The sequence below is a fragment of the Nostoc sp. genome (assembly GCF_036917615.1).
Classification (GTDB): domain Bacteria; phylum Cyanobacteriota; class Cyanobacteriia; order Cyanobacteriales; family Nostocaceae; genus Nostoc.
The window spans coordinates 57672-173014 of sequence record NZ_JBALCZ010000091.1 but is presented as its reverse complement, the minus strand read 5'-3'; the positions used below and the strand labels follow the sequence as shown (position 1 = coordinate 173014).

Genomic DNA, 115343 nt, shown 5'->3' with positions numbered 1-115343 from the left:
GTATCCTACTAACGTTATGATCGCAGACTTAACGAGAGAGAATGTCAAAGTAATTCGTAATTGATAATACTCGCCTCTGGCGCAAGCTACATAATTCGTAATTGTAAGACGCTCGCGGACTCGCTAACGCTGCGCTATCAGTACTTGTTTTGTACCCTCCACTGTCTTGTTGACCACCAAATCGGAGATTTTGGTGCTTGCTCTGTATCCTGTTAATTACGAATTACGAATTAGTAATTAATAGGATACAAGATATGAGTTAATAAAGTACGTCAATGGGTCAGCAGTGAAGACAATGCTTTGGATTAGAGGATGAATCAGTATTTTGCAACGGTTGCTCGCGGATTAGAAACCCTTGCGGCTCAGGAGTTAGAGCAACTGGGTGCCCATTCCGTGGAGCCAGGGTTTTGCGGTGTAGCCTTTGAGGGCGATCGCACCCTGCTCTATCGGGTCAACCTCTGGGCGAGGCTGCCGTTCCGAATCTTGGTGAAGCTACATGAGTTTCCTTGCGAAGATGCCAAGGATCTCTATCGTGGCATTCAGACCATCGATTGGCTAAACTATTTGACGCCAGACATGACGCTGGCGGTGAATACCACAGGCAAAAACGATCGCCTCAACCATACTCACTTCACGGCCCTCCAGGTCAAAAATGCGATCATTGACCAGCAGCAGTCAAATCTGGGTGAGCGTTCAAATGTAGAGCTGCAAGCACCAGATGTGCGGATCAATGTTCATATTGATCGCGACTGTTGTACCGTCAAACTCGACAGTTCTGGAAATAGTCTGCACCGCCGAGGCTACCGCCCTGCGGTTGGATCAGCCCCTCTAAAGGAATCTCTGGCTGCTGCCCTGATTCAACTTTCGGGCTGGCAGCCAGACCAAATGTTCTACGACCCTCTCTGTGGGTCTGGCACCTTACCGCTGGAAGCTAGCTTAAAGGCACTTAACATAGCACCAGGACTGTTTCGCGTTCGCGCAAGCGCTGCTTTAGCAGGTCGCTTTGGATTTGAAACTTGGCTCGATTTTGATCTGTCCCTTTTAGAGAAGCTGCTCCAAGAAGCTAGGGACAGCCAACTGGATACCCTAACTGCGCCTATTTGGGGAAGCGATCGCGATGAAAATGTGATTGAGCAGGCGATTAACAATGCTCAAAAGTGTGGCGTTGATAACCATGTATGGTTTTCTCAAATGGAGCTTGCCGATGTTGTCGCCCCCGCAGACAGTGGGGTTTTATTCTGCAATCCACCCTATGGCGAACGGCTGGGGCGAGATAGCGACTTGGGGGCATTTTACAAACTTTTGGGCGATGTATTGAAACAACGCTTCAAAGGCTGGACTGCATTTGTGCTAAGTGGTAACAAGGAACTGTCTCAATCAATTGGACTAAAATCATCCCAACGAATTGCAGTGTACAACGGAACGCTGCCCTGTCAGTTAATGAAATATGAGCTGTACTAAGTACAGCTCATATTTCATTAATTCCTAGCGAATTAATGAAAGGCAATACCTTGCAATGCCAATCCGTCCCTCTGCAATGCCAATGCATCCCGATACAATGTTAATGCGTCAAGATGCAATGCCAATGCGTCAAGATGCATTAAAAACGCTACGCTTTTACGCAAAACTGTCTAAGACAGAATCGCTCAGATTTTGCGATTTCCGGTTTGTAGTATGTTTAAGGCGATCGCTCTCAACTACTCTACTCAGTAAAAAATACATTGCCTCAAAATTTAGTGACATTGGGGATGTGCTGTATTGTCGAGGTTTAATGAGAACCGCGACCTAAATCCGCTGTTGGATGAATTGGCTATCTCAATAGACTCATATCAGTCGGTGAGATTTTTAATCCTCTTTGATAAATTTAACTTGAGCTAAAAAAACTTCAACCCTTCTCTGAGCATAGATTCAGACAGTTAAGATCACAAATGCTTTAAAAAAGTGCCAGTATGATCTGTGACTGACAATCTGCAATTTATTTATTGTTAAAAGGCTATTTATGTCAGACCTATTCACCTTTACCGTTACCAATAAAACCGAACTGGCAATTACAGAGTTGTGGGTATCTGTCGATGATCAAGAGTGGGCTTCATTTAGCTTGGGTGAGTCAGGGATTCCATCAGGTGAAACAGCAACAATTGCTTGGGCTGAATATACGAATGGTTCCCCCTGTGAATGGTACATCTCTGCTGTATTTGAAGATGAATCAGAAACTGAGTCAGCCCTATTTAACTTTTGTAAAGAACCAGCTTTAACAATCGGATAAATTCCCCACTGCGATCGCTATAAAGCGGGCGTGTACGCCATCGCGCTTGACAGATGATTGCATATCGGCTATGGACATAAAAATAAAAGCCCTAGCTCGAAAGCATCTAGCTGGTGCTTGATATTATAATTGGTCAGATTTTGCGATCTGTATTATGGTTTAGCGTTCGCACAGGTAACGGGAACATGGCCAACCCCAGTATTTCCAGATGCAGGCTGGGCTATCAGTTCAATTTCTCCGGTTGCTGTGCGAATGAATCCAGTTGCTTCGATGATGGCGGAATGTGGAATTATGGGGTATAGGGTGTGAGCGATAGGTTTACCTTGCCCTTGAAATTCAGAGACATCACGAATGTCGTTCCAGGGGCGATCGTTCCCTACCCATTCGTTTGGGTTGGGCGGCAACCCCTCGTCCCGTGGCCACAAAACTACTGCCTTGAGCATTGCACCCTGTCGCAATCTGTTGACTAGCGTCTACGAAATTCACAGGCAGTTGCACGACTCCAGCACTTGGATCTACACCCAGATTATTAATCTGCACCGTCCCGCTCACACCAAATTGTGAACTGGCGGTAATGTCACTATTGGGCGTGTTTTGCGGCTGAAACTGGAGTCCAAAGATGCCCTGAGAAGTAATGCGGATCTTGCCGCCATTCCCAGTAAAGGCATTGGCGCGAATATCACTGTCCTCAGACAGCACGCCGATGATGAACCCATTGGGGATATTGATCGTAATGTTGCCACCATCGCCCCCCGTTTGAGCAGTGCCTGCGGTAGTAGAAATCAAGCTATTGCGCCGTAGCAACAATAGATCGCGTACATCCAGGGTAATGTTGCCCCCTTGAGTGCTGGCAGTTTCGGCAGTGAGCGATGCGTTCTTATCAAGGGTGATTTGATTGGCTGCAACCGAAATATCCCCGCCTGCACCACTGCCTAAACTCCCTACTGCGATCGCCGCCTCATCCTGGAACAAAGCTGTTTTTGCCCCCACTGTGATGTTGCCGCCCTTGCCCGTAGAACCCGCAGTGGTGGTGGCGAATAGTCCAGTACCAGCACCATTGAGAGTTAATTGGTCAGTTAGGTTTAATCTAATATCCCCTGCGGCTCCACTGCTATTCGTATTAGAAGATACCCGCGCTCCCTGACTCAAGTTGACGCGATCGGCAGCAATAGTCAAATTTCCGGCGTTGCCACTGCCAGAGGTGGAAGCAGATAGTTCCACCCCATTGTTAAGGGTCAGTTGTCCTGTGGTGAGGTTGATATTGCCCCCTGCACCACTGCCTAAACTCCCTACTGCGATCGCCGCCTCATCCTGGAACAAAGCTGTTTTTGCCCCCACTGTGATGTTGCCGCCCTTGCCCGTAGAACCCGCAGTGGTGGTGGCGAATAGTCCAGTACCAGCACCATTGAGAGTTAATTGGTCAGTTAGGTTTAATCTAATATCCCCTGCGGCTCCACTGCTATTCGTATTAGAAGATACCCGCGCTCCCTGACTCAAGTTGACGCGATCGGCAGCAATAGTCAAATTTCCGGCGTTGCCACTGGCAGAGGTGGAAGCAGATAGTTCCATCCCCCCATTAATAGTAAATTGCCGAGTGGTTACACTAATATTTCCAGCATTGCCACTGCTGCTAGTTTCGGCAGTTAACTTGCCTGCCCCTGTCAGGGTAATCGTGTCTGGAGCAGTGAGAATCAAGTCGCCGCCCTTGCCACTGCCATTGGTGGACGCAGAGATTTGGGATTGAGGCGCGAGAAATACATTTAAAGTCGGGTCATTGGCATAGGGATTGAGCCGCAACGTGCCAGCCGGAGCTTGTCCTTGGGTATCGGCAAACACTCCAACGATACCCGCCAGATTCATTTGGGAGGCATTGAGAGTAATGCTGCCACCACCTTCGGTATTAGTTGCCGTGGCGCTTGCTGTGGCAACAATGCGGGCGTTATCGGACAAATTGACACTGGGGGTATTGATTATAATATCCCCAGCTTTGCCTGCATCGGTGGCTGCTACCGAAAGGACGGGGGCAGCGCCTTGCACTTGTGCGATGTTCACGGTTGTGGGCGCGTTCACGGTGATAGTGCCACCCTGCCCACTGCTTTGAGTGGCCGCGGTAATCTGGGCGTCTCCAGTAACGAGAACGGTGGGGCTGTTGAGGGTAATGTTGCCCGCTTTACCAGCACTGCTGGTGATGGCAGAAAGACTGCTACCGTTGGTGAGGCTGATGCCCTGCCCAGTGGTGACGGTAATATTCCCCGCATTACCGCTATTGCTGGTGCTGCTGAGAATTTGACTCTGGTTGAACGTCGCCAGTCCAGGGCTGGTGAGGGTGATATTTCCAGCGGGGTCGCTGCCTTTGGTGTCGCTTTCAATCCGGCTATTGGTGAGAGTAAGATTCCCATCGCTGGTAATGTTGACATCGCCCGATCGCCCTGTTCCACTAACCGGAATTGTAATTTTCCCTGTAAATGGGGTGTCTAATGTCACCTGTTTATCGGTCAAAATTACGGTATCGGCGAGCGCTAAATCTGCCTGCCCATTCACCGCAACTGCCCCTGCCTGTGCAGAGGAAGATGCCGTCAGTATTTGCAGTCCAGACACCTGGTTTTTTGCGTCTAATGTGACATTTCCGCCAGTGTTTGCGGTTCCTTGGGGCGCAACTGAAAAGGTATATAGGCTACTTCCCTCTCCAATAATATTCCCATTCTGTGCAGAAAGAGCGATCGCGCCGCCATTGCCACTATTGCCAGTTATTGAGTACGACAATGAGGACAAATCGCTATTATTGGTGAGGTTGCCGTTGGTTGTTGAGAGGGCGATCGCGCCACCATTACCACTATTGCCCATGTTTGCTAACGAGTATGAGGACAAGTCACTGTCATTATTGTTGGTGAGGTCGCCGTTGGTGGTTGAGAGGGCGATCGCGCCGCCATTACCACTATTGCCCCGAAGTGAGATTGAGACTGAGGTCAAGCTACCATTGTTGGTGAGGTCGCCATTGTCGGTAGAAAAGGCGATCATCGCGCCATTGCCACTGTTACCACTGTCTGAGTATGAGTATGAGTTCAAGCTACCATTGTTGGTGAGGTCGCCATTGTTGGTAGAAAAGGCGATCGTCGCGCCATTGCCACTGTTACCACTGACTGAGTATGAGAATGAGTTCAAGAAGCCATTGTTGGTGAGGTCACCATTGTCGGTAGAAAGGGCGATCGCGCCGCCATTGCCACTATTGCCACTGTTTGATGACGAGTATGAGGACAAGGCACCATTAGTGGTGAGGTCACCATTGTCGGTAGAAAGGGCGATCGCGCCGCCATTGCCACTATTGCCACTATTTGATGACGAGTATGAGGACAAGGCACCATTGGTGATGAGGTTGCCATTGTTGGTAGAGAGAGCGATCGCGCCGCCATTGCCACTATTGCCACTATTTGATGACGAGTATGAGGACAAGGCACCATTGGTGGTGAGGTTGCCATTGTTGGTAGAGAGAGCGATCGTCCCCCCATCTCCCCCAGTTGGATTGGATACGTTGATACTGGCAACGTTAATAGCTCCAGTGCCAGCAACCAGGCTAACGACTCCCCCAACGTTATTAAACGGTTGCACCCCTACATTGCCCAAGAGCGTGATGCCACTAGAAACCGTGCCTGTTGTATAGGCAGGCGGACTGTTTTGATTGTTGCCGCCATACACCAAATTGGTTTGCCCAGAGCGGATGATCAACCCCGGACGAGCACCCAAAATGGCATCGCGCCTCACAAACGTGGAAACGGTATCAGGGGCAGTAATCGTCACATTTCCCTGAATCTGCACATTGCCTAATGACTCAATTAGCAGAGACGCACCCGTATATCCACCTGCAATATCCACATCGCCCGTGCTGCTAATAATTGGATCATACAAACTGGTGAAACGGGCGGGTTGTCCTGATTGACTGCGGATTTGAAATTCACCTCCACTGAAAAAATGGGCATCACCTGAAATCGTGCCATTGCTGACTAAACTCAATTTGCCGAAGCTCTGAAACCGGGATTGGAGATGATTCAAGGTAAAAATATCAACGCCCTGATTCCCTTGAATCGTTAAGTCTCTGCCTGCACTGGCGATAAACGGAGTGGTAACGGCATCCCGAATTTGTACCGTCTTTTGAGCGTTCAAGGTGACATCTCTGCCTGCCACCAGTTGCCCTTGCAAATCGAGGTGGCTCGCTTCCAAAGTCAGGTCTTGTCCGGCAGTAAGATTCCCCCGATTAACAATCGTAGAATCAGGTGGAATGCTGCCCCTTTGCAATCCTAATGGCACGTTGATGGTTAGTAGCGGTGGTGCTTGGGGACGCATGGCGCTGAACTCACTGCCATTAGAAAACTTGAAACTGCTGGCAGTGCTGGCAACAAAGGAACCGCCGATGTTTAACTGGGCATTGGAACCAAAAATAATCCCGTTGGGATTGATCAAAAACAGATTGGCAATCCCATTGGCACGAATCAGCCCATCAATACTGGAAAAATTGGTTCCAGTCACCCGCGTTAAGATATTTTGAATCGATGCCGAATTATTGAAAAACGCCTCGCCGCCCGTGGGAATGGAAAACTCGCGGAAACTGTGAAATAAATTCACGCCCCGGATTGTGCCCCCGTCGATAGTACAAATTGTGCAGCCAGGAGTGACCTGGGAATTTACTGGAAGTGTGCGGTCGGGAACAATTTGAGCGAGGACGGGGGTGGAAATCAGACAAGTAAGCAGGAAACTACTAAACTCGCACACCAGAGAAGCTAAATGTTGCATCTTAGTTGGGTTGGAGTTTGCAAGAACAAAAGGGAGGAGCGGGTGAGAGGTTTTCAGCCATTACTCAATTAGCGATTTTACTCAAAAGGCTATTCTAAATATGGTTCCCGCTTCAGGTTGCAAGTGAACATGGTATAGAAAAACTTTGCTGATTCCATAGCCATTAGTGGTAAATTATTGCTCCAACGTACTGATCGCTCTCAACCTAAAATCGGATGCTGAGACTGCGTAGTTTACCGCCGTAGGCATCGCATTCACTATTTCAGATTTTACGATCGCAATTCCTCAAAATACTTAAAGCCACCGCCTCCGCCACCTTAATCCCATCGATACCCGCCGAGAGGATTCCCCCTGCGTATCCCGCTCCTTCCCCAGCCGGATAAAGACCGACTGTATTTAAACTTTGATAATCCTCTTTGCGCTTAATCCGAATTGGTGATGACGTGCGGGTTTCCACCCCAGTCAACACGGCATCGTCCATCGCAAATCCTTTAATTTGTTTGTCAAAAGCGGGAAGTGCTTCACGGATGGCGGCGATCGCATAATCTGGTAAACTCTGGCTCAAATCACCCAAATGTACCCCAGGTGTATAAGATGGCTTAACTGTACCCAATGCTGTAGAGGGGCGATGGTTGAGAAAATCACCCACCAACTGCCCTGGAGCTTCATAAGTCCCACCGCCCAACTCAAAAGCTCGTTCTTCCAAGCGCCGTTGCAAGTTAATTCCCGCCAAGGCATTTCCAGGATAATCTCCGGGGGTGATGCCCACAACGATCGCACTATTAGCATTGCGCTCATTGCGAGAGTATTGGCTCATTCCATTGGTGACGACTCGCCCCGGCTCGGATGCGGCTGCAACTACCAAGCCCCCTGGACACATACAGAAACTATAGACGGAACGACCATTTTGGCAGTGGTGAACCAGTTTGTAATCGGCAGCACCTAAAAGCTTATGACCAGCTTGAGCGCCGAAACGACATTGGTCAATGAGATACTGGGGATGTTCCACCCGAAAGCCGATGGAAAAAGGTTTAGGCTCAATGTAAACCCCGCGATCAAATAGCATTTGGAAGGTATCGCGGGCGCTGTGACCCACCGCCAGAACTACATGATCACTGGCGATATATTCCCCACTAGCAAGGGTGACTCCCCGCACCTGTCCATTTTCGATGTTGATATCTTCCACCCGACTTTGAAAGCGAATTTCACCACCGAGGGATTCGATTTTGGCACGCATACTTTGAACGATTCCGACCAGTTTGAAAGTGCCGATGTGCGGTTTGTTGATATAAAGAATTTCCGGTGAGGCTCCTGCATTCACGAGTTCGGTTAGTACCTTGCGCCCATAATGTTGAGGATCTTTGACTTGACTGTAGAGTTTACCATCGGAGAATGTACCTGCACCACCTTCGCCAAACTGGACATTGGATTCTGGGTTGAAGTCTGATTTTTTCTTCCAAAAGTTAAAGGTATCAACGGTGCGATCGCGGACTTGTTTGCCACGTTCTAAAATGATTGGGCAGAAGCCCATTTGGGCGAGCATCAAACCTGCAAACAAGCCGCAAGGCCCTGTACCAATGATAATGGGGCGAATCGCCAAATTGCTGCTAGCTCGTGCCACTGGGCGATAATTCATGTCTGGCGTGGCAATCACATGGGGATCTTTTTTCAGGCGCTTGAGTAGATAAGTCTCCTGAGTCGTTTCTACATCCAGAATATAAACAAGGGTGATCTCTTCTTTCTTACGGGCATCATAGCTACGCTTGAAGATGGAATAGCTGATCAATTCTTCGGCTGTGATTTGCAGCTTTTTGAGGATGGCAGACTTGATCTCATCTTCAGGATGATCAAGTGAGAGCTTTACTTCTGTTAGTCGTAACATAGCGAGGAGAAATTCATACTGTCTATCAAAATATTAATCAAAATCAGCGAATTTTAGATTTTGGATTTTAAATTTTGGATTGTTGGCGGAGCCTCTCGTAGAGAAGATTTAAAATCCGTCTTGGAAAGTTTACTCAAGTTGGCAGAGCCGCCCACGCAACTTTACGCAAAATTAAAAAAGATCTAAAAGCGAACAGCGTCCCCAAGAATTGCCTCCCAATTTATACTCACTCTGCCAGAAGTAAGCTACGTGCAATAAATCTAAAATTCAAAATCCAAAATTGTTAGGCATAGGGTCAATCTAAAATCTAAAATCGGTTGACAGCCGCCTCTAACATTCGTATTGTCCCAAGTTCAGCATCTATTTCCACTTCTACACCGATTGGCAAGGTAAATTTATCCTTAATATGACCAATCATTGAACCGTACCAAGCAGGAATACCTAAAGGAAGTATGTGATCTTGCAATACTTGCATTAAGGTAAATGAGGGTTCATCTCCAAGACTACAATTAGTGCATTGTCCAAAGATAAAGCCAGCAATTTGATTAAGTATTCCAGCAATTTTTAACTGTGTCAGCATCCTATCTACACGGTAAACATCCTCGCCAATTTCTTCCACAAACAGGATGCTTTTGTTCCAGGAAGGTAGGTAAGGTGAGCCTACCATCGCTGACAGCACTGATAAGTTTCCACCCACAAGTTTACCCTTGGCCTTTCCCGGTGCTATTATCTCCACTTGCACTTCGCTAGGGTTGAGATTTTGCATAATCACCGCTTCAGCATTAAATAGGATGCGCTTGAAGTAATCCACTGTAAATTGATTCCAGGTAGATGTGGCAACTGGCCCATGAAAAGTAATCATTTGACTACGGGCATTAATAGCCAACAACAGCGTCGTAATATCGCTGTAGCCCATGATAATTTTCGGATGGGAGCGGATCAGCGAGTAGTTCAGTAAGGGTAAAATGCGATTACAACCCCAGCCACCACGCATGGCAATAATTGCTTTTATGGAGCGATCGCTAAACATTAAGTTTAGATCATCAGCGCGATCGGCATCTTTACCCGCTAAATACCCGTAACGGTCTAAAATATGCTTCCCCTGCTTGACTTTTAATCCTAATTGTGAAATTGATTGCTGGGCTGCTTCGATGTCTTTGGCGTCAACGATACCCGCAGGGGCGATTAATCCTACAGTATCGCCCACTTGCAGGTGGGGCGGCTTGCGGATGGTGTTTGGAGATGGTTTACCTTGGGCGGTAAGTGATCGTATTTGGGTGGCTAGGGTAGCCAGTCCACAGGTTGTAAGAAATTGCCGACGTTTGATAAGCATAACTATTGATTGAGATAGTGACGAATTTTAATAGGTTATAGTAACGTCTGAATAATTCATAAAAAGTTAGATCCCCGGCAACTTTTACGAAGTCGGGGATCTGGATAGCGGTATTTTTTACACATTAAATAGAATTGCGATACGTAAATTATTGTTGACTAATTTCACTCATGAATCATGCGGCGAAGATCGTCAAGTGTTGAAACTTTTCTACTTTACACAAAGCTGTAATTAGTAAGTGCTAAACTCACTAACTACAAGCTACAAAAATCTATAATTATCTGTGTTTACCTGATATTAATACTAAACCTATACTACCTTATCAACGAAACCATCTGAGTTTACAAATCCATTACTAGCAAATTTGCCATCAGTGTCTAATGAACCAGGGGTAGCATATTTAAAATCTGCATTATCAATTAGAGGCAAAAGATGGTCATATAATTGCATCGACTGTAAACAACTATTAATATTAGAGGCTGCTGAATTATATGCTGCAATATTTACTTCAACAACATTTAATAATCGCCGATTATTCGCAATTTTTTCTTCAGCTTCTTGTTGCAGTGTTTTCTCTAAATAAGCACGCGCCTGTGGGTATTGCTGCAAAATTGCATCTGCTTGCTGATCTGCCATTGGTAAGAACTGAGTTTTCAGAGTTTGATTGATGGTTTGACGGAAAGATTTACGAATAGTTTGGGAAACTTTTGGTTCAAAATCTAACTTTAATAATTGCCTAATTGCTGGTTCTGCTTCCACGATACTTTCAGCGTCGTAACCTTGAGAAGTTTGTAATAAAGTTTGGCGAAATTGATATATAGAAAAAGTGCCTTCATCATAAAATCTCGGACTTTCTCGCACGAAGCGATCGCACTCTACGCTAGCTGCACTCATCAGTGTTTGAGTAACTAGTTTTTCTAAAATTCTGATCTCTTGTTCAATTCTGGCATCATTATCTAATAAACTATACAAGTGGCGATAATATTCTGAATTGCGAATCTTTTCAATCAATCTCTGGAAAAAATTGGCGATTAATTGCTGAGAAGATTCGACCAAAATATCTTCTAATTGATTTGCTAAGTAATAAAATGCCTCTACTAAAATAGCAATTAAAGGTGCGGTAGCGTTGCGAGGATGGCTGATGGTTGCACGTCGATAAGCAGAAGCTACAGAAAAAGTATCTAGCAATTCATCTAAACGGCGAATCATTCGTGATTGCAATTGCTTAAAATCTGCTTCAAAAGCATCACAGGAGTTATTAATTATCTGGTTAACTTCTTGTGTGATATGCTCATTAAATTCATTACCAATTTGCTGGAGTTGCTGATTTAGGCGTTGCAACTCTTGCGCCTTCATAGTCTCAATTTCTTGGGGCTGACTATCTAAATTACGTTGTACACTCTGATAATGTTTCTTCAGTTTAATACAAACATCTTCCAAATCATCAGCAAGATTTTTAAATAATTGTGGGCGCTTTTCTTCCGTAAGATAGCGAGTAATAGCTGTGCGAAATTCTTCGTACCACTATCTTGAATTAGCTGTTCTATAAGTTCATTTCCCCAATCTCCCAAAATCCGCAGATAATTTTGATTTGGGGTTTCAAAGCCGTTAACAGAGACACGGAATTTAGTGGAAGACAGTTTTCCAGAATTTACACAGTAGTTGTTAAAAGCATAGATAAATTGTGGTGTTTCTTCCTTACCATTTAAACCTTTAATACTTTCTGCAAAAACAGAATCTAAACCAAATCTATCTCGTTGGCTTGTCTGTTTAATCTGACTGCCGTAAAATCCTAATAATCCACTCGTTTTATAAACTTTGCTTGAATTGCGAAACTGCCCACTAATTAAATCATCTAATCGTTGCCGTAGTTGGGTATTGTACCAAGCCTCATCGATCCGGTTGAAGATATAGAAAACGCGATCGCGTACTCCCCCATTCTGCCGCATTAATTCCAAAAGTTCTGTTTCTTCTTTTGTCATGTCACCCGCTGAAGCAGGTTTTAACACGCATACCACCGCCGAAGTATCAGGATGTTGAATTTTGGCATAAGTTAGTTGTGCATCTTTCTCTACTGGCGCATCTATACCAGGCGTGTCAATAATTACATTCCCATCTTGTAGCAGAGGATGATTACAGTGATATTCTATCCGCTTCAATACTGCACTATTACTACCACGACGGGCATATCCAGCCGCTTCCTTGAGATTGGAAAAGTGAAATTGATCCATTGAATATGTAGCATTATTAACCGTGTTGATGCGATCGCGGTTTGCTATATATCCCTCTAGTAATAAGATTAACGCCTTTGCCTGTTTTGCACGTTCTGATTTACTCTCACCACCTTCTTGCTGAATAATAGCTTCAGAATCTTGACGTAGCAAGTTAATTACATCAGCTTGGTTAATATTAGCTACTGTCTTAAATCCTAGCTGCTGATACAAATAAACTGCTTGTTCCCGAATCTCTGCTTCACTTAAAAACGTCAAAACAACACGTTCTTTATCTACTTCTGCATACTCAATTTTGCATTCTGTACCTGTCGCGTGTCCCTCTGCACTGTACAGTAATTCTCTCTCCAACAGTGCATTAATTAGCATTGATTTACCGGCACTAAACGCACCCGCAAACACAATCTCAAACTTTGGAGAAATCACCTTACTTAAAGAAGTTTGTACAGATGTAATATCTTGAGAACGTAGCGTTGGTTCTTGCTGTAAAAGTTGTAATATAAACTCAACCTGCTCTTTCAAATTTTGGCACTGAAGCGGTAAATCTGACATATTCAGCATCCTGACAATATTTATGTATATATTAGTAATATTTATTGTCTTGATGGTTCAGTAAAATTTCTGAGAAAATCTATGCGGTTTATTTGCTGGATATCACTTAATACCGTGTTCTGGCGGGGTGGGGTAGTGGGGATATTATCGTTACTCCAACAGAGATGATATGATTTAAGGCTCATTGATTCGTCTGATGCTACGAATGGTATCTTAAGCTTTTGTTTACGAATCAGCTCTAATGCCTCATGTTATGAAAAAACCCCCTCAGGATTTCTGAGGAGGGTTGAGAAGAGTATTTTTTCATCAAACAACTATGCAGGGTTAGGTTGAGTTCTGCTCTGGAGTAGTTGAATAACCGCTGCTTTTTCTAAAATTCCCACTAGAGAGCCGTTTTTACGAACTACGGGAAGCGCAGATAGCTTTTGTTGTTCGAGTAGCTGCACTACTTCTAATAGTGGTTGATCCGATTGGACTGTAGTAGATTGTGAAATTGGTTGCATTACTTCCCTAACTTGAGTTTCTGACCACATAGCTGTCGGAATGGAACGCAGGTTATCAACAGCGATCGCACCTATTAATTGTCCTCCATCATCAGTCACTAAAAACCGACGCCAGTTTTCTGCACTCATGACCCGCTGATCGGCAAACTCTCTCAGGATAAGATTAGCACAGACCACTGGGCTATCAACCGTTACAGCATCCTCAGCTGTTAAACCTGTAAGTTTTTCCTGCACTCTGGCAAATTGCGCTGTATTACCAGCATTCTGTAGCAAGAAGAAACCAATTAATAAGTTCCAGAAGTTACCCAAGCTGCCAAATAATAATAGTGGAACTATACCAGAAAGAACCGCTACCCAACCAAAGATTTGTCCAACTCGACTGGCAAAAACTACACCTTTATAAGGATTACCTGTAATTTTCCAAACAGCAGCTTTGAGGATATTACCGCCATCCAAAGGCAAGCCAGGAATCAGATTAAATAGTGCTAATGCCAAATTAACAGAAGCCAAAACACCCAGAATTGCTGCTAATGGCCCGGATGCAGCGGTAGCAAAACCAATAGCTGTAACGCTACCAAATAATAGTAGACTGACTAAAGGCCCGGCGATCGCAACCCAAAAAGCTTCACTTGGAGTTTTCGACTCTTTTTCTAAGCTAGCCAAACCGCCAAATATGAAGAGTGTAATTGATTTGACATCAATTCCCTGGCGAATGGCGACGAAACTGTGTCCTAATTCGTGGGCGACGACAGAGGCAAATAACAACAGCGCTGTCATCAATCCTAGTAACACAGCTAATCCCCCGGATAATAAGGGAAATTGCGCCGCCAGTCCACTGCTATAGCTCCAAGTTACTAAACCTAGAACTAAAAACCACGATGGATGGATATAGAAGGGAATTCCGAAGAGATTACCAACGCGAATTGTGCCATTCATGTCGTTCACCTTTGATTTGCGAAACGAAAAGTTAACTTTCGCTCCTCTTGATATCTCTTAGTGTAACTAAATGTTAAGTAGCTTTTAATCTTTGTAACTGTAGTGGTGTCCGTCCTTAAAGGTGCGGTTAGTGGTAATTTTAGCTTAGCGATCGCCTTACTTGGGCAAAGATGCTTTGCCGAATCTGAGAATATAGAACTTAGAGTGGTTAGTTTAGATAATCCCAACAGAATAAATGCTCATAGCTGACTTTATCCCGTTAAATCTCTCAAGATCGCTGCCAACCCTGACTCTTGTCGTGTAATGTTAACCAGCCCATCGACGAACTCACGTCTGATTACGACGTTGGCGAGGGTAACCCATGCGCCTCGCCGTAGTCGGTGAGTTGCTGCCCACTAATATTTAGATAAAAGCATCTACTCAATCTTCAAGTTGAAAGGCAAGCGGGCGTAAACCCCCTGTGGATCGTTCATTTTTTGCAGGATCCCTACTTCCTGTTGCAGTTTCTGAAATTCAGCGGTGAGGGGATTGGCTGATTTGAGTTGCGCCGACTCAATCCCCAAAGCAGTCCGCGCCTCTTCTGTTGCACGCCCAAAAAACCGTTCTCCGAAGCTGCTAGTGCGAGGATACTCTTGGACTTCCCAGTCTTCTCCTAGTTTCGCCTGCTTGGCAGCATATGCGATCGCAGTATTCAAACCACCAATTTCATCCACCAAACCAATTTCTTTGGCCGCCACACCCGACCAAACCCGTCCTTGAGCAATTTCTGCTACTTTTTGTTCTGGGAGTTTCCGACCTTGAGAAACTTTATTCAGAAACATATCATAAATTCGGTTCACACTGCGTTGATAAAGTGCCAACTCTTGAGGCGATTTCGGACGCGAAACTGTTTGACTATCAGCATAGCGTGCAGTTTTCACCGAATCCCAGGTAATGCCATTATCATTCGCCAGCTTTTGCCCATTGAATAGCATCCCAAACACCCCTATTGAGCCTGTAATCGTATTTGGTTCCGCAAAAATGCGGTTAGAGTCGCTAGCAATCCAATAACCACCAGAGGCGGCGACATCACCCATCGACACCACAACTGGTTTCGCCTCACGAGTTAATTTCACTTCTCGCTGCATGACTTCGGCTGCGGTGGCGCTACCACCAGGACTATTAATTCGTAATACAACAGCCTTCACACCCTTATCTTGTCGCAGTTTGTTGAAGATTTTCGCAAAGCGATCGCCTCCTATTTGCCCATCTTCTCCTTTACCATCGACAATCTCGCCCTCAGCATAAACAACGGCAATTTGATTTTTGGAGTTACGTTCTACACCCAAAGATTTGCCGGAAACTTGTGCGTAGCTATTCAGGCTAATTTGTCGGAATGTTTTGTCGTCTTTATCGCTATCTGTCAACTTTTTGAGGTCAGACACCACTTGATCGGGGTATGCTACTCGATCAACTAAACCGCTGGTTTTGGCTTGTGTGGATTCCAATAGTGCTTGATTATCTGCGATCGCCTGCAACTGTTCCGGTTCAATTTTCCGACTTGCGCCCACAGCAGTGCGCCACTCTCCCCAAACATCATCCAATAATTTCTGAGTTTGTTCGCGGTTTTCTGGACTCAGCTTTGTGAGGATAAACGGTTCAACAGCTCCTTTGAATTTCCCTACTCGCACGACTTGAACACCAATGCCATATTTCTGCAATGCTCCCGCTAAAAACATCGATTGTGAACTCAAACCGTTGACTTCCATCATTCCCAGAGGATTAAGTACAATGGAATCTGCTACTGAACTAAGATAATATTCCTTTTTACTCCAATCACTACCATAGGCGACAATCTTTTTCCCAGCAGCGCGAAACTCTTCCAGCGCTTTCCGGATTTCTTTAAGGGAGGCATAGCCGACGTTACTAACTTGGCTTGTGCTAGTTGCATCCAGGTAGATCCCGACAATTCGCGGATCGCGCCGCGCCTTTTCCAAAGTTTCCACAAGTTTGCGGAGTGATATCCTTTCGTCATCCACACCTGATATTGTGTTTTGAAACACTTCGCCAGTACTAGGTTCGCTATCAGTAATTTTCATCGACAAGTCAAAAACCAGCACTGACTTATCTTTCACATTTGGCCCACTATCTTTAGAGGAGGTAGCAGCCATTATCAGCAAGAACAGTCCAGTGGTTCCCAGACCACCGAAAATAATTAATCCTAGTAAGGTGCCAACTAAACTAGCAAAAGTTTGTTTGATAAAATTACGCATTAGTTATTAGTTATTGGGCATTGGGGAGCTACTGCGTTGCCGGGGTTCCCCCGGTTGTACCCCTACGGAGAAGCAAGCTAGCAAGAGCGTCTCCGACAGGAGAAGCAAGTAGCGTCGTAGGGCATTGACTAATGACCTACTTAATTTATTCTATGCGCTGTAAACTGTCAGAGTGCTTTAACTGATACAAGGTGGCGTTGCCAGTGCAAAATAAGACTGTAGTGATTTCAGCGATTAATACTTCAGCCAGTTCGGCAACAGCTGTCTCTGATGTTGCTGCTGCTTGCAGGAAGGGCATTGCTAAACCAGCTATATCTGCTCCCAAGGCGATCGCTGCTGCAATATCCAGTCCATGACGCAAACCTCCCGAAGCAATTAAGGGGACATTTGGAGCGATCGCTCTAATAGTTGTAATGCATTCTGCCGTCGGTAAACCCCAATCGGCAAAAGTCCTCCCTAAGCGACGTTGCAAGGGATTTTCTGCCCGTTCACTTTCTACCTTTGCCCAAGAAGTACCCCCCGCACCCGCCACATCAATTGCTGCTACCCCAGCGGCAATCAGTTTCTCGGCGATCGCTGCTGAAATGCCGTTACCAACTTCCTTCGCAATCACTGGCACTGGCACTTTAATGCATAATTTAGATATTTTGTCAAGCAAACCTCGAAAATTAGTATCCCCTTGGGGTTGAATGCACTCTTGTAGAGGATTAATGTGTAAAATCAGGGCATCAGCCTCTATAATATCAACTACCCGCAAACATTCATCTAAGCCGTACTTATAGTTAAGTTGGACAGCGCCCAGATTCGCAAATAGCAAAACATCGGGGGCATACTTGCGGACACCAAAAGTATCAGCTACCTGGGGTTTTTCTACCGCTACCCGTTGGGAACCAACACCCATTGCAATTTTGCAGTGTTGCGCGACTTGGGCCAAACGTTGGTTAATCATTGCGGCTTGTTCTGTTCCGCCAGTCATGGAAGAAATTAACAAGGGTGCGTCAAGGTGTTTCCCCAGGAAAGTTGTACTGATATCAATATCGTTGTGGTTTAGTTCGGGTAAGCAAGAATGGGTGAAGCGATAGCGTTCCAGTCCATTGGTGATTTGAGCACACTGAACATCTTCCTCTAAGCAGATGCGAATGTGATCGGCTTTGCGACTCTGAGTTTGTGCAGAGATATTGGTAGGGGCGTTCACTGGTGGGTATGGTTAAAAGTATTTGCGATCGCTATTGTTACATTGTCTGCAACAGTCTCTTTAATATCTATCTGGCTTTTGGTAATTTTGCGTCACTTAACAGCCCGTCGGAGACATCGCTGGGTGCTAAACATCGCTGAAATATCTAAATTCTATGTAGTAATTATGTACTACGTGGAAGTCCTATAACTGTTCAATTTAAGTCTCAAGGTTGCTTTGATTCTTTAAAAGTTTGTTGTGCTTGATTGTTTGATGAGCAATTAAACCTTATGTATACTTACTGGCATCAGTATTTATACGAAACTTGGAGAATTGAGATTCAAGTTCATAAACAAATTAATCAAAATAATATTTGTAAGAAAGCTTGGTAAACATACTCGTTTTTGATTGCGGATTTATACATCCAAAATTAAAGTGTAGAAGTGAAAGAAAAAAACGAAAACCTCAGATTTTTAAGTTAATTTCTTTGGTTTGAGTGTCAACATAATCTGTTCCCTATCTAACAACTCATTATGAAATTATCACTGAGAACCTTATCAATTAGTGCCGCGTTCATTGCTCTTTCTTGTGTGGGTATCAGCCCAGCATCAGCTGCCCCAACTAACCTACTCGTTAATGGCAGTTTTGAAGATCCAATTTTGGCTAATGGTACTTGGAATACCTATTCCAGTATCACCGGTTGGACTGCAACACCAAACGGCAAAATTGAAGTTCAACGTAATGCAGCTGGCTCTCCTTATGATGGTTTTAACCTAGTTGAGTTGGATAGTGATAATTATGATCCAAGCAAATTTAATGCACAAAACCCCTTAGGTTTATACCAAGACGTTGCAACTGTAGCAGGACAAGACTACACTTTATCTTTTGCCCACTCTGCTCGTCCAGGTACAACCGCCGCAGAGAATGTCTTTAATGTCTTGGTTAATGATGCCAGCAATGTTGGTAACATCTTCACGGAGAGTATTTCTGATGGTGCTGGTGGCTCAAATACTGCTTGGTCAATTTTTACTAAGACTTTCAAGGCTACCAGTGCACTATCACGGGTCCAATTTAACTATACGGGGCCATTAAATACTTACGGTTCTTATATTGATGATGTGAAGCTGGCAACTGCTGTTCCAGAACCCACTGCAATTACCGGAATCGTTTTAGCAGGTCTGGGATTAGTTACTTTGAAAAAGCGCAATGCTCTGAAGAAATCAGTAGTGGCATGACTGAGATATAATACTATCCCAACTCATAGTTTTAGATTGCCAAATTAATGTTCATGTTGACAAATTCATGTCAATCTTTTCCCCGATATGAAATTGTCAAGTAGGCCAAATAATTTGCCAGACAACAGCCGCCGCAGCCACCTTAGTGGTTGCGGCGGCTGCATTATGTCCAGTTGCTTAGGAAACGCTCTATAAATCAAACCCTACTTTCGGGTATAACGATGTTTCACCCCAATCGGGAAATATTCGGAATCACCCATTGGGGCTAATGCAACTTCTGGTATTTGATATTCTGGGGGAACATAGTTAGCAAACTCGCTATTTAGACGTAGTAGTTGTGAAAGAATGGAAGATGCGATCGCTTGCTTTAGAGCTTCACTACCCTCTACCTCTGGTGCTAACTCCACAACAACAGATAAAAATCGATTTTTGTCAGCATCTTCCTTCACCTGCAACACGAATTTACCTGTCACCCATTCTTGAATTACTGGTTGCTCTAATCCCACCGTCACATTTTCTGGATAAATATTTGCGCCAAAGTAGGAAACTGTAAAGTTAGAACGACCGAAGACATAAACGAAAGGTAGCTGATGAATACCTCTGGGTGAGTGTTGAGTGTCAAAACGGAGATTTTCGAGCGGATTAAATCCCCATTCAGCTAAAAATTGCAGCATGGCATCATAACTAATTATTCCGCCAGTATCCAAGATGTCATAACGTACTAAGGGAATACCGTTGTCTCCTGAAAACAGCAATTTACCATCTTGAACTTCAAAAAAGCGACTGCAAGGATCATACTGTACTAGTGTGGGTAAACGCGATTCCCCAAATAAAGCTCGAGCTACATCGGGCTTTTCTGCCAAAAAACGGCGAATGCAGATACTTAACGGTGTTTCATTCCCCAAAACTCCCGCATCCGCAGTGCCGTAGAGTGATGCAAAATCAGAGTAAGGATTTTGTGAACCAACTCTTTGAGCAACTAAACTCCGCCATTCTTCACTAAATACTTCTCCCGCCATCACTAATTTAATCTGATATTGCTGCCACTCCACACCACGGGCGATACCAGTATCAATCACATCTTTGAGGAATGGCGGGTATCCCAATAGCACTACTTGCTCAAATGAGGCAGCGCTTTGCGGGGGTTCCCCCCGTTGTAGCGACTGCCGTGCTGAACCTAGTTCCTCGACAACTCGCAAGATTTCTTCTTTGTTGTTACCAGGAGTAATTACAGTGATAGGATAACCTTTGCTAGCAAGATAACGACAGCAATTGGCGGTGAAAATTCCACCTACCCAAGTGCCCAAAGTGAAACAAATCACTGCTAGGGTACGTCGAGTATCTGCATGAAAACTATCGTGAAAAATCTGTTCAAAGCGTGTGGCGATTTGGAGTTCATCTGTGAAAAAACGCGGCCAAAATGTCGGTTTTCCACTAGAACCTGATGAAGCAGCTATCATGTCGCACCCTTGGAGTTGCCCGTCGCGGCACAAGTCAGCTAAAGGATAACGCAGTATATAATTTTGTTTAGCGATCGCTGGGAGTTTTTGAAACTCCTCTAAGGTTTGAATAGTCGCGGGATTAATTTCCCTTTCTGCTAAAAAAGCCTTGTAGGCTGGTACATTAGCCGCCACATCGTGAAATAAACTCAAAGCTGCCGAAGTTTGAGTGTTGAGATGCCGTTGTAATAGCGTTTCTAGGGGAGTAGACAAAAAATCTTCAAATGCTTTAATTGCTCGCTGCTGTTGTGATTTGCAGTTCATGACGCTTGTTGTTTATCCTGAAGTAGAACCAACACCGTTAAAATAATTCGTAATTCGTAATATTCGCCAAGGCGCGAGAAGCAAGCTACGTAATTAAGTTTTGCAACGGGGATAAAGACAAGAGCCACAAAACTTGCCACTTGTTAGTTGCTCTTGACTTAAACCCCCAGAATTTGTTACTTGCTGTCAGTATTTTAGCTGTTATCTAATACCCGAAAACGCCAGTGATTCTTAGCAACACGGATTTAATATCGGAACACCCTGCTCCTAAGATTTGGTAGGATATCCGAAAATGAGGTTAGACGCGTTGTAGTCACTCAATAAAACCTTAATTTATCCTTCAGCACCATGCAGCTCTATTGCAGTAAACAACACACAAATAATGGTAGTAACCGCTTTTGTACCCATTGTGGTGAGCCATTACCTCTTGCTGTGGGACAGGTTGTGGATAATCGCTATCAAATTATCCGTCATCTAGGGCAAGGTGGCTTTGGACGCACCTATTTGGCTGAGGATAGAGATAAATCTCATCAAACATGTGTGCTGAAGGAATTTGCACCCCAAGTACAAGAACAGCAAGATTTACAAAAAGCTAAAGAGTTATTTGAGCGAGAAGCAAATGTTCTGAAAAAACTCCAGCATCCACAAATTCCGCGTTTTCACGCCTCGCTACAAGTGAAGATAGGCACTAAAGATTTTTTCTTTCTAGTGCAAGATTATGTCGATGGTGACAATTACTACCAATTATTAGAACAGCGTCAGAGTCAAGGAAAAGCCTTCAGTGAAGAGGAAGTAATTACCCTACTGCAACAGATTTTACCTGTGTTATCCTACATCCACTCACAAGATGTGGTTCACCGTGATATCTCTCCTGATAATTTGATTTGGCGGCGTTCTGATAATCTGCCAGTGCTGATTGATTTTGGTGGTGTTAAGCAATTGCCAGCTTCTCAAGGTTTTTGGCGCACTAAGCTGGTTGGAAATAATACTTTGTTGGGTAAAAAAGGCTACGCCCCAGAGGAACAACTACGGCAGGGAAAAGCATTTTTCAGTAGTGATTTATACTCTTTAGCGGTGACGACATTGGTGTTGCTCACAGGAAAAGAACCGCAAAAATTATACGACAGCTATCAGGGAATTTGGGGATGGGGAAAGGAAATCCGAGTTAGTCCCCAACTGGAAGCGGTGTTAAAAAAGATGGTGGCTTATAAACCGAGCGATCGCTACCAACGAGCCGAGCAAATCCTCAAAGATTTACCATCGCAAACTGCGACTAAATCCCCAGGTAATTATATTACCACCAAGATCAAAACGATGGTAGTTGCTCCGGGAAGACAACGCGCTAGTGCTGTTGTGAGTAGATTCCAGAATAAAACGCAAGCAATCGCTAAACCGATATCTTGGCCTGTTTGGATTCGACCTTTTGTAATCAGTCTAGGGGGAACAGCTTTAATTGGATTAACTTTAGCGGTGGGAAATGCAATCATTCGGAGTGTAACTTCAATCACTATCCCATCAATTTCCTTACCGCAAATTCCCCAGTTTCCAAATCCCAGCGGTAAACCAGTCAGCGACAAAGGAAAAAATGGCGATCTCCAGGAAATTACCAGTCGTCGTCAACAGCTAGAAATTACTGAAGGATTTTTTATTGCTCTTGTAGATAATTTATTTTATACAAAAAAACCGGAATTAAAAGGACGTAGCCTGACATCTAAACCTGAAGACGCTGGTTTACGAGATGAATGGTCTAGTATCGCTGACAATTTATTGGATAAACTAGAACAGGCTAACCTCAGTACAGCAGCTCGTCGGAAATTGGGTAAATATACTGCACAAGGTTACGAAACATGGAGACGGCAAGCGCGATCGGGGCAGTTTGGGAACTATACAATTGATCAACTGAACAAAGACACAAATGAAAAATTTGATCGGTTGTTTCCTGGTCAGCAGCGTGGGAAACTGAATCAACAGACTTTTGGTCAAATTTGGTATGCGATCGCATCTGATCAAGTCAGTAAAGTACAATCTGGCAATTAAGGGGATTGGGGAAGAGTGACTAATAAATAATGACTAATGACTAATGACTAATGACAAAATTATATTGTTCTAAAGGACATGAAAATTCCCCAAGTAGTCGCTTTTGTCTCCAGTGTGGTGAAAAGTTGTTGGATACGCCCATGAGTTATAGTATTCAACCAGGACTAACTTTAGGCGATCGCTATGTGATTGTGCGTCAAATTGGTCAAGGTGGCTTTGGACGCACTTATTTAGCTGAAGATGTCAACCGTTTCCGCGAACTTTGTGTTTTAAAAGAATTTTCCCCCCAAGTTCAAACCGCTTACGTTGTCCAAAAAGCTGAAGAATTGTTTGAGAGAGAAGCGAGTGTTCTTTATAAGCTGCAACATCCCCAAATTCCCCGCTTCCGAGAACTGCTTCGCCTGAACTTAGGGGGCAAAGAATATCTGTTTTTGGTGCAAGATTATGTAGAAGGGGAAACTTACAACTCGTTGTTAAATGCCCGAATACAGCAGGGGAGGCGCTTTACAGAGACGGAAGTGCGCCAATTGTTGCTTTCAATTTTGTCAGTGTTGGAATACATCCACTCACTAGGAGTAATTCATCGAGATATTTCTCCAGATAACTTAATGCTTCGCACTGTTGACCAACTGCCAATGTTAATTGATTTTGGCGGTGTCAAACAAGTAGTAGCAACCGTTGCTTCCCAATATTACCAACCCGGCGTAGTTGCATCTTCCCCATCACCAACCCTATTGGGTAAAGTAGGATTTGCGCCCCCAGAACAGATGCAAACTGGGTTAGTATCTCCCCACAGCGACTTGTATGCAATGGCCGCAACAATGCTGGTTCTACTGACAGGAAAACAACCCCAAGAATTAATTGATACCTACACTCTCAGCTGGCAGTGGCGACGGGAAGTTAGCCTGAGTCCAATTTTGGCCCAGGTATTAGATAAAATGCTATCTGCCAGACCAAGCGATCGCTATCAATCAGCCCGTCAAGTACTCCAAACCCTCAACCCGCCCCCAGCTAACTTTCCCCCAACTCAATATCCCACTGCACCACAACCCACATCCGCCACCGTCGCCGTCTCCCCACCTCCTCCACCCTCTCCATCCCCTTCATATCCCTCATCTCCCCCCCCTTCCTCTTGGTGGACACCGACCAGAACCTTCCTGGTGGCGGCGGTAGGGGTTGTGACTGTTGGATTAATTTGGTGGGGAGTGAATAGCAGGCGCGATGTCGGGGAAGTCCAACCTACTTCCACAGCCAGCCCAATTCCAACCAGTAACCAACCGACCGATCCCTTGGCGCAATATTCGCTAGCAGAACGGGAACGCAAAGAAAGATTAAGCGATCGCCGTCAACAGTTGGGTATTAATGAGAATTTCTACGTGAATTTGGTGAATCAAGTTTTTTGGGACAGAAATCCCAGTTTACGGGGACGCACTCTCAGCGATCGCCCTGAAGATCAGGGTTTGCGGGCAGAATGGGATAAAACAGCCTCAGAATTACTGGAAAAGCTAGCGCCACTGAGTTCAACTACACGCCGACAACTGGGAAATTATACAACTGCTGAACGCGATCGCTGGAAAGTGGAAGTCAACAAAATCAACGTTGGTAGTCGTTCTTTGTCTGATTTGGGAGATGCTGCTTTCTTAAATGTATTCCCTGAGCAGCGTGGTAAAAATTTTCGAGTTCAGCCGATTGGACAAGTTTGGTACGGTTTTGTTAACGATCAACTCAGTGCTATCCTCGCCGGTAGCGCTTTTGAGAAACTTGTCTTTGAACCGGGCGCTATCAGCAAAACAGTCAACGGTACTCTCCAACCTGGTGGTGGTAAAGTATTCATTGCTGGACTTGCCAAAGAGCAATCTTTGGACTTGAAGCTACAAGCAAATTCTCAAGTTTTGTTATCAGTCTATTCACCCTCTGGCAAAATCAAACTTTTAGAAGATTCTACCCAGCGTAGTTTGTCAACTAAATTACCAGAAAAGGGATTTTACGAGTTTGTCGTGGTTTCCACAGCATCGAAACCAGTAGATTATCAACTCAACATTACAGCGGAAAATCCCGTCCCTCCCCCATTGCCAACACCAACGCCCACGCCCACGCCTACGCCCACGCCCACGCCCACGCCTACGCCAATTCCTACACCTACACCAACTCCTACAGAAATCCCCACTCCTATACCGACACCGACGCAAGAGACAACGCCACAGTAGAGAGTTATCCTCTGCATCTGGAGCGTCTCTACGTGAGATAAAAATTATGTCTTGTCCACAACGCCTAAACGCAACGCAATCCGTTTGTATTTCGTTGCTTCATAGGGTGTACCTCTGTGCATCACCTGTGAGTTGTCCCAAAGAATTATATCTCCTGGCTGCCAAACGTGGGAGTAGACTGGTGTGCAGGCTAGAACAGTCCCAAATAAATCCTCCCAGAAACGTTTTGCTTGCTCTGGTCTGTCTTCCATCCCAACTGCGATCGCAGTGTCCGAACCTAGATATAATCCTTTTTTACCAGTGACTTTGTGAGTAGACACTATGGGATGTACTTTCTTCGGTACATCAGTCTCTACATTGGTACTCTTAGAAAACATTGGTGGTGAGTGATACATCGACATCTGCTTTAACTGCTGCTGATGTTGATGATCTAGGTTATTATAAGCCTCTATCATGTCGAGGAACTCTGTGGTGTGAGGCTGCCCATTTACACCTTCGGCAGGCACTTCCACACCATAAAGCATGACAACATATAGTGCGTTCATATCTAGTCCCTCTGTGCGGGGAAGGCCATCTTTATCATGATGCCATTCCCAAGCAATCTTCCCTACTGCTGTTTGAGTAAGCCCTTTGGGATTACCCAAAACATTCACACATTGGCTTTGGAGGTCTGGACTGATATCGGGATCTAATGTTTTGGTTTTGGAATAGCCAAACATTAAGTCACCAAAGGTCTTCCTGGCAAATTCTTCTAACTGCTTTGCGGTGAGGTCTTGCTGTCTAACTACCACAACGCCGTGTTTCCAAAGTGATTCTTTTAATTCATGCGACTCTAGATTTGTGAGGTAGCTAAGATTGCAACCCCGCAGCACTTCAACTCCGAGTCTTGGTTGGTGTTTAGTTATTGGAGTCATTGCTATGTAACTATTTTTGGAGCAAACTATATAGTCAATTAGTTTAGATAGGAAATTTGTCTAATAGTATCTTACCTAAGAAAGTTGGCAAGTAAAAAAATATTGTACTAAAGTTTATCCCATAAGTTTAACCTAAGTACAATAGCTAAAATCCGACAAAAATAGACTACTTTCTTACAAATAAGTGTGTGAAAATTTATAACTATGTCATTGCGAACGGAGTAAAGTGAAGTGAAGCAATTGCAAGGGTTTAGAGCATTTTACATTCCGTTACATAGTTAGGTTTATTTGAGCCAACCGACTTACCACTGTGCCTCGTGCGTTATTGGGCGTTGATTATAAAGATTATTCTATCTGTCTGGGCAAATTCTTTAATATACAACCAACTTGTGGAGAAACTGTTGGTAATAAAAGCAAAATTATCAAATGTTTATATCAGATTGAAGATGATAACCCTAACTCTAATTCGATGGAAGTGATTATGTTAGTTAGGTTTTATAATTATTGTCATTAATCTCTGAATTAGGAATTAACCTACTTTGATTAAAGCGTGTCACTACCCGTGGTTTCAAAATTAAAATTTCCAAATTTAAACGAAAAAATTCAATCTATAAGTCTGAAATTAGCGCACTTCTATTACTATCGTCAAAGCAAAATCTCAAACGTTTGTCTAGATAGACTTTTGTTGATTGAGATTTGTTTCAACGGTTTCTGTGGGTATGCGTAAGCCTAGCCCGCCGCAGCGAAAAGTGTATCGCGTCGTTTCCCGCCGTTGGCGCAGTTCGCCGCAGGCATCTGTTAGCGACTGTGGGTAGCGTCACTTTTCAAGACAGGCATCACTAATTTTCTGAACCCAAATAACTTATAGGACTCCGATTTGATTTTTGAAAACGTACTGAGACTGAAAAGGCTGTTTTATCAAGGTTTCATTTGAAATCTTGTTCAGAAATCAGACAGGAGTCCTATATATAAAATTTATGTAAAGTTTAAGTGTTATTAAGTGCAAAACTTTATGGAGAAATCTATAAATTAAACTTATCTATTGAACAATGCATTTCTTTAATAAAAAACTATTTTCTTTAATAAAAAAATATATATCATACCAAAAAATCTGATGTAGAAACTTGACTCAACACCCATACCGCGTTTATCTAAAAATCTCACAATGCTTACCAAAAGAATAAGTAGTTTTAAGCAAGATTTCATAAAGTTTATATATTTTGTCACATGCATATATTAATGTATTATCAATCGTCTTTATTGACATTTTTAAGATTTGGTAAATAAGTTGATGTGACCTTGTACTTCATGTTAATTAAATAGTTACAACGTCGGTTCAAAAAATTTGGAAAAATAACCAAAATATTTAACCTAATTACTTACCAAGAAAAACACAATACAGAAGGCAGAAGCAAAGAAGTATTAATGAAAACTTTAGTAGTGGGTCATTGCCCATTACTATAAAAAGATTTGTGTCGATAGCGCAGCGTTAGCGAGTCTTCTCCCAAAGGGAGACGCCAAGGGCGAACGAGCGTCGCGGAGAGTGCCATGAGACACAAGGGAGCCAGTGCGGTCTTGGGCTTTGCCCAAGTGGAGCATCTGGCGTCGTCCTTGCTTAAATCCCATGCTTTTAAACGTGGTAACATAGCTGCCTTCTGAACATTTTGGTAATTAATTAAGGGATTTTCAGGAAATAAATTATCTAATTTTGTCGGATAGACATCTCGCTCGTCCCTAACTAAAGGTGGGCTTTTCGGGTCGGATCATAATTAGTAGTTGGATATTTTTTTCTTTATAAGTTCCTAAGCAAATAATTAATGTTTTCTTCCCTTTAATTACGCAAAGGGCAAGTAATTTACATTGAACTGATGAATAGTTCTTTGACTAAGGCTGAACGTATTAGTAAGAAATTTAGGAGAAATAATATGGCATTTATTTTCGGCACTACAGGTTCTGACATCAGAAATGGGACTTTGGGAAATGACACGATAGTTGGTTGGGCTAGTGGTGGTAATGCAAAGAGTACCTCTGGTAACGATACCTTGAATGGTTTGGCTGGTAACGATTCCCTCGCCGGTGGGACGGCGAACGACAGTCTAATCGGTGGAGATGGCAATGACACACTTGATGGCGGCACAGGAAACGATACTCTAATAGGTGGTGCAGGCAGTGACACCTTCAAAGGCAGTCAGGGTAACGACAGCATTAATGGCGGAGATGGCATTGATACCGCAGACTATAGTCAACTAGGTCAAAGCATTACTTTGTCAGGTGTCGGAACCATTAAAAAAGCTGGGGGATTGGGGCAAGACCAACTCTTTAAAGTAGAAAAGGTTATTGCTGATGCTAATGTTGCCAACAACACCATAGATGCCTCCCAATCTTTGCCTGGGGTATCTATCACTGTTAACCTGCAAACCCAAAGTTTGGCTGCCAATAACGTTCCTGGTTTGGGAACATTGTCATTTATTGCAGTCAACTTTGATAATGTCATCGGCACAAATGCAAATGACCTGATTGTTGGCGACAATCAAAATAACCAATTATCCGGTAATAAGGGCGATGACACACTTGATGGCGGCACAGGTACTGACACCTTGAATGGGGGAGCAGGCAACGACACTTACATTGTTGACACTGCTGTTGATACCATTACGGAAGCCGCCAATTCAGGTACAGATATCGTTCGGTCTTCTGTCACCTACACGCTAGGCGCCAATCTAGAGAACCTGAGGCTGACGGGAACTAGCGCCATCAACGGAACAGGTAACAGTCTTAACAACTTCCTCTTTGGTAATACTGCTAACAACACTCTGAATGGCTCAGGAGGCAATGACACGCTAGATGGTAATTTCGGCAATGATATCCTCAATGGTGGCGACGGCAATGATAGTCTACAAGGCGGGCCAGGCAATGACATACTCAATGGGGGGCCTGGAAACGACACCCTCATCGGTGTTTTCCCCGGTAGTCCGCTTCCACCTGGATTAGGGGAAACTGATAACTTGATTGGCGGGGCTGGGGCAGATACATTTGTCCTGGGGGATGCTGTAAATGTTTTCTACGACGATAACAACACTACCAGTCCTGGTTTTGAGGACTTGGCTACTATTATTGACTTCGACTCTAGCCAAGATCAAATTGAACTCAATGGACTTCCACAGGACTACCTCCTGCAAGTTGTTGGAGGCAGCACACGAATATTCTTAGACAAACCGGGAGCAGAGCAAGATGAGATCATCGGTGTTGTGCAGGGGGTAGTGGGTCTCACACTTAATAGTGACAACTTTACTTTTCTATGAGCGGGAAAATACTGGAGAGGGTACAAACAAGGCACTGGAAAGGGCTGAAGGATTAGGTTCCTTATTATTAGGCTCAAACGTTAATCTTTTAGCCTAGTTAGCAACAGTTCAACCGGAGGGCAATCCCGATTTCGACTTTTTTACATTTTCTTTAGCAACTTGGTGAGGTACAGATGATTTTAGGGGCACAGCAGTGCTGTGCCCCTACCTGTATACTTCATATACCTGCAATCTGCTGTATATAAAATTTATGTAAAGCCTAAGTGTTATTAAGCGCAAAAATTTCTGGATTAATATATCAATTAAACTTATATATTTTATAATGCATTTCTTTAATAGAAAATTATCTTTTGGTAAAAAAATCTGATGTTGAAACTTAACTTAACAACGATACCACGTTCAGATGAAACACCTCCCAACCTTCACCAAAAAATCAGTAGTTTGAAATAATATTTCATTAAAAATTACATCTATATTTCAATGTCTTATGAAGCGAATTTATTAATATTTTGAAGATTTGGTAAAGAAGTTGACGTAACCTTGTACTTCATGATAGTTAAATAATTACAACATGGGTTCAAAAAAATTTGGAAAAAGAACCAAAATATTTGATTTGATCTAATTACTTAATGCGATGTGCGACTTATTCTTCAAACCTCGCTTCCATTCCTGTCCCCGAAGCGGAAAGAGGCTTTAAGTCTTACTCCCCTTATCTTCTCTACCTTGGGCTGCACCAACGAGAGGCTACGCGAATGCGAACGGCACGCTGCGCGAACGTAGAAAATGGGTTTGTGGTTAGGTTTGAGAGAAAGTCGCACACCGCGTTACTTACCATTTGGGTAATCAATTAAGGAATTTTCAGGAAATAGATTATCTAATTTTGTAGAGTAGGCGTCTTGATCGACCGCAACCAAAGGCGAGCTTTTCGGGACAGCCCACAATCGGTAGTTGGATATTTTTTCCTTAGAAGTTATTAACCAAATAATTAATGTTTTCTTCCTTTGATTACGCAAATGGCAAGTAATCTAGATTGAACTGATGAATAGTTCTTTGACTGAGGCTGAACTTACGTATTAGTGAGAAACTCAGGAGAGATAATATGGTATTTATTTTCGGCACTACAGGTTCTGAAACGATAAATGGGACTTCGGGGAATGACACGCTAGACGGTAATTTCGGCAATGATATCCTCAATGGTGGGGGCGGGAATGATAGTCTACAAGGCGGGCCAGGCAATGACATACTCAATGGGGGGTCTGGAAACGATATCCTCATCGGTGTTTGGCCTGGTAGTCCGCTTCCACCTGGATTAGGGGAAACTGATAATCTGATTGGCGGGGCTGGGGCAGATACATTTGTCTTGGGGGACGCTGTAAATGTTTTTTACGACGATAACAGCACTACAAGTCCTGGTTTTGGGGACTTGGCTACTATAAATGACTTCGACTCTAGCCAAGATCGAATTGAACTCAAAGGACCTCCACAAGACTACATCCTGCAAGCTGTGGGAGGCAGCACACGAATATTGTTAGACAAACCGAAAGGAGAGCAAGATGAGATCATAGGTGTTGTGCAGGGGAAAACCAATCTCAGACTTGATAGTGATGACTTCCTTTTCAATGAGCGGGAAGATGCTGGACAAGCTACAAACAACACACTAGCTAATGCTGAAGGGTTGGGTTCTTTATCATCAGGCTCAAACGTTAATCTTTCAGCCCAAATCGCAACAAGTCAACCGGGGGGCAATTCCGATTTCGACTTTTTTAAATTTTCTTTAGCAAATCCAGGAACTGTCACTATCAGGACAGTGACATCGGGAGATACAATTCTCGGACTCTTTAACGGTACTGGAACTTTATTGCAATCTGACGACGATGGTGGCGGTGGCGATTCGTCATTAATCACCAGATTCCTGGGTGCAGGTACGTACTCTATCTCAGTGAGTCAATATTCTTTATTCCCTAAAGATGGTGGAACTTTCTCTGCTAGTAGCAGCAGCATTGCGCCTGATCTTTCTTATACGCTAGGAGTTAGTGTGGCATAAGAACATTCTCAACTTAAAAAAGTACTGACATTAAAAAAACAGATTCAGAGATACTTTTCCTGTTGGCTAGGGGAACACGGCGACGTGTCCCCCTTTACCCGATAAGAGACTATTTATAAGTCCAGGCTATTTCATGAGTCAGAATTCAGAACTCAGGAGTCAGAATAAAACCATGAATTCTGTATGCCAATTTTCAGAATCTAGAGGCATTTAATCAAAGTCTGTCGGTAAATTTGGTTGGCGATAATGCTGGAAAAGTCGCGTGATTTGCGCCGGTGTAACACGTCCGATGGAAAGTTCTGGTAACGCATCTTCAGGGAAAAAACCTACTTCTTCAGTTTCAATACTTGATGATGGAGAACCACCAATAAGTTCACACTTAAAAAACAGCTTGTAGACATAAAACGGAAACGGTGGATGTCCCTGTTTATCTCTGTCATAGACTGCTAGTAGTTTGATAGCGCGGGCTTGATATCCAGATTCTTCATATACTTCTTTCACAACTACCTCACTGGGAGACTAGCCAACATCAGCCCATCCACCAGGTAAAGTCCAACAGCCGTCTGCTCTTTCCTTGACTAACAATATAGTATCATCCCGAAAAATTGCTCCTCGCACATCAACTTTGGGAGTTGCATATCCTACTTCACGGCTAAATAAATCGAAGACATAGCTGTGTTCTACATTTGAGTAAGTCGCCATAATTTCTGTAGCGATCGCTCGTAATTGTTTGTAGCGTTCGATATCAAAAGGCCCTTCAGAATAGGTTAGACCATTTTGAGCGATCGCTTGTAACTTTTGTGCCCATTCCAGCCATTTAGTTTCCACAGTTTTTCCAAGTTTGTGTATCTTCAATTCTTGCCATTACACTTTCACCTCCCCAATTTTGGTAGTATAGTTGCCAGAAATGCTAATAAATATAGTAAGGGTACGGTATACCGCACCCTTACCACAATTGTCAAAAACTACCAAATTTTTTCAGTAGCTTAAGAGTTAATTTTCTTAAGCATCATCTAAAGCCGCAATTCCAGGCAATACCTTGCCTTCAAGTAACTCCAAGCTAGCGCCGCCGCCGGTGGAGATGTGGCTCATTTGATCGGCTAAACCAACCTTTTCCACAGCTGCTACTGAGTCACCGCCGCCAATGATGGTAGTTGTGCCAGTTTTGCTAATTTCGGCGAGGGTATGAGCGATCGCTTCTGTACCTACCGCAAACTTATCGAACTCAAACACACCCATCGGCCCGTTCCAAATTACCGTTTTGGTATCTGCAAGGGCTTCTTGGAAAACTTTCACCGAGTCTGGCCCAATATCCAAACCCATACCATCATCGGGGATGTTCTCAATGCTCACAGTTGTGGCATTAGCATCGGCAGCAAACTTATCTGCTGATACGATATCCGTGGGTAACAAGAAGGTAACGCCGCGTTCCTTAGCCTTAGCTTCCAAAGATTTCGCTAGTTCTAGCTTGTCTTCTTCTACCAACGACTTACCGACATTCAAACCACGGGCTTTGTAGAATGTGAAAATCATTCCACCGCCGATGATCAGCTTGTCGCACTTTTCCAGCAGTGTTTCAATCACGCCAATTTTACTGGAAACTTTGGAACCACCGATAATTGCCGCCAAAGGACGTTGGGGATTTTCAATCGCGTTTTGCAGATATTCCAATTCCTTCTCAACCAAATATCCAGCCACAGAAGGGCTGAGGAATTTAGTCACACCTTCAGTAGAAGCATGGGCGCGGTGTGCAGTACCAAAAGCATCATTTACATAAAAATCAGCATTAGCTGCCAATTTTTTCGCAAATTCTGGATCGTTTTTCTCTTCTTCTGGGTAAAAGCGGACATTTTCCAGTAACAGCACTTGGCCATTTTGCAACGCGCCAACTTTAGCTGCAACTTCATCGCCAATGGAGTCATCAGTTTTAATCACTTCTTGCCCCAGCAACTCCGAGAGACGCTTGGCAACGGGAGTTAGGCGTAATTTGTCATCCACACCCTTGGGACGACCAAAATGGCTTGCGAGAATCACCTTAGCACCCTTCTGCGTCAAATCTCTGATGGTTGGCAAAGCTGCGCGAATGCGAGTATCGTCTGTAATGTTACCTTGATCATCGACAGGCACATTAAAGTCAACCCGCACTAAGGCACGTTTTCCAGATATATCAGCCGAAGATAAACTTGCTAAACTTTTTTTGGACACACCAAACTCTCCTGATTGCCTTTTTGTTATTGTTTTGAAAGTAGAACCATCCAGATTTTACCGGAGTCAGGGGTGTCCAGGTGAGAGAGATGTTTAAGACAGTACTATTTCCAATTGATCAAAGTCGGGAAACGCGGGAAGCTGCTGACGTGGTGACCAACGTAGTCAAAAAGTACGGCAGTCGCTTGGTGCTGCTGTCTGTGGTAGAAGAACCACCTCCAGATGCGCCTAGTCCAGATCCGATGGTGTCACCAGAGGTAGTTGCCAAACTGCTGAAAAATGCCCAATCTTTATTTTCTGGACAAGGAATTAAATCCGAAATCCTGGAGAGGCAAGGCAAACCAGCTTTTACTATCTGCGATGTCGCTGATGAAATCGGGGCCGATTTAATTATCATGGGCTGTCGGGGGCTAGGCTTGACTGAAGAGGGAGCAGATGATAGTGTGACCACTCGCGTGATTAATCTTTCCCCTTGCCCAGTGCTAATTGTGCCTTAGCAGTGGTCAAACAATTTTGGATTTTGGACTTCGGCTACGCTCAGTCGAACGATTTTAGATTAACCCCAGCAATTAAGTCAGGAGCTTGTCAATTAATTTTAAATTTATTCCACGTAGCTTGCTTCTCGTGGAGCGAGTAGAAATTTGGGGGCAACTCTACCAGACGCTATTCGTGTTCAGACCTTTTTAAATTTTGGTTTTTGAATCTTCTCTACGAGAGGCTCCGCCAACAATCCAAAATTTAAAATCTAAAATCTAAAATTTGGTCAGTGCCCAGGAGCCAGTGTGTTGCTGAGTACTAATAAATTTGTAGCGATCGCCAATAAAAAGTTCTGGGGTTGTTGTAACAACGCAAGTGGGAAAGGTTGCGCTAGATTCAGTGGTGCTAGGTACGGGCATCAAGATTCACTTTTCTGTTTGTCATTTGCATTTACAAATGACAAACAGAAAAATCTGAGCGCCGGCTGACGGCGCTCAGAACTTCAAAGACAAACCTTGTGTGTAACATGCAATGTTTATTTGCCTAAGAGCTTAAAAGCGATAGTTGCGATCGCGCACCCACATACTAACTGGCACTGCGTTACCCTGTGGATCTACTTTCGCTTTTACCACAATGGGTGGTAGCTGTCCTCTACGGGCGCGTTGGGCTTGCAAGTCGTTGGTAATCTGCCGCCGTTGGTTTTCTTTTATGTAATATGTTTCCAAGCCGTAGTTAACAGAGCCATCCTGATAAACACCTTTTAAGGCTACCTGATTGGCTCTAAGAGAATTGGGGCGATCGCTAGTCACTCGTAACGGTCTCCAAGCTCTAGGAACACCGCGACCAAAGGATAGTTGCTCTTGCAAAATCACGTAGATGTTGGTTCCTTCAGGCAATATTCGGCCACTTCCACGACCTTTGCTGACTAATATTTGCCAACCAGGCAGTCTGCTCAAATTTGCGGTGCGGGATATGTTGTAATCTAACGCTAAGGTGTTACCTTCCAGCACATTGTTAGGATCTACAGGAACGGTTTGCAAAATCACCGTCTTGCCCGTCACGTCTGTATAAACTGCTTGGGCTGGTACTGCCATAATTAGCCCTGTTTGCAGCGCCAGGGGAGCTAATAACCGCCAAAAAGGTAAAGGCTTATTCGATTTTTGTTCAGTGGCAATCAAGTAATCCCGAAAAGTCACCTTATTGGAGAATTCAGCTTCGGGAGACAAAGGTTTATTTTTAGATTCAGGAGAACTATTAGTCATGAGCGTAGTCCTAAAAAGCAGAGGTCATGAGGAGGTCAAAAGTAACGAGATTAGGACTGACGCAGAGAAACTTTAAAAATTTTGACGCACAGAGATTTCAGAATTTTAGATTTTAGACTTCGGCTTCTCTACGAGACGCTACGCGAACGCTCAGTTGAACGATTTTAGATTTTTTTATTCAATCCAAAATCCAAAATTAAAAATCTAAAATTTTCACGGCTTCTTTCATCTTTTGCACTACTTCTTACTTGTAGAGCTACCACCAGGTAGGCGGCGTTCAAACCAGAGTCCAGCGCTAATTAAAGCGGAACCGCACAAGACAAATACTAGGGACTTGAAAAGTAAGTCGGTATCGTACTCTTGCACGCGACTGATAATTTGTAGTGTTAATAAGAGCATACCGCCCCAAAAGGAACTTCTGTTGCTTAATTTCAATCCTTCTTGAATTAGTCCCCAGGCTAATGTTGCTAGAAGTACATTGAAAATAAAAACACCAAGTTCATCAACCCGGCTGATAGTTTGATGCCAAAAAGGTACTAGGGCAATAAACACAAGAAAGGTACTAATGACAGCAGTCGTGAAAATCACTTCGCGACGCGGAGGGTTATTTCTTTGACGCAGTAGAAACAACCATTGCAATACAGCCAAGCCGCTGAGAATCCCTAAATCGATAATCGGCAGAGACTCAAACAAGTTTGTCACATTCGTTGGCTGATTATAACCATAATTTGGAGATTCCCAGACCCAACGAAAAGACAGAACATAAAAGACAACGCCAAAACTCACCAACGCTAAATTACGGGCCAGGGATTGAAATAACCTGTAATTTATGCTTGGGAACAGCAAGTCATCATAACTCCAGAATAATGCAGGTGGGAGTGCAAAAGCAAAAGATGCCACCCAAGGGGCTATATCAGCATAATTCAGCAGTGGCAGAGGATTGAGGTTGGCTTGTAAGGAACTAGCAAAGACAAAGGCTGCTAGACCAAAAATCCAACGCGATCGACAGAAGTAGGCTAAGGGTACAAACACCAGCCATGCCAACAAAGGCATATGCTGCACCACTAGTCGCGACCAAGTTAACTCACCTGAAGAATACCACAAGTCTTCTAATCCCGTCCAATAGCCGATTTCCACGAGAATAATTGACAGAATTCCTAAAGAATTTAAGCACAAACTAAAGGCCATCACCACAACACCCAACCCCCAAGCGAGAAACAATTGGGAAGTTGAACCGGCAATATTGAACATCTGGGCCATTAGCAGTAAATTTGCACCGAAAATGAAGGCACTTAAAATTAGCAACCCCTCTCCCAGTAAACGTTTGCTTTTTTGTGGCTTTTTTCCTTCAGGTGTTATCCAGGTGTAAAAACCAGTGATAGCGATCGCAAAAAACAAACTCATCATTAGAATAAATTTGACTTCTCGTGATCCTGCTTGCCAGTTTCCTGCTACAAAGGTAATTATGCCTAAGCATAAAAGTATGCCGCCCACTGCGATCGCGATCGCTTTATTGCGATCGCGTGCAGCAGCTTCCAGGTTTTTAAATTGATAACGTTCTGCTATTTGCTCATACTGCGAAGAACTAATTAATCCTTCATCCCTCCATAGATGTGCTTCTTTGCGTAATTTTTGCCGAAAATTATCTAAGATCATGACCTTCTCCGGTGCAGTGGGGTAGCTTGGCCATTGCGATCCCAATGGCGGTCATTATATTTTGAGTATGAAGGCAAAAGCCTTAATTACATTGTTCTTGTGTAACAGTTTGATTTGGATTTTGATACAACGTAATTCGTAATTAAGAAGTGTCATATTTCGTATTGGTTTCCAGATAATTGCATCTGTACTCTGATTTATGAAAGTTGTTATTATTTATATATCCACATGGAAAAACCTTCTAATTTATTACTTAAAGTCTCGCGGCGTTTGTTCACTAATCTAGATGAGCAAGAAAAATTTATCGAGGCTTTAATGAATCCTCAGCCTTTTTCACCCAGTATTCTTTGGTGTCAAGAAAAGCCAGAGATTTCGCCTTTGGCAGTGGAAACACCAACCTATTGGCAACCACAATTTATAGACCGCTTATACCTGGGAGAAAAACCCGGTCAGCATCCCTTGCATGAAAAAGGATATTTCTATTGTTTAGATTTTTCTTCGGTGTTTGCGGCTACTACTTTGTTAGCTATTCCTCAGTCAGTGCATTTAATTTTTGATATGTGTGCCGCACCAGGAGGTAAAAGTATCTTCGCTTGGAAAGCTTTACAACCTGACTTAATCATCACTAATGAAGTAATTGGCAAACGTCTAGGAATGCTAATTTCTAATTTGAAGCGTTGCCAGATCAGCCCTAGTGCAGTGGTGAATAGAGATTCGAGTATATTTGCCCAAATGTTTCCCTGCTCTAGCAATCTAGTAATAGTTGATGCTCCTTGTACTGGACAATCTTTACTCGCTAAAGGTGAAAAAGCACCCGGATGTTTTCACCCAACCGCTATTAATAAAAGTGCAAATCGGCAAAAGCGCATTATAGCTAACTCTGCTAAAATTGTTTCACCACAAGGCTATCTTGCTTATATGACTTGCACATATTCACCCGAAGAAAATGAGCAAGTTTGTGAATGGTTTTTGGAACGATTTCCCCAGTTTCAGGCGATGGAAATTAGTAATTTAGCTAAATATCAGTCGCATTTAACTACAATGCCTTGTTATCGGATGTTTCCTCAAGATAGGTTAGGGGCTGGTGCGTTTACAGTACTGTTTAAAAATACTAATAAAGATGAAGATAACCATAAAAAAGTAGATTTAAATACAATATCTTCGCTGTATATCTACCAAAATATGAAAAAGTCAAGTTAATTACATTGGTGGCATATATTCTGACATTAAGCCAGAATCTGTAAAGTATTGAGTAGTGCTGCATTTGTCAATCAGCCATCAGGAATACACATTTTAAGTGAGTTGACTTTATATTAAAACCACAGATATTAAAATTCTTGTATAGATGCAACACGTGCTAGGGACAAAACATTTTTCATCTGCGTCAACTTCAGCCCAACTCTTTAAAAATTTCGTAATCTCGTTAAGAGTCTTTGACTAGAAATGTAACTGGGAGGCTTTGCCTCTCATCCAAGCGGCAAAGCTAGAGCTAAGTAAGTGGGCGTGAATAATTAAAGGTTTGTAGTCAGGGCTAGAGCCGCAAGGCGGAAGTCAAAAGTCAAAAGTCAAAAGTATTATGGAATAAGCTCTTTAGGGCTTTTCAATGGTCTGCTTATTTACGCCGTGCTGTACTAGAGCCGCTTATTAAGAGCCAATTTAATCAATTTTATATTGCGTAACATAGTTTGATTTATTCTTGCCCACTTACTTTTTCGGCATTTCCAAGTTTTACCTGGAAACGATATTACGAGATTAATAAAAAACTTTCAATAATTAACTTTTATGGATGCGGAAGTTTTTAACCTTTTCATAAATTTTGATTAATCAAAATTTATCCAGTATCAGCTCTCGACTTTTTGAAATAAACATTGTACAAAAAAGCTAGACCGTACAGAATGCAAATTATATGAGTCGAAAAGTCAGCAAAGTGTTAAAACAGTCTGGGGTGATTCCTTATAGAGTGAACAACGGTAAAGTCGAAATCTTGCTAATCACAACCCGTAACTTTCAACACTGGGTGATTCCGAAAGGAGATATTCCTAATGGTATGAGTCCGTTTGATTCAGCAGCCAAAGAGGCGTGGGAAGAAGCAGGGGTGATTGGGCAGGTAGACGCTAATGAACTGGGCACTTACAAGTACCGCAAACGAGGCAAAATTTACCGGGTCAAGATGTATTTGTTACCAGTAGAGATGCTGAGTGAAGATTATCCAGAAGCAAGTCAAAGAAAACGGCAGTGGGTAGAAGTGAATAAAGCTATCAGGTGGGTTAAGTTTAATTCACTCAAACGAATCCTTAAAGGTTTTTTCCAGGTCAAATCTCACTTTTGTGCATTTCGATGTTAATCAGATATAGAAATATAGATTATAGCAAAGCCCTGACTTTGCTGCCAGGGCTTTTTTAGAAGTGGCTATACTTCAAACAAGTGCGATCGCTAATTAAAATAAGTAAACATTAGACGTAAAACATTACGCATGTTTACATTCATTTGATGGTGAGTATTGGTCTATTTATTCAGTGTACAATCCGTTCTAAATCCACAATAAAGCTACCCAAGTTTTTATACCGATAATTCCATCAGCTTGCAATCCCTTAGATGTTTGGAAACTAACAATTGCATTCTTAACTGACTCTGTAAAATGCCCATCAATGGCATCAGTATATAATTCAATATTTTTTAATTGCTGTTGTAATTGTTTGACTATTAGCCCAGAATCTCCTAGCTGCAATCCATTAAATCTATTCAAATCGGCTCGACCACTAACACCAGGTACACCAGATATATCACCTTCATATTGATGGATTAGGTATTGCCCCTGCCAAGCGCTAGGAATAGTTGGGTTTTTGGTTCCGTAGTGGGCAATCCATAACGGATAACTAGCAAAATCAGATGGATTGCCGAGTTCTTTCCAGAAACTGGGGAAGGTATAAATGATTGGTTTGATTGGTTTTTTTGTTTGTTGTAGAAGGGCTTTTTCCACCTCTGCTAACCACTGCTTCGCTGCATTAATTACAGCTTGGCTATTTACTTTATCATTTACCTCTATATCCAGAACTGGTGGTAAGTCTCCAGGTTCTAATTTTCCCAACGTTTTTAAGAATTCCTTCGCTTGCTGAACCGGGTCAGATGTATGGGGGTGGAAGAAATGATAAGCACCTCGAATAATACCAACAGTTTTCATGGTCTGCCAGTGATGAGCAAAAGCAGAATCTTTGATGCTAACTCCTTCTGTGGCTTTGACAAACGCAAAAGTTTTACCAGAGTTTTTTACTGCTGTCCAATCTACTCTGCCGTCTTGATCGGCAACATCAATTCCTTCCATAGAATTTTTTAACCTTTTTAAAGAGTACAATACTGAACTTATCAGAGGTTCTGATCAAATTTATGCTATTTCTGGATGTTTGAGTAATTTACAGAAATTTACTAGGGTTGAGTGTTAACGGCTCGCACTGGAGTTACTCTAACTTTGCCTGTACAAGGCTTTATTTCTTCTGTAAGGGTAAAATGCTGGTAAGCATTAGGAGGCGTGATTTCAATTTTACTAGACATTGGGCAGTGTTCCTCTGGAGAAGTAACGTGGTTGTATGCTATCTGAAATGAGGCTTGTGTTCCAGGAGCTAGAGTTACTTGTTGCCGAGGTTGCTTACTCGAAAAGTAAGTGTCCTGGGAGCGGATAACTTTAACCCCCTCCAAAGGCTGACCTTTTTCATCCAATAGTGCCAATCCAGGATAACCGTAGAGGTTACAAGGGGATGAGGTGTTATTGCTGAAGGCGTAGGTGAGGGCAACATTCCCAACACCAGCATCTTCGGAGACTCGACGCACTGACAATTGACTAGTTTCACAGCGCGTCGGATTCGTGGCAATAGTGGCTTCAGGGGTAGAATTCTCTGTAGTTTTTCTAATCGGTGTAGGTGTTGAGGTCAACACAGTCGCTTTCGTCGGCTGTTCAGTGCTTACTGGTAAGGCTTGTGGCTGTTTTGTAACAGAGGAAGAACCGACACACCCAGTTGTCACCGCAGTCAGGAGCAACAACACACTGCTTTGCATAATTAGAATTCGCATAGCTCTTTTTTTGTAGTTAACTACTTACATTGATGCTTCACATACAGTATAAGTTTCCACAGTCAATGCACCATGATCTGGAGCAAGCCCATCAACAGAGTCGCGGACTTGAACTGTAATTTTTACAATTCTGATCGGCAGCCTTTCCGCTGTGGCAGCAAGCTTATGGCGATTATAATAGTAACTCTCGAATTCTTAAAAATGAGTTTAACGACCAAATTGAGCGGCGATCGACAAACTGTAACGCTAGACAGAAAGACTTCGCACGTCCGCTCCAATGACTTGTTCTGCTGCGTCATTACGTAACCAATTCAACAGCTTATCCATCTTTTCGGGCAACGTGAACAGCAGAAAGAAACGAGAGGTGTACACTGTCTCCAAAGTTCCTCAGCTTTTCCCGCAATCCTGCAAATAGCAACTCCTTCACCTTTGGCTCCAGTCTCGTAGAGGTACTTAATAGCTTAAGGTAGTTATCAATGCTGTACGTAACCTCACACGCGATTTGCTCAGTCACCAACTCCTTAAAATAACCAGAGTCTAGAATGTCTTGTTCAAACCCTCTCAAAATTTCCGCTTGAATTTCCGCACCTTCATACCGGACAAGTGAGGGAGTATAGGCTTGATACACTTCCTCGATCGCTTGGTAAACTTCGTATTTCGGTTCAGGCATCAGATTCCATAGCAGGATGAGAAACCCATTGTCGCGTAATGCCGTCGCTGCTTTCGCATACCGAATCTCTGACGGTATCCAGTGAAAGGCATTAGCAGATAGAACGGCATTGAACTGTTTTGCTTCCAGTTCCCACTCCTCAAATGAGGTATTGTGGATTGCAACGTTTGGATAGGTTGCACAGTTGCGTTGTGCCAAATGACAAAAATCCTGGTTTGGCTCAATACACGTCATTGAAAAACCAAATTCAGCAAAAGCTACCGTCGCATTTCCTGGACCACAACCGACCTCAAGAATCGATGCATCTGAGGAAAGTTGGGCTAAAACGACGGACCGCTCGATCAGTTGCTTTGGATATTGTGCTCTGGCGTTGTAATAAATATCAGCAACGGGAGAATACCAATTCCTTCGCTGTTCTAAATCTATAGAAGCTCTGGCATTTATTTCTTGTTTAGAGTCTTGCATAAGCTAGTTTTATCAGCTTTTGAGTCCAACTTTATTTTACTTAGTCTCGTGGATCAAAGACCAATTCAATATCGATTGTCGCGATACTGTTTGCAAAATTACCATCAAACAAAATAAATACTGCAAAATACCCTCGCATCCTGGTAAGGATTGCCTTGTCGTGGGTTTAGTTTTACATCCGCTCCTTTGGCAAACTCCCCCATCCCCCAAGCTAAGTACAGTTTTGCGTAAAAGCGTATCGTTTTTAATGCAGGGGAACGCATTCACAATCTAAACCAACGCATTCACAATGCGGCCGATGTATTCACAATGTAAACCGACGCATTCACAATGCGGCCGATGCATTCATAATGTAAGCCGACGCATTAGTATTGTAAGCTGACACATTGGCATTGCAGGGGATTGCCTTTCATTAATTCGCTACGAATTAATGAAATGCTGTACTAAGTATTCAACCGAATTAAATATTATCTGTTGCCTCAATCAAAGCACTGCAAATTCCTGGTTCACTCATCGAATGTCCGGCATCAGGAACCACTATAAATTCGGCTTCTGGCCAAGCGCGGTATAATTCCCAAGCTGAGATCATCGGGCAGACTACATCATAGCGTCCCTGAACAATTACAGCCGGAATATGGCGGATACGGTCTACATTTAAAAGTAATTGATCTTCGCTTTCAAAAAATCCCTTATTCATAAAGTAATGGCATTCAATCCGAGCGAAAGCTGAAGCAAATTCACTCTCGCCAAACTTTTGCATGAGTTCTGGGTCTAAGAAAAGTCTACTGGTACTAGCTTCCCAAATTGACCAAGCACGCGCTGCTGTCAATTGAATTTCTAAATCTGGACTGGTCAACTGCTTGTAATATGCTGCGATCAGATCATCACGTTCTGCGATCGCAATTGGTTTAAGATATTCTTCCCAAGCATCAGGAAAAATATAGCTAGCACCCTCTTGGTAAAACCATTGCAACTCTTTTTGCCTCAGCATGAAGATACCACGCAGGATTAATGCCGTGCATCGAGAGGGATGGGTTTGACTGTAGGCTAATGATAAAGTGCTACCCCAACTACCACCGAAGACCGCCCATTTTTCTATACCTAAATGTTGGCGCAGTTTTTCGATATCACTGACTAAATCCCAAGTGGTGTTTTCTCGTAATTCAGCATGGGGCGTACTTTGACCACAACCGCGCTGGTCAAACATCACTAACCGCCATTTTTCTGGGTGGAAATATTGCCGATAAAAATCTGGACATCCACCACCAGGGCCCCCATGCAGCAAAACGATGGGTTGACCTTGCGGGTTCCCTGACTCTTCAAAATGAATGCTATGAAGGTCAGAAACCTGTAAACTCCCTTCTAAGTAAGGCTTGATCGCTGGGTAAAGTTCTCGCATTTTCGATATTTTATCAGTAATGTTGTGATTGCGATCGCTTGTCAAATTAAATAAGCCCGATACCCATGATACAACCCTCCAATGGCCTTCCACCTAAACAGCGATCGCCTCAGCTGAGAATGATCACAGGATTAAAAATTTGGGCTGCTACTCCTGATGGAATCTCAACAATTCTGCTAGCTAAGATGGCATTCAAAATGGCAATAGCATCGGCAATTTCTTTAGAAATTGCTCAGGCGTTGCGATGGGAATATCCTTTCTATGCAGCGATTGCTGCGATCATTGTGATGTCATCTACTCATGGCAGCACCCTGACGCTAGGAATTCAGAGAATAATTGGCACCGTGATTGGTGCTATAGGTGGAGCCATCTTTGCGGTTGCACTGGGTACTAATTTCTGGTCATTGGGAATCAGTGTATTTTTGACCATCTTTCTGACTTCCTACTGGAAATTTAATGAGGCGGCAAAATTGGCAGGGTATGTGTCAGCGATCGTCATTTTGAGTCACAGCCAATCTCCTTGGCTATATGCGTGGGGCAGGTTTCTCGAAACCCTCTTGGGTATTGGTGTGGCACTGTTGGTAAACAACTTTATTTTTCCTGCCTCAGCTGGGGTAGAGCTGAGGCGTTGTTTGTCACAAACGCTAACTGATTTGGAGCAGTTTTATGAGTTGGTTGTGGACTCTGCCTTTACAGGAAACTATGATCGCCCCCGTGTAGATGAGTTGAAAAGCAGTATCATTAGTTCACTGAGCAAAGGGCGATCGCTATGGCAGGAAGTCAGACAAGGACAGACAAACGAACCGCCAGAAAAAAGGGTGAATGAAGCCTGGGAGTTTCTCATCCGCAGGATTTGGGAACACATCTTGACAATGGAACATACCGTACTTGCTAGACAGCAAGATACTTTCTGGCAAATTCTTTCACCTCAAATTACCCAATTGGCACAGGAAACTGAGAGTGCAATGCTCACCCTAGCAACCGCTGTCAAATCGCACCAGCCTAGTTTATCTTTGTCAGGAATGGAAGTTGCACTTACCAATGCTACAGAGCAATTAAATCGATTGGAAGAAATTAAACAGCAAGATTACCCAATGGATGAGGTACTCCGGTTTTTCACGTTCTTCTACACGATGGAAGAGGTGGGTAGAAAACTGCAAAAAATGGCAGGTACGCTGAATCAAGGTTAAAGGTGAGTTGAGTCAATTACCTCGTTCCCAGCCAGAGGCTGGGAATGCCTTCTGTGGGGGCTGCCACCTCCTGAATTTGCGGCAGCAGCCCAATAGACATCTCCAGAAAAGAATGTAGAGACGCGAAATTTCGCGTCTCTACAAGGGTTTGAGTGAACGCATAATTAATTTTCACCAGATGTCTAATGAAGTGCTAGAACCTGGAAAGGAGATTTTAAATTACTGTAGGGCCCCACATCTATGCATTGGTGTCATCTTAAGCTGAAAGCCAGTAAGCCAAAAAATTTTCTCTCATTCCCAGCCAGAGGCTGGGAATAGCTATTGTGGGGACTGCCGCCTCCTGAATTTGCGGCAGAGCCGCTTTTAATGCATTTCTAGCCAGAGGCTATAAACGAGAGTTTTCTCTGGTGTTTTGGCTTAAATTGACACCAATAACAGCTATGCGTCCCTACAGCAAATTGCTGTAAACCCTTAGAAGGTGAAAGTTGTTCTCAGCGTACCGATAAACGCATCGTCGTTATCGCTGTTTTGACCAGGAGAGGTCAACCAGATTACACCAGGGGTGATTGAGACATTATCTGAGACGCGATACTTGTAAAAGCCTTCAAAGTGATAAGGTATATCGTTACCAACAAAACCTGGTCGGTTAAAGGCATAGGGTTCTGCACCAGCAAAAATACCTAAAACGTTACCCTTTTTACCAAAGTCAGGCAAGGCTACCCCAAGACCGTAGCTCCAAGCTTGAAAATCATCATTTGCACCAAAACCTGTGACATCGTGGTAAGAAATGAAGCCACTAATTGACAGTTTGTCGCTTGGTCTGAAGGCTGCCGACACACCATAGGAATTACTGGAAGATGGGTTTAGGGCACTTAGAGTGTTAGCTTGACTAGTGCCTACGACGCGGTTAGGACTACCTAAACCACCACCTAGATCAAATAAATTACCACCTGCACCGTGATAACCGTGAACGTAAGTAGCAGCTATAGCCAAGCGATCGCCAACACTAAAGTTCAACTGTCCAAGAGCTGCATAGTTACCCTCCAACAAACCTAGATTTGGCCCAGGATCATTAGCATTTGACGCCAAGTAGCCTATAGTTAGTGAACTTGGTTTGAAAAAACTGCCACCGCTACCAAAGGGTAAAGTCAGTGCTGCACCGGCACCACCACCAATGCGATAGATGGCACTTTCACTAGCAAAGGTAGACAAAGCACCATTACCGCCATCATAGTCCTCAAAGTAAGGGTTGTTAGTGGCAGCATAATCGCTATGAATACCTCCGGTGCCCGCAAAGTAAGCTTGGACTGGGCCTATGGGTACGTAATACGCGAGCCAGTCTATAATCACACCGTTGTTACCAGTGCTACCGACTTGAAGAGTTTGTGTGCCTTCAGCAGTATCGATAACCCCATTAGCGTTATCTCTTATTGAAAAGGCTGTTGCATTCCCGGCTGCAAGACGGGTGTGTAAAATGTCTTTACCAGTGAAACTAGTTTGCAAGTCTAAACGTACCCGATCCTGGAAGACAGTATTGTTAGCATCGCCAGTGTTACCGCCAAAAACATCAGTAACGGCAAAAATAGCTTCACCCACCAATTTTGTGGTAGTGGAAAACTGATTTGCTTCTAATTCAGCAGTCCGTGCTTCTACAGCATCTACTCGACCACGCAGAGTTGCTAGTTCTGCCGAGAATTCTTCTTGCAAACGCTGGAGGGTCGCCAAATCCTGTTTTGATACCAAGTCACCAGTTGCTGTCGCAATCAGTTCATTAACCCGAGCCAAACAAGCATTCAAACCTGCGGCAAATTCATAACGGCTCAATGCCCGGTTGCCGCGGTAAGTGCTATTGGGGTATCCAGCAATACAACCGTAGCGTTCAACTAGGGATTGCAAAGCTTGAAACGCCCAGTCAGTCGGCTGTACATCAGAAAACTGAGAAACTGATGTGACTTGAGACAGTGAATTTTGGTTTTTGCCTTCGCTACTGTAGCGGTTAACCTCTTCTAAAACCTTATTATTATCAGTCTTTTGGGCAACCAACTGCTGATTAACTTTTGGTTGCTCTGTTTGAATGAATATTGAAGCAGCAGAAGCTATTGGTGCTTCTGTCTGAGTAACTTTTGCCTTTATATCTGCATAAGAGCCTGGTACTTTAGAAGCCATAGCCCTCGCAGTAACCAACACCGTCACTCCCAAAACTACTGGAGTTAGTACCAGAGTTTTCCACAATAGATGAGACATTTTTTATTTTCCTTTCCCAAAAAAGACCCGAAATCAGTGGCTTCAAGAAAAAGAGAACAAGTAGTTATTGTACTTGTTGGAAATCTTATCAGATTCCAGTAACTTAACGCTATTTTATATCTCTGATGACAAAAAAATAAGATGCTGACCTTGAATCTTTTTCAAAGTCTTGCTTTATAAGCAAAGCCAAAAAATCCTTGTTTGCAACCAAGCACAGAGAAATAAGGTGTTGAATATTCTCCCGTGAAATTAATAAAATAATCCTATTTAGCTCTCAATGAGTTGACTCTTAATTATTTTTAATAATCTCCCAATGAATTTCATGAAATACTAAACAAGACAAATGAGTTCAAATTGATGAAGTACACAACTTAAGTATTAAAGGCTCTTTTACTTGCCAATTCTGAATTCTGCTGTATCTCAACAATCTACGAATGAGGTTGGGCAAGATTGAATCAATAAAGAATTCAGGAGTCAGTTACCAGAATTATCTAATTGAATTCTGTGCGACTGACGGATGAATAAACGGGTTTAAGACCTACACCAAATCATAGATTTGGTGCAAAAAATTAGTGGCAGGTCTGAATCACTCACTAATTGATTCTGAATTCTGAATTCTTCTTCAACCAAATACCTCTGCATTAACTCAATTTAGATCAAGGAAAAAATCATGTCAAACAATCAAAACATCTTAGAAGGCTTGGGTTTGATCGAAGAACTTGACGAACAAGCTGGTGAAACAATTACTGGCGGAGCCCAGGAGGTATTTACTGTTACAAACAAAACCAAATATGACATTACCTACTTCGTAGATGGTACGTCATCAAAGGTGCAAAAACCAGGTCAAGGACTGGTATGGACTACATACAAAGGAGGAATCATTAAATTTGATACTGACGGTAGAAAAGATTATGTGGTAAACAAATCATACAATTTGGCCGATGGCAAAAAATATGAATTTCAAGACGACAAATCCACCGCTGGCAATCCATATGATATCAATCTCTATAGCGTAGGCTAAATTGGAAGCAAATTTACTGTTTTCAATCTCTCAAACATACCGCAAATGGGTTGTAAGGCAAGCATGATGACTTTTTAGCGCGTCAGCCAAGCTGTCAAAAGTCTCATTTGACAAGCCAAACGCTCAATAAAGTCGGGTCAAATGACCCGACTTTATTTTCTCCCTAATAATTGCACTTGAAAATGAAATACCAGATTGTTCTTCAACACAGTGAAGAAGACTGTGGCGCTGCTTGCATTGCCACAATCGCCAAACATTACGGACGCACCTTTACCCTCAACCGCGTCCGGGAAGCAGTAAGTACTGGTGCGCGGGGCACGTCCTTATTGGGCTTGAAACGGGGAGCGGAAACACTGGGATTTAATGCCCGCCAAGTCAAAGCTACACCCCAACTTATTGACCAATTGCACCAAATATGCGTACCAGCAATCATTCACTGGAAAGGTAACCACTGGGTAGTGTTATACGGACAGAGAGGTAAAAAATACGTAATTGCCGACCCTGGTCTTGCCATCCGCTATCTCACCCGTGAAGAATTAATGGCGGGTTGGGCTAATGGTGTGATGTTACTTCTGGCTCCTGATGACAGTCGCTTTTATCACCAAGAGTCTGATAAAATCGGTGGTATTGGGCGTTATATCCAAAGAATTTACCCCTATCGTTTTATTATTGCCCAAGCGATCGCTATCAACATCGCCATTGGAATCCTTTCTTTGGCTACTCCGTTTATGATGCAACTGCTGACGGATGATGTGTTAGTGCGAGGAGATACCCAACTGCTAACGACTGTAGCAATTGGGGTGATAGCTATGAACCTGATTAGAAGTCTGATTGGCTTAGTGCAATCTCATCTAATTGGTCACTTTGGTCAAAGATTACAATTGGGGCTAATTCTGGAATATGGACGCAAACTCCTACATTTGCCTCTCTCTTACTTTGAAGCCCGACGCAGTGGGGAAGTTGTTAGCCGAATTTCTGATGTTCACGCCATCAATAATCTTGTTTCTCAAATTGTCCTCGGTTTACCTAGCCAATTTTTTATTGCTGTAGTTTCCTTAGCTTTGATGCTGTTCTACAGTTGGCAACTGACTTTAGCTTCCATCGCTGCTTTTCTGGTGATTACGGCTGTTAGTCTGCTGTTTTTACCAGCTATCCGCCATAAAACCCGCAATATGATTGTTTCGGGTACAGAAAACCAAGGCTTTCTCGTAGAAACCTTTCGTGGTGTCCAAGTGTTAAAAACTACCCAAGCCACACCCCAAGCTTGGGAAGAGTACCAAGGAAATTACGGTCGGCTTGCTAACTTGGGTTGGAGTACGATGAAATTAGGACTTTACAGCAGCACCCTCGTTGGTGTTCTTTCCACTTTCATTAATATTGGCATCCTCTGGATAGGTAGCAGCTTAGTAATTAATCAGACTCTAAGTATCGGGCAATTGATTGCGTATAACGGCATGAGTGGAAACTTTCTCGGCTTTCTGAGTTCTGCCATTGGCTTAGTTGATGAATTTATTACCGCTCAAATAGTCATTCAACGCTTAACAGAAGTTATTGATTCTACTCCAGAAGATGAAAATGATTTTAAAAAGCCTTGGGCAGAAATTCCTGGAAATGCAGATATTACCTGTAGTCAACTCAACTTTCACCACGCAGGTAGAGTTGATCTGTTGTCAGATTTTTCTCTAACTATTCCCGGCAGTCAAGTAATTGCTTTAATTGGTAAATCTGGGTGCGGGAAGAGTAGCCTAGCTAAATTAATTACTGGTTTATACAAAATTCAGTCGGGTAATATTCGTTATGGTCTTTACAACCAGCAAGACTTATCTTTAGAATGTCTGCGACAACAGGTGGTGTTAATTCCCCAAGAACCACATTTTTGGAGTCGTTCAATTATCGATAATTTCCGCTTTAGCTATCCTGACATGAGTTTTGAAAGGATTGTGGAAGCTTGTCAGATTGCTGGTGCAGATGAGTTTATCAGCACACTCCCCGATAAATATCAAACTGTTTTAGGAGAATTTGGTGCAAATCTTTCTGGGGGACAGCGGCAAAGGTTAGCCATCGCTAGGGCAATAGTTACTCAACCCCCGATTCTGATTTTAGACGAATCTACAAGTGCCCTCGACTCGGTAAGCGAAGCACAAATACTAGATCAATTGCTTTACTATCGCCGGGGTAAGACCACTATTATGATTAGTCACCGGCCAAAAGTCATCCAGCGAGCAGATTGGATTGTACTGCTTGAACAAGGACACTTACAAATTCAAGGTACACCAGAAGAGTTGCGTCAAATCAAAGGCGACCATTTAAATTTCCTAGATGATATTCTTCCATCGAAAAATGATTTAACGATCGCAGCTTCTGCCTCCTACCTTAACGGCAAGCCTACTGCGATTAATTAAATCGTATTTTTCTTTAATACTGCACTAAACTATGGTTAACAACACAGATTTTGTAACTCCAATTCAAACAAACGAATTTTTACCACCAGTTAGTCGTTGGACTACCTTTGGCGGCATGATTATCCTGGGCATTCTCAGTTTAGCTATTCCAGTCGCAGCGATCGCTAAATATAAAGTCACAGTTAAAGGACAGGCGGTTGTTCGTCCAATCGGGGAATTGCGGGTTGTGCAAGCCACAACCGAAGGTCAAGTAATGCAAATCTATGTCAAACAAAATCAAGTTGTTAAAAAGGGAGATGCTATTGCAACCATTGACGATTCCCGTCTGCAAACTAAAAAAAGTCAACTGCAAACTAATATTCAACAAGCTAAATTACAACTGGTGCAAACCTATGCCCAGATTCAAGCCTTCGACAGCCAGATTCGCGCCGAAACCGACCGCGTTCACCGGGTTATTACAGGTGCCCAAGCCGAATTAAGGGGTCGCTACCGAGAATATCAAGACAAAAAAATTACTACTGTTTCCGAGTTGCAAGAAGCTGATGCCAATATCAGAATTTCTCAAAGAGAATTGCAGGTAGGTAAGGAACAGTTAAAAACAGCACAAGCCAATTTCTATGCCTCCGAAGCTGCTTTGGGTGCAGCCACATCAAAGGAAAGCCGTTATCAGAGCGTAGCCGCAGTCGGTGCCCTATCTCAAGACCAATTTGAAGAAGCACAACTGCTTATGAAACAGCAACAACAATCAGTGGAAGCGCAAAGAGGCGTCGTTGAGGCGCAAAAACAAACAATTGAGCGGTTGCAAGAAGCACTATCTGCTACTGTAGCAAGACGAGAACGCGCCCAAACTGCTCTCAACCCCAGTAATGCTGAAGTTGCTATTGCTACTGAGCGCATCGCCCAAGAAAAAGCCGCAGGAGAAAGCAACAAAGCAACTTTAGAAAAGGATCGCCAAGCCCTAGTTAAACAAAAAATTGAACTTGAAAAACAGTTACAAGGGGATACCAGCGAACTTAAACAAATAGAAATGGACTTAAGTCAAACCACCATCAAAGCCACTGCTGATGGTATTATTTCTCAACTTAATCTCCGAAATCCCGGTCAAACCCTGCGTGCTGGCGAGGAAATGGTGCAAATTGTACCTAGCGATGTAGCTCAGGTTATAAAAGCAGCAGTGGGATCTGAAGATAAGAACAAGTTAAAAATTGGTCAAAAAGTCCAAATGCGGGTTAGTGCTTGTCCTTACCCAGATTATGGTACGCTCAAGGGTAAAGTCCAGGCGATTTCTCCAGATGCAATTACTCCCCAAAAGAATGGTAGCAATGCATATAATGACACACCTGTTACTCGGCAAGCAGCAACGGCTGGTAGTTACTACGAAGTGAGCATTGAACCGGAAAATCTGATTTTAGGTAAAGGTAAAAATCAGTGTCACATTCAATCAGGAATGGAGGGTAAGGTTGATATCATTTCCCGTGAAGAGACTGTACTCCAATTCTTCCTCCGGAAGGCGCGGCTAATTGCAGATTTGTAAAACACCACAGACAATCTGATTTAGGACTTACGCATTGACAGCAAACACCGAAATACTAAAAATGGATAATTTGAAAAATTACATCTGTCGTTGGGGCACAGCAATGCTGTGCCCGTAGGGCGTGGTCTATTTACCTGAAAATAGCTGGAAGTTGTTTGCTAAAGGTCGCGTTTATACGGGAATCTCGCTAGATTTAGCGCCATTTCTGGACTTTACCTTCTTGTTTTTAACTCTGATTTGCGGTAAATCCTTTTTATCTTTGTAAAAGTAACAGATTTCCACTAGAGTTGGCCATATTTCTAGAGAACCGTGAAATTGGCTAATGACATCATCGATAATTCTGGAAACGTTTTGCTGAAAAAAGTCGGGTTCAAACCCATAAAATACTCTCGATAAATTCTCCGCAAATAATTGGAGGGACTGCTTACGTTCTTCATTCTGGGTAGAGATTGAGGCTTTAACTACCTGGCTGTGAATAGCAGAAATTTTTTCCAATATTTCCTCAGAGTCTTGCAACGTGACCTCGCCAGAATAATCAAACTTGATTCCCAGGTCATCAAGATGATAAACACTACTTTTAATCTTCTTTTTCAGCAGGCTACATATTTCTTCATTAAATAGTTCACTAGCCAAAGGATTACGCATGTAATTATTTCTAATATGGTTTTGGACAGCATCAACGTGTGCAGCTACAATGCCTTCTTGCTGTATCCAAAGCCTGTAGATATAATCTTCAAATCTGAGGCGAGTTGGGAAAAAAGGTGGCAAACCTAGCTGATTATCATATCCAGCGACTCCACAATCCATTCTCCAGTTTTTGTTAGTAATAACAGGTCTAAAATTAGTGAGAATATAAAAATCATTCAGGTCATTTGGACTTATTTGGTTTTCATCATTGAGATACATATGAATGAAATCAAGTGTATCAATATCGTTAGTTCCGGTGCGAAAAGTCTGGGCAATCTTAACAATCGCATTATTCAATACTCTTCCCTGTTGTAATAAGAGGCTGTTTTCCCGAAAGTAACCTTTGGTCGTATTAGTTTCTAAGTTCATTGCTGTATCAACAACCAATTCTCCAGCCTCAAAGTTTTCCGGTACATGGCTGGCTTTTTGACCTAGAACATCACCAAAAGCCGTGAGTAAGTCAAAAGATTTATGGACAAAGCCGCCTTGTTGACTAGACTTGATTAATTTACCTCGACATATTTCATCACCTGATAAAGACTCTGGGCTAGTTTCAATTAATGCATCTGGCCGCATATCGTCATCTGCACTAACCATTAAATGACCAAGGGTATACATCAGCGTGAAGTTGCGGTTTCCGCCATAACTAGGTCGAAATAAGTTTCTCACCAGTGATTCAAGTTTCTTATCGCGCAGTCTTTCGTTTAAAAATGTAATAAATTGCTCTTTCTGTTGGGGTCCGACATAAAACACATCATTGACAGTCTTAGTCTGCTCTAAAAGTGGGTAATATTTCTCATGATTGGCAATGCTGGAATCGTCAAAAACGATGATTTTTAAGGCATGACCATTTACCCAGAAATTCTCATCATACTTTTCGATGGTCTGTGCTACATCTCTGAGTCGATGAGTCGGAATAACAAATATCGTCTCTTTTTGTTTCATAAAATGTCTTCAGTTTTCTCAAATGAAGTTTCCAAACTTTAAACTCTGTTTAAATTGTCTGCAAGTTGGTCAATAAAAGCCTGGGTAATTTTCCGTTCCTCGATTTTTTGTCCTAAAAACTCATAGGTGAGGAAGATTTGCACAAAGTCTTGGAGGATAATTGGCAAGGGTGGCATAAAGCGATCACCATAAGTTTGGCGAGAAAAGAAACTCACCTATTTAGGTTTGTAATCAGAGCAATTGAGTGCTTGTATAGTTACAGCAGTGGCAGGGTGTACTGCACAGTTTAGATAATGGTTGTTGTTAAAAAATCGGCAGTTTTTACAGGGATGTTGATGTAAATGTTTGATGCTTACTATTTCGTCTTTATCTTGTGCCGCATTTTCTGGGGGATCTTCTACTGCTTTGCAAACATATGAAACAATATAAACGACAATTGCCCAAACAATCATGAAGCAAATGTGAGCCAAAAACACTGCTAAAAATGGAATATCTCCGCCCTGTGGTTTGATGTCATGATGTGTTGCTCTAGTCGGTTTAGCTTCAATCAAGCTGGACTGATTAACACTTGTTTGGGCGAATAAATAAAATCTCAAAAGCTCCGAAGTGTGCATATTCAAAGCCTTAAATACTATTTGTTTGGATTAAAACACCAAATAAGTTTGGCTGGAAAGCTTTTTTATTTTTGAACACAAAATATTTGTATTTAACTCTAATAATATTGTGCAATATTTTAAAACCAATTTAATTTATTTTTGATATATTTTAAACCTATATGATATATCGGAATGAATAAAATATATATTTATTGAGTAGTTAAAATAGCATATATTTAGAGATATATTTTGTATAATTCTCAACCTCTTTGTCAAAGTAAATTTTTTTAACGTAGACGCAAAGCGGCTTGCCGCAGGCTACCGCCAAGGACGCATACTCCTACGGAGAAGCAAGCTACTCGTAGCGTCTCGTAGAGAAGGACGCAAAGAGAAGAAAGAAATGCTTAACTGAACCGTATTGTAATATATAGCCCTTATTAATCATTCGTAGACAACAAGATCCCCGACTTCTTTAAGAAGTCGGGGATCTAAGGTTTGAAATTAAATACGATAGGAAATAGCTCTTTTAGCTACTTCTCATGCCTTTATCCCTTAATTTTATCCACAGCTAAATTCAACTTTAAAACATTAACTCCAGGCTCGCCAAAGATGCCGAGAAAACGATTATCGGTGTTTTGAGAAATCAAAGTTTCTAGTTGGTTCGGCTGAAATCCTCGCGCCTTGGCTACTCGTGCAATTTGTGTGATCGCAGCTTCGGGGGTGATGTGGGGGTCAAGGCTGGAACCAGAGGTGTAGACTAAATCCCCAGTCGGCTGCACACCTGCCGTTTTCAGACGATTGAAGTCACCTTCAACCTTTTTGCTGGGATCTGGGTCATCTTTACCTTTGATGCGTTCCAGTAATGCCGGATTACTGGGAGCCAAGTTACTAGCACCAGAAACCCCAGTTTTCAAAACTCCCGCATCGTCCTTTTTGGGGTCAGCTGTGCTGTAGCTGGTGGTACTGGGACGGCTGTTAAAATAGCGATCGCTACTAAAAGGTTGACCAATCAAAGCAGAACCTACAACTTGACCTGTGCTATTTTTCAGTAGACTACCGTTTGCTTGAAAGGGAAACACAATCTGCCCAATGGCAATCATCGCAAAAGGATAAATAATCGCTCCAATAACCCAAAGTACTAAGGTAGAACGAACAGCTCTGCTAGCTTCGCGTGCAAAACTCATTAGAATTTCTCCGGTACAAACATGACAAAAAATAGATAGATGGAAAGCCCTAGCGTCACCAGTCCTAATAGCCCCAATCCCCAAGATTGACTGCGGGAAAGTTGTTCACCAGTAGCTGCATAGACTAGAGGTGCAACCACTAGGTTGAAACACATCGCCAAAAACAAATACAGTGGTAGCTTTTGTCTACGCCATTGACACCAGATTTCAGTTATTTCTTCTAATATTTGGGATGCAGGAATAGCGCGTCGGATATGAACGGGTTTCATAGTAAATTAAGACAAAGGTAAGATAATATCTATCAGTTTGATGGCAATGAAGGGAGCAATGATGCCACCAAAGCCAAAGATGAAGATGTTGCGGCGTAGCAGTTGATCTGCTGTTAAAGGTAAAAATTTTACCCCTTTGAGTGCTAGCGGAATTAGTGCCGGAATAATCAAGGCATTGTAAATTAGCGCCGAGACGATCGCCGATTGGGCACTCTTTAATCCCATAATATTAAGTGCGCCGATTCCAGCAGCTGCAAAGATAGTCGGAATAATCGCAAAATACTTGGCAATATCGTTAGCGATCGAGAATGTTGTCAATGCTCCACGAGTAATCAGCAACTGTTTACCTATGGTTACTAAGTCAATTAGCTTGGTGGGGTCAGAGTCTAAGTCCACCATGTTAGCAGCTTCTTTGGCAGCTTGCGTCCCAGAGTTCATCGCCACACCCACGTTTGCTTGAGCCAAAGCAGGTGCATCGTTAGTGCCATCCCCGGTCATTGCCACCAGTTTACCCTCAGATTGTTCGGAGCGAATCACCTCAATTTTGTCTTCTGGAGTCGCTTCGGCGATGAAATCATCCACCCCAGCCTCCTCGGCAATTACCGAAGCGGTAATCCGGTTGTCACCTGTGAGCATGATAGTCTTAACACCCATGCGGCGGAGTTGGTCAAATCGTTCCCGCAGACCAGGTTTCACAATATCTTTGAGGTAGATGACACCATAAATCTTGTCATCTTGGCAAACAGCTAAGGGTGTACCGCCTAACCGGGAAACTCGCTCATAAGCTGCGTCTATATCATCAGGAACGTAACCGCCACGAGAACGGACAAATCCCTTAATCGCATCCACCGATCCTTTGCGAATTTGTTTGCCATCGGGTAAATTCGTGCCACTCATTCGAGTTTTTGCAGAAAATTCCACACCTTCGGCTTTGTCGATATTAAAGTCTACCGCAGCCTGGGACTTTTCTGCTAAAACTACAATTGACTTGCCTTCTGGCGTATCGTCAAACAAGCTAGCAGCTAGGGAGACTTGCGCTACATCTTCTATTGAGTGATTGTCCAGGGGAATAAACTCATCAGCCATCCGGTTACCCAAGGTGATCGTGCCTGTCTTATCCAGCACCAGGGTGTTGATGTCACCACAAGCTTCTACTGCTCGACCAGAGGTAGCAATGACGTTAAACTGGGCAACCCGATCCATCCCTGCGATGCCGATCGCACTGAGCAAACCACCGATAGTTGTAGGAATCAAAGCTACCAGTAGCGAGATTAAAATCGCAACGCTAGCACCCGCACGCAAACTGTTTCCCGCCTCAGCCCCAAACGCCGTACTGATAAAGCTGGCGATGTAGCCCACAAATGGGGGCATAGTTGCCACCACAATCAGGAATACCTGTGTTAACACTGCCAACAATACCGTCAAAGCAATCTCGTTGGGAGTCTTGCTGCGTTCTGCCCCTTCTACCAGGGAAATCATGCGATCGATAAAGCCTTGACCAGGATCAGCACTAATGCGAATTGTCAACTCGTCTGAGAGTAGGCGTGTACCGCCTGTCACCGAACTGGCAATATCTGTACCTGGTTGCTTCAGTACCGGGGCAGATTCCCCAGTAATCGCTGACTCATCCACCGAGCCAATACCTTTAATTACATCCCCATCGGCGGGAATCATATTATTTGCAACAACTTTTACCAAATCGCCCCGTCGCAGTTCTGTAGAATTAACTTTTTCTATCGAACCATCAGGGAGGATTTTGTTAGCAGTAGTATCCGATCGCGTCGAGCGCAGTGAATCAGCCTGGGCTTTGCCGCGTCCTTCAGCTACGGCTTCGGCAAAGTTGGCAAAAACGAGCGTGAAAAAGAGAATAAAGGTTATCAACCCGTTTAACAGGCGTTGTTGGTTGACATCTGCCTGGATTGTGCCAAACAGATTTGGGTTAAGGGTAACAAGGAACGTGACAATTGTCCCTACCCAAACAACAAACATAACTGGGTTTTTGACAGTAATTCGAGGATCGAGTTTGACAAATGACTCACGAATTGCTCTCTGGTAAAGCCCCTGCATATCTGTTTTGGGGGTGTGCTTGCGCGAGTCACGAGTTCCAGATGGAATACGGGGCGAAGGAGAATCAGTAGTAGTTGGCATACATTAAATTTTGGGGATGGGGTATTGGGGAAACAGGGCATTGGGCATGGGGAATAGAGGATGAGTCTTTGATACTCGTAAATGAGTCTTTAATACTCGCCGACGAGTCTTTGATACTTGTGAATGAGTCTTTAATACTCGCCGACGAGTCTTTGATACTCGTGAATGAGTCTTTGATACTCGCCGACGAGTCTTTAATACTCGTGAATGAGTCTTTGATACTCGTGAATGAGTCTTTGATACTCGCCGACGAGTCTTTGATACTCGTGAATGAGTCTTTGATACTCGCCGACGAGTCTTTGATACTCGTGAATGAGTTTTAGAACTCCGTTAATGAGTCTTTAATACTCGCTGACGAGTCTTTGAACTCCGTCAATGAGTTTTTGTCATCTCGTTGTCGCCTCGTTCCCAGTCTTCAGACTGGGAATGTATTCCGAGAGGCTCTGTCTCTCGTCAAGAAAGAGGAGGCTCCGCCTCCCACGCTGGGAACCAGTCAGGGCAAAGGCTGTATCTTAACTTAGTGCCATTTGTTAATGAGTTTTTGAACTCCACTCCTCTGCCCCCTGGTTCCCCTCTCCCCCATTTCCCAATCTCTAGCCCATGCCTTTAGCGATAAAGAAAGCTTCACCGATGGGCCCCAATGCCAGCACTGGGAAGAATGTAAGTGCGCCCAAGATTAAAATTACGCCTGCGGTGACGCCTGTAAATAGTCCGGTATCGGTTCGCAATGTACCAGTGGTGTAGGGAACAGCTTGCTTGCGCGACATACTATCTGCCAAGAACAATAAACCCAAAATTGGAATATAGCGTCCAGCTAGTAAACTGAAGCAGGTACTTAGATTCCACCACAGGGCAGTTGCAGTGGTTTTTGCGCCCGTAGCGATCGCAAAAGGTGAAGGTTGTGAATCGCCTAAACCTTCAAACCCAGAACCGTTGTTAGCAGCAGCGGAGGCGTATTCATAAATCACCTGAGCAAAGCCGTGAAATCCCGGATTACTAATTCCTGATAGTTGGTCAGGAAATGCTAAGGCGATACCTGCGGGAATCATAATCGCGATCGGGTGAACTAGCAGAATCAGGAAACTAGCAAGTACAACCTCGCGCTTCTCAATCTTGCGTCCGAGAAATTCTGGTGTGCGTCCCACCATCAACCCTGTAGCGAACACAGCCAGAATCAGGTAAGCGAACAAATAAGCGGTTCCTGTACCCTGTCCACCCCAGATAATTTGCAGGAACATATTGGAAAGGGTAATAAAACCGCCGTTGGGCATGAAGGAGTCGTGCAAACTGTTGACTGCGCCGCACATCGTGCCAGTTGTACTTACTGCAAATAGCACAGATTGCGCCCAACCAAACCGGACTTCTTTACCCTCTAGATTCGGTTGCTGACTACCCAGCAGTGCATTCACAGCCGGATTGCCATTGTATTCACCAATGGCGGTGACGATGATAAATACTATATAGAGAATCCCAACCATCCCGTAGACTAACCAGGCTTGCTTAGTGTTGTTCGCAAACAAACCATAGGTATAAATTAGGGACGTAGGAATTGAAAGCATGGCGACAATCTGAATCAAGTTTGAAAATCCGCTGGGGTTTTCAAAGGGGTGTGCCGAGTTGATGGCAAAAAAGCCGCCGCCGTTTTCCCCTAATTGCTTGATAATTTCAAAATGGGCAACAGGGCCACGAGCGATCGCCTGACTAATATTCGGATCTTCCAAGGTAGGGAATACAACTGCACCCGCCAGGGTTTCTGGAACGCCAGCTGCCATTAAGGCGATCGCGCCCACAATACAAATAGGCAGCAAAATTCGGGTAATCGAGCGAATTATGTCTACATAAAAGTTGCCCAATGGTCTACCCGTCAATCCCCTAATAAAAGCAATTCCTACCGCCAAACCAGTCGCAGCAGAGGTGAACATATGATAACCAAGTCCCCACATTTGGCTGCCATAGCTCATGTAGGTTTCACCCGAATAGTGCTGCTGGTTGGTATTAGTAATAAAGGAAATGGTAGTATGCAGCGTTGTGTCCCAAGTTGGGGCATTTATAAGAGTGGGGTTGAGTGGTAACCATCTTTGATTCGTGATGAGCAAGAAAATCAGCAACCCCATTGCTACATTGCTATACAGGATTGCCCGCCCATACTGCCAGCCCGTCATGTTTTCTTTGGTTTTTACGCCAACCAAGGAATAAAGCACTCGCTCAACCGGATTCAAAATTTGGTCGAGAAAAGTACTTTGCTCTAGATAGACACGCGCCATATAGCGCCCAAAAAAAGGAGTAAGCGCTACTACAATTAGTAGCGTTAATACAATTTGAATCCATCCTTCTAGCATTGGATTAGTCGAACTCCGACATGAATAAATTTCAGATGAATATCAGATATTCTATTGCTATGAATCAGAAAAAATAATGAAGTATATAGGCATGATTATTAGCTAACCTATAACTATGTGCTTCCTCAATCATGGAGCTTTTTCTTAAAGAACACAAGGTATAAATTAATATTTAAACTAGCCTATACAAGGAATATATTGGTCTATATATACAAGTCTTCTGAGCGTTTATATCCATCTATATCTGCAAGTATAGATGGACAGCTAAATGCTAAACAAACGTGAGTTTGACATGTAGTAACCGCCTAATTAGTGTAAATCTTGAAACCTTTAAGAAGGTCTGAATTCAAAATTCCAAATTAATAAGCCCCTAAATTTATTTAGGGGCTTGTTAATTTTTTGTTTCAATCAGTAGTCTAATTCATAATTCATCAGGACTTACGCAAAATGATGATAAAACGAACCGCAAAGGACGCAAAGGACACAAAGGAATAAGAGTTTCAGAGAGTTCTGCGTAAGTCCTGTTCATAACTGATTTTGGCGACAAATTCCAAATGCTGAAGTGTAGGCGTGTAAGAAGGTTCTGCCACCAACAGGGCCGATTTCACCGCCACAGAAAAAGCCGCCTACAGGAATATCGTTAAGGTAGCGCCGAAATAGTTCAGAATCGAAGTTAGGTTTACCATACAGTCCTTCACCTCGTCCCAGACAGGAAAACATCAAGGCAGCTACGGCAGAGGGTTCAGATTCTCGTTTATGTTGATAACTTTGCAAGAGTAATTCTAAGTCTTCAGCGGAGGCTTGGGCATCGCGTAGGTGGAATTGCAGCCTTTGACCAGGACGGACACGATCGCCAATTGCGATCGCCCCAGCTGTTGGATCGACCCCAAGAATACCACGAATTAAAAAGTCTCCTTGCTGCAAAGCCATCTTAAATTCATCCATTGCCACACCAACAAACAGAGAGTGCTGTGCTAAAGTCCGTTCTTGTTCGCTGAGACTGGCAATCAAATCTCGCAACACCATCAGAGGTACTTTCTCATCTAACTCCAAAATAATATTGCGATCGGCTTTTGTGACTTGCAATGGTTTGCCAATCGGTCGGCATCCTTGGGCTACAATCGTTTCCAAAACAATATTACCAGTCAAAGCTATACCAACAGTGCCCTCACGATACATGCTTTGGTGTTCCTTACCGCTAGCATCGTTACAAAATAGGGCAACACGACCACTTATACCCCCACCACTAGCCTGTCCCCCCACTATCACCGATCCTGGATAAGCAAAATCCAGCCCCTGCAACAAATCGTTGATTCCAGACGCGAAGGAACTAGACAGCAAGATGAACTGGGGTGTCGGTGATGGTGGCACACCAATCAAATCAAGCCAAGCATCTGGTGAACTGTCTAAGTCAGGTAATTCTTCAGCAACAACATGAAAAACTTGAATCTTCACTCCTGGAAGGTGTGCTAAAGTCAAGCTAATAGCTGGTTCAGCTTCCAGTTCTTGGGTTTCTCCGCTAACTGTCGTCCCAATTACACCTCCACCACTACAGCCAATTAGCACTGGCACAGAAAGTTTCTCAGCTAACAAGGGTAACAGTCGGGAATACTCACTCGTAAAAGCAGACGAAATGAATACCAGTCCTAGATCCGCAGGCGCTGTTAACGATGAGACAGCTCGTTCTACCACATCTGTAACAGCGGCTTCCAAAGAATGACGGGTTGATAGGGCGTTTGCCCACTGCATTTGGTCTGCCATGAGTTTTGAGCTTTTTTCTCTTTTTAGGCTAGTAGGTTTTGATTTTTTATTTTGGGAAGAATTGCATCCTACAAGAATTGACGCCAGCCCTTCGTCTCCTTCATCCCAAGAAGCTAGGGTTGTCATTCCCTAATATATTGCATCTAAATATATTGTATGATTATTTATCTGTAGCACTGATTCCACAAAATCTTAAAAAATAAAGGTAAATGCATTATAGATGCAATAGTTTGCCGTATTGGTAATAAATCAATAGGCGAAAACACTAACTGATGATCAGCTAAATGGTTAGAATGGTTAGTAATCAAGCCAAAAACTGCCATTTCTGAACTTTTCCTATACTAGTATTAACAACACACAACGAGACTAAAGCAATGACCAACATCCAAGAAACAGCAAAGAGCCACATCCAAGAAAAAATCCAAGAAGAAGTGGAACAAGCGCGTACTGTCTGTGATGTAAACGGTAGCAACTCACCTGAGTGTGCTGCTGCTTGGGATGCAGTAGAGGAATTGCAAGCCGAAGCTTCCCACAAGCGCCAAAGCAAGCCAAAAAACTCTCTAGAACAATATTGTGATGACAACCCAGATGCAATTGAATGCCGGGTTTACGACGACTAGAAATGTGAGGCAAGTCAATTTTCTATTTCTTTGGTCAGCAAGCAACCAGGATTGACCAAAAATGACGCAAAGAGTGGGGGAGGCGACGACGCAAAAAGTCGCCTCCCCCACTTGTAAGCGTTTTGTTTAAAGCCTCCGACTAAGAAAACCTTCACACCCAAAAAAATCGGGCTTACAAAACTTCACCTTGTAATACCTTTTCTAAAAATTAAACAACAAATGAATTGGCTGTAGGGGCGTACATCTGTACGCCCCTATAAACTTGTTTATAGTATAAATTTCGTGAAATCGGATGAGTTGGAGAGCCACTTGTTTACAGAAAGAAGTTATATCATGTCCACTTGATTACTTACTAAACTCGGAGTAACCCAACCCCGCCTGCGGGCTACCGTGTACGCACAAGTCGAAAAAAGCCCGATTTCCCATTGTTCTCTCGTTCCCATGCTCTGCATGGGAATGGCAGATTAGGGGCTGCTGTCTCCAGTTAGACATTGATTCGGAGCCTCAATGAATGCATTCCCAGGCGGAGCCTGGGGAGGAGAACCTGATCAAGCCAGGTTTTTAGGACTTGTGTGTACACTGTAGTCCTCCGGGGAGGGGATTAAGGGGAGCCATTACATTGGGCGGGTTTCCCGACTTGTACTCCTACGGAGAAGCAAGCTAGGCGCAGTGTCTCCGAACAGGAGAAGCAACTGGCATGTGGGGTGCAATGACTATGGGAATCATAACTAATTATTATCCGGGCATGATATTAGAGCGCAGTCTAGAGGTTAACTACTGAGCTTTATGCTTTGATTAAACTATTATCAAGAAGAATTGATGCTGAATTCAGGAGTCAGAATTCAGCATCAATTGCAGTCCGATTGACTCCTGAATAAAAGGGTTTAATACCCCTGCCTTATTAACCAGTCTACAATCAGGTAGTGGTATAAAACCTCACTTGATTTATTCTGACTCTTGACTTCTTTTTTATCTATTGTTTGAGAAAAACTATGGACTATAATATTTGGTTTCGCCCTTTCGTCTGGATTGATTACCGACTTGCACTATTATTCCTGGTAATTATTCCGCTAATTCTTTTGATTTGGGCATTTGTGCAAAAAGCAGAAAGCATACAACGCTTATTGAGTATATACTGGCGAGTATCAAGCCTGGTAGCAATCACGATTTACTTAATGATTGCCCAGTATCCAGTTAGCTTTATCTCTGGGTTGATGGCTCAGATTTTGATTCCGATTTCGCTGTGGTTCTGGGTGGATATCAACGATGAAATTGAGTATCAAACCAGTGGCGCTTTGAAATTTATTTTTACCTCTTGGCGCTGGGCTACAACTGTTTATTGTATTTTGGGTACACTAGCTTTTATTCCTTTTTTGGGTTGTGCTTTTTCTGCCAATGTGCTTAAGACTTCTTATTGTCGCGTCTGGTTCGAGGCTCCGTTGCTATTCAAAGAATATTTCCATGCTAATAGCAAGGCTGAGTTTTTAGGTTTTCTCGGCATAGGTAGTTTAGTAATTTATGTGCTTTACTTAAGCTACTTTGTTCTGATTAAGCTGGGCAAGCAGGGACGTTCAGCCACACCACAGTAAGCGTCGTTGCACCACCATACCCCTACTCTTAAAAAAATGGATCCCATTGGCAAGCGACTGGAACAATACACCGCTAAACGTCCCCAAGAAATTCTACTTGTAACAGTGGAAATTGCTGATGAGCAAGATACAATTGCTGTTTTCAAAGGCTTTTCCAGTTCTTTGATGCGTCCAACAGCATTTGATGCAGATGTACCAGTTCTGCCAGATGGGGCAATTATTCTTAACATTGACCGAGTAGCCAGCCCTTATAATCCTGAAGCACCCCGTTATATTCAACAAGGACTCTCTTGGGAAGCTATGCAAGCTCTATTATCAGAAGTGGGAGTCTAACTATTTAATTGGGCAGTTATGCGGAACTGGTAAAATGGAGAGCAGGTGGTGTAATTAACTAAAATGCCTACTGCTGCTCAAGTAGCAAGTTTGTATCCTATTAGCTATCAACTGACGTATATCATGCTTTAGTCTATATACCTCATTTGCGTTGATAATCGGACTCGTAATGTATACATTCTTGCTGGGTATGACGAAGAGATTGAATTCCAAATTTTACCCAACGGAGAGTTGTCTGATGAGCCGAATTAATTACGATTCAATGTCTGATATTGAATTGAAACAGTATTTTCTCAAGCATCGCGGTGATCAAGCTGCTTTTCAAGCATATTTGGACAGGATTAATCAGCGTCCGCGTAGGATTGTTGCAAGCCCCGATGATCCCGATTTTGATGAGAAGGTTCAAGCAGCGATTCGCCAAAAGTTAGAAGCAGCAAGAAGCAGTAGCCAGCAGGCTAACACTGCATTGCAGCCAACTGACCAAGAGTGATCTGTAAGAGCTAAAGAAAGGTTGTGTACTTTTTTATGAATTACCACGACATTATTACGATTGAACCTGGAAAACGCAGTGGTAAACCCTGTATTAGCGGAATGCGAATCACTGTTTATGATGTTTTGGAGTATCTTGCGGGCGGAATGACTGAAGCAGAAATCTTAGAGGATTTTTCAGAATTAACTTCCGAAGACATTAAAGCGTGTCTAGCTTTTGCTGCTGATCGTGAGAATAGGCTACTTGTCGGGGCAGCACTTTCAAGCTATCCGTATGGGTTTGAAGCCAAGTTAACACCAAACCGACTGTAATACAGTATTTTGAATTTATCGCCTTAGCTTGTTTACATAAGCTCCAACAAATTTGTTTGAAAAATCTAAAATTAGCTCTATTGCCTCATCAAGGTTCGTCATTGGTCTGTTTGGGGGTTCCAGATTAGACGTACCATGTCTTGCATAAACGCCTAGAACTATTGGATTGTTGCAAGCAGAAGTAAAACGTTTCAATTTAGACTTATCAACAAGGTCTTCATAATTAATTCCCACCTTCTTGCAAAAGTGTTTAATTGTGTCTACACACTTGTACAGCGTACTCCAAGTGAGTATCTTATCATTTGAAGTTGCTGTTGATATTATCCCAACATAAATTAAAAGAATTCGTATTGCTTCAAACTGTTTTGACAGATATATCCAATGAGAAACCAAATGTTTATCAGGTCTGTTGAGTTCTGTAAATATATCAATGTCAGGATTGTTGCTAAATGGATACTCTTCAAAAGTTTCGGACCATACATCTCTTGAAGAGCCTCCACTGGCAGGTGCAAAGCTTACAAAGCAAATTCTGCAAGGAATATTTTTGCAAGCTATTCTCAAAGCACCGTTTAATATAGCTTCTAAACTAAATAATCGTGTTGCAACTGCTTTTTCATCTTGAAGGTTATCAATATGGTATGAATAAGCGAAGAATTGTAAGCCAGTATGGTCATCGTGCTCAAATGATAACGACAAGTCATTTCCGCCCAAGCTAGTTGCCAAGTCCATGTAGGATGAACCAGCACGAATTCTTATTTCCCAATGGTGTTCATTTAGCATATCTAGTATCATGTACAACTGTTAATCATGGCGTATGCTTATGTTATCTCGTTGTCCCATTGTCTCCACCTAACACTTGACGGCAGCGGACGGACGAAAGCTGCTAGTGACGTTTCCGAGGTTACGCGCTGCGTTTTACCATTACCTTAAAGGAAGCTACAGTTGAGGTCTAAATTGCCATCTGAAACTTTCTTCAATTTTGAAGAATTATTTTGATTTTTGAATTTAAAAAATGTCCCGTTCTGGATACACACTTCCCGTCTTTGCCTGCGCTGCGGCCGTTGCAGCTTTACACTGGTTACACGATCGCCAAACCTTAACTTTAGCGTCTGTAGATTTGATTGAACCCGCACAAATCGCCGAAATACCAATCGAACAGGTAGCAGGATTATCTGAAAATACAGCTTTAGCGATCGCCCACAGCGATCCTGGTGATAATCTCGATTTGACTAAAGATACACCGATTTGGGCATTGGTGGAATGGCGAGAACAGGGTGATGATGCTGTGATTATTCAAGGTGGGGAAGGAATTGGCAGACAGGTTAATGCTGATGACAAGCCTGCTATTTATGCTTACGCTCAAAAGCTGTTGCAAGAGAATTTGCAACGGATGTTAGCACCTGGGGAAAAAATCACGGTGACGATTATTCTACCCGAAGGGCGATCGCTTGCTGTTCGGACTTCAAATTCTGCCTTTGGTGTAGTTGAAGGACTTTCCCTTTTAGGCACAACCGGCATTTCTCAACCCTTAAGTACACCAGATCAGCTTGCAGTTTTTCGGGCGGAATTACAAAATAAAGCCAGTCGTTTTGAGAGTTTGGTATTCTGCATTGGGGAGAATGGCCTAGACTTGGCGCGTAAACTAGGGATTAATCCTGATCAATTGGTCAAAACTGCTAACTGGCTCGGCCCAATGTTAGTAGAAGCTGATGTGCTGGGCGTGAAAGAAATCTTATTATTTGGCTATCACGGTAAGCTGATGAAACTGGCAGGAGGGATTTTTCACACCCATCACTACTTGGCTGATGGACGGCGGGAAATTTTGGCAGCGCACTGTGCGATCGCAGGTTTAAAATTACCAGATATCCAAGCAGTGTTTAACAGTGCGACTGCGGAAGCAGCACTAAAATACCTCAGATTGCTAGATGCTTCCACAGGCAGTGATTGGGTAAATCAAGTTTACACTGCGATCGCCGAAACCATCGACGTTCGTTCTCAAGAATACATTCAAAACCATAGCGAAAGTAGCACAGCAGTTACAGTCTGTGGCTCTATCCTCTTTGATCGCGATCGCAAAATTATTGTGAAGAGTAAAACTGCTGGTCTGTTGATGGGAAAATTATGTTAATTTATTATGAATAATCGTAAACAATCCAAATAAATAATCTCTTAAGTAACCACTCTAGGGTAAGTTTATCGTTTTAATAGCATATCCCACTCAGGGACTAGACAAATGCACATAAAGTTGCGTTTGTAAAGGCTCTCTATACCATTATCAGCCTGCCCAGGCTGAATAATAGCATCACCATAGACCACAAAGCATCTATTTATCCTTAACAGATATAACTCCCGTCATGAATACAGCGGTGACTCTACCAACAGAACAAGCGCCCCAAACATTGGAAAATTTTGGGAGACTTGATCGCCAATTAATTGTAATTCTGGACTTCGGCTCTCAATATTCTGAGCTGATTGCCCGTCGCATCCGCGAGACTCAAGTATACTCGGAAGTTTTGTCTTATCGCACTACTTCTGTACATCTGCGCCAACTCAATCCTAAGGGAATCATCCTCTCCGGTGGCCCAAGTTCGGTTTATGGTGATAACGCTCCCCATTGTGACTCAGAAATCTGGAATTTGGGAATACCCATCTTGGGTGTTTGCTATGGGATGCAGCTGATGGTAAACCAACTCGGTGGGGAAGTGGCAAAGGCTGATCGAGGTGAATACGGCAAAGCGTCATTATATATTGATGATCCCACAGATTTGTTCACTAACGTCGAAGATGGCACTACCATGTGGATGAGTCATGGAGACTCCGTTATCCAAATGCCATCAGGGTTTGAATTGCTAGCACATACAGAAAATACCCCCTGTGCTGCGATTGCCGACCACGAAAGGAAACTTTACGGCGTTCAGTTTCATCCAGAGGTGGTGCATTCTGTTGGCGGCATAGCATTAATCCGTAATTTTGTCTACCATATCTGCGATTGTGAACCGACTTGGACAACAGCGGCTTTTGTCGAAGAGGCAATTCGGGAAATTCGCGCCAGAGTTGGTGAAAAGCGGGTGCTGTTGGCGCTATCTGGGGGAGTGGATTCTTCTACTCTGGCCTTCTTGCTGTCTAAAGCGATTGGTGACCAACTGACTTGCGTGTTTATCGATCAAGGTTTTATGCGAAAGTATGAGCCAGAGCGATTGGTAAAGCTGTTTCAAGAGCAATTTCACATTCCTGTAGAGTATGTTAATGCTCGCGATCGCTTTTTAGCTACAATTGCCAATATCACCGATCCTGAAGAAAAACGCCGCCGCATCGGACACGAATTTATCAGCGTATTTGAGGAAACATCCAAGCGCCTCGGTCACTTTGACTATCTGGCTCAAGGGACTCTTTATCCAGATGTCATCGAATCTGCTGACACCAACGTTGATCCCCAAACTGGTGAGCGGGTAGCGGTAAAAATTAAGAGTCATCACAATGTTGGCGGTTTGCCCAAAGACCTAAGATTTAAATTGGTGGAACCACTGCGGAAACTATTTAAAGATGAAGTCCGCAAAGTTGGGCGTTCTATTGGTTTACCAGAAGAAATTGTCCAACGGCAACCTTTTCCTGGGCCTGGTTTGGCAATTCGCATCCTGGGGGAAGTCACATCTGAGCGGTTAAATATTTTGCGCGATGCCGATTTGATTGTGCGGCAAGAAATTAACCAACGCGGCATGTATCATGATTTCTGGCAAGCATTTGCTGTATTGCTGCCAATTCGTAGTGTTGGCGTTATGGGGGATCAACGTACTTACGCTTACCCGATTGTTTTGCGGATTGTCACTAGTGAAGATGGCATGACTGCTGATTGGGCGAGAGTCCCTTACGATGTCCTGGAAGTGATTTCCACTCGGATTGTGAATGAAGTTAAAGGGGTAAATCGGGTGGTTTTTGACATCACCTCTAAGCCGCCTGGAACCATTGAATGGGAGTAATCAAGTTTTGAGTTGACTTAACTAAAAGCTCATCACTTTCTGCTATAGGCGCAAAGGACGCGGACTCGTTGGCGCAGCCCAAGGTAGAGAAGAGGCAGCGCTATGCGCGGCATCGTCTCACGCCACTGCTCCCCTTCTCCGACTCGTCAGAGGCTAGTGCCAAAAAAGAAGACCGCAGTGGCTCCCCTTTTTAAGGCTTGCTCTAATTTCCTGCTTTTTAAGGAGGGTTAGGGAGGAGCAAGTCTTAACCCAAGCGGATTGATTTTAAAAGCCTCTATTAAAATCCAAACCTGTTAGTAATAAAGCAGTCAGTAATTAGCAAGATTATTCTTGAACTCCAACTATTCGTTAAAGTGAATTTTTTAAATGTAAAGGAATTTAAACACCAACATAATTTTATCCAGTCAATAATTATAAATGCCAGCGAATAATTAACCATCAATTAGATAGTGCCTGGACAAATTGAGTTATTGTCTAGAAAAATAGGCGCGATCGCAGTAAAATTACCAATGGTGTGGTTACAAAGAAAAAACAAGCAGCTCATTAGAAATAACTTTCATTTGATCAACGTTAATGGAGATGTTATGGAACCTGCTCTCCCCCTTGCTGGCTTAAACATCCTTGTAGTTGATGATGATGACGATAGCCGTTTTTACATTACTACCGTATTGGAAGCTGATGGAGCCACCGTCATGGCAGTTGCATCGGCAGAGGTAGCATTGAAAGTACTACCTGAGTTGCAACCAGATGTCTTGATTTGTGATATTGCTATGCCTGGTGAAGATGGCTACACCCTAATCCGCAAGATCCGGGCGCTAAAGCCTGATATTTGGGGAAAACTTCCCGCTATCGCCTTAACTGCCTATGGCGATAGTGAGTATCGTAGCCGTGCCCTGGAAGCAGGCTTTCAGACTCATGTGGCTAAACCAGTTGATCCAGGAGAACTAGTTGCGATCGTCGCAAATTTGGTTGCTTCTGATCAGAGTTAACACAAATATTTAGTCATTTGTCGGTGATTATTTGTTATTTTCCTGATCTTTTGTTATCTTCCTGATCAAATTTTTTAAACGAAGAAATCAAGGTGCTACAACATTACTAAAAGTGATGTGTTGGTTTGTGAAAAAAATGTTGGTAATAACAAGTTTTTCAGGGCAGAACTGTTTCATCTCTAGAAGGCGCTGCTTTACATTTGAACAGGGCGTGATTTGGAATTGCTTAGACTATTTAGCTCCAGTTTCAAAGCTAATTTGTTCAGACTTATATGCTGGTGGCTCGACGTGAATTAAAATCCTTACTGGACGGAACCGTTTTTCTAATCGGCTTTCTACTTCTTCGGTGATGTGGTGAGCGGTTTCTACGTCTGGTGCATCTACTATTAAATGCATTTCAATAAACACTTGACGACCAAGAACGCCGCGAGAAGCGATCGCATGACAGTTAATTACACCTGGAACAGAAGTAGCGATCGCATGTATTGCTTCTGGTGCGATCGCCATTTGATCCACAAGTGAAGGCAAATTCTCTTTTAAAACTGACCAGCCACTCCAAAATACCAACAAAGCGACAGGAAAAGCTAACACTAAATCCATCCATTGATAACCTAGCCAAACTCCTATCAAACCGCCAATTACAGAAATTGTCACCCAAATATCGCTCATCGTATGTGTCGCGTCAGCTATGAGAATTGAGCTACCTACTCGCCTACCCACACTACGTTCGTAAAACGCCACAAAAATATTTACGCCCAGCACAATTAGTAATATCCACAACTCAGGTGGCGATATTTTTACAGGTTCACTACCTTTGAGAATTCGCTCGATTGCTCCTTGCAGAATTTCAAAACAGGCTATTCCTAAAAATGAGGCAATTCCTAGAGCTCCTACTGCTTCAAATTTGTGGTGTCCGTAGGGATGCTCGCGATCGGGTTGTGGAGAAGAAAATTTACTCGCAATTAATCCTAAAACGTTGTTGGCGCTATCTGTCACACTATGCAAGGCATCAGCTAGCAAACTCAAAGAACCTGTCCAGTAGCCCACCAGTGCTTTCAATCCCATTACAAACAGGTTGAGCAGTAGGGTAATAATTAAAACCTTTCGCACTTCGGCGCGGTTATCGTAAGTCATAGATAATTTATCACATCAAGTTCTATGACTTCTAATGTAGAACTCAAAATACAAATAAACACAAATAAAGTGTATCAAAGTCTTACGCAGTAAGAATTAAGTCTCTCTATAGTTTCTATGTTTTATCCCAAGTTGTTGAGATTATTTTTAACTAACAGTAGCTACAACCTGGATAGACATTAGTAATGGCTTTACAGGTTACAGCGTATTTTTAGCATTAATTCCAGAAATATTTCAATTAATTTTCTTATTCATACATCCACTGAGGTCATACCAAATTGTATTCAAAGATATTATGACGACCATCAGTAAACTATACTTACTCCGAATAACTGACGAGCTAAATGAGTTTTATTTACTACCTAATAAGGATAAAAAAGCCCACGCTTCATTCAGAAAATGGTCAACATTTGAGGAGTAAAAGCTCACAGGTTCCGGGTCAGATGTCGATGCGACACCAAATAGGTGTCGTCCTACTCCGGCCACGCTTGCAATGCTGTCTCCACAACTTGCAGTAGTTCCGTCCGCGTGGCTCCAGTCGCCGCCAGGACTGACATTCCACAATTGACCATCACGACAAAGCGAGCCAGAGCGGCTGGATCGGAATCGACCGGCAAATCGCCCTCCGAAATCGCCCGCTCGAAACGCTTACACAGGATGGTTTCGCTTGAGGCTCGGCGTGCGGACAATTCCTGCCGGATCGGATCGTCCGGATCTCCGCATGAAAGTGTGCCATGAACCCAGAGACATCCCGGTGGATTGCGCGGATCGGTTCCCAGGTCAACAACCCCGTGCATCATCCCTTCGGCGACCCGGCGCGCGGTCGGCTCTTTGAGAGCCTCACGAAGATAGGCTGAGGGCCCATCGGCATAGCGATCAAGTACTTTGCGGAATAGAGATTCCTTGTTGCCAAAGGCGGCGTAAAGGCTGGGGCGATTGATGCCCATAGCCTCGGTCAGATCCGAAAGGGATGTCCCCAGGTAGCCCTTGCGCCAGAACACATGCATTGCACGATTGAGCGCATCATCAGTATCGAACTCGCGGGGTCGGCCCATCGCCGCAGTGGTTTTTTCCTGTTTCATACTCATCAGTATAATAGTTTGTTGACAGGCTTGCCCCCATGCCTTATATCTATAACCTTGCGATCCGATTTTGTATTGCAACGACAAAAGAATACTATGAGTCAATACAGTTCAGTTAAGCATTTCTTTCTTCTCTTTGTGTCCAACTCTTGGAGACGCTATGCGTAGCTTGCTTCTCCGTAGGAGTCGATTTCCCTTTATGCCAGCTACAGTCAATCGTTTACGCCGGTGATTAAGCGATCGCGAACCAATTCACTCTTTGAGCCTGAGCGGGGCAACCAATACGAAGTTGGCATCAAAGCAGACATCACCAATAAGCTGTCTACCACCTTAGCTGCTTTTCAGATTACTAAGAGCAATGTGCTAACTAGTGACCCTGTTAATCCGATCAATTTCTCGATCCAAATCGGTGAGCAGCGTAGTCGAGGGGTTAAGTTCACCATTGGGGGCGAAATCCTACCGGGATGGAATATCATTGCAGGCTATGCTTATACCGATGCGCGAGTCACCGAAGATAATGATATTCCAGTGGGTGAACTTTTGCAGAACGTTCCCAAAAATGCGGCCAACCTACGAAATTCAAAGCGGTGACTACAAAGGATTAGGCTTTGGATTTGGGATAGTCTTTGTGGGGGAACAGCAAGGCGAGTTTCCTAACAGCAACTTTCAGATTCCCAGTTATGTCCGTGCTGATGCTGCCTTGTTTTACCGCCGAGACAACTGGAGAGTTGGTATCAACGTGAATAATCTTTTTGATACAGAATACTACGAGACTGCTACAAGGCGAACCTTAGTCTATCCAGGCGCACCAATGAATGTGCAGGCAACAATTTCCTACGAGTTCTGAATCAAGTGCTTCATTCAAAATGCGGGGAAGTGATTGATAATCTCATAAAGATGGGAGTTTTAACTCGCTCGCTTTATTGCTCATCGGTCGAACAACATGCCGGAATACAGCACTCGTTTTGTGGACAACGCTTCAAATAAGAACTGCATTTTTCCTGTTAATTTGTTGAGAATTGATGTTTTAAGTCTATAAACCCAAACAAAAGGCATTTATGAAAATACCTTTGGTCGCTTTACCTATCTATTCTTATTGAGCGTTTTGACATTCACACTTGCTTCGGCTTGTGCAATAATATTGACCACAGTGTTACTTATCAAGAAGTTTTAATAAAAAACATATGTCTTCAACTCCTCTGACATTGAACCTAATTGAAGGTTCTGTCTCCTTCAGTTTTTCACCCCAAGCAGCACGAGAATTAAAGACAGCGACAGATAAACTGATGGAGCGCCTGAAAGCTGTCGCCGCTAAACCCACTCCTGGGGGCGGTAAAGTCACTCCCCAGCCTCCCCTGGAATATCGTTATACGGGTGAAGTATTTTTAGAAATTTTCTGTAATCCTAATATCTGGCCAACGCCCTTCGCAGCCAAAGTTTTGCTGACTGTCCGCAACGTCAACATCCGTTTGACTACTGAAGCTGAACTTACCCGCATCATTGAAGACATTAATCAGTATTTAGAGCAAGTAGGATAATAGTTCACATGATTTTTTTATGCTTTTCGAGATTTTTTAAGAAAGAATACTATACAAATTTTGGATTTTGCGAAAGTTGAGCCAGTTGCTTGCAAAGGTTCTCGACGCTCGTTGCGCGGCATCGTCTCCCCTTCTCCCATTCGTGAGAGGCTAATGCCTGCCGTAGGATGCCCGAACGCGAACAGCGTCTCCTTTAGGAGAAGGGTTGTAGGGAGATGACTAGTTGGCGCAGTCCAAGGTAGAGAAGAGGCTACGCTATATGTTGAGTGCAACTGGTGTCAAGCCGACTTAGCAAACTTTTCAAGACGGATATTGGCTTTGAACAGCAAGCAAACTATCGCTTACTTAAGGGAAGCGATGCAATGAATTGCGAGTCAAAAGTGAAGTTCCTACACTTTTATCGGATCAATGTACGAAAGTCACAGAATCTACATACTAGACTCAAGCTGTAGCACCAGATATACAGCACAAATGGTTCTGATGCCTACTTTAACTTGAAAAATTGTATAATTTAAGACTCTAATGCTTCAGTGTTAATGAAAAACGCAAGATTCTGTACGGGGCAATGCTCATCAAAAACCAGAGATTATTCCCCAGATTGGGCGTCAAATCGTTGATGGTGACATCCACACATCAAAAATAAAGTCCCAATCCCAAATCCGAAATCAAACATTGATTAGTCGTTGTCCCACTGTTCACGACCAATTAGGTCGCCAATGCGATCGCGTAACAAAAAGTCACATTTCTCTAATTCACATTCAACGCAAACCCACTCTCTCGCTGGAATGTATTGGCAAAGTGTATAGATTGGCTGTTGTCGGCTAACCATTCCCTTTTGCACCAGTCGGCGTGCTTCGTCTTGAATCAGATCTAGAGAGTAGTAATTTATAGAAGGCACCGTATTCACACTCATGGTTTTTACTCACAAATTAACACTTAGGATAATGTTCCCGTTAATAATTAGGAACAAACATGACAGAAATTAGACTTGTGGCTAGGATTTTGTAGTTTGCTATACGGAACTGTTTTTATTTTGACGCTACATATCCAGAAATTATCTCAAGAAATGTTAAGAAAGTCAACAAATCCTGACACTTTGGCAAAATCCGCTTTACAAAAAAAATTCCGAGTAGTTAACTTAACCTGCTGGGGTAGCTGTATGACTTTTACTCAACAGCTCTGAAAGTTTTGCCATTACTGCCTTTAGGCATGATTTGGCGGTTGGGAAGAATTCACATGGCGTCACAGAACAGCTCGCCGCAGGCATCGCTTACATATCAAATAATCACCTTAAAACCGGATCTAAAACTGCTGGTATTTATCTAAGAGTAAACAATACAAAAATATTTGTCTGATACTAGGGTATAAACTGTTGCAAAACATAACGGCTAAAGACACTACAAAGGCTTTTACTTTAGTATCTGTTAACAATTTCTTAAATAAACCCGTAATTGCTTGGTTATTTTCAGCACTAATATCACACAGTTTTCTTTTGATAAACATCTAAAGAAGGGTGGAGTAATACTAATTCATAATTAGGACATACATAAAAATGCTTGAGACAAGATAAACAGAAAACGTATACATGCAACTACCGATCCCTGAAGTAGGTTATGGTCACATTAAAACAGACGCGATCTAGTCACGTCTGTAAACTGTTTGGCGGATTTGCTGAGATTAATTGTTCTGAAGTTACATTGTTATTTAAGTTACTTATTCACCGGATGATTCATCATCTTGATCTGTGCTGTCTTCTACAGCTACCAGATTTTCTGGCGGACGCTCATGGTTAAGTTGGCTTAGTAGTGCTAGTACCTTATTACCGCGTTCTATGGAGCGATCTTCGAGAAAGATGACTTCTGGTGTGCGACGTAGCCGTACCCGCGCCCCAAGTTCGCTGCGGACGTAACCCGTGGCCGACTTTAAGCCTGCCATTGTTTCTGCCTTAGCTTCATCTGTACCATAGATACTGACGTAGATTTTGGCGTGTTGGAGATCGCCGGAAACATCAACATCAGTAACACTTACCATTCCTGTACCCACACGGTCATCCTTAATGCCGTTGAGCAGCATTTGGCTAACTTCCCGTTTGATCAGTTCAGCAACGCGGGAAACGCGGCGATTTGTAGCCATAAAAATTTCGCCTCCTCACAGAGGTTGTACGACAAAAATAGATGCAAGTTGCGTAGACAGTATTTAGCGTGAGCAATGCCAAGAGCAACCGTCTGTGGGGCACAGCCCCGATATAGCGCTAGTTTAGATTGTACTCAAGCCCAGCATTGCCCGTAGAGTGAAAGTAAGGAAGACTAGGCTGCCCACAAATAAACCCAAGATAGCGATCAAGGTGACTGGGCGCTTCAACAGTGGCACTAATGGCGCAAAGGTGTTCAGAAACAGCCCTAAGACGATACTAATTAAGTACCGGGGGTAGCGAAAGACGTTATCCCAAAATCCGTCAAACATCTGAATGTAAACTGCCTTGTTATATACTTACGTTTGTTTTGATCTGCTTTATCTACTCAATTGTAATCTATGCGGCTAGAAAATTAGCCAGTTAATATAAAATATGGCTCGTCGGTTATATTGGCTTTATTTAGTCGCGATTATTTTCAGTTAAATCGGAATTAAATGGTAATTCAAATCCCCAAGGAAACTAGCCCGCGTCCATTTTTGAAGTGGGCAGGGGGTAAAAGTAGGTTGATACAGCAATATATTCCTTATTTTCCCAAAAGTTATAAAAATTACTATGAGCCATTCTTAGGTGGGGGTGCTGTTTTTTTCTATCTCCAACCAACCACAGCCATTTTAACTGATATTAACACCGAATTAATTAACACTTATTGTTGTGTTAGAGATAATGTTGAGGAGTTAATTTCTATATTGAAAGAGCATAAAAACCGACATAATAAAGATTATTACTATAGTGTCCGAAACAACTATGGTGGTACTAATATAGAGAAAGCTGCTCGAATAATTTATCTTAATAAGACTTGTTTTAATGGTCTTTATCGAGTCAACTCACAGGGCAAATTTAATGTGCCTTTAGGCAGATATGAAAATCCCAATATTTGTCATGAGGAATTACTACGAGTGGCTTCTATAGCACTTTCTCATGCGGAAATTCAACAAGCAGATTTTACAGAAGTCCTAAATCATGCGACTAGCAGTGACGACTTTGTATTTTTTGACCCGCCCTACCATCCTATAAACAACACTAGCTATTTCACCGCTTATAGTCCAAATTCTTTTAGTAAAAAAGACCAAGAACTTTTGAGAGATACTTGTGCCGAGTTGGCAAGTCGTGGTGTCAAAGTTATGGTATGTAATTCTGATAGTGAATTTATTAGAAAGATTTATACAGATATCAATTTTGAAAGCTATAGAATCAAAGCAGCACGATCAATTAACTCAAACATAAAAAATAGAGGGATGATCTCTGAACTATTAATTACATCTTTTAAAGATTTTTATTTGCCCAAGCAATGAATCTGTCTAAGCTATAAACTGCTAATAAATTATGGTTATCATTCACTCTTGCTTTCAGCCATTTACTTGCGCCTTCTCGCATACCTTCACCGCCTAAAATCACAATAGTTGGTGTAGGGTAATAGTGCTGAATATTCATGTTTAAATAAGGAAATTTTTCATCAACCGAACCGGGGCTTTCTTGCCATTTGCACTCGAAAATTAAACCAGATGGCATTGCAGGTGAGCCAATAACATAAAAATCAACTTTCAGAAGGGTATGATAAATTCCAGTTCCAATATAAACTTCCTTTCCATAACGTTTTGGTAATAAAGCAGCATTCAATATAAATTCTTTTGGGACATAGTTCCCTACTTGGAAATAATTATGCCCATTTAAGATTGCTTCTACATTTCCTTCTAAAATATTCCCAGACTTATTTGCCCGTCCGCCTTGAGTCAGAGCCATCCTAAATCCCTCTGCCAAAAGTCCTGCTTATTATAGGATTTCACAGAAGCAGTAACAAATGGTCAGTTGCTTAATATGAATTTTTGATTTTGACTAAACAAGGTTGGATTAATAGGTAAAAAATCCGAAAACATTGGTATTTTTGTACTAAATAAATACAAATGTATTAATAATTTGGATCAGGAACGAGTTACTAATTTAGGGAAGTATGAAAGGAATGGAATTTCCTTTTCTCTTTGCCCCTTAACCTTTTTTTAACCTCTCTAACAACTAGAATTTAGCTTGGATAAATTTTAGTGATTTCATCTTAGCTTCAACCCGTCTGTGCCTCAGTATGACCGTTGCGGATAGCCCATGCTAGTTCTAAAAGTTGAGTCCAACGCTTTTGTAGCTGTTTGGGGGTGCATTTTATAGCTTTGGCGATCGCAACGTCGTTTTGTCGGGCAGTTTTTAACTGTAATATTTGCTGTTGCTGTTCTGTGAGTTGATTCACAAAAATTTCCCACTGCTGGGAAGATAAACCCAACTTTTGCTCTAAACCCGCACCTAACCATTGATGTACTAATTGCCAGTGGTGTTGCTTGGCAAACTTTTCTACGTGGTATTTGAAGCGTTGTTGGAGATAATCACGCTGACGGCTAGTTAAACCGAGAATTTGGTCAATTTCTGGGGCTGAGAGGTCTTGGAGTTTCAGACTAAGATAGTTCATACAGTCAGATTGGCCTTGAGACTCCAGGTATTTCATCAATTCAGTGATGACGCGATCACGTTCTGACTCTTCTGATGGATCGAAATTAGTTTGGGCAATCATTTGCGATCGCAGCTGTTGCACCGCCGAGTTGCGCTGGTAAGATTCTGCTTCTTCACCCTTAGCAGACTCTACCGCCATTTCAATATCCACAGTAGTTTCTTGTGGCTGACGACGAGCAAAACCTTGGGCACGCAAGATAATCAATTGCTGATTTGCACCACCTGGTAAATTGATCCGGCGTTTGGCATACTGCTCCGTAAAGGCCATGTATTCAGCTAATTGTAGCTGAGTACGCGGCGTGTGATCCTCAGGTAGTTCGTTTTCTCTGCGGAAAGCTTTGATCGCTTCGATATAAAATGCTTGTAAAAAATCTTCAATTAGGCTGTAACGAGCTTCAAAACCCAACTCAGAGCCGGATGTAGTCACATGGCGGTAAACCATAGCACCTAAATTGCTATGTAATTCCACACGCCCTTGTTTGGAACCTAGTTGGTAGTAACGTAAGCACTTTTGCATCCGATGCCTTCCCAACGTCATCTGCCAAGACTTGATTTGCCCAGATGTTTGGATACGAGAGCTTTTGTCGCAAATGCGTTCTACTTCTACGGCTATGCGCTTTGCTAAAGCTTCTACGCACTTGGGTGCTGCTTTCACTTGCGCTTGCATTTCCTCACACAGCAACTCAATCAAGGTATCACTGCTGCTATCTGAAAATTCTTCGGTCGAAACGTGGTTTTCAAAAATGGGTCTAGAGTTTGGTAGATTGACGACGTTAGCTTTCATGACTTTTCCAGGTAGTAGTATTGCACCGTAATTACAACGCAGACACAGCGATCAAGGCTGGCCTTGGCTGGAGAATCTTTGGGCATTCATCCATCAAAACTTGCCGCATGTAATGCTCACATCTAAAGCTCATATATAAAACTGTAGGAAATACGAAAGAGTTACAGTTATGGCAATGTGTCGGTTTTTTCACAAGCCACCAGATTGCCGCTGGGACAAAAGTACCCGCCATTTTCTGAAAGTTGTCAAATACCTTGCTGTGCCAACTGTTGCCACCATCCTGTTATATCCACTGCTTCACTAAATAGCTCGTAGTAGACATCGTCTTTAAGTATGACAATTTCAAAAGTGGAGTTTTTTTTATCACATTTTCCGAAACAAACAGGTGCGCCTGTGAAGTTTAATTCTTATACCCATGCTGCTGCTGCTTCCCAACCTAAACCCCTCCGTATAATTACTGCTTCGTCTCCGGTCATATCCAAGATGGTAGACACTTCAAATGTAGGTTCTTCGCCAGTGTCTATAATTATGTCTACCAACTTGTCCAAACGGTCAAATAGCTCTACCCGCGACTGAACAGTTTCTGGGTCTATCCGAATCATGCCATTATCTGCTTCATCTGGTGGCAGATGTGCTGAAGTTGAAATAATCGGATTGCCCAACGCTGCCAACAACTCCAAACACACAGTATGGTTTGGTACTCTAATTCCAGTAGTTTTCCGCTTGGGGCTTTGCACCAATCGCGGTACTAACTTAGTAGCTGGGAGCAAAAACGTGTATGGCCCTGGAATCAGGCGTTTCATAATTCGATAGGCTGTGTCACTTACGAAGGCATAAGTTGCCACATTTGAAAGCGAGGGAGATAAAAATGTCAGTGGTTTATCATTTGCTAGCTGTTTAATTTGCCGCACTCGTTCTACCGCCGACTTGGCATTCAAATCACAACCGATCGCATAGACTGTATCAGTAGGGTAAAGCATGACTGCGCCACTAGAAAGCGCCGACTTTATTTCCTCTATTCGGCGAATTTGAGGATTATCCGGATGAACTGGGAAAATTTTTGCCATAGAAAAACTGGGGATTGGGGACTGGGGATAGGAGAGAATAACTCTTGACTAATGACCAATGACTAATGACCAATGACTAATGACTATGAATAAAATAGTTTATTTTCAATGTCCGACAGGAATTTCTGGTGATATGTGCCTGGGTGCTTTGGTAAGTTTGGGTGTTCCTATGGAGTATTTAATTGAAAAACTCAATGGATTGGGTATTGAACAGGAATATCAGTTAAGGGCGGAATTTGTCCAACGCAATGGTCAGCAGGCGACTAAAGTCTATGTGGATTTAGTAGACGATGATCATCACCATCACGATCGCGAACACAGTCACGATCACACACGCCACCTGCCAGAAATAGAGCAAATGATTCTCAAAGCAAGGTTGCCATCACGGGCAGAAGCTTGGAGTTTGGCGGTATTCCGACAGCTAGCAGTAGCAGAAGGAGCAGTGCATGGAATTTCCCCAGAAAAAGTTCATTTTCATGAAGTAGGTGCTGTAGATGCGATCGTAGATATTGTGGGTACTTGCCTGGGGTTAGATTGGTTGGGGATTGAGAGCAATGACCAAGGATGGCCCCTACTTTACTGCTCGGCGTTCCCGACTGGGGGCGGCACTGTTCGGGCTGCACATGGTCAGATGGCGGTACCAGTACCAGCGGTATTAAAGCTGTGGGAAATGCGAGGTTGTCCAGTTTATAGCAACAGCATTGAACGAGAACTAGTGACACCAACAGGAGCTGCGATCGCTACTACTTTGGCAAGAGATTTTGGTTCACCACCTGCGATCGCTATCAAGCAAATAGGACTGGGAGCCGGAACCATAAATTTACCCATTCCCAATATTCTACGCCTCTGGCTGGGTGAAAGCCCAAGTTTACAGTCAAACTTCAGCGATTCTGAAGATACTACCGCAAATTTAGAAACCATCTCCGTACTAGAAACCCAAATTGATGATTTAAATCCGCAAGCGATCGGCTATGTGTTTGAGGCATTGTTTGCGGCTGGTGCGGTGGATGTTTTTACTCAAGCGATCGGCATGAAAAAGTCCCGTCCAGGGATTTTGCTGACTGTGATCTGTCATCCAGAAAATTTACTCAGTTGTGAAGCGATTTTATTTAGCGAAACCACTACTTTGGGCATTCGGCGAACAACTCAGCAACGCGCCATTTTACAACGCGAAATTCAACAAGTGGAAATTGAATATGGCAAAGTGCGTGTCAAAGTTGCATGGAAGGGACAATCACCAGAAAAAGTTATTGTTAATGTGCAGCCAGAATATGAAGATTGTGCAGAGTTAGCCCGAAAACATAATATTCCCTGGCGCGAAATTCAACGGCTGGCGCTACAGCGTTGGTATTTAGTCAATAGCTGAATCCCCTCGTTCCCAGTCTCAGAGTGGGAACGAGGGGATTGACTAACTTAGAGCTTTCACTAAGTATTGTGTTAATGTAAACGCATCTACACCCAATTCGGTACGCTTTTGGGCTGCTAAAATACCCGCTTGCGAATGCCACCAAGCGGCAGTTGCCACAATATCTTCTACGGGAATCTGTTTAGTTGTCGCTTGTGCCAACAATCCACCCATTAGCCCAGTTAATACGTCGCCGCTACCGCCACGCGCCAAGGCGGGTGTGCTTTCAGGAACAATCCAAACGGCACCTTGAGGGTTTGCTACGGCAGTTCTCGCCCCTTTCAACAACACTACAGCCCCACTTTGCACTGCTGCTGACTGTACTGCTTTCACCCTGTGATGTTTGGCATCAGCGACATCAGGAAACAATCGCTGGAATTCGCCAGTGTGGGGTGTGAGTATAGTTAGTGCTTGACGTTTTTTTAATGTGGCGATCGCTCCCATTTGTGCCAGGATATTTAAACCATCGGCATCAAGAACCAAAGGGCGATCGCTGTTGATCACTTCTCGGACAATCGGAGTCGCATCTCGTGTTAAACCGGGGCCACAGGCGATCGCATTAAAGGAACTCAGATCAGTGTTTTCTGGTAATTGTAATTGGGCAATCGCTCCGGTTTCCGTCTCTGGACAACCGACAATTAGTGCTTCTGGCAAGTGTGACACCAAAAGAGATTTCAGGGATTCGGGTACGGCAATCGAAAGCATCCCTACACCACTAGCCCTAGCACCCAAACCAGTTAAAATTGCTCCACCTGCATAGCGCCGCGAACCGCAAATCAACAGTAAATGTCCTTGCTTATATTTGTGGGTGACTGGTGGACGGGGTACGAGTAGAGTAGCAAGTGCCGTTGCTGGTGTAATACGTTTAATCCTGGGTGCATCTTTTAAAACAGCTTCCACATCAGCTAAAGGAATATCGAAATCGATTAACTCAGCTTTGCCGAGATATTCCAGCGCCTGATCTTGGAAAAAAGCTAGTTTCCATAAACCCAAGCAAAAAGTGTGAGTGGCGCGAATGGCAGTTCCTAATACTTCGCCTGTGTCGGTGTGTAAACCTGAAGGTAAATCGATGCTATAAATCGGCACAGGCAATTCATTTAGCTGATTAATTGCAGAGGCAATGGGATCAGTGAGGTTTCTTTCTAAACCATACCCAAACAAGCCATCAATCAACAAATCAGAATCTGGCAGTTGCTCAATTGTTTGATAAATTGGAATGCCCAAACTCTGAGCATACTGCAAATGCTGCGAAGTTAATTCCTTGAGCTTAGAGAAAGGAGAATAAATCCAAACTTCATACCCGCGAAAGTGTAATTCACGGGCTACTACTAAAGCATCGCCGCCATTATGACCAGGGCCGACAAGAATTCCGACACGAGATCCCCCCGCCTGTGGCGACCCCCTTTTTAAGGGGGTGTTTGCAGGAACAGAACAAGCCTTTTTAAGGGGTGTTGGGGGGATCTCTTGAATGCGACGGGCAATGAATCCCGCCACCTTTTCCATCAAAGCTACTACAGGCATTCCCGCTGCAAAGATCCGCTCTTCAATATCGCGCATCTGCCCAGCAGTCACTACCATTTGTGAAATTTTTTCTTGCCTGTTCTGCATCAGTCCTAAGTCCTGTTAGCGGATAGCTATGGTTTAGCCCGTGCTGAGTTATGAGTTTCAGGGTAACTGAAACTTTAGCAGATTTCAAAACCCTTCATTTGTATGAAGGGTTAATAGCATCAGGATAAGGGAATTATTTCACACAATTGCTGAAACAAGAAGTTTATTACTTTACTCATCAGCTTAAAAGAGGATGTGCTTACCACCTAGCAACTTCTCACCTTGCTCACTGACGTTAGCTTTGAGTGAATCGTGATCATCGATGAATTTTTTAGTACCGTTTTGCGTAAAAGCCTAGCGTTTTTATTGCGACCGATACATTGACAATGCGGCCGACGCATTAACATTGCAAGGGGATGCATTAACAATGCGGCTGACGCATTAACATTGCGACCGATGCATTGACAATGCGGCCGACGCATTAACATTGCAAGGGGATGCATTAACAATGCGGCTGACGCATTAACATTGCAAGGGGATGCATTAACAATGCAAGCCGTATTTCGATTTGCTGTTCATATAAGAAAGCTCTTTGATTTTTGAACAAGACTCAGTACAACTCAAAGAGCTTTCTTTCCTTTTGCTTCTTGCAAGAGTGCCTATTGCCCTCTACGCAAGTAAGTTCAGGAATCAAATCGGATTGCTATAGCAGCATGGCATTCATCAACTAGCGATCGCTCGATCTGCGAATCCGAAGAGAATACCGATAATGAGTAACTAGGGATTCTCTTTAATAGTGACTAATCCATGTATGCCTAGCGCTGCAATTACTCCTCCCAGTAATCCCCAAGTTCCATCGGCAAATACATTGATGCGATGAATGTAGATGCGATGATAGGCGTACTCTAACTGTCTATCATTTACTTTTCCTACCTCTACCAGGTTTTCCACATATCTTTCAGCTTTGATCAGTGCTGCATAATCGAAATTAAACCAATATAACGATACTCCCACCACTGCTAAACCTGGAAAAACCAAGGTAATTAAGAGAATTGCTATACGTGCGTTCATACATTTCATTGGCTGATATACCTGCTCAATGCTGACATAGCTGGAATCCTTGTGTTACAACTTGGCAAACCAATTTAATAATGCATTGGAGTGGGTAAATCAGATTTTGGGAATAATCCTCATAGGGTTTGAAAACATCATTTTGGTTAGGCTCACACTATGAGAGCGCAATTTATCGCAAAAAAGCAGATTTTTGGCTATTTATCTATTGCATTTTGCTGCATTTTGTGGATTTGTTTGGCATTAATTCCAGCCCACGCAACGTCCACAGAGTCTATTGATACTTTGCAACAACAGCAGCAACAAACAAATCAGCAGCGTGAGAGTGTGGTTAACGATCGCGATCGCTTAACAAATCTCCAACAAGAGGCCCAAAAATACCTCACTGGTTTAAAGCAAAATCTGCAAACTACAGATAACTCTCTTCAAGAGAGCGAATCACGATTACAACTCGCCACCCGACGCCTTCAGCAGTTGGAAACTGATTTAGCTGTAGCGGAACGTTCCTATCAGGAGCGGCAAATAGCAACAGTAGCACGATTGCGTTATCTCCAGCGATCGCCAGCATCTGTTGGATGGGCAGTTTTGCTCCAAAGTCAAAATATCAGCGACTTTATCAGCCGCCGTCATCAGTTGAAGTTAGTGTATCAGGCAGACGAACAAATTTTGGTAAAACTCAACCAACAAGCAATTTTGATCAACAAACAAAAAACGGACGTAGAACAGCAAAAAAATGAAATCGCCTTGATTCGTGAGCAACTGTTAGCACAAAAAGCCGATTATCAAACTCAGGCGCAATCGCAATCAGAATTGATTCAACGCCTCAATAGCGATCGCCTGGCCTTGGAAGCAGCGCAAAACCAGCTAGAGAGGGAATCCAAAAATTTGGAAATCTTGATTCAACAAAAGGTAGCAGAAGCTAGAGCAACAGAAGAGGCGCAAGCAAAAACCAATAGCCGGACAAGCATGATTATTCACGGAACTGGTGTAATGGCATATCCTAGCGACGCTCCTACTAGCAGTCCCTTCGGCTGGCGGATACACCCAATCCTTGGCTATCGTCGCTTTCATGCCGGGTTAGATTTTGCCGCTAGCTATGGTAGTACAATTCGGGCAGCCGATTCGGGAAGAGTGATTTTTGCTGGGTGGTATGGTGGTTATGGCAGAGCTGTAATTATCGACCACGGCAATGGTATGACTACACTGTACGGACATACCAGCGAGTTGTATGTTTCCGAAGGACAAGCAGTTGAACGCGGACAAGCGATCGCTGCTGTGGGTTCCACAGGTTTCTCAACTGGCCCCCACCTCCACTTTGAAGTTCGTCGGAATGGTACACCCGTCAACCCCGCCGATTATCTTTAACCCAGAAACCAAGTTTTTCTAGGCTGCAAATTTGATCACAGACGTGCTATAATATGAAATATTAAGGGCGCGTAGCTCAGTGGATAGAGCAACAGATTCCGGTTCTGTGGGTCGGGGGTTCAAATCCCTCCGCGCTCGTTATATTTACAAGACTAACCATAAAATCGAGATGTCATTTTCTCTCATGGGATAAACTCAATTTACCGTATGAGGTTGAATAGCAACGGATAGCTGAAATACCATAAAACAAAAACACCCTATGAAGTGGGGTGTTTTGGTTGAGTTTTGAGTTTTGACTTTTTGAGTATTAGGGTTTAATTTTTGGTAAGTCAATAAAACATCAACAGGTTTCAAACATCATTTAAGCAAGGAGAATAAGATGGCTAACACAAATAATCTCACAGTTGTGAGTGGGCAGGCTCCTGCGATCATCGATCCCCTGACTGGTAACACTAATCCAAACACTGCTCAGATATTGAAAGTTACTGGTCAAGGAGAAGTCACCGTTCCCACTACTTTAACTGAGGTGCAATTGGGGATTCAAGTAGACGGAAAAACCGTAACCGAAGTTCAACAAGAAACTGCTCAACGTTCAACAGCAGTAGTTGATGCGCTGCAAAAGCTTGGGGCGCAAGAACTTCAAACTACATCTATTCAACTAAATCCCGTCTATAATGATAGCCAAATCCTAACTGGCTTTACAGAACTCAACACACTTCAGTTTGAGTTACCAACGGCTCGAGCTGGGGCAGCAATTGACACAGCTATCCAAGCAGGGGCGAATTTAATACAGAATATAAGCTTCACTGCCTCAGACCAAGCATTGCAGCAGGCACGTTTGCAGGTTCTTAGCGAAGCGGTTAAAGACGCCCAAGCTCAGGCTGGGGCTGTTTTTAGTACCTTGAAGTTAACCCCCGGAAAGATTATTGACATTAATATTAACTCGGCTGACAATCCTAGCCCATCTCCTTTGGTGTTTAATGCAACAAATAACGCTTTTGCAAAGATTCCTACAACTCCTATAATTGGTAGTCCTCAGACGATAGAAGGTAGTGTTTCTCTAGATATCGGTTATTCTCCAAATTCAGCAGCTACTCTCGCTTCGGCTACTGATAATCTTACAGGTGCGAGTAAGCCGGCTGTTGCGATCGTCGATCCCCTGACTGGTAACACTAATCCAAACACTGCTCAGATATTGAAAGTTACTGGTCAAGGAGAAGTCACCGTTCCCACTACTTTAACTGAGGTGCAATTGGGGATTCAAGTAGACGGAAAAACCGTAACCGAAGTTCAACAAGAAACTGCTCAACGTTCAACAGCAGTAGTTGATGCGCTGCAAAAGCTTGGGGCGCAAGAACTTCAAACTACATCTATTCAACTAAATCCCGTCTATAATGATAGCCAAATCCTAACTGGCTTTACAGAACTCAACACACTTCAGTTTGAGTTACCAACGGCTCGAGCTGGGGCAGCAATTGACACAGCTATCCAAGCAGGGGCGAATTTAATACAGAATATAAGCTTCACTGCCTCAGACCAAGCATTGCAGCAGGCACGTTTGCAGGTTCTTAGCGAAGCGGTTAAAGACGCCCAAGCTCAGGCTGGGGCTGTTTTTAGTACCTTGAAGTTAACCCCCGGAAAGATTATTGACATTAATATTAACTCGGCTGACAATCCTAGCCCATCTCCTTTGGTGTTTAATGCAACAAATAACGCTTTTGCAACAGGTACTAGAACTCCTTTAATTGGTGGCACTCAGACGATAGAAGGTAGTGTTTCTTTAGATATAGCTTATTCTCCAAATTCAGCAGGTACTGTCGATCTAGCTCTTAATGGATTGCAGCGATCTGCTTAATCAGGACTTACGCAACTGTCACAAGCCTGACTTTTCACGGTATCTGGAAAACCTCACTTCTATTTCTCTCTCCTAAGACGAGAGAGACTTTGAATTTTCCCCCTTAGAGCGTCGGGAAGGGGTTAGGTGTTTCGTGGTTTTTCCACATAACGTGAAAAGTCAGGTTATCTAGCCTGCTAAGTATCCTGTTATTTAGTTATATAAATGTTGTAACAGCTTTAGAACTTAACAGGTTGTTAGTGTCGATTGGTGGGATAGCGTAACCGCGTCTTCCTGTTCCCTCAGCTTGATTCATAACAAGGCTAATAATTTTCCCCAAGTGCTTAGGGCGTGTCATCAGTTAATGTAAAGAAAGATAAAGTAGAAACTGACCCAAATCAAAGGATTTGCTCACCATGACAAGCGGTCGTTATGCCCTACGGGATGACCAGTGGGAAAGAATTAAAGACCTGTTACCAGGACGAGACGGTACTTAAAATTTAACGGCGATGGCTGCGCCAACGCCTGCCGTAGGATACCCGAACGCGAACAGCGTCTCCTTTAGGAGAAGGGCTGTAGGGCGATCGCATTCTCAGAAATCCGCTTCCAGGAAGTTGTAGTAATAACTTATTATATTTGACACCACAGCTTTTTTGACGCTCAAATTTATGCTAGCTAAATTACCATCATTTATATTCATACTTCTATTAGGATTTGCTATAACTCAAACCTTTGGATGCACAACTGATAAAGATAATTCAGCGATCGCTCGAGTGTAAGAACTTTAGAAAAGTGAGAGTCTCAAAAAAATCAAATAACTTAAGGCTTATATGGTTTTCCAGTACACTAACGCATTTGTCACCATAGCATCAGTTAATTTTGAGGAGTTAGTGAATTTCTATACTAGATTTCTGGAGCAAAAGCCAATTATTTTGATTGCGAATATCTATGCTGAGTTTAATTTGGTTGGTATGCGATTAGGTATTTTTAAACCCAAGAACACAAACGAATCGGAATTTGAAGCGATGTCTGACGACAAGCCACTTTGTGTGTACGCCAAAAGTAAGATAAGTTTGTGTTTAGAGGTGAGTAACTTAGAAGATGCGATCGCTCACCTAACTGCTTTGGGCTATCCTCCACCAGGGAACATTTCCATTGCTGACCACGGCAGAGAAATTTATGCTTATGACCCTGATGGCAATCGTCTGATTTTACATCAAGCCATAGTGAATGATAATTGATAAGTGATAATAATTTATTTGGTAATTGACTATGGCTATAACTCAAAACTATAGATTAAACCTGATTCAATGGTATCCAGGTCACATTGCTAAAGCTGAAAAGAAGCTCAAAGAACAGCTGAAGCGCGTAGATGTGGTGTTTGAAGTCCGAGACGCCCGGATTCCCTTAGCAACTCACCATCCCCAAATAGGTGAGTGGGTGGAGGGTAAGACACGGGTGTTGATACTTAACCGAGTAGATATGATTACGCCGCAAATGCGATCGCTGTGGATAGATTGGTTTAAACGTCAGGGAGAAGTCCCTTATTTTACCAACGCTCAACATGGTAAAGGTATAGCAGAAGTAGCACGGGCAGCGCAAGCCGCTGGGGTAGAACTCAATCAAAGAAGAAGCGATCGCGGAATGTTACCCCGTCCAGTCCGGGCTGTGGTGATTGGTTTTCCTAATGTCGGTAAATCAGCTTTGATTAACCGTCTGTTAGGAAAGCGAGTAGTGGAAAGTGCAGCCCGTCCTGGGGTGACTCGCCAACTGCGCTGGGTGCGAATTTCCGAACATTTGGAATTGCTAGATGCTCCTGGTGTCATTCCTGTAAGATTGGAAGACCAAGACGCAGCATTGAAATTAGCCATTTGTGATGATATCGGTGAAGCATCTTACGATAATCAGCTAGTAGCAGCAGCCTTAGTGGATTTACTAAACTATTTGGAAGCTGTAGCCACAGATTTACTACCAAAAAAACCATTACAGTCCCGCTACCAACTCGATTCAATATCCGACACTGGAGATATCTATTTGCACGCCTTGGCGGAGCATCGTTACAAAGGTGATATAGAGCGAGCTGCAAGACAACTTTTAACAGATTTTCGCAAGGGTTTGCTAGGTGAAATCAGTTTGGAATTACCACCCAATTAAATCAGAGTGACAGAAAATGAAAAATTGTTAATTTCTCCTTTTTAATTGAGCAGCCCGCACTCTCAAAATCAACATAGTTCCTCCTGTAAATAACATACCTAGTAATAGGCTTTTTAGACTGAGGTTTTTACCACTCTCACTTACTAAAATACCTTCCAATATTAGAGAAGGTATTAATATTCCCCCCCAAATCAATAACTTAGAAAGTATCAATCTTTGTTTTGCTAAAAGAGTTAATATTGTTAAGCAAAATCCGAGAGGAATAAAAGTTAGTGCATAGTAAAAAATCCTCTGATTTCTAGGCATTAATTCCAATAAATTCAAAGAGTAAAAATTATGTAAATTGTCTACATATACTTGGATAGTTGCTCTACAATAAGTGATGATTATGTGGTGAGGGTTAGTGTCTATAAAAATATTAGGTATATTCAGTATTAAGTCTGCTCCATTTTCTCCAGTCATCGGCGTTCTTAATCGAAAATCTAAGTTATTCCCCTGCTGTCCCAGCGTCAAATTGCGACGTAGGGAATTGCCAGAAATTGAAATAATGCGGGCAGGGCCAAACTGCTCTGAGTTGGCAGTAGCAAGGGTAGTGCTGAGTGTAAATTCAGATTTTTTACTGATTCTTTTGCTGAGAGTTGTGACAGGAGTAGCTGTTTTTAGCCAATGACTAGAACTCAAAAAAACACCTTTACCTTCCTGTGTATCTGAGGGCTGTCCTTGCCAGAATAGTTCTGGCAATTGTCCAGTCAGTTCTTTATAGCAACATTTTCCTTTTAATTGATAATTAGCTATTAGAGAATTACCAAGATTATTAAAGTAACTTGAATCAGCTAATCCTTGTGCTACCTCATTTGTTGAAATGGCTCGATCAGCAATATAAACTTTAGACATGTATCCTTGCCAAGGTCTATCCCTCGTTTGTTCGTTGCCAATTAGCAGTCGATAATTGGCATCCCAATTACTCAAATGTATCGTACTCTGCGAAAATAGCGAAATCATAAATGTTAGAAATATATATCCAATAAAAAATACTCCTATCTGTTTAACTGAGCGGCTAGCTCTGCTGTTTTCTATAGATGCAACAGTATTATTAAAGCTTTGACTATTCCATAGATAAAAGCAAATCAAACCAAGAAATCCACCAATAGTATTGTTCACAATGTCTGATGGAGTAGGCATTCTTGAAGGGAGGAATACTTGCAAGACTTCAACTGTCAACGATAAGCTAGCACTCACCAGGGTAACTATGAAAATTTGCACTCTTGGTTTTATCCTTAGTTTCTGCAAAAGTCTAGTGAAGCCGAAACCTAAAGGCATAAACAGCAAAAAATTATTTATCTGGTCTTGAAAATTACTAGCATTGTTAAAACTGGCAAAAATTTCTGGCAGAGAAAACCTGTCTGGGATGGAAAAATTAAATGGAAAAAGTGTAGCTAATAGTACTAAGAAAATATTGGCTATGACAATCAGCCAATTAGATGCATGAGGAAAAATCGGGCGTTGATTCATCAGGTTTTATGTTATTATTATGACTAAAGATAAATAGCAATAAAGGTAATTATTTCCAATACATCAATGATTGTTGAGAGTAAGCACCTAAACTTTTTAATCAGTTGTTCGTGCTAAGTATGAATTACTAATTACCACTAATAGATGCTTAAATCTACTTTTGAAGTACACGCGATATCAACGCTGCTTTTATATTATTTACTAGTAGATAATTATGATCACTAAATTATGAATAATTCATCAAGCTATTATGAAAACTACATATAGCGGTTCCCATATGGGTTTTATTAAGAAAGGCAGCAGCTAGGAGGTGAAGCAGTGGGGCCTTAGGGAAACTCCCAACACCCTTACGGGTAAAGTTTCTCGCGTCGCTAATGCTAGTCGCCAGTTCCAGAAAACCCCCCCCGCAGTGCTGAACTCACCACGCTGGCTCACAAACATTGAAAATTTGGTGGTTCCCCTTCACAAAAAGATTCAAACTCTTTCTACACTGAACCTCCAGCAAAATTCCTCCTAAAATGTAATATCTGTCACATACAGTTGTCGGAATGCAGTTAACAGTGTCATAAAGAAAAGGTGAAGGTTAACCTGTAGGGTATAACTTACCTCACAGCTGCTTGTAACTCTAGCTTCGATGGATCTTATCACACTCATGACTGAACTCACGCTACGCCTACAAGAGGGAGATACCGACACAACGATCGCAGTTGAGCAAGATGTATTTACAATTGGCCGTTTGCCGGAATGTAACTTGTACTTACCTTTTGCTGGAGTATCCCGCAACCATGCTCGCCTTGTGAAAACGGCTGACGGTGTGTGGACTATTGAGGATCTGGGTAGCAAAAACGGGACGCAAGTCAATAAATATCTTGTTAGCTATCCTCAAGAGTTACATCACGGCGATATCCTTTGGCTGGGCAATGTTAGCCTGGTAGTGTTGCTCACAAGCGCTGTTTCACAATCGACACCTGAGTATCCCGGAACTTTGGACACTAATGAGCAAAGAACAATCCTTCACAATGTCGAACAATTACAACAGCAATGGATTGCAGCTGATAGCAAGGATGGCAACATCAATAATAAGGACAAAACCATTGCCCGTCTCAAAGACTTAGTGGATATAGCTAAAAATCTCTGTGCGGCGGCATCTATAGAAGAGATTTTTTCCCAAGTGCAACAAGTGGTTTTTCGTTACCTTGATAGTATTGATCGCTTGGGATTATTAATTGATGTCAATGGTTCCGGCCAGTTAGAATTAGTGAATGCTGCCACTAGAAATATTTCTCAAAAGAAACAACTTCCCTCTGATGGTAGTTGGATTAGTCGTAGTATCTGTCAAAAGGTATTTGACGAAAAAGTCGTTATTCAAACTGCTGATACCCATCAGGATGAACGCTTTGCTAGTGAACAAAGTATTTTGGTAAAAGGCATTCGTAGCGCGATGGCGGTGCCTTTATGGGATGAAAATAAAGTTGTGGGCGTACTGTATGCCGATGCCAATCTTTCTTCTTACCATTGGGCAAATGAAGGCGAGGAAGAACTCAGCTTTTTTTCAGCTTTAGCAAACCTTGTGGCTTCAAGCGTTCAGCGTTGGCTACTAGTAGAGAAACTCAAAACTGAAGAGATGATTCGTCATCGGCTAGAACGCTACCATTCTCCAGCAGTTGTACAACAGTTGATATCTCTAGGCGGATTACCGGGTGGTCGTTTAGCTCCCACCGAGAGCGAAATCAGTATTTTGTTTGCGGATTTGGTTGGCTTTACGGCAATTTCTGAACGGTTAACACCAACTGCGATCGCTCAACTGTTAAATAATTTATTTGAAGAAATGCTCAAAGAAGTGTTTACTTGGGGCGGCACTTTAGATAAGTATATTGGCGATTGTATTATGGCATTTTTTGGCGCTCCAGAACCGCAACTAGATCACGCCGATCGCGCTGTTACTGCTGCTAAGGGAATGCTCATTCGTCTCGAACATCTTAACGCCAATGGTTTTTGGCATGAACCCCTTCAATTACGTATTGCTATTAATAGCGGTAAGGCTGTTGTGGGAGATGTCGGTAGTTCTCAAAGGGTAGATTATACGGCATTAGGTGCGACGATTAATCTTGCTGCGCGCATGGAAGTAGTTTGTCCCCCTAGTGAATGCGTGATTAGTGAAGCCACTCACAAAATGCTTTCACGACCTTCAGATTTCCAAGAAATGGGAGATTATCGTTTCAAAGGTATTGAGCGATTAGTAAAGGTTTATCAGACAAATTTGCAGCAAATGCCAACAATTATTAGTCCAATCATTAATTTTTAGTGATGGTGTATTGAAAAACAACTAACTAATGACTAATTAAAATTGCAAATTTTAACAATATAAATACACAGTGAAGTTGTATATTTTATTTAAAAACTAATTGCGAAATTGTAATATTAAGCAACTAATTCTGGGTTAAAAGACTAAAATTTGGGTGTAGCTTCCAGAATTGATCTGTGTAACACTAGGAAGCCTACCTGAAGCTATTTTTTAACGGGAGGTCAGGTAATGGCGATCGCCAGCATTAATCCCGCCACTGGGGAGACTTTTCAAATATTTGAGCCGCTCAATGATGCAGAAATTACGGCTAAACTCGATTTGGCTAATCAGGCTTTTGAACAGTATCGCCAGACTAGTTTTTTGACACGATCGCACTGGCTGCAAAAGGCTGCTGATATTTTAGAGCAAGACAAAGCAGAATTTGCTAAGTTGATGACTCTGGAAATGGGTAAGCCATTTAAAGCAGCGATCGCGGAAGTCGAAAAATGCGCCGTCGTCTGTCGCTACTATGCCCAACACGCCCCGGATTTTCTCGCTGATGTCAGTATAAAAACTGATGCCAGCCAGAGTTTTGTACGTTATCAACCAATGGGTGCAATTCTCGCGGTGATGCCGTGGAATTTCCCTTTTTGGCAAGTTTTTCGCTTTGCCGCACCAGCCCTAATGGCGGGAAATGTCGGCTTACTCAAACACGCTTCCAACGTGCCGCAGTGCGCTTTGGCAATTGAAGACATTATCCGACGAGCAGGTTTTCCTGAAGGTGCTTTTCAAACTCTATTAATAGGCGCTACCAAAGTCGCCGATTTAATGGCTGATGACCGCGTAAAAGCTGCTACCTTGACCGGAAGCGAACCAGCAGGCGCATCCCTCGCTGTCGCCGCTGGTAAACAAATTAAAAAAACAGTTTTGGAATTGGGAGGAAGTGACCCATTTATTGTGTTAGCAAGTGCTGACTTAGAGACAGCAGTTGTCACAGCTACTACAGCGCGGATGTTAAATAACGGGCAATCATGTATTGCAGCGAAACGTTTTATTGTCGCAGAAGCGATCGCCGACAAATTTGAAAAATTGCTTTTAGAAAAATTCGAGGCGCTGAAAGTAGGCGATCCCATGCAACCAGATACCGATTTAGGCCCACTGGCAACACCTGGTATTCTCCAGGATTTAGATCAACAAGTGCAAAATGCCATCAGCAGCGGTGGTAAAGTCCTCATCGGTGGACATCCTTTATCAGATCGTCCGGGGAACTTTTATCCGCCAACCATTATCATAGATATCCCGCCTGACACACCAATTGCCAAAGAAGAATTCTTCGGCCCGGTAGCCTTGTTATTCCGGGTTCCAGATATGGATGCTGCCATTAAACTCGCTAATGACTCACCCTTTGGCTTAGGTGCAAGTGCTTGGACAACCAACGACCAAGAAAGCGATCGCTTGGTTGAGGAAATCGAAGCAGGTGCCGTGTTTATCAATGGTATGGTCAAATCTGATCCCCGATTGCCCTTTGGCGGCATTAAGCGTTCTGGATATGGCAGAGAATTGAGTATCCAAGGGATACATGAGTTTGTCAATGTTAAAACAGTGTGGGTTAAATGATTAGGGGAGTGGGGAGTAGGGAGTAGGGGAAGAAGGGGGACAAGGAAGATTCTTCAAGTTGTTTTAAGTATCCCACTGCCCATTCCCCACTCCCCAATATCGTCGCTAGTTAGGAAATCAAATGAATACAGCAGAATTATTGGTGCAGTGCCTAGAAAATGAAGGAGTGCAATATATTTTTGGACTCCCTGGCGAAGAAAACCTGCACGTTTTGGAAGCGTTAAAACATTCTTCCATTAAATTTATTACAACTCGTCATGAACAGGGTGCAGCATTCATGGCCGATGTCTACGGACGCTTAACAGGAAAAGCCGGAGTGTGTCTTTCTACTCTTGGGCCTGGGGCAACCAACTTGATGACTGGGGTAGCAGATGCTAACCTCGATGGTGCGCCCTTAGTGGCGATTACTGGTCAAGTGGGAACAGATAGAATGCATATTGAATCCCATCAATATTTAGATTTGGTGGCAATGTTTGCACCTGTTACCAAGTGGAATAAGCAGATTGTGCGACCGAGTATTACACCAGAAGTAGTGCGGAAAGCATTTAAGCGATCGCAATCTGAAAAACCTGGTGCAGTTCACATCGATTTGCCCGAAAATATTGCTGCAATGCCCGTCGAAGGTAAACCTTTGCGTAAGGATAATAGTGAAAAAAGCTATGCATCTTTTGCTAGCATTCGGGCAGCAGCAGCCGCAATTTGCCAAGCAGTTAACCCATTAATCTTAGTAGGAAATGGGGCAATTCGCGCTAATGCAAGTGATGCAGTCACACAATTTGCCACATTGCTGAATATACCTGTTGCCAATACTTTTATGGGTAAAGGCGTGATTCCCTACACACATCAACTAGCTTTGTGGTCAGTGGGATTACAGCAAAGAGATTTTATTACATGTGCCTTTGATAACACAGATTTAGTAATTGCGATCGGCTATGATTTGATTGAGTTTTCCCCGAAGAAATGGAATCGGAATGGTGAAATTCCGATTGTGCATATTGGGGTAAGTTCGGCGGAGATTGATAGTAGTTATATTCCCAACGCCGAAGTCGTGGGAGATATTTCAGATTCCCTTTATGAAATTTTAAAATTAGCAGACCGGCAAGGTAAACCTGATCCGTTTGCCATCAGTTTAAGGTCAGATATTCGGGCTGATTACGAACAGTATGCCCATGATGACGGATTTCCGATTAAGCCGCAAAAGTTAATTTATGACTTACGGCAAGTCATGGGCCCAGATGATATCGTCATCTCTGATGTTGGCGCACATAAAATGTGGATGGCTCGTCATTATCATTGCCATAGCCCCAATACTTGTATTATTTCCAACGGCTTCGCAGCTATGGGTATTGCCATTCCTGGCGCATTAGCAGCAAAACTTGTTCATCCTAAGCGCAAAGTTGTTGCTGTAACAGGTGATGGCGGCTTTATGATGAATTCTCAGGAATTAGAAACAGCCTTACGTGTCGGTACGCCTTTTGTCACGATAATTTTCAATGATGGTGGCTATGGGTTAATTGAGTGGAAGCAGGAAAATCAATTTGGCAAAGGAAACTCATCTTTTGTGCATTTTAGCAATCCTGATTTTGTCAAATTAGCCGAAAGCATGGGTTTAAAAGGCTACCGAGTTGAATCAGCTTTAGATTTGATTCCCACCCTCAAAGAAGCCCTCGCTCAAGATGTACCCGCCGTGATAGATTGTCCCGTGGACTACCGGGAAAATCACCGCTTCAGTCAAAAAGCCGGCGAGTTGACTTGTGCGCTGTAAAAAGTTAGGAGTTAGGAGTTAAGAGTTAGGAGTTAGGAGTTATTTATTCCTAACTCCTTATTAATTTCTACTCCTTTAGTGTTTTGGTAGAGTGCGTTAGCCTTTGGCGTAACGCACCGCTTTACTTCACTTTATTTATAGATATATTTCTTCTCCTCCTTTGCGTCCTTCTCTACGAGACGCTACGCATAGCTTGCTTCTCCGTAGGAGTATGCGTCCTTTGCGGTTCGTTAAAAAAACCACGAGTATAAAAGACTCATCCACGAGTATCAAAGACTCGTCCATGAGTATCAAAGACTCGCTCACGAGTATAAAAGACTCGCTCACAAGTATCAAAGACTCGCTCACGAGTATAAAAGACTCGTCCACGAGTATCAAAGACTCGTTCACGAGTATAAAAGACTCGTCCACAAGTATCAAAGACTCGTCCACGAGTATCAAAGACTCATTCACGAGTATCAAAGACTCGTTTACAATAAATTAGAAGTTATTGATTCTAACTCATCACTGATTTTTACTCTTAATTTATCGTCTTCTGGCTGGAATTTGTGCCTTCCTGCTTTTGGGCAATATTTTCTACTGCTTTGCATTGCCTTTTGTCAATATCTGACTTAATCTTCAGTTCCTGAACCAGAACCCCAACTACCTCGAATCTTGAGTGCAGAATAACAATACTAGATTAGAGAAGAAACAAGAGTCACTTCAACAGGAGTGGAGTATCCAGCACGAAAAAGCCAGCTGTATAGAACCCATTTGAGATCTATACAGGAGGGCAATCGAATTTGGCTGAACTACGAGCTAAGTTACAAATTTTATAGATTGATCGTCAGGATTTTTTTCTTGCTTTTTTTGTCGCTCAACACGACTGTATTGTAGGGTAATGTATCCGTTCCCAGCGGAATTGGCAGCTTAAAACTGGGGCTTTTATGATCGAGTTCGCCTAAATCAACGCTTTTCGTTATATTGCCATCTGTTGCCAGATAAGCGGTAAGTTCGCCTTTATAATCTTCAATTAAAAAGTCTCTAAAGAAAACGACTGCCCCACCCTCAGGATCTATACCAAGGATGACCGTACCGCTGAAAGTTGCGCCTTTTCGTTCTTCATCAACCGTTGCCACTGTGATTTCCGAGGGGTCTTGACCGGACTTATCTGCCATAAACTTTTTCCTAGGCGAATTCTCAACAATTGAAAATGATTTTACAAGAGCGCTATGGGCGATCGCAAAACTCTCAGGAGGTATTTCTGCATCGGTCTTGCAAATGTATAGCCAAGTTACTTCTGGTTATACGCCTAATTGCAAGATTGAGTAGGGATGATTCGGGGCTGAAAGCGATCACGAAGCGTTGCTGCAAAGCAGATCGCATCGCAGAAACCTGATAGAGGGGAGACGTTGAGAAGTTTCCGGATAACTTGATCCGACCTTGCCTCGGCAGTAGAGTGCCCTTATCTGTGAACTGACAGGTTTATGGAGTCCAAGGATAGAACCCATTTGATATCTTTTTTAGCTAGCTAGCAGCTAGTCTTTTGAGCATCAATCTGATAAAACAAAGCTTGAGCTTGGCATTGGCACGAGCGAGTGTTCGGTCAAAATTTTTGACTAAACTTTTACATCGCTCCACCCAAGCGTTTGACCTCTCAATTACCCAAAATTTTACTGGCTGGCTCTCATACTATCGAAGAATATCAGCGCTGGGCTAGTTATCTCATTAATGTCCAAGTAGTGCATATCTCCTACCTCAAAGAAGCGGAAGCACGACAATTAATTGAACATCCCGTCAAAGATTTTACCCTGCGCTATGAACCCAACGCTGTTGAGCGAGTGCTACAACTCACCCGTTGTCACCCATTCTTAGTACAATTACTCTGCGCGGAAATTATTGTCCTTAAGAACGAACAAGACCCCTCTATCCGGCGATTGGCAACTTTAGCGGATGTGGAAGCCGCGATACCAGAAGCTTTGGGAAGTGGAAGCCTTTTCTTTGCTGATATTCAAAACAATCAAGTAGACGCGACTGGACAGGCTATTCTACGTTTTATCGCCGCTCAAGGGGAAGGGGCTATAGTCAGCCGTCAAACTCTATTGCAACAGTTCCCTCATGCTGATATTACTTTCAGCTTGCTATTGCAACGGGAGTTAATTGAGGAAGTTGACGACGGCTATGGTTTCCAGGTGGAGTTGATTCGCCGCTGGTTTGTTTAAATGATGTCTGGTAAATTATGTCATTGCGAGCGAAGCGAAGCAATCGCAAGGGCTGGGATTGCTTCGCTGCGATCGCAATGACTGTAAATATTTTTGTGCGACTACTTACCAAAGACTCGTTAACGGAGTTCAAAGACTCGTTGACGAGTATAAAAGACTCGTTGACGGAGTTCAAAGACTCATTCACGAGTATCAAAGACTCGTTAACGGAGTTCAGAGACTCGTTGACGGAGTTCAGAGACTCGTTGACGAGTATAAAAGACTCGTTGACGGAGTTCAAAGACTCATTCACGAGTATCAAAGACTCGTTGACGAAGTTCAAAGACTCATCTGAGCTTAATTATTCGCCGTCCAGAGTTTTTATAGCGGTTCTCGTTTAGGTGAGGTACACCCGTAGGGGCACGGCACTGCCCATTGATGTCAACTTAACGTGAAAGCTTAGTCTGATAAGAAGAGTGAAAATTTTTCGAGGTACCACCTAGATTTAGATCCCCCCTAACCCCCCTTAAAAAGGGGGGAACTAGAATCGAGTGCCCCCAATTTATCGGGGGTTGGGGGATCTAAAAGAACGGGAAATTGAGTATTTGAGCTTAAGTTGATACTAATGGGCACTGCCGTGCCTCTACACCTGGCGATATAATTGTTGTACCGCATCTGAATGGGAACCGCTATATTTACCAAAGCGAAGCTCTATATCATCTGCCTGGGAACTCTCAGGTATATCAGGCTTAGGTGAATCTTTAGTGCTTGTGCTGGCGTAACTGCTCTACTATATAATCTTCGAGTTCTTGTCTTTCTCTATTACTGGCATTTCGTTGATAAGTTCTTCCTGTTTCTTGGATAAACTTGCGTTTCTCGCTTGGAGAAGATTTAACTTTACCTCCAGTGCCTTGCAGCTTTTGCTGTAATTCTTCCCAAGTCTTTTCACCCACGCTTTCACCTACTTTGACCAGTACCTTTGGTAGTAATATTTTTGCCTCTCTTTGAAAATCTTCTTCTGTCTCAAGGGAAGCTAAATCTATATTGCTGAAGTCGATATCGATTTGAAACTTACTCATAAAATTGTATTTGTTCTTTTGGGGAAGATAAGTTTTACTTTCCTGTCAATCTTAGATAGGATACGAAGATAGCATAATTGAGCAGCTAGTAGATGCCACGTTTTAAGCTGATATAGCACCCTGGCTTAAGCCGCTACGCGTCTATGTATGCAATACACTCTGACCTCACTTCTATTCCTCTCTCCTTTTAGAAGAGAGGCTTTAAGGTTTACTCCCCAACGCTAGCTTTCTTAAGGGGCTGTTCTTGTTAGGTTTGTATTGAACTCAAAGGATGAATCTTTTTTATTTCTCAGTATAGAGAAATTCTGGTCTTTAGCGTGATCCGACCACTCCGCATCTTGCTGAAGAGGTTATTTGTTTGGCAGAAAAGGCAAATACTGACAATTAAATGTCACGTTTAATCAGTCAAACAAGTTTTTGCAGATGATTTAAGACTGCGATATCAGAAAGATTTTACATATAGTTAATGCCCGCACAACCAGGTTAGCAATATTAAAAATGCTATCTTAAAGGCAAAAGGTCATTTGCTCAATTTTTGAGGAAAACGCTATGACTACAACGCTCATAGAGGCTAATTCTATCGAGTCATTGCTAGGTAAAGAGGCAGAAGACCTGTTTACCTACAAAGCAAAAGTTTCTCAGGATTTAATACATTTGCCGGGGCCAGACTTTGTAGATCGAATCTGGCTGAACAGCGATCGCAACCCTCAAGTATTGCGTAATCTCCAGTTACTTTATTCTACTGGTCGTCTTGCATATACTGGGTATCTGTCTATTCTACCGGTAGACCAAGGGATTGAACATTCAGCAGGTGCGTCTTTTGCGCCCAATCCGATTTACTTTGATCCAGAAAATATTATCAGATTGGCGATCGCCGCAGGTTGCAATGCGGTTGCTACGACTTTAGGGACATTAGGGATCGTTTCGCGCAAGTATGCCCACAAAATCCCCTTTATTGCCAAAATCAATCACAACGAATTGCTGACTTTCCCCAATCAATTTGACCAGGTATTGTTTGCTGATGTGGAACAAGCTTGGAATTTAGGGGCAGCGGCAGTGGGTGCGACAATTTACTTTGGCTCAGAGCAGTCTACCAGGCAAATCCAAGAAATCAGCAAAGCTTTTAAACGCGCCCATGAACTGGGGATGGTGACAATTCTCTGGTGCTATCTGCGGAACAACGCTTTTAAACAAGATAAAGATTACCACGTTGCGGCTGACCTCACCGGACAGGCGAATCATTTGGGTGTAAGCATTGAAGCCGACATCATCAAACAAAAGTTACCGGAAAATAACAATGGTTACGGTGCAGTCGCCAAAGCTAGTGGTAAGAGTTACGGCAAAACCGATGAGCGCGTTTACACAGATTTGACAACTGACCATCCAATTGATTTAACTCGTTACCAGGTGCTAAATTGCTACTCTGGGCGTGTGGGGCTGATTAATTCTGGTGGCGCGACTGGTAAAAATGACTTCGCCGAAGCAGTTCGCACGGCTGTAATTAATAAACGGGCTGGTGGTTCAGGATTAATTTCTGGGCGAAAGACGTTCCAGCGTCCCTTTGAGGAAGGTGTGAAGCTATTTCACGCCATTCAAGATGTTTATTTGTCGCCGGATGTGACGATAGCTTAGGGAGTGGGGGAAGAAGCAGGGGGCAGGGGGCAGGGAGCAGGGGCAAAGAGGTAATTATTTAATTTTCCCCAATGCCCCATGCCCAATGCCCAATGCCCTATTGTCCTACTTCAAACCCAGAATATTCAAGACTATGTACAAGCCTCCCGCGTATGTGGCAGAACCAAGCAGTACGCAAACTGGCAGTGTCAGCACCCAGGCTAGCAGCAGATTTCTCAGGGTGTCCATTTGCAAACCAGAATGGTTCGCCGCCATTGTCCCCGCGACACCAGATGACAGCACGTGAGTGGTGCTGACTGGCAGACCGAAGTAATCCGCAGCACCAATAGTTGTCATAGCTACTAGCTCGGCGGAAGCTCCTTGAGCGTATGTAAGGTGGTCTTTGCCAATCTTTTCACCCACTGTCACCACAATGCGCTTCCAACCAATCATTGTGCCAAGACCCAGTGCAATGGCGACGGCAAATTTCACCCAATTGGGAATGAATTTTGTTACTTTATCCAACTGCATCTTATAGCTGGTAAGCACCTCTTCTTGTTTGGCATCGGTTAATTTTTTCTGGTTGTCCAGTTTCCCAATTGTTCCAGCGACTAGATACATATCGGTTCGTAATGAACTTAGCTCATCGCTTGAAAGCTGTTTGAAACTAGTCTTACCAGCAAGCTTGTCTCCAATTGTCCGACTTTTGGTAGCAAGGGCTGCGAATGTTTTCTCGTTAGCTTCGCTAGTTGGTTTAAGGAAGTTGGAAAGCTCATCTGTGATGCTTTGGCTGTTTAAGAATGTTCCTCTTCCTTGTTGTTGCAGCACTGGAATCACAGAGTTGGACGTAGCGGCCAACTGAGCGATCGCTCCTGCATTAGTATTTATATTCAGTGCAAATATACCCGGAAGAATGCCCACTAAGATCAGCATGATCAGACCCATCCCTTTTTGACCATCATTTGAACCGTGGGCAAAACTCACACCAGTACATGTCAAGATTAACAAAGCACGTATCCAAGGCGGTGGTGCTTTACCGTGATCTGGCGCATGGTACAACTCTGGTCGTTTGATCAGTATCTTCGCCAGCAGTAACAGCAGTGCGGCGCAGGTGAATCCAACAATTGGCGAAACCAACAGAGATGTAAAAACTTCCTGCGTCTTTGCCCAATTTACGCCCTCGCCAAAGACATGACCCTTAGACAACATTGAATTTGCTAAACCAACACCCATGATTGAGCCAATCAGCGTATGTGAACTGGATGCAGGTAAGCCCAAGTACCAGGTTCCCAAGTTCCACATGATCGCCGAAATCAAAAGTGCAAACACCATTGCAAAGCCTGCACTTGAGCCAACATTGAGTACCAACTCAACGGGAAGCAGGGCAATAATGCCAAAAGCAACGGCTCCAGTTGATGTCAGCACGCCAATTAGGTTCCAACAGCCTGACCAGACGACGGCGATGTTTGGCTTCAGAGTATTAGTATAAATTACTGTAGCAACTGCATTTGCAGTATCATGAAAACCATTGACAAATTCAAAGCTGAGTGCTAGACCCAGCGCCAAAGCTAGAAATAAATATTCCATTTAGCACTCCCAATAAAAGACAAGAATGCAGTCTGACAAAAACAACTTGTGTGACAAAAAAAACTATTAAAACTAGGAAAAAACCTGGGTTTATTGCAATTCAGAGAACTACTTAAAAATTTATAGTTATAAATACAACTTTTTCCTAAATAGATTCTCTGATTGCGTCTACTATCTCGAAATAAGAATGGGTTCTAATTACATTTGAAGATTAGAATAGATAAGTTAAGAAATAAATAATTAATGGTAAAGAATAAATTAAGTAACTACAAATCATAGTTCTGGGGAGTGGGCGAGCAGAGGAGAATAACCAATGCCCAATACTTGTCTACGAGACGCTCTTGCGTTCGCTCAGTACAAGTGCCCAATGCCCAATGCCCCAATGCTAAATGCCCAATTGTTATCTAACGTTTCTGAGTAAGAAATCTGGCTGACCACAACTTTTTTGCGATCGCTTCAAAATCTCGGCGCTACAAATACCAGGTTCACCGTTTTTGGAATAACAAAAGAAGACTTCTTGCAAAAATCTTCCCGAACCAGAACAAAAAGGTGCTATACCATCAGGAGTAATTTGATTATTAGCACTCACAAATGAATTTTTAAAATTTGTAATTGTGGTACGCAAGGGTTTATTCGGACGATTATAAGCTGCGGGAATAGCGATCGCATCTTTTAATTTTTTACTAAATGCGAAGTATTCCGCAGGAGTTTTCCCAGAACAAGTACCATGTTTTTCCCATTCATGCTCGGCAAGTTTAGTGCTAGGAAACAAATTGGGAAACTGCTGCTTTACTTGCAAGGGTAATTTTTGCGTGGAACAATTAGCAGGATAACCAGTTTGGTACTGTGGCCACAAACCATGTAGTACAAAACCCAGTTTCCTTCCCGAACCGCACTGCTGCTGGTCACGGGTACCATTTGCCGCACAATAATCTGGTGACCAAGAGAGTGTCAGTACATAAAAATCAAACTTACCCGGAGTACCGCGATTTTGAGCAATGGCAGCATTAGGTATAAAAAGACCAGTGATTAACAAAGAAGATGCGATGAAAAGTTTCTTGAATTGCATATAAATAGTTAGTTTTCCCTAAAATTCAAGTTATACAGAATACATTCTTAAAAGTCAAGGATCAAGAATCAAGGGTCAGGAATTCTTTCCCAGTCCCCAGTTTCCAATCCCCAACGAATTCGGAAAAAGCAAATCTTGGTAGGGATTCTGGGATATCCTTAGATAAGTGAAAGATTTGCCAAAAATAGTAAGAATGAAGCTGGCAGCAAGAGTAAGTCAGGTAACACCTTCATTAACCTTAGCGATCGCAGCCAAGGCTAAGGCACTGAAGGTAGAAGGAATAGATGTTTGTAGTTTTAGCGCTGGAGAACCAGATTTTGATACCCCAGCGCATATTAAAGCCGCAGCAGTAAAAGCTTTGGATGAAGGCAAAACCAAGTACGGTGCAGCAGCTGGAGAACCAAAGTTAAGGGAAGCGATCGCCCACAAGCTTAAAACTGATAACGGTCTTGATTATAAGTCAGAGAATGTCATCGTCACCAATGGCGGTAAGCATTCTCTTTACAACTTGATAGTAGCGCTGACCGATCCAGGTGATGAGGTAATTATTCCTGCGCCCTACTGGCTAAGTTATCCCGAAATGGTGACTTTGGTCGGTGGAGTCTCAGTAATTGTGCCCACAGATGCAACGACGGGTTATAAAATTACTCCCGAACAACTCCGTAAAGCAATCACGCCGAAGACGAAGTTATTTATCCTCAACTCCCCATCTAATCCCACAGGGATGGTTTACACCCCAGATGAAATCAAAGCACTGGCGCAGGTAGTAGTTGATGCAGATATCTTTGTAGTCTCTGATGAGATTTACGAAAAAATTCTCTACAACGGTGCAGAACATATCAGCATCGGTTCTCTAGGGAAAGAAATTTTTGAGCGCACTTTGACCAGTAATGGGTTTGCGAAAGCTTATTCCATGACTGGGTGGCGTATCGGCTATTTAGCGGGGCCAGTGGAAATTATTAAAGCAGCGAGTACCATCCAAGGGCATAGTACATCTAACGTGTGTACCTTTGCCCAATATGGTGCGATCGCAGCGCTACAAAGTCCTCAAGATTGTGTCGAAGAAATGCGCCAAGCCTTCGCTAAACGGCGACAGGTAATGCTAGACAGACTCAACGCCATTCCCGGATTGAGTACCGCCTCACCAGATGGCGCTTTTTATCTGTTCCCTGATATCAGCAAAACCGGTCTAAAATCCCTAGAATTTTGTGACGCCTTGTTGGAAAAACATCAAGTTGCAGTCATTCCTGGAATTGCTTTTGGCGCTGATGACAACATTCGCCTTTCTTATGCCACAGATATGGCGACGATTGAAAAGGGAATGGATAGATTGGAGAAATTTGTCAAGTCGCGTATTTAGTTAGTTGTCATTTGTGAGGAGAATTTACCGACTCTTCAACTTCCTAACTCCACCTTTTCGACTCAGAACGGGTGGAGTTCATTTTTAAACCTGAAGTTTCGAGTTCCAAGCCTGAAGTTTCGAGTTCTGAAGCTGAAGTTCCGAGTTCCAAGCTTAAGGTTTCGAGTTCCAAGCTTGAAGTTCCGAGTTCCGAAGTTGAAGTTCCGAGTTCCAAAGCTGAAGTTACGTTATCGTATTCTTGATGCGTTCCAATAAAACGAATAAAAATAATTTCAATATCATAACTGCGGGTTTTAGCATGACTAAACGTCACCGTCCCCCGATACTTAAACCAAACGAATTCTACACATTCCGCAGCTATTTCCAAATGAAATTCGCTCCCGCCGATATTCTACGGGAATTAGGAGTAAGTTTAACTAAAGCAACAATCAATTTACCTATCGCTGCTTCCGAATTACTGACTCGACTACCAGACTTACGCCAACGCCTAGAAGAAGCGATCGCTCGTGTTAGTCTAACTAGTGAAGCGGCTAGACGGGAGGTAATAATTGCACCCATCTTATTAGAAGTAGCCCAGATTACAAAAGCAATAGTTAATATCGAGTACCCGATTGAGGTTAACCAGTACCTCAGAGGTGACTTAGACTACTATCTTCAGTCAGAACACAATATTTTAGTGGTAGAAGCAAAACAGGCAGACTTAACACGGGGATTTACCCAGTTAGCCACAGAGTTGATTGCCTTAGATACGTGGGTAGAATCAGATGAGCCAATCTTGTATGGTGCCGTGACTACTGTGGATATTTGGCAGTTTGGTAGTTTTGATCGCCAAGAGAGGAAAGTGAGTCAAGATTTAATGTTGTATCGGGTGCCAACTGATTTGGAAATCTTGATGCAGATTTTAGTAGGAATTTTGATGCAAGGCTAAATAGATAAAGTCGAGCTAACTGCTCATTTTTAACCAACCAAACACCTGAGCAACTGTTAACTCCAAGTCTATCCCGGCTAACACTGGCAAACGCTCATCACCCTGCAAAAGTTCTGGTTGTTGATTGGGACAGAAGACCAAAATGGAACGATCTTCTGGGTCTATCAACCAACCTAATTGACAACCATGATCTAAGCAATAGAGAATATTGCCTGTGACTCGATTTGAACTTTGTTCTGGGGAAAGAATTTCAATTGTCCAGTCTGGAGAAAGCAGAAAATCATTAGGTGCTTCCCCATCAGCAGCAAAGGGAATACGCGACCAGGTGAAGACTGCTACATCAGGTACTATTGAACGGATACCAAAACTACAGCGCAGTTCGGGAAAGGCATAAGCACTCTTAAGGCTTTCGGTAACATCATTGATACTGTTGCACAGTCTTAACTGCAATCGACTATGCTTCCCTTTTGGCATTGGCTTGGTAATAATCTTACTGTTAATGTATTCGCTGGCAGGTTTTGTTTCTGGTAGGTCGAGAAACTCCTCCAGTGTCAAGGATTGCCTAACTACTGTGGACATGGCTCGTGAACAAAAGCAAACGGGAATGGTTATAGTCTAGCAATACCTACCCTTGGCGATTATAAATCGCTTGGTGTCAGAAAACAATCAAAATCATCCTGCACAGATGCAACACCTCAAGTATCTACTTCTGAAGTTGGTTGATGATTTCCAGCGCTTTTTGGTAGTCCTCTATTTTTCCTTGTTGTTTAAAGATATCTGCGGCTTGCTGCAAATCAGTAATTGCCCCCTTTTTATCTCCCAATCCAGTGCGGGCATTTCCCCGATTACCGTAAGCTAGGGCATCATTGGGATTAATCCGCAAAGTTTGGTTATAATCTTCGATTGCTTCCTTTTTATCTCCCAATTCAGCGCGGACAACACCCCGGTTGTAGTAAGCTGGGGCATCATTGGGATTAATCCGCAAAGTTTGGTTATAATCTTCCATTGCCCCTTTTTTATCTCCCAATTCAGCGCGGACAACACCCTGCTTGTAGTATGCTGGGGCATTATTGGGATTAATCCGCAAAGCTTGGTTGTAATCTTCCATTGCCCCCTGTTTTACATCAACTCCATCTCCTGCAATCCCTGGCGTAGTCTTTTGGCCTCTTCGGGATTATACCTTTCATGAAGGGCGATCGCTTTTCTAAAAGCTGTTAAACTATCTTGATGATTGCCAACTTTCAGCAACACTACTCCTAAATTTTGATAGGCTTCGGCATAGTTGGGATTTAACTCGATTGCATTTTGATAATATGCGATCGCATCTGTCAATAAACCCAAAGCCTTAAATGTCATCGCTAAATTATAATGTCCAACAACAAAAGTTGGATCAATTTTCAAAGCTGTGGCGTAAGCAGTTTTCGCACCGTTGAAATCTCCTACTGCTTTGAGTAAGTTACCCAAGTTATTGTATGCTCCTAATTTGAGCATCGGGTAAATTGGCAATTTGATGGCAGCTTTATAGTGAGAAATGGCCTGTGGGGATTTTTGCAATCGACTGTAGGCAATGCCTAAATGATAATGGAGTTCATATAAAATATCGTAGTTTTCTTCAGCAGCGGTGATTCCTCGTCTAAGCAACTCCATACCTTGGGAAATTTTCCCAGTTTCCACATACAATGCCCCTAATTTACTACAAACATAGGGGTCATCAGCATGAGTCGCGAGAAACCCTTCCATCGCCGCAGCTGCTTTGGCATATTTATTATTTTGAGCGATCGCACTTTTTTGATATCCTGTGTGTAAAAGTGCTACTCCTGGTAAATAACCTACTTGCCAATGGGGTTCTTTGGTTAAAATTGTTGACACACTATCATCCACTAAGGCATGGTAAGGACGGTCAAAACGAATATCTGGATGATTGCGAAATAGCCTGGAAACCAGAGAATAGGGAGATTGTTCTGCACCAACTTCATGGCGGAGGAGGTTGAGCAGCAGGTATTCATCTCTAGCGATCGCCTCTCGCAACTGCGGTACAATTGCTGGTGTCAGAGTTTCATCAGCATCTAATACCAAAATCCAATCACCAGTAACATATTTTAGAGCTGCATTGCGGGCAGCACTGAAGTCATTACACCATTTAAAATGATAAACTTTTGCACCCAGTTGTTGGGCAATATTGGGAGTGCGATCGATTGACCCTGTATCCAAGACTACTATTTCATCCACCACTTTTCTGACACTGTTCAGGCATTTAGGCAGTGTTGCTGCTTCGTTTTTCACAATCATGCACAGACTGAGTTTCATATTGCCAATAAATTCTGGGTTGAGATTTTTTGCTTGCTATAGTGACCAACTTTTATTTTGTGCCGACATACCATCAGATCATCATATGGCGAGTTTTTCACAAAGGACAGCATGAAAAACCCTCCGTTGTTGCACTTGGACTGTAAACCAGGCCAGGTGTAACAAGAGTGGCTCCCCAGATGCAAAGAGTGCGAACGCGCAAAGAACGCGGACTCGTTGGCGCAGCCTCTTCTCTTCTTACAGGACTACCCCTTTCAAGGTGGGTAAAAATTCTCTACAAGAAATTCCTCTATAACCTATAACCTCTGTGTTCTCTGTGGACTCTGTGGTTAAATAAATTACTTTTTAACCGCAGAGGCACAGAGGAGGGCAGTTGCGTGGGCGGGTTTCCCGACTTGAGCAAACTGCCTGTAGCGCAGAGAGAAAAAAGAGATTTTTTGAGTCACCTTGAAAGGGCTAGTTTTATCTTAGGCTGCGCTATGGGCGGCATCGTCTCACGCCCCTTGCTACAACGGGGAGAAGACTGTGCTGCCTCCCCTACATCAAGCTGTAAAGTGTTATTTTGCTCTGTGTCACACAATTGACACATAATCTACACACCTTATTCATGATATTGAAATAAATTAATTTCTCATAGTTAATTTTTTGTTACAAAAACCACAGCCACGATTTCCTCTACTAGCTTTTTCTGTTTACTCTTCATAAAAGGTAAGTTGGCATAAGTAAAACTAAACTCTGTCAAGAAATCAAAATAATAGATTTATTTAATGAATGTTGGGTAATAAGTTAATAATATTTTTAACTAATTGTTACCCATTTTCCCTGCTTATATAAATATAATAGACATTGTATAAATAGTCATGTAGGTAATGAAAAATCCATTTGCCAAAACGCCAGCATTACTTCGCCGAAGGTTCAAAGAATACTTGCGATCGCTTAACCATTGGTTGTTAGATACACCAGAAAGGGCACTTTTAGAAGCTCAACAAGCAGCTCAAAGAATTAAAAACATTGAGATAGAACATTTTGGCAACAAAAAAATATCATCAGAATCAGTCAATTATACTGAAAACGTGATGTCTTACTGGCAAGTATACCTTGATAAAAATTTAACTATTATCAAGATTAGGCTTGCAGAATTCCGGCTTAGTCGGGGAACTGTCAATATCTCTAATGCTATTTTATTAGAAAAGTTAAAGGTTATTGATGAAGTTGTAGAGAAGTATGCTATTAAAGATAACCTAATTAACAATAGCGCATTAAGAGCAACTTCTCAACCCATAGAAATTAACCGCAGCGAAATTAATAAACAGCCATATTTAGATGATATTAATAATATTCAAGCAACACCTCCATCTCAAAATCCTGGAGTGTTTCCGAATTCTATAGGAGAAACAGTTAATCGAATTAAAGCAAATCTAACTCCGCAAGCAGAAGAAGAATTTATGAGAAATTATCGAATTTCTCGAAATCGGACAAAAACTTCTCTGAGATTTTTACTAACTCTAATTATTGTACCACTTTTAACTTATATTTTATCTAAACAATTTTTAGTAATTCCCATATTAGAAAGGATTAGAGGAGATAATCAAATCCAAGTTTTCATTAATTCCGATATGGAAAAAGAAGCTATCCATGAATTACATAATTTTGAGCAAGCATTGAGATTGGAATATTTACTCAATGAAGCTCCTTCACTTTCTTCAGAGGTAATTCAAGAAAAAATTAAAGACAAAGCAATGGAAATAGCTGAGGAATTTAATGTTAAAAGTAATAGCGCTCTTAGCAATGTTTTTGCAGATTTAATCTCACTAATTTCTTTTAGTATAATCATCGTTTTGAGCAAAAGAGAAATTGTGATGTTCAAGTCCTTTATGGATACTATTGTCTATGGACTCAGCGATAGTGCTAAGGCTTTTTTAATTATTTTGGTTACAGATATATTTGTAGGATTTCACTCACCAGATGGGTGGGAGGTAATTCTTGAAGGATTTGGAGAACACTTAGGTTTGCCAGCTAATAGGAATGTAATCTTTTTCTTTATTGCGACATTTCCTGTGATTTTAAACACTATTTTTAAATACTGGATATTCCGCTATCTAAGTCGTTTATCTCCGTCAGCATTAGCTACATTAAAAGAGATGGACGAATAATTGATAGTTCGTAATACCCTACGGTTACGCTTTCCCATAGGGTATTACGAATTATTTTGACGCATTTGTCTTTTGATTCGCTAGGCTATGTATATCCTGGTTCTTCCGAGGCGTGCTATGGATTTTGAAAGCGAAGCCAATGCCCCAACCGCTACAGATGACATAGAGTTTGCTCAACCAACGACTACCCGTAAACCACTGCAATTGTTGCGAGATACTGAGGCTCTGCTACGTCGCCCAACCGTAGCAACACTGTCGCCGATTTTGCCAGCAAACCTGAGCAATATATTCCAAGCAACCTCATCTTTGGCAGATGACTCCTTTAAGGAACTGGCAGAAATTGACCTAGACAGTATTAGTGATTTTGAACTGCGACCTGTACGAATTTGTGTTGGCTTCAGTTTTGTTGGTTTTGGGGCGCTGATGATATTACTCCTATTACTGTACTTAAATACATTGCATCAAAAACTCAGTACGGTGGAACAGATTCGGCAATATTGGTATCAATATATTTGGTTTGTCAGTTTGGGTATTACAGGGATGTTTATCTTGGGCCGTGAAGCGATGCGTCCGATGCCAAAGCGGCGAAAATTAAAAGTAGCAAGCTCTAAGTTGAAATAATTCGTAATAGCCTACGGGTTCGCGTAGCGTTCCGCCGGAAAGGCTTTTTTACGAGACGCTCTTGCTTGCTTGTATTGTAGTAAAGGTACGCCTACATAATTAAGTTTTATAACGGGGGTTTAAAAACAGCCACAAAATTTGTCCATGATCAACAGGGGACTTAAACCTCCAGAATTGCTAAAAAATTAGGAATCTTGAATCAAAATTCTTTAATTAATAAATTATAACTTTCAAAAGTTAGCACTTCAAAATGTGCTTCTGATAAGCAGCCATTAGGAAATTTTATATATGAATCACGATGCTTTCATTGTTCCATCAGGTTCAAAAATTTCTCTGAAAAAAAACTATGACCCAGCTTATAAGACTGATTTTGATCAAAAAAGTGATGCTACAATCAGATTAAAGACAGATATTGAACGATTAGCAAATTACCAAAATATTCTCTACGCTCAAAACACCTATGCATTGCTGATTATTTTTCAGGCAATGGATGCTGCTGGCAAAGATAGCACAATTAAACACGTGACCTCTGGTGTGAACCCGCAAGGATTTCAGGTGTTTAGTTTTAAGGGGCCCAGTGCAGAAGAATTAGACCATGACTACCTGTGGCGAACAACAAAGGCTTTGCCAGAAAGAGGTCGAATTGGGATATTCAACCGTTCATACTATGAAGAAGTGCTAGTGGTTCGTGTCCATCCAGAAATGCTTAAGAAACAACAACTTCCCGAATTTCTGGAAGGGAATAAGATTTGGAAGCAGCGCTTTGAAGAAATCAATAACTTTGAAAAGCATTTGGTTGATAATGGTGTGATCGTCTTGAAGTTTTTTCTGAATGTCTCGAAATCAGAGCAGAAAAAACGCTTTTTACAACGGATTGAATCGCCAGAAAAAAATTGGAAGTTTTCAGATAGCGATGTCCAGGAACGAGCTTTTTGGGATGATTATATGAATGCTTATGAGGAAGTTTTTAATCATACTAGTACTAAATGGGCACCGTGGTATATTATTCCTGCCGATCGCAAATGGTTTACACGCCTGACTGTTGCCAACATCATCTGCACAAAATTACAAGAACTAAATCTGCAATACCCAATAGTTAACGAGGAGCATAGACAGCAACTATTACAGGCAAAACGCATTCTAGAGCAGGAAGATTAAGACATGAACTTAAATAAATAAATAAAGCCAAAAAGGCAAAAAATGCTGAAAGAATTTAGCCTTACTGTATAATCTATGAAACAAGGATTAAAAATTATAAATTTATAAATAGTATGGCGTTGCTGAATCCTGGGATGATTTCGCCCAATTTGGAACGAATTATCAAAGGTTTCAACCCCCGATTCATCCCGCATTTATGCAACGCCAATAGTATTTGTGGACTAAAGAAAGTTGGCAGATCTCATAGCCGTAAAATTATGATTAAGATGGCAGAAGATGTGAGCAATTATCCATCTGACTTTAGTAATGCTGCCTTTGATATTGTGGCGATCGCAGCCTCAGCAGGCGGTCTAAATGCTTTAGCTAAAGTGCTATCGACTTTACCCACAGAATTTACAGCCGCGATCGCCATTGTGCAACACCTCGGCCCCAAATATCGGTCGTTAATGGCAGAAATTCTTGCTCGGCGCACGCATCTTACCGTCAAGCAAGCACAAGAAGGAGATAGGCTAACTCCAGGAACGGCTTACATTGCCCCACCGAATCGTCACCTGTTGGTTAACCGTGACGGCACACTTTCCTTATCACAGTCGGAATTAGTACATTTTTTACGTCCTTCCGCTAACCTGTTATTTGAATCGGTTGCAGTTATTTACAAAGACAGAGCGATCGCTGTTGTGCTAACTGGAACGGGTAGCGACGGCGCCATAGGAGTAGAAGCGATTAAAAAAATGGGCGGTACTGTCATTGCCCAAAGCGTAGAAACCGCGGAATTTTCTGGGATGCCCTCCGCCGCAATTCAAACTGGCAACGTAGATTTTATTCTCCCCCTGAATGAAATTTCCAGAGTCCTGGTGACTTTGGTCATGGGAGAATCTTACTAAGCTAAGAATCAGGGGGCAGAAAAGATATATTTTAAAATGCAATAATGAGTCTTTAATACTGATTAATCAGGCTTAAAACTCCTTTAATGAGTCTTTGATAATCGTGGATAAGCATAAAAACTTCACTCTTTTACCCTCGACCTCCTACCCCCTGCCTTATGACATCCTCAGAAAAAGATCCCGAATTTGAAAATCTATTGATTTATCTTAGACAAAGCCGGGGATTTGATTTTACAGGCTATAAGCGTTCGACTTTGATGCGCCGGGTATTCAAGCGGATGCAGTCATTGACCATAGAGAACTTTGTAGATTATCTAGACTACCTAGAAGTTTATCCAGAAGAATTCAATAATCTCTTCAACACCATCCTAATTAACGTTACCGCTTTTTTTCGAGATTCATCAGCTTGGGAATATCTAGCCGAGCAAATATTGCCTAATCTAATTAGAAATAAAAAAGCTTCTGACCCAATCCGCATGTGGAGCGCTGGCTGTGCCTCCGGGGACGAAGCTTATACCTTAGCGATAGTGATGGCTGAAATATTGGGAGTAGAGGAATTTCGCCAACGGGTGAAAATCTACGCCACAGATATAGATGAAGATGCTCTCAACGAGGCACGTCTTGCTACGTATTCAGCAAAAGATGTCCAGGCGATGCCAGATGAACTGCGGGAAAAATACTTTGAGCTTGTCGGTAACCGCTATGTTTTCCGCTCAGACTTGCGGCGCTCAGTGATTTTTGGCCGTCACGATCTGTTTCAGGATGCGCCGATTTCGCGCTTAGATTTGCTGGTCAGCCGCAATACCATGATGTATTTTAATTCTGAAGCTCAAGGGCGAATTTTGGCCCGGTTTCATTTTGCACTCAATGATACTGGCTATCTGTTTTTGGGGAAAGCAGAGATGCTGTTGATCCATTCTAGTCTGTTTACAGCAGTGGACTTGAAAAACCGAATCTTTACTAAGCTATCGTCTGTAAATATACGCGACCGCATGCTGGTTATGGCAAATTCAGTAGATGATGAATCTAGCAGCCGTTTGTCTCGACACATCCGGCTGCGAGAGATGGGTTTCGACTCAGCATTAGTCGCCCAAGTCGTGATTGATATCACTGGCACTCTGGTAATGATCAACGAGCACGCGCGGACTATGTTCGCCCTTTCCCCCAAAGATTTAGCTCGTCCCTTCCAGGATCTAGAACTTTCCTATCGACCAATTGAATTGCGATCGCTAATTGAGCGGGCTTATACCGAACGCCGCCCGATCACCTTGACAAATGTAGAGCGCTATTTGCCCAACATAGAAACCCAATATTTGGA

97 protein-coding genes, 1 tRNA gene and 2 pseudogenes (1 of these 100 only partly in view) are annotated in these 115343 nt (G+C 42.9%); 50 read left to right on the top strand and 50 right to left on the bottom strand.

The genetic code is table 11. The features are described 5' to 3' along the window. The first annotated feature begins 312 nt into the window (after positions 1 to 312). The 3 genes from V7K85_RS33630 (at position 313) to V7K85_RS33620 (ending at position 2266) form a co-directional block, all read left to right on the top strand. Positions 313 to 1461, top strand: a complete 1149-nt coding sequence (locus V7K85_RS33630) for a THUMP domain-containing class I SAM-dependent RNA methyltransferase (RefSeq protein ID WP_334820611.1) — start codon at positions 313 to 315, stop codon at positions 1459 to 1461. A 55-nt stretch (positions 1462 to 1516) separates the two neighbouring features. Beyond that, a complete protein-coding gene (locus V7K85_RS33625; protein ID WP_334820609.1) occupies positions 1517 to 1789 on the top strand; it encodes a hypothetical protein in 273 nt (90 codons plus the stop codon). 210 nt (positions 1790 to 1999) lie between these two features. Continuing rightward, positions 2000 to 2266 (top strand): hypothetical protein, encoded by a 267-nt coding sequence (locus tag V7K85_RS33620; RefSeq protein ID WP_334820607.1) that lies wholly within the window; start codon positions 2000 to 2002, stop codon positions 2264 to 2266. Positions 2267 to 2418: 152 nt separating this feature from the next. On the opposite strand, the gene V7K85_RS33615 is transcribed toward V7K85_RS33620, so the two are convergent. The 6 genes and pseudogenes from V7K85_RS33615 to V7K85_RS33590 all read right to left on the bottom strand — a co-directional run bounded on the left by V7K85_RS33615 (position 2419) and on the right by V7K85_RS33590 (position 14488). Next, positions 2419 to 2670, bottom strand: coding sequence for a hypothetical protein (locus V7K85_RS33615; RefSeq protein WP_334820606.1), 252 nt, complete (start codon positions 2668 to 2670; stop codon positions 2419 to 2421). Next, a complete protein-coding gene (locus V7K85_RS33610; RefSeq protein WP_334820604.1) occupies positions 2612 to 7051 on the bottom strand; it encodes a beta strand repeat-containing protein in 4440 nt (1479 codons plus the stop codon). The genes V7K85_RS33615 and V7K85_RS33610 overlap by 59 nt, the downstream gene beginning before the upstream one ends. 262 nt (positions 7052 to 7313) lie before the next feature. Then, positions 7314 to 8933 (bottom strand): NAD(P)/FAD-dependent oxidoreductase, encoded by a 1620-nt coding sequence (locus V7K85_RS33605; RefSeq protein WP_334820602.1) that lies wholly within the window; start codon positions 8931 to 8933, stop codon positions 7314 to 7316. A 307-nt stretch (positions 8934 to 9240) separates the two neighbouring features. Then, positions 9241 to 10266, bottom strand: a complete 1026-nt coding sequence (locus V7K85_RS33600; RefSeq protein WP_334820600.1) for a S66 peptidase family protein — start codon at positions 10264 to 10266, stop codon at positions 9241 to 9243. A 309-nt stretch (positions 10267 to 10575) separates the two neighbouring features. Further along, positions 10576 to 13049 (bottom strand): annotated as a pseudogene (locus V7K85_RS33595) (dynamin family protein). A 314-nt stretch (positions 13050 to 13363) separates the two neighbouring features. Further along, a complete protein-coding gene (locus tag V7K85_RS33590) occupies positions 13364 to 14488 on the bottom strand; it encodes a site-2 protease family protein (RefSeq protein WP_334820598.1) in 1125 nt (374 codons plus the stop codon). Between the two features lie 102 nt (positions 14489 to 14590). Here V7K85_RS33590 and V7K85_RS33585 point away from each other — a divergent pair, with 102 nt between their 5' ends. Continuing rightward, a complete protein-coding gene (locus tag V7K85_RS33585) occupies positions 14591 to 14737 on the top strand; it encodes a hypothetical protein (protein ID WP_334820596.1) in 147 nt (48 codons plus the stop codon). Between the two features lie 167 nt (positions 14738 to 14904). Here the strand turns inward: V7K85_RS33585 and sppA are convergent, their stop codons facing one another. Both sppA and fni read right to left on the bottom strand, forming a co-directional pair. Further along, complete coding sequence (gene sppA / locus V7K85_RS33580) at positions 14905 to 16740, bottom strand: signal peptide peptidase SppA (RefSeq protein ID WP_334820594.1); 1836 nt, start codon at positions 16738 to 16740, stop codon at positions 14905 to 14907. Positions 16741 to 16885: 145 nt separating this feature from the next. Beyond that, complete coding sequence (gene fni, locus V7K85_RS33575) at positions 16886 to 17935, bottom strand: type 2 isopentenyl-diphosphate Delta-isomerase (RefSeq protein WP_334820592.1); 1050 nt, start codon at positions 17933 to 17935, stop codon at positions 16886 to 16888. 512 nt (positions 17936 to 18447) lie between these two features. Here fni and V7K85_RS33570 point away from each other — a divergent pair. After that, complete coding sequence (locus V7K85_RS33570; protein ID WP_334820590.1) at positions 18448 to 19149, top strand: DUF642 domain-containing protein; 702 nt, start codon at positions 18448 to 18450, stop codon at positions 19147 to 19149. Positions 19150 to 19352: 203 nt separating this feature from the next. On the opposite strand, the gene V7K85_RS33565 is transcribed toward V7K85_RS33570, so the two are convergent. Then, a complete protein-coding gene (locus V7K85_RS33565; RefSeq protein ID WP_334820588.1) occupies positions 19353 to 20912 on the bottom strand; it encodes a phenylacetate--CoA ligase family protein in 1560 nt (519 codons plus the stop codon). Between the two features lie 348 nt (positions 20913 to 21260). Between V7K85_RS33565 and V7K85_RS33560 the strand changes: the two genes are divergently transcribed. Then, positions 21261 to 22949: a serine/threonine-protein kinase gene (locus V7K85_RS33560; protein WP_334820586.1), complete on the top strand. Its 1689-nt coding sequence runs from the start codon at positions 21261 to 21263 to the stop codon at positions 22947 to 22949. A gap of 50 nt (positions 22950 to 22999) precedes the next feature. After that, positions 23000 to 25156, top strand: coding sequence for a serine/threonine-protein kinase (locus tag V7K85_RS33555; protein ID WP_334820584.1), 2157 nt, complete (start codon positions 23000 to 23002; stop codon positions 25154 to 25156). 44 nt (positions 25157 to 25200) lie between these two features. Here V7K85_RS33555 and V7K85_RS33550 read toward each other — a convergent pair whose 3' ends face one another. Then, complete coding sequence (locus tag V7K85_RS33550) at positions 25201 to 26070, bottom strand: TauD/TfdA dioxygenase family protein (RefSeq protein WP_334820582.1); 870 nt, start codon at positions 26068 to 26070, stop codon at positions 25201 to 25203. A 1458-nt stretch (positions 26071 to 27528) separates the two neighbouring features. Next, the gene (locus V7K85_RS33545; protein ID WP_334820580.1) at positions 27529 to 27696 is read right to left on the bottom strand and encodes a hypothetical protein; all 168 of its coding nucleotides are present in this window, start codon (positions 27694 to 27696) and stop codon (positions 27529 to 27531) included. 299 nt (positions 27697 to 27995) lie between these two features. Here V7K85_RS33545 and V7K85_RS33540 point away from each other — a divergent pair, with 299 nt between their 5' ends. Both V7K85_RS33540 and V7K85_RS33535 read left to right on the top strand, forming a co-directional pair. Continuing rightward, entirely contained in the window at positions 27996 to 29372 is a 1377-nt protein-coding gene (locus V7K85_RS33540; RefSeq protein ID WP_334820578.1) for a calcium-binding protein, read from the top strand. Positions 29373 to 30471: 1099 nt separating this feature from the next. Next, the gene (locus V7K85_RS33535) at positions 30472 to 31416 is read left to right on the top strand and encodes a DVUA0089 family protein (protein ID WP_334820576.1); all 945 of its coding nucleotides are present in this window, start codon (positions 30472 to 30474) and stop codon (positions 31414 to 31416) included. A gap of 210 nt (positions 31417 to 31626) precedes the next feature. Here the strand turns inward: V7K85_RS33535 and V7K85_RS33530 are convergent. Together V7K85_RS33530 and V7K85_RS33525 are read right to left on the bottom strand one after the other, a co-directional pair. Beyond that, positions 31627 to 32244 (bottom strand): annotated as a pseudogene (locus V7K85_RS33530) (NUDIX hydrolase). 174 nt (positions 32245 to 32418) lie between these two features. Continuing rightward, positions 32419 to 33621, bottom strand: a complete 1203-nt coding sequence (locus V7K85_RS33525) for a phosphoglycerate kinase (RefSeq protein ID WP_334820575.1) — start codon at positions 33619 to 33621, stop codon at positions 32419 to 32421. Positions 33622 to 33710: 89 nt separating this feature from the next. On the opposite strand from V7K85_RS33525, the gene V7K85_RS33520 reads away from it, so the two are divergent. Then, complete coding sequence (locus V7K85_RS33520) at positions 33711 to 34118, top strand: universal stress protein (RefSeq protein ID WP_334820573.1); 408 nt, start codon at positions 33711 to 33713, stop codon at positions 34116 to 34118. 255 nt (positions 34119 to 34373) lie between these two features. On the opposite strand, the gene V7K85_RS33515 is transcribed toward V7K85_RS33520, so the two are convergent. From V7K85_RS33515 to V7K85_RS33505, 3 genes are all read right to left on the bottom strand, one after another. Further along, positions 34374 to 34517: a hypothetical protein gene (locus V7K85_RS33515; protein WP_334820571.1), complete on the bottom strand. Its 144-nt coding sequence runs from the start codon at positions 34515 to 34517 to the stop codon at positions 34374 to 34376. 132 nt (positions 34518 to 34649) lie between these two features. After that, positions 34650 to 35360: a GDYXXLXY domain-containing protein gene (locus V7K85_RS33510; protein WP_334820569.1), complete on the bottom strand. Its 711-nt coding sequence runs from the start codon at positions 35358 to 35360 to the stop codon at positions 34650 to 34652. A gap of 237 nt (positions 35361 to 35597) precedes the next feature. Further along, positions 35598 to 37016, bottom strand: coding sequence for a DUF2157 domain-containing protein (locus V7K85_RS33505; RefSeq protein WP_334820567.1), 1419 nt, complete (start codon positions 37014 to 37016; stop codon positions 35598 to 35600). A 228-nt stretch (positions 37017 to 37244) separates the two neighbouring features. Between V7K85_RS33505 and V7K85_RS33500 the strand changes: the two genes are divergently transcribed. Then, positions 37245 to 38216, top strand: coding sequence for an RsmB/NOP family class I SAM-dependent RNA methyltransferase (locus tag V7K85_RS33500; protein WP_334820565.1), 972 nt, complete (start codon positions 37245 to 37247; stop codon positions 38214 to 38216). A 706-nt stretch (positions 38217 to 38922) separates the two neighbouring features. Next, on the top strand, positions 38923 to 39360 hold the full coding sequence (locus V7K85_RS33495; RefSeq protein ID WP_334820563.1) for an NUDIX hydrolase: 438 nt from the start codon (positions 38923 to 38925) through the stop codon (positions 39358 to 39360). A 186-nt stretch (positions 39361 to 39546) separates the two neighbouring features. Here the strand turns inward: V7K85_RS33495 and V7K85_RS33490 are convergent, their stop codons facing one another. The 4 genes from V7K85_RS33490 to pip all read right to left on the bottom strand — a co-directional run bounded on the left by V7K85_RS33490 (position 39547) and on the right by pip (position 43615). Next, positions 39547 to 40338 (bottom strand): GH25 family lysozyme, encoded by a 792-nt coding sequence (locus V7K85_RS33490; RefSeq protein ID WP_334820561.1) that lies wholly within the window; start codon positions 40336 to 40338, stop codon positions 39547 to 39549. A 101-nt stretch (positions 40339 to 40439) separates the two neighbouring features. Further along, positions 40440 to 41081, bottom strand: a complete 642-nt coding sequence (locus V7K85_RS33485) for a DUF4232 domain-containing protein (RefSeq protein WP_334820559.1) — start codon at positions 41079 to 41081, stop codon at positions 40440 to 40442. 319 nt (positions 41082 to 41400) lie between these two features. After that, positions 41401 to 42216 carry a class I SAM-dependent methyltransferase gene (locus V7K85_RS33480; protein WP_334820557.1) on the bottom strand — a complete coding sequence of 272 codons (816 nt, stop codon included), beginning with the start codon at positions 42214 to 42216 and terminating at the stop codon, positions 41401 to 41403. Positions 42217 to 42676: 460 nt separating this feature from the next. Further along, on the bottom strand, positions 42677 to 43615 hold the full coding sequence (gene pip, locus V7K85_RS33475; RefSeq protein WP_334820555.1) for a prolyl aminopeptidase: 939 nt from the start codon (positions 43613 to 43615) through the stop codon (positions 42677 to 42679). A gap of 65 nt (positions 43616 to 43680) precedes the next feature. On the opposite strand from pip, the gene V7K85_RS33470 reads away from it, so the two are divergent. Next, positions 43681 to 44805, top strand: coding sequence for an FUSC family protein (locus tag V7K85_RS33470; RefSeq protein WP_334820553.1), 1125 nt, complete (start codon positions 43681 to 43683; stop codon positions 44803 to 44805). Positions 44806 to 44821: 16 nt separating this feature from the next. On the opposite strand, the gene V7K85_RS33465 is transcribed toward V7K85_RS33470, so the two are convergent. Both V7K85_RS33465 and V7K85_RS33460 read right to left on the bottom strand, forming a co-directional pair. Then, on the bottom strand, positions 44822 to 44980 hold the full coding sequence (locus V7K85_RS33465; protein WP_334820551.1) for a hypothetical protein: 159 nt from the start codon (positions 44978 to 44980) through the stop codon (positions 44822 to 44824). Between the two features lie 296 nt (positions 44981 to 45276). After that, on the bottom strand, positions 45277 to 47049 hold the full coding sequence (locus tag V7K85_RS33460; RefSeq protein ID WP_334820550.1) for an iron uptake porin: 1773 nt from the start codon (positions 47047 to 47049) through the stop codon (positions 45277 to 45279). Positions 47050 to 47719: 670 nt separating this feature from the next. On the opposite strand from V7K85_RS33460, the gene V7K85_RS33455 reads away from it, so the two are divergent. The 3 genes from V7K85_RS33455 (at position 47720) to V7K85_RS33445 (ending at position 52006) form a co-directional block, all read left to right on the top strand. After that, the gene (locus V7K85_RS33455) at positions 47720 to 48070 is read left to right on the top strand and encodes a hypothetical protein (protein WP_334820548.1); all 351 of its coding nucleotides are present in this window, start codon (positions 47720 to 47722) and stop codon (positions 48068 to 48070) included. 182 nt (positions 48071 to 48252) lie between these two features. After that, the gene (locus tag V7K85_RS33450; RefSeq protein ID WP_334820546.1) at positions 48253 to 50472 is read left to right on the top strand and encodes a peptidase domain-containing ABC transporter; all 2220 of its coding nucleotides are present in this window, start codon (positions 48253 to 48255) and stop codon (positions 50470 to 50472) included. Positions 50473 to 50503: 31 nt separating this feature from the next. Next, the gene (locus tag V7K85_RS33445) at positions 50504 to 52006 is read left to right on the top strand and encodes an HlyD family efflux transporter periplasmic adaptor subunit (protein ID WP_334820544.1); all 1503 of its coding nucleotides are present in this window, start codon (positions 50504 to 50506) and stop codon (positions 52004 to 52006) included. A gap of 171 nt (positions 52007 to 52177) precedes the next feature. Here V7K85_RS33445 and V7K85_RS33440 read toward each other — a convergent pair whose 3' ends face one another. The 6 genes from V7K85_RS33440 to kdpB form a co-directional block, all read right to left on the bottom strand. Beyond that, complete coding sequence (locus tag V7K85_RS33440) at positions 52178 to 53638, bottom strand: hypothetical protein (RefSeq protein ID WP_334820542.1); 1461 nt, start codon at positions 53636 to 53638, stop codon at positions 52178 to 52180. A 38-nt stretch (positions 53639 to 53676) separates the two neighbouring features. Beyond that, complete coding sequence (locus tag V7K85_RS33435; protein WP_334820540.1) at positions 53677 to 53853, bottom strand: hypothetical protein; 177 nt, start codon at positions 53851 to 53853, stop codon at positions 53677 to 53679. Further along, positions 53854 to 54189: a hypothetical protein gene (locus V7K85_RS33430; protein WP_334820538.1), complete on the bottom strand. Its 336-nt coding sequence runs from the start codon at positions 54187 to 54189 to the stop codon at positions 53854 to 53856. It lies immediately after the preceding gene. Between the two features lie 590 nt (positions 54190 to 54779). Next, a complete protein-coding gene (kdpC, locus tag V7K85_RS33425) occupies positions 54780 to 55418 on the bottom strand; it encodes a K(+)-transporting ATPase subunit C (protein WP_334820536.1) in 639 nt (212 codons plus the stop codon). Next, positions 55418 to 55687, bottom strand: a complete 270-nt coding sequence (locus tag V7K85_RS33420) for a potassium-transporting ATPase subunit F (RefSeq protein ID WP_334820534.1) — start codon at positions 55685 to 55687, stop codon at positions 55418 to 55420. The genes kdpC and V7K85_RS33420 overlap by 1 nt, the downstream gene beginning before the upstream one ends. Positions 55688 to 55693: 6 nt before the next feature. Then, positions 55694 to 57835: a potassium-transporting ATPase subunit KdpB gene (gene kdpB, locus V7K85_RS33415; RefSeq protein WP_334820532.1), complete on the bottom strand. Its 2142-nt coding sequence runs from the start codon at positions 57833 to 57835 to the stop codon at positions 55694 to 55696. Between kdpB and V7K85_RS33410 the strand changes: the two genes are divergently transcribed. Then, entirely contained in the window at positions 57829 to 58158 is a 330-nt protein-coding gene (locus V7K85_RS33410) for a hypothetical protein (RefSeq protein ID WP_334820531.1), read from the top strand. The two genes, kdpB and V7K85_RS33410, sit on opposite strands and share 7 nt — an antisense overlap. Before the next feature lie 270 nt (positions 58159 to 58428). Here V7K85_RS33410 and kdpA read toward each other — a convergent pair whose 3' ends face one another. Both kdpA and V7K85_RS33400 read right to left on the bottom strand, forming a co-directional pair. Then, positions 58429 to 60174 (bottom strand): potassium-transporting ATPase subunit KdpA, encoded by a 1746-nt coding sequence (gene kdpA / locus V7K85_RS33405; RefSeq protein WP_334820529.1) that lies wholly within the window; start codon positions 60172 to 60174, stop codon positions 58429 to 58431. Between the two features lie 525 nt (positions 60175 to 60699). Further along, complete coding sequence (locus tag V7K85_RS33400) at positions 60700 to 61935, bottom strand: FIST signal transduction protein (protein ID WP_334820838.1); 1236 nt, start codon at positions 61933 to 61935, stop codon at positions 60700 to 60702. A 374-nt stretch (positions 61936 to 62309) separates the two neighbouring features. Here V7K85_RS33400 and V7K85_RS33395 point away from each other — a divergent pair, with 374 nt between their 5' ends. The 6 genes from V7K85_RS33395 (at position 62310) to V7K85_RS33375 (ending at position 65278) form a co-directional block, all read left to right on the top strand. Further along, positions 62310 to 62555, top strand: coding sequence for a Calvin cycle protein CP12 (locus V7K85_RS33395; protein WP_334820527.1), 246 nt, complete (start codon positions 62310 to 62312; stop codon positions 62553 to 62555). Between the two features lie 992 nt (positions 62556 to 63547). Then, on the top strand, positions 63548 to 64144 hold the full coding sequence (locus tag V7K85_RS33390; RefSeq protein WP_334820525.1) for a DUF3177 family protein: 597 nt from the start codon (positions 63548 to 63550) through the stop codon (positions 64142 to 64144). Positions 64145 to 64180: 36 nt separating this feature from the next. Next, positions 64181 to 64477, top strand: coding sequence for a DUF7734 family protein (locus V7K85_RS33385; RefSeq protein ID WP_334820523.1), 297 nt, complete (start codon positions 64181 to 64183; stop codon positions 64475 to 64477). 135 nt (positions 64478 to 64612) lie between these two features. Then, complete coding sequence (locus V7K85_RS36750; RefSeq protein ID WP_442940645.1) at positions 64613 to 64729, top strand: DUF6888 family protein; 117 nt, start codon at positions 64613 to 64615, stop codon at positions 64727 to 64729. Next, positions 64716 to 64967, top strand: a complete 252-nt coding sequence (locus V7K85_RS33380; RefSeq protein ID WP_334820521.1) for a DUF6887 family protein — start codon at positions 64716 to 64718, stop codon at positions 64965 to 64967. The genes V7K85_RS36750 and V7K85_RS33380 overlap by 14 nt, the downstream gene beginning before the upstream one ends. Positions 64968 to 65002: 35 nt before the next feature. Continuing rightward, on the top strand, positions 65003 to 65278 hold the full coding sequence (locus V7K85_RS33375; RefSeq protein ID WP_334820520.1) for a DUF433 domain-containing protein: 276 nt from the start codon (positions 65003 to 65005) through the stop codon (positions 65276 to 65278). A 15-nt stretch (positions 65279 to 65293) separates the two neighbouring features. Here V7K85_RS33375 and V7K85_RS33370 read toward each other — a convergent pair whose 3' ends face one another. Then, positions 65294 to 66058, bottom strand: a complete 765-nt coding sequence (locus V7K85_RS33370; RefSeq protein WP_334820518.1) for a hypothetical protein — start codon at positions 66056 to 66058, stop codon at positions 65294 to 65296. Between the two features lie 232 nt (positions 66059 to 66290). Here V7K85_RS33370 and cbiD point away from each other — a divergent pair, with 232 nt between their 5' ends. From cbiD to V7K85_RS33355, 3 genes are all read left to right on the top strand, one after another. After that, positions 66291 to 67406, top strand: coding sequence for a cobalt-precorrin-5B (C(1))-methyltransferase CbiD (cbiD, locus tag V7K85_RS33365; protein WP_334820516.1), 1116 nt, complete (start codon positions 66291 to 66293; stop codon positions 67404 to 67406). 226 nt (positions 67407 to 67632) lie between these two features. After that, on the top strand, positions 67633 to 69255 hold the full coding sequence (guaA, locus tag V7K85_RS33360; RefSeq protein ID WP_334820514.1) for a glutamine-hydrolyzing GMP synthase: 1623 nt from the start codon (positions 67633 to 67635) through the stop codon (positions 69253 to 69255). Between the two features lie 584 nt (positions 69256 to 69839). Beyond that, entirely contained in the window at positions 69840 to 70244 is a 405-nt protein-coding gene (locus V7K85_RS33355; protein ID WP_334820836.1) for a response regulator, read from the top strand. 231 nt (positions 70245 to 70475) lie between these two features. On the opposite strand, the gene V7K85_RS33350 is transcribed toward V7K85_RS33355, so the two are convergent. Both V7K85_RS33350 and V7K85_RS33345 read right to left on the bottom strand, forming a co-directional pair. Then, on the bottom strand, positions 70476 to 71378 hold the full coding sequence (locus V7K85_RS33350) for a cation diffusion facilitator family transporter (RefSeq protein ID WP_334820512.1): 903 nt from the start codon (positions 71376 to 71378) through the stop codon (positions 70476 to 70478). Positions 71379 to 71851: 473 nt separating this feature from the next. Further along, the gene (locus V7K85_RS33345) at positions 71852 to 72460 is read right to left on the bottom strand and encodes a TetR/AcrR family transcriptional regulator (RefSeq protein WP_334820510.1); all 609 of its coding nucleotides are present in this window, start codon (positions 72458 to 72460) and stop codon (positions 71852 to 71854) included. A 228-nt stretch (positions 72461 to 72688) separates the two neighbouring features. On the opposite strand from V7K85_RS33345, the gene V7K85_RS33340 reads away from it, so the two are divergent. From V7K85_RS33340 to V7K85_RS33330, 3 genes are all read left to right on the top strand, one after another. After that, positions 72689 to 73051: a TonB-dependent receptor domain-containing protein gene (locus tag V7K85_RS33340; protein WP_334820508.1), complete on the top strand. Its 363-nt coding sequence runs from the start codon at positions 72689 to 72691 to the stop codon at positions 73049 to 73051. After that, on the top strand, positions 73020 to 73307 hold the full coding sequence (locus V7K85_RS33335; RefSeq protein WP_334820506.1) for a type IX secretion system membrane protein PorP/SprF: 288 nt from the start codon (positions 73020 to 73022) through the stop codon (positions 73305 to 73307). Before V7K85_RS33340 ends, V7K85_RS33335 begins: the two co-directional genes overlap by 32 nt. 337 nt (positions 73308 to 73644) lie before the next feature. Further along, positions 73645 to 73998, top strand: coding sequence for a hypothetical protein (locus V7K85_RS33330; RefSeq protein WP_334820504.1), 354 nt, complete (start codon positions 73645 to 73647; stop codon positions 73996 to 73998). 676 nt (positions 73999 to 74674) lie between these two features. Here the strand turns inward: V7K85_RS33330 and V7K85_RS33325 are convergent. From V7K85_RS33325 to V7K85_RS33315, 3 genes are all read right to left on the bottom strand, one after another. After that, complete coding sequence (locus V7K85_RS33325) at positions 74675 to 74911, bottom strand: DUF4327 family protein (RefSeq protein ID WP_190731329.1); 237 nt, start codon at positions 74909 to 74911, stop codon at positions 74675 to 74677. Between the two features lie 800 nt (positions 74912 to 75711). Next, positions 75712 to 76131, bottom strand: a complete 420-nt coding sequence (gene rbfA, locus V7K85_RS33320; RefSeq protein WP_334820502.1) for a 30S ribosome-binding factor RbfA — start codon at positions 76129 to 76131, stop codon at positions 75712 to 75714. Between the two features lie 123 nt (positions 76132 to 76254). After that, entirely contained in the window at positions 76255 to 76461 is a 207-nt protein-coding gene (locus tag V7K85_RS33315) for a DUF751 family protein (protein ID WP_334820500.1), read from the bottom strand. A 165-nt stretch (positions 76462 to 76626) separates the two neighbouring features. Between V7K85_RS33315 and V7K85_RS33310 the strand changes: the two genes are divergently transcribed. Further along, entirely contained in the window at positions 76627 to 77484 is an 858-nt protein-coding gene (locus tag V7K85_RS33310) for a DNA adenine methylase (protein ID WP_334820498.1), read from the top strand. Here V7K85_RS33310 and V7K85_RS33305 read toward each other — a convergent pair. The 3 genes from V7K85_RS33305 to V7K85_RS33295 form a co-directional block, all read right to left on the bottom strand. Then, positions 77456 to 77932 (bottom strand): PD-(D/E)XK nuclease superfamily protein, encoded by a 477-nt coding sequence (locus V7K85_RS33305; protein ID WP_334820496.1) that lies wholly within the window; start codon positions 77930 to 77932, stop codon positions 77456 to 77458. The genes V7K85_RS33310 and V7K85_RS33305 overlap by 29 nt on opposite strands. Positions 77933 to 78245: 313 nt before the next feature. Continuing rightward, positions 78246 to 79466: a HetZ-related protein gene (locus tag V7K85_RS33300; RefSeq protein WP_334820494.1), complete on the bottom strand. Its 1221-nt coding sequence runs from the start codon at positions 79464 to 79466 to the stop codon at positions 78246 to 78248. Positions 79467 to 79873: 407 nt separating this feature from the next. After that, the gene (locus V7K85_RS33295) at positions 79874 to 80533 is read right to left on the bottom strand and encodes an L-threonylcarbamoyladenylate synthase (RefSeq protein ID WP_334820492.1); all 660 of its coding nucleotides are present in this window, start codon (positions 80531 to 80533) and stop codon (positions 79874 to 79876) included. Between the two features lie 85 nt (positions 80534 to 80618). On the opposite strand from V7K85_RS33295, the gene larC reads away from it, so the two are divergent. Further along, the gene (gene larC, locus V7K85_RS33290; RefSeq protein ID WP_334820834.1) at positions 80619 to 81899 is read left to right on the top strand and encodes a nickel pincer cofactor biosynthesis protein LarC; all 1281 of its coding nucleotides are present in this window, start codon (positions 80619 to 80621) and stop codon (positions 81897 to 81899) included. Between the two features lie 42 nt (positions 81900 to 81941). Here larC and V7K85_RS33285 read toward each other — a convergent pair whose 3' ends face one another. Continuing rightward, positions 81942 to 83546 (bottom strand): NAD(P)H-hydrate dehydratase, encoded by a 1605-nt coding sequence (locus V7K85_RS33285; protein ID WP_334820490.1) that lies wholly within the window; start codon positions 83544 to 83546, stop codon positions 81942 to 81944. A 717-nt stretch (positions 83547 to 84263) separates the two neighbouring features. Next, positions 84264 to 84557, bottom strand: a complete 294-nt coding sequence (locus V7K85_RS33280) for a hypothetical protein (protein ID WP_334820488.1) — start codon at positions 84555 to 84557, stop codon at positions 84264 to 84266. A 159-nt stretch (positions 84558 to 84716) separates the two neighbouring features. On the opposite strand from V7K85_RS33280, the gene V7K85_RS33275 reads away from it, so the two are divergent. The 5 genes from V7K85_RS33275 to ylqF all read left to right on the top strand — a co-directional run bounded on the left by V7K85_RS33275 (position 84717) and on the right by ylqF (position 89910). Beyond that, positions 84717 to 85922 (top strand): murein hydrolase activator EnvC family protein, encoded by a 1206-nt coding sequence (locus V7K85_RS33275; RefSeq protein WP_334820486.1) that lies wholly within the window; start codon positions 84717 to 84719, stop codon positions 85920 to 85922. Positions 85923 to 85987: 65 nt separating this feature from the next. Continuing rightward, positions 85988 to 86060, top strand: a tRNA-Arg gene (locus V7K85_RS33270). A 241-nt stretch (positions 86061 to 86301) separates the two neighbouring features. Next, positions 86302 to 87777, top strand: a complete 1476-nt coding sequence (locus tag V7K85_RS33265) for an SIMPL domain-containing protein (RefSeq protein ID WP_334820484.1) — start codon at positions 86302 to 86304, stop codon at positions 87775 to 87777. A gap of 809 nt (positions 87778 to 88586) precedes the next feature. Continuing rightward, positions 88587 to 88997 (top strand): VOC family protein, encoded by a 411-nt coding sequence (locus V7K85_RS33260; RefSeq protein ID WP_334820483.1) that lies wholly within the window; start codon positions 88587 to 88589, stop codon positions 88995 to 88997. A gap of 31 nt (positions 88998 to 89028) precedes the next feature. Next, the gene (gene ylqF / locus V7K85_RS33255; protein WP_334820482.1) at positions 89029 to 89910 is read left to right on the top strand and encodes a ribosome biogenesis GTPase YlqF; all 882 of its coding nucleotides are present in this window, start codon (positions 89029 to 89031) and stop codon (positions 89908 to 89910) included. Positions 89911 to 89937: 27 nt separating this feature from the next. On the opposite strand, the gene V7K85_RS33250 is transcribed toward ylqF, so the two are convergent. Further along, positions 89938 to 91422, bottom strand: coding sequence for a VanZ family protein (locus V7K85_RS33250; RefSeq protein WP_334820481.1), 1485 nt, complete (start codon positions 91420 to 91422; stop codon positions 89938 to 89940). 310 nt (positions 91423 to 91732) lie between these two features. Here V7K85_RS33250 and V7K85_RS33245 point away from each other — a divergent pair, with 310 nt between their 5' ends. The 4 genes from V7K85_RS33245 to V7K85_RS33230 all read left to right on the top strand — a co-directional run bounded on the left by V7K85_RS33245 (position 91733) and on the right by V7K85_RS33230 (position 97088). Next, on the top strand, positions 91733 to 91939 hold the full coding sequence (locus V7K85_RS33245; protein WP_334820479.1) for a hypothetical protein: 207 nt from the start codon (positions 91733 to 91735) through the stop codon (positions 91937 to 91939). Positions 91940 to 92074: 135 nt separating this feature from the next. Then, the gene (locus V7K85_RS33240; RefSeq protein ID WP_334820477.1) at positions 92075 to 93727 is read left to right on the top strand and encodes an adenylate/guanylate cyclase domain-containing protein; all 1653 of its coding nucleotides are present in this window, start codon (positions 92075 to 92077) and stop codon (positions 93725 to 93727) included. Positions 93728 to 93955: 228 nt separating this feature from the next. Continuing rightward, positions 93956 to 95323, top strand: coding sequence for an NAD-dependent succinate-semialdehyde dehydrogenase (locus V7K85_RS33235; protein ID WP_334820475.1), 1368 nt, complete (start codon positions 93956 to 93958; stop codon positions 95321 to 95323). 121 nt (positions 95324 to 95444) lie between these two features. Beyond that, a complete protein-coding gene (locus V7K85_RS33230; protein ID WP_334820474.1) occupies positions 95445 to 97088 on the top strand; it encodes an acetolactate synthase large subunit in 1644 nt (547 codons plus the stop codon). An 812-nt stretch (positions 97089 to 97900) separates the two neighbouring features. Here the strand turns inward: V7K85_RS33230 and V7K85_RS33225 are convergent. Next, a complete protein-coding gene (locus V7K85_RS33225; RefSeq protein WP_334820472.1) occupies positions 97901 to 98245 on the bottom strand; it encodes a hypothetical protein in 345 nt (114 codons plus the stop codon). 35 nt (positions 98246 to 98280) lie between these two features. On the opposite strand from V7K85_RS33225, the gene V7K85_RS33220 reads away from it, so the two are divergent. Continuing rightward, positions 98281 to 98466 (top strand): hypothetical protein, encoded by a 186-nt coding sequence (locus V7K85_RS33220; RefSeq protein ID WP_334820470.1) that lies wholly within the window; start codon positions 98281 to 98283, stop codon positions 98464 to 98466. Between the two features lie 250 nt (positions 98467 to 98716). Further along, positions 98717 to 99289, top strand: coding sequence for a hypothetical protein (locus V7K85_RS33215; RefSeq protein WP_334820468.1), 573 nt, complete (start codon positions 98717 to 98719; stop codon positions 99287 to 99289). A gap of 740 nt (positions 99290 to 100029) precedes the next feature. Here the strand turns inward: V7K85_RS33215 and V7K85_RS33210 are convergent. Continuing rightward, positions 100030 to 100347: a hypothetical protein gene (locus V7K85_RS33210; RefSeq protein ID WP_334820466.1), complete on the bottom strand. Its 318-nt coding sequence runs from the start codon at positions 100345 to 100347 to the stop codon at positions 100030 to 100032. Positions 100348 to 100896: 549 nt separating this feature from the next. Between V7K85_RS33210 and V7K85_RS33205 the strand changes: the two genes are divergently transcribed. Continuing rightward, entirely contained in the window at positions 100897 to 101979 is a 1083-nt protein-coding gene (locus tag V7K85_RS33205) for a class I fructose-bisphosphate aldolase (protein WP_334820464.1), read from the top strand. A 105-nt stretch (positions 101980 to 102084) separates the two neighbouring features. On the opposite strand, the gene V7K85_RS33200 is transcribed toward V7K85_RS33205, so the two are convergent. Together V7K85_RS33200 and V7K85_RS33195 are read right to left on the bottom strand one after the other, a co-directional pair. After that, positions 102085 to 103545, bottom strand: a complete 1461-nt coding sequence (locus tag V7K85_RS33200; RefSeq protein ID WP_334820462.1) for an inorganic phosphate transporter — start codon at positions 103543 to 103545, stop codon at positions 102085 to 102087. Positions 103546 to 103945: 400 nt separating this feature from the next. Then, positions 103946 to 104614, bottom strand: coding sequence for a ribonuclease T2 family protein (locus V7K85_RS33195; RefSeq protein ID WP_334820460.1), 669 nt, complete (start codon positions 104612 to 104614; stop codon positions 103946 to 103948). A 193-nt stretch (positions 104615 to 104807) separates the two neighbouring features. On the opposite strand from V7K85_RS33195, the gene V7K85_RS33190 reads away from it, so the two are divergent. Further along, entirely contained in the window at positions 104808 to 105974 is a 1167-nt protein-coding gene (locus V7K85_RS33190; protein WP_334820458.1) for a pyridoxal phosphate-dependent aminotransferase, read from the top strand. Between the two features lie 43 nt (positions 105975 to 106017). On the opposite strand, the gene V7K85_RS33185 is transcribed toward V7K85_RS33190, so the two are convergent. Then, positions 106018 to 106341: a hypothetical protein gene (locus V7K85_RS33185; protein WP_334820855.1), complete on the bottom strand. Its 324-nt coding sequence runs from the start codon at positions 106339 to 106341 to the stop codon at positions 106018 to 106020. On the opposite strand from V7K85_RS33185, the gene V7K85_RS33180 reads away from it, so the two are divergent. Then, positions 106273 to 106902: a hypothetical protein gene (locus V7K85_RS33180; protein ID WP_334820456.1), complete on the top strand. Its 630-nt coding sequence runs from the start codon at positions 106273 to 106275 to the stop codon at positions 106900 to 106902. The two genes, V7K85_RS33185 and V7K85_RS33180, sit on opposite strands and share 69 nt — an antisense overlap. Positions 106903 to 106917: 15 nt before the next feature. Here the strand turns inward: V7K85_RS33180 and V7K85_RS33175 are convergent, their stop codons facing one another. From V7K85_RS33175 to V7K85_RS33165, 3 genes are all read right to left on the bottom strand, one after another. Further along, on the bottom strand, positions 106918 to 107481 hold the full coding sequence (locus V7K85_RS33175; protein WP_334820454.1) for a Uma2 family endonuclease: 564 nt from the start codon (positions 107479 to 107481) through the stop codon (positions 106918 to 106920). Between the two features lie 124 nt (positions 107482 to 107605). Continuing rightward, positions 107606 to 108010 (bottom strand): tetratricopeptide repeat protein, encoded by a 405-nt coding sequence (locus V7K85_RS33170; RefSeq protein WP_334820452.1) that lies wholly within the window; start codon positions 108008 to 108010, stop codon positions 107606 to 107608. An 11-nt stretch (positions 108011 to 108021) separates the two neighbouring features. Beyond that, positions 108022 to 109209, bottom strand: a complete 1188-nt coding sequence (locus V7K85_RS33165; protein WP_334820450.1) for a glycosyltransferase — start codon at positions 109207 to 109209, stop codon at positions 108022 to 108024. Between the two features lie 869 nt (positions 109210 to 110078). Between V7K85_RS33165 and V7K85_RS33160 the strand changes: the two genes are divergently transcribed. The 5 genes from V7K85_RS33160 to V7K85_RS33140 form a co-directional block, all read left to right on the top strand. Further along, the gene (locus V7K85_RS33160) at positions 110079 to 111362 is read left to right on the top strand and encodes a proton extrusion protein PcxA (protein WP_334820448.1); all 1284 of its coding nucleotides are present in this window, start codon (positions 110079 to 110081) and stop codon (positions 111360 to 111362) included. 117 nt (positions 111363 to 111479) lie between these two features. Then, a complete protein-coding gene (locus V7K85_RS33155) occupies positions 111480 to 111983 on the top strand; it encodes a hypothetical protein (protein ID WP_334820446.1) in 504 nt (167 codons plus the stop codon). Positions 111984 to 112271: 288 nt separating this feature from the next. Next, positions 112272 to 113141, top strand: a complete 870-nt coding sequence (locus tag V7K85_RS33150; RefSeq protein WP_334820444.1) for a polyphosphate kinase 2 family protein — start codon at positions 112272 to 112274, stop codon at positions 113139 to 113141. Between the two features lie 257 nt (positions 113142 to 113398). Then, entirely contained in the window at positions 113399 to 114025 is a 627-nt protein-coding gene (locus tag V7K85_RS33145) for a chemotaxis protein CheB (RefSeq protein ID WP_334820832.1), read from the top strand. Between the two features lie 158 nt (positions 114026 to 114183). Then, positions 114184 to 115343: the 5' portion of a CheR family methyltransferase gene (locus V7K85_RS33140; protein ID WP_334820442.1), read on the top strand. 781 nt of this gene lie beyond the right edge of the window; only the first 1160 of its 1941 coding nucleotides appear in the window; the start codon lies at positions 114184 to 114186; its stop codon lies beyond the right edge, outside the window.

What these genes read in the sequence shown, in the direction of transcription:
- V7K85_RS33630 (WP_334820611.1), top strand. Translation starts at nt 313, where the DNA reads ATGAATCAGTATTTTGCAACGGTTGCTCGCGGATTAGAAACCCTTGCG.
- V7K85_RS33625 (WP_334820609.1), top strand. Translation starts at nt 1,517, where the DNA reads ATGCCAATCCGTCCCTCTGCAATGCCAATGCATCCCGATACAATGTTA.
- V7K85_RS33620 (WP_334820607.1), top strand. Translation starts at nt 2,000, where the DNA reads ATGTCAGACCTATTCACCTTTACCGTTACCAATAAAACCGAACTGGCA.
- V7K85_RS33610 (WP_334820604.1), bottom strand. Translation starts at nt 7,051, where the DNA reads ATGCAACATTTAGCTTCTCTGGTGTGCGAGTTTAGTAGTTTCCTGCTT.
- V7K85_RS33605 (WP_334820602.1), bottom strand. Translation starts at nt 8,933, where the DNA reads ATGTTACGACTAACAGAAGTAAAGCTCTCACTTGATCATCCTGAAGAT.
- V7K85_RS33600 (WP_334820600.1), bottom strand. Translation starts at nt 10,266, where the DNA reads ATGCTTATCAAACGTCGGCAATTTCTTACAACCTGTGGACTGGCTACC.
- V7K85_RS33590 (WP_334820598.1), bottom strand. Translation starts at nt 14,488, where the DNA reads ATGAATGGCACAATTCGCGTTGGTAATCTCTTCGGAATTCCCTTCTAT.
- sppA (WP_334820594.1), bottom strand. Translation starts at nt 16,740, where the DNA reads ATGCGTAATTTTATCAAACAAACTTTTGCTAGTTTAGTTGGCACCTTA.
- V7K85_RS33570 (WP_334820590.1), top strand. Translation starts at nt 18,448, where the DNA reads ATGAAATTATCACTGAGAACCTTATCAATTAGTGCCGCGTTCATTGCT.
- V7K85_RS33565 (WP_334820588.1), bottom strand. Translation starts at nt 20,912, where the DNA reads ATGAACTGCAAATCACAACAGCAGCGAGCAATTAAAGCATTTGAAGAT.
- V7K85_RS33560 (WP_334820586.1), top strand. Translation starts at nt 21,261, where the DNA reads ATGCAGCTCTATTGCAGTAAACAACACACAAATAATGGTAGTAACCGC.
- V7K85_RS33555 (WP_334820584.1), top strand. Translation starts at nt 23,000, where the DNA reads ATGACAAAATTATATTGTTCTAAAGGACATGAAAATTCCCCAAGTAGT.
- V7K85_RS33550 (WP_334820582.1), bottom strand. Translation starts at nt 26,070, where the DNA reads ATGACTCCAATAACTAAACACCAACCAAGACTCGGAGTTGAAGTGCTG.
- V7K85_RS33545 (WP_334820580.1), bottom strand. Translation starts at nt 27,696, where the DNA reads ATGGGATTTAAGCAAGGACGACGCCAGATGCTCCACTTGGGCAAAGCC.
- V7K85_RS33540 (WP_334820578.1), top strand. Translation starts at nt 27,996, where the DNA reads ATGGCATTTATTTTCGGCACTACAGGTTCTGACATCAGAAATGGGACT.
- V7K85_RS33535 (WP_334820576.1), top strand. Translation starts at nt 30,472, where the DNA reads ATGGTATTTATTTTCGGCACTACAGGTTCTGAAACGATAAATGGGACT.
- V7K85_RS33520 (WP_334820573.1), top strand. Translation starts at nt 33,711, where the DNA reads ATGTTTAAGACAGTACTATTTCCAATTGATCAAAGTCGGGAAACGCGG.
- V7K85_RS33515 (WP_334820571.1), bottom strand. Translation starts at nt 34,517, where the DNA reads ATGCCCGTACCTAGCACCACTGAATCTAGCGCAACCTTTCCCACTTGC.
- V7K85_RS33510 (WP_334820569.1), bottom strand. Translation starts at nt 35,360, where the DNA reads ATGACTAATAGTTCTCCTGAATCTAAAAATAAACCTTTGTCTCCCGAA.
- V7K85_RS33505 (WP_334820567.1), bottom strand. Translation starts at nt 37,016, where the DNA reads ATGATCTTAGATAATTTTCGGCAAAAATTACGCAAAGAAGCACATCTA.
- V7K85_RS33500 (WP_334820565.1), top strand. Translation starts at nt 37,245, where the DNA reads ATGGAAAAACCTTCTAATTTATTACTTAAAGTCTCGCGGCGTTTGTTC.
- V7K85_RS33495 (WP_334820563.1), top strand. Translation starts at nt 38,923, where the DNA reads ATGAGTCGAAAAGTCAGCAAAGTGTTAAAACAGTCTGGGGTGATTCCT.
- V7K85_RS33490 (WP_334820561.1), bottom strand. Translation starts at nt 40,338, where the DNA reads ATGGAAGGAATTGATGTTGCCGATCAAGACGGCAGAGTAGATTGGACA.
- V7K85_RS33485 (WP_334820559.1), bottom strand. Translation starts at nt 41,081, where the DNA reads ATGCGAATTCTAATTATGCAAAGCAGTGTGTTGTTGCTCCTGACTGCG.
- V7K85_RS33480 (WP_334820557.1), bottom strand. Translation starts at nt 42,216, where the DNA reads ATGCAAGACTCTAAACAAGAAATAAATGCCAGAGCTTCTATAGATTTA.
- pip (WP_334820555.1), bottom strand. Translation starts at nt 43,615, where the DNA reads ATGCGAGAACTTTACCCAGCGATCAAGCCTTACTTAGAAGGGAGTTTA.
- V7K85_RS33470 (WP_334820553.1), top strand. Translation starts at nt 43,681, where the DNA reads ATGATACAACCCTCCAATGGCCTTCCACCTAAACAGCGATCGCCTCAG.
- V7K85_RS33460 (WP_334820550.1), bottom strand. Translation starts at nt 47,049, where the DNA reads ATGTCTCATCTATTGTGGAAAACTCTGGTACTAACTCCAGTAGTTTTG.
- V7K85_RS33455 (WP_334820548.1), top strand. Translation starts at nt 47,720, where the DNA reads ATGTCAAACAATCAAAACATCTTAGAAGGCTTGGGTTTGATCGAAGAA.
- V7K85_RS33450 (WP_334820546.1), top strand. Translation starts at nt 48,253, where the DNA reads ATGAAATACCAGATTGTTCTTCAACACAGTGAAGAAGACTGTGGCGCT.
- V7K85_RS33445 (WP_334820544.1), top strand. Translation starts at nt 50,504, where the DNA reads ATGGTTAACAACACAGATTTTGTAACTCCAATTCAAACAAACGAATTT.
- V7K85_RS33440 (WP_334820542.1), bottom strand. Translation starts at nt 53,638, where the DNA reads ATGAAACAAAAAGAGACGATATTTGTTATTCCGACTCATCGACTCAGA.
- kdpC (WP_334820536.1), bottom strand. Translation starts at nt 55,418, where the DNA reads ATGAGTTTTGCACGCGAAGCTAGCAGAGCTGTTCGTTCTACCTTAGTA.
- V7K85_RS33420 (WP_334820534.1), bottom strand. Translation starts at nt 55,687, where the DNA reads ATGAAACCCGTTCATATCCGACGCGCTATTCCTGCATCCCAAATATTA.
- kdpB (WP_334820532.1), bottom strand. Translation starts at nt 57,835, where the DNA reads ATGCCAACTACTACTGATTCTCCTTCGCCCCGTATTCCATCTGGAACT.
- kdpA (WP_334820529.1), bottom strand. Translation starts at nt 60,174, where the DNA reads ATGCTAGAAGGATGGATTCAAATTGTATTAACGCTACTAATTGTAGTA.
- V7K85_RS33400 (WP_334820838.1), bottom strand. Translation starts at nt 61,935, where the DNA reads ATGGCAGACCAAATGCAGTGGGCAAACGCCCTATCAACCCGTCATTCT.
- V7K85_RS33395 (WP_334820527.1), top strand. Translation starts at nt 62,310, where the DNA reads ATGACCAACATCCAAGAAACAGCAAAGAGCCACATCCAAGAAAAAATC.
- V7K85_RS33390 (WP_334820525.1), top strand. Translation starts at nt 63,548, where the DNA reads ATGGACTATAATATTTGGTTTCGCCCTTTCGTCTGGATTGATTACCGA.
- V7K85_RS33385 (WP_334820523.1), top strand. Translation starts at nt 64,181, where the DNA reads ATGGATCCCATTGGCAAGCGACTGGAACAATACACCGCTAAACGTCCC.
- V7K85_RS33380 (WP_334820521.1), top strand. Translation starts at nt 64,716, where the DNA reads ATGAGCCGAATTAATTACGATTCAATGTCTGATATTGAATTGAAACAG.
- V7K85_RS33375 (WP_334820520.1), top strand. Translation starts at nt 65,003, where the DNA reads ATGAATTACCACGACATTATTACGATTGAACCTGGAAAACGCAGTGGT.
- V7K85_RS33370 (WP_334820518.1), bottom strand. Translation starts at nt 66,058, where the DNA reads ATGCTAAATGAACACCATTGGGAAATAAGAATTCGTGCTGGTTCATCC.
- cbiD (WP_334820516.1), top strand. Translation starts at nt 66,291, where the DNA reads ATGTCCCGTTCTGGATACACACTTCCCGTCTTTGCCTGCGCTGCGGCC.
- guaA (WP_334820514.1), top strand. Translation starts at nt 67,633, where the DNA reads ATGAATACAGCGGTGACTCTACCAACAGAACAAGCGCCCCAAACATTG.
- V7K85_RS33355 (WP_334820836.1), top strand. Translation starts at nt 69,840, where the DNA reads ATGGAACCTGCTCTCCCCCTTGCTGGCTTAAACATCCTTGTAGTTGAT.
- V7K85_RS33350 (WP_334820512.1), bottom strand. Translation starts at nt 71,378, where the DNA reads ATGACTTACGATAACCGCGCCGAAGTGCGAAAGGTTTTAATTATTACC.
- V7K85_RS33345 (WP_334820510.1), bottom strand. Translation starts at nt 72,460, where the DNA reads ATGAAACAGGAAAAAACCACTGCGGCGATGGGCCGACCCCGCGAGTTC.
- V7K85_RS33335 (WP_334820506.1), top strand. Translation starts at nt 73,020, where the DNA reads ATGCGGCCAACCTACGAAATTCAAAGCGGTGACTACAAAGGATTAGGC.
- V7K85_RS33330 (WP_334820504.1), top strand. Translation starts at nt 73,645, where the DNA reads ATGTCTTCAACTCCTCTGACATTGAACCTAATTGAAGGTTCTGTCTCC.
- V7K85_RS33325 (WP_190731329.1), bottom strand. Translation starts at nt 74,911, where the DNA reads ATGAGTGTGAATACGGTGCCTTCTATAAATTACTACTCTCTAGATCTG.
- rbfA (WP_334820502.1), bottom strand. Translation starts at nt 76,131, where the DNA reads ATGGCTACAAATCGCCGCGTTTCCCGCGTTGCTGAACTGATCAAACGG.
- V7K85_RS33315 (WP_334820500.1), bottom strand. Translation starts at nt 76,461, where the DNA reads ATGTTTGACGGATTTTGGGATAACGTCTTTCGCTACCCCCGGTACTTA.
- V7K85_RS33310 (WP_334820498.1), top strand. Translation starts at nt 76,627, where the DNA reads ATGGTAATTCAAATCCCCAAGGAAACTAGCCCGCGTCCATTTTTGAAG.
- V7K85_RS33305 (WP_334820496.1), bottom strand. Translation starts at nt 77,932, where the DNA reads ATGGCTCTGACTCAAGGCGGACGGGCAAATAAGTCTGGGAATATTTTA.
- V7K85_RS33300 (WP_334820494.1), bottom strand. Translation starts at nt 79,466, where the DNA reads ATGAAAGCTAACGTCGTCAATCTACCAAACTCTAGACCCATTTTTGAA.
- V7K85_RS33295 (WP_334820492.1), bottom strand. Translation starts at nt 80,533, where the DNA reads ATGGCAAAAATTTTCCCAGTTCATCCGGATAATCCTCAAATTCGCCGA.
- larC (WP_334820834.1), top strand. Translation starts at nt 80,619, where the DNA reads ATGAATAAAATAGTTTATTTTCAATGTCCGACAGGAATTTCTGGTGAT.
- V7K85_RS33285 (WP_334820490.1), bottom strand. Translation starts at nt 83,546, where the DNA reads ATGCAGAACAGGCAAGAAAAAATTTCACAAATGGTAGTGACTGCTGGG.
- V7K85_RS33280 (WP_334820488.1), bottom strand. Translation starts at nt 84,557, where the DNA reads ATGAACGCACGTATAGCAATTCTCTTAATTACCTTGGTTTTTCCAGGT.
- V7K85_RS33275 (WP_334820486.1), top strand. Translation starts at nt 84,717, where the DNA reads ATGAGAGCGCAATTTATCGCAAAAAAGCAGATTTTTGGCTATTTATCT.
- V7K85_RS33265 (WP_334820484.1), top strand. Translation starts at nt 86,302, where the DNA reads ATGGCTAACACAAATAATCTCACAGTTGTGAGTGGGCAGGCTCCTGCG.
- V7K85_RS33260 (WP_334820483.1), top strand. Translation starts at nt 88,587, where the DNA reads ATGGTTTTCCAGTACACTAACGCATTTGTCACCATAGCATCAGTTAAT.
- ylqF (WP_334820482.1), top strand. Translation starts at nt 89,029, where the DNA reads ATGGCTATAACTCAAAACTATAGATTAAACCTGATTCAATGGTATCCA.
- V7K85_RS33250 (WP_334820481.1), bottom strand. Translation starts at nt 91,422, where the DNA reads ATGAATCAACGCCCGATTTTTCCTCATGCATCTAATTGGCTGATTGTC.
- V7K85_RS33240 (WP_334820477.1), top strand. Translation starts at nt 92,075, where the DNA reads ATGACTGAACTCACGCTACGCCTACAAGAGGGAGATACCGACACAACG.
- V7K85_RS33235 (WP_334820475.1), top strand. Translation starts at nt 93,956, where the DNA reads ATGGCGATCGCCAGCATTAATCCCGCCACTGGGGAGACTTTTCAAATA.
- V7K85_RS33230 (WP_334820474.1), top strand. Translation starts at nt 95,445, where the DNA reads ATGAATACAGCAGAATTATTGGTGCAGTGCCTAGAAAATGAAGGAGTG.
- V7K85_RS33225 (WP_334820472.1), bottom strand. Translation starts at nt 98,245, where the DNA reads ATGGCAGATAAGTCCGGTCAAGACCCCTCGGAAATCACAGTGGCAACG.
- V7K85_RS33220 (WP_334820470.1), top strand. Translation starts at nt 98,281, where the DNA reads ATGATTTTACAAGAGCGCTATGGGCGATCGCAAAACTCTCAGGAGGTA.
- V7K85_RS33210 (WP_334820466.1), bottom strand. Translation starts at nt 100,347, where the DNA reads ATGAGTAAGTTTCAAATCGATATCGACTTCAGCAATATAGATTTAGCT.
- V7K85_RS33205 (WP_334820464.1), top strand. Translation starts at nt 100,897, where the DNA reads ATGACTACAACGCTCATAGAGGCTAATTCTATCGAGTCATTGCTAGGT.
- V7K85_RS33200 (WP_334820462.1), bottom strand. Translation starts at nt 103,545, where the DNA reads ATGGAATATTTATTTCTAGCTTTGGCGCTGGGTCTAGCACTCAGCTTT.
- V7K85_RS33195 (WP_334820460.1), bottom strand. Translation starts at nt 104,614, where the DNA reads ATGCAATTCAAGAAACTTTTCATCGCATCTTCTTTGTTAATCACTGGT.
- V7K85_RS33190 (WP_334820458.1), top strand. Translation starts at nt 104,808, where the DNA reads ATGAAGCTGGCAGCAAGAGTAAGTCAGGTAACACCTTCATTAACCTTA.
- V7K85_RS33180 (WP_334820456.1), top strand. Translation starts at nt 106,273, where the DNA reads ATGACTAAACGTCACCGTCCCCCGATACTTAAACCAAACGAATTCTAC.
- V7K85_RS33175 (WP_334820454.1), bottom strand. Translation starts at nt 107,481, where the DNA reads ATGTCCACAGTAGTTAGGCAATCCTTGACACTGGAGGAGTTTCTCGAC.
- V7K85_RS33170 (WP_334820452.1), bottom strand. Translation starts at nt 108,010, where the DNA reads ATGGAAGATTACAACCAAGCTTTGCGGATTAATCCCAATAATGCCCCA.
- V7K85_RS33165 (WP_334820450.1), bottom strand. Translation starts at nt 109,209, where the DNA reads ATGAAACTCAGTCTGTGCATGATTGTGAAAAACGAAGCAGCAACACTG.
- V7K85_RS33160 (WP_334820448.1), top strand. Translation starts at nt 110,079, where the DNA reads ATGAAAAATCCATTTGCCAAAACGCCAGCATTACTTCGCCGAAGGTTC.
- V7K85_RS33155 (WP_334820446.1), top strand. Translation starts at nt 111,480, where the DNA reads ATGGATTTTGAAAGCGAAGCCAATGCCCCAACCGCTACAGATGACATA.
- V7K85_RS33150 (WP_334820444.1), top strand. Translation starts at nt 112,272, where the DNA reads ATGAATCACGATGCTTTCATTGTTCCATCAGGTTCAAAAATTTCTCTG.
- V7K85_RS33145 (WP_334820832.1), top strand. Translation starts at nt 113,399, where the DNA reads ATGATTAAGATGGCAGAAGATGTGAGCAATTATCCATCTGACTTTAGT.